We start from the raw sequence: 109649 nt of genomic DNA on the forward strand, positions 1-109649 counted from the left end.
GCCAGCAACCTCGACGAGTTCTTCATGGTGCGCGTCGCCGGCCTCAAGCGCCGTATCGCCACCGGGGTGGCCACCCGCTCCGCCTCCGGTCTCCAGCCGCGCGAGGTGCTGGAACTGATCTGGAACCGCTCGCGCGAGCTCATGGCCCGGCACGCCGCCTGCTTCCAGCAGGACGTCCTGCCCGCCCTGGCCGACGAGGGCGTCCACCTGGTGCGCTGGCCGGACCTCACGGAGAAGGAGCAGGCCCGCCTGTTCACCCTCTTCCGGCAGCAGATCTATCCCGTGCTGACCCCGCTGGCGGTGGACCCGGCGCACCCCTTCCCCTACATCTCCGGGCTGTCGCTGAACCTGGCCGTGGTGGTGCGCAACCCGGTCAGCGGGCACAACCACTTCGCGCGGGTGAAGGTGCCGCCGCTGCTGTCCCGTTTCCTGGAGGTCTCCCCGCAGCGCTACGTGCCCATCGAGGACGTGATCGCGGCCCACCTGGAGGAGCTGTTCCCCGGGATGGAGGTCCTCGCCCACCACATGTTCCGGGTCACCCGCAACGAGGACCTGGAGGTGGAGGAGGACGACGCCGAGAACCTGCTGATGGCGCTGGAGAAGGAGCTGATGCGGCGCCGCTTCGGCCCGCCGGTGCGCCTGGAGGTCGAGGAGTCCATCGACCCGTACGTGCTGGACCTGCTGGTGCGCGAGCTGAAGGTGTCCGAGGCCGAGGTCTACCCGCTGCCCGGCCCGCTGGACCTCACCGGCCTGTTCGGGATCGCCTCGCTGGACAAGCCGGAGCTGAAGTACCGCAAGTTCGTCGCCGGCACCCACCGCGACCTGGCCGAGGTCGAGTCGGCCTCCGCCCCCGACGTCTTCGGGGCGCTGCGCGAGCGCGACGTACTGCTGCACCACCCCTACGACTCCTTCTCCACCTCCGTGCAGCGCTTCCTGGAGCAGGCCGCCGCCGATCCGGACGTGCTGGCGATCAAGCAGACGCTGTACCGCACCTCCGGCGACTCCCCGATCGTGGACGCGCTGATAGACGCGGCCGAGTCCGGCAAGCAGGTGCTGGTGCTGGTGGAGATCAAGGCCCGCTTCGACGAGCAGGCCAACATCAAGTGGGCGCGGAAGCTGGAGGAGGCCGGCTGCCACGTCGTCTACGGCCTCGTCGGCCTCAAGACGCACTGCAAGCTGTCGCTGGTGGTGCGGCAGGAGGGCGAGACGCTGCGCCGCTACAGTCACGTCGGCACCGGCAACTACCACCCCAAGACCGCCCGCCTGTACGAGGACCTGGGTCTGCTGACGGCCGACCCGCAGGTCGGCGCCGACCTGTCCGACCTGTTCAACCGGCTGTCGGGCTACTCGCGCCGCACCACCTACCGCCGGCTGCTGGTCGCGCCCAGCTCGCTGCGCGACGGACTGATCCAGCGCGTCAACCGCGAGATCGCCCACCACCGGGCCGGGCGGCCGGCGTATGTGCGGATCAAGGTCAACTCGATCGTCGACGAGGCGCTCGTCGACTCCCTCTACCGTGCCTCCCGGGCCGGGGTGCCCGTCGACGTGTGGGTGCGCGGCATCTGCGCGGTACGGCCGGGGGTGGCGGGGCTGTCGGAGAACATCCGGGTGCGCAGCGTGCTGGGGCGCTTCCTGGAGCACTCCCGGGTCTTCGCCTTCGCGGGCGGAGGAGATCCGGAGGTGTGGATCGGCAGCGCCGACATGATGCACCGCAACCTCGACCGTCGTATCGAGGCGCTGGTACGGGTCACCGACCCCGGCCACCGGGCCGCCCTCGACCGGCTGCTGGAGACCGGCATGGCGGACACCACCGCCTCCTGGCACCTCGGCCCGGACGGCGAGTGGACGCGCCACGCGGCCGACGCCGAGGGGCGGCCCCTGCGGAACGTCCAGGAAATGCTCATCGACGCCCGGAGGCGCCGACGTGGTCCAGCCACATGACCTGCCCCTCAATGCGGCCGACGGGGGAGGGGAGCCGTGTCCGAAGACGCTTCCGGAGGTCCGCGAGGGCCCCTGCGAGGCGCTCTCGGATCTGGGGGAGGCCACGGCGGGCGAGGTGCTGGCCGACTACCTCCACCGGCAGGCCACCGGTTTCCTGCGCGGTCTGCGGCTGCACGAGGAGAGCGCGGGCAGCGCCGAGTCGGCGGCCGTCGCGGCCGGGGCCGTGCGGACGATGCGCCGCTGCGCCCGCCGCGTCGGCGCGGCACTGCGGGTCTACCGGCCGCTGACCGACACCGCGCGGACCGGCCAGCTAGGCTCCGAGCTGGCCTGGCTGTCGGGCGTGCTGGGGCGGGAGCAGGCGTACGAGGTGCGGCTGGACCGGCTGCTGGGGGCGCTGCACCGGCTGTCGTCCGTGCCCACCGGGACGGCGGGCGCCGACGGCCCCGCGACCGGCCCCGTGACCACCGGGCCGCCCGCCCAGCGCGGCTCCTCCTCGCCCGGCGGCGGCCTGGGGATCGGCGCCGCCCGCGCCGGGGCACTGCTGGAGCGGCAGCTCACCCTCGCCCGGACCCGCGCCCACTCCGCCGCCCTCCAGACGCTGGGCTCGGCCCGCTTCCACGCCGTGGCCGACGCGGTCGCCGTCCTGGCCTCCGAGGCGCCGCTGGCCGGTGAGGCCGCCGCCCGCCCGGCCGTACGCGTACTGCCGCCGCTGGCGGAGCTGGCCCACCGGCGGGCGGTGGAGGCGGTGGAGGCGCTTCCGCTGACCCGGGCCCGCCAGTCGTACAACGGCGAGGCGTTCGCCCACACCCTCGTCGTGGACGGGGAACTGGACGCGGCCTGGAACCAGGTGCGGCTGCTGGTGCGGCTGCGCCGTTACGCCCATGAGGTGCTGGGCGCCGAGGACCCCGCGCTGACCGCCGCGAGCCGGGCCCTGGACCGGCACCGGGACGCCGCCGAGGCGGCCTCGGCGGCGGCCGCCGCCGCCCGCACCCCCCGTATCGCCCCCGCCACCGCCTACGTGCTGGGGGTGCTCCACGCCGACCAGCGGCACGAGGTGGAGGCGGCGAGGTTCGGCTTCGGGCGGCTGTGGCGCCCGGAGGCCCCCGCCCACCGGACCCGGCCGGCCGGAGCGGACCGGCAGGCGCCGGGGGCCGAGGCGGCCCCGGCGGCCTTCGGCGCGGAGCGGGGCCGCTGATGGGCGGCCCGGGAGCCGGTCCCACGCCCGGTCCCGGCTCACGCTCCCGTACGATCCGCGCGGCCGGCTGCGTGCTGTGGCGCCGTACGCGCTCCGGCGCGGGGACGGGCGAAGGCGGCTGTGCCGGTGAGGCGGGCATCGAGATCGCGCTCGTCCACCGGCCCAAGTGGGACGACTGGTCGCACCCGAAAGGCAAGCTCGAGCCGGGCGAGGCGGCCCTGCCCGCGGCGGTGCGCGAGGTGCGCGAGGAGACCGGCATGTCCTGCACGCCGGGCGCGGTGCTGCCCACCACGCACTACGAGACCGGCGGCCGGACCAAGGAGGTCCGCTACTGGGCGGCCGAGGCGACCGGCGGGGCGTTCACCCCCGGCGACGAGGTGGACCGGCTGCTGTGGCTGCCTCCGCGGGAGGCCCGCCGGCAGCTCACCCGGGAGCAGGACCGGCTGCTCGTCGACGCCCTGCTGGCCGCTCTCCACCTCGGCTGAGGAGGCCGGTGCGGCGGTCGCGTGCCCGCCGCGGGGCCCGGTCCGGGATCAGACGGACGTGAGGCCGCCGAGTACGGTCTCCACGGTGTTGTCGAAGACCGCGCCGGCGTCGGCGGTGGGGAACGGCCGCTGCCCGAGCGCCTCCAGCGCGACCTGCCCCTGCAGCACCGCCCAGGCGGCCACGGCGGCGTACAGGGCGCCGTCCTCGAAGTCCGCCGCCGACCGCGGGCTGATCGACCTGGACGCCACCCTGGGCGAGCTGGGCGTCGACGAGCCGACCACCCCGCTGACCGCCACGGAGAAGAGCGCCACCGTCTGGGACCTGCTCCGGGCCCGCTCCGGCGTCTACCTGCCCTCGATCGGCGAGTCGGGCGGGATGAAGGAGCGCCGTCCGGCCCGCGGCAGCCACCGCTCCGGCACGTTCTTCTACTACAACAACTGGGACTTCAACGCCCTGGGCGTGATCTTCGAGCGGCGCACCGGCCTCACCCTCGGCGAGGCCTTCACCGAGTGGATCGCCGAGCCCACCGGCATGCGCGACTTCGGTCCCGGCAATGTCGTCTACCAGGCCTCGGACGACACGGAGCTGCGCATGTACCGCTTCTGCATGAGCGCCGGGGACCTGGCCCGTTTCGCCATCCTCTACGCCGACGGCGGTCGCTGGCAGGGTCGGCAGGTCATTCCGCGGGAGTGGGTGGAGCGGACGCTGGAGCGGCACTCCCGCGTCGGCTACAGCGACGTCTACGACGGATACGGCCTGCTGTGGTGGACCGACTCCGAGCACCGCCTGGTCTGGGCCGACGGCTCCGGCGGCCAGCTCGTCGCCGTGGACCCCGCCCGCCGCGCCGCGGTCGTCTCCCTCAACGACACGGGCCGGTCGCCGCTCGGCGTGTGGTGGTACGGCCTCACCGGCGAGGAGGCCGATCGCACGGCCGTGCTCACCGCCGTCGACGTACTCCGGGGCGCGGACTCGGCTTGACGTTCAGACATTCTGTGCAAAGAATGTCTGCATGTCGGATGACGAGCGGATCGAACGGATCCTGGACGCCGCGTACGCGTGCTTCACGCGTCACGGGGTGAGGCGCACGACCATGGAGGACATCGCGCGGGAGGCGGGCATGTCGCGCCCCGTCCTCTACCAGCACGTACGCAACAAGGAGGACGCGTTCCGGCGACTGGTCGCGCGCCTGCTCGACACCTCCCTGGCCGGGGCGTGCGCCGCCGCCGGGGCCCCGGGCGGGCTCACGGTCCGGCTGACCGGCGTCCTGGAGGCCAAGCTCGGGATGCTCGCGAAGGTGTGGGCCGACAGCCCCGCACACGCGGTCGAGCTGCTGAGTGTCGACGCCCGCCTGTCGGCGGAGCCGATCGCCGCCTACGACGCCGCCATGCGCGATCTGCTCGCCTCCGTCGTCGCCGCCGAGCACCCGGACGCGGACGCCGCCGAGTTCGCCGGACTCCTCCTGGCCTTCACCCGCGGCCTGGAGGCCGACCTGTCCGACCCCGGCGCCCCGGCCCGGCGGCTGCGCCGGGGCGTGGAGCTGTTCACCGCGGGCCTCGACCGTTCCCGCACCGCCCCGAAGGAGCACTCATGACCACCGCCGTGCTGATCACCGGAGCGTCCTCGGGCATAGGCAGGGCCGCGGCCCTGCGCCTGGCCCGCCGTCCGGAGCTGACCGTCTACGCCACCGCCCGCCGCACCGGGTCCGTCGCCGACCTCACCGGCGCGGGGGCCCGCGTCCTGGCCCTGGACGTGACCGACGAGGAGTCCATGGCCGCGGCCGTCACGGCGGTGGAGGCCGAGCACGGCTCGGTCGGGATCCTGGTCAACAACGCCGGATACGGCGAGTACGGCACCGTCGAGGAGGCGGACCTGGACAGGGTGCGCCGGCAGTTCGAGACCAATGTCTTCGGGCTGGCGCGGATGACGCAGCTGGCACTGCCCGGCATGCGCGCCGCCGGGCGCGGCCGCATCGTCAACATCGGCTCCATGGGCGGCAGGCTGGTCTTCCCCGCCGGCGGCTACTACCACGCCAGCAAGTACGCGGTGGAGGCGCTCACCGACGCGCTGCGCTTCGAGGCCGCGCCGTTCGGGGTCGGGGTCAGCCTGGTCGAGCCCGGCCTGATCCGCACCGGTTTCAGCGACACCGCGGCCCGCTCCCTGGCGGGGTCGGGGGCCGCCGCCGGGCCCTACGCGGCGCTGAACGCCGTCACCGACCGCCGGATGGCCGCGTCCTACGGTTCGAAGCTGCTGTCCGCCCCGCCCGAGGCCGTCGCCGGGGTCGTCGAGCGCGCCGCCACCGCCGCCCGGCCGCGCACCCGCTACGTGGTCACCCCCGCCGCCAGGGCCCTGGTGCACACCCGGCGCCTGCTGGGCGGCCGGGTGTTCGACGCCTACCTGCGCACGCAGTTCCGCACCCCCCGGGCGGCGGCCGGATAGCGGAGAGGGTGTCCCGCCTTCCGGTCAGGGCTCCGAAGCGTGCCTGTGACCTGCTGCTTCCATCATACTTGAGTGCATGCTTGTCAATTTTCCTTCCTGGAGTTATACAAGAGTCAGAGGGCATCACAGGACGCAGTGCCAGGGAAGGAGATGACCCGTGATGCTGATGCGTACCGACCCGTTCCGCGAGCTCGACCGCCTCACAGAGCAGCTGCTGGGCACCACGGCCCGTCCGGTCGGAATGCCGATGGACGCCTACCGCTCCGGTGACGACGTGGTGGTCCACTTCGACCTCCCCGGCGTCGACCCGGAGAGCATCGACCTCGACGTCGAGCGCAACATCCTGACCGTCCACGCCGAGCGCCGGTGGCTCGGGCCGGACGACGCCGAGCGGATCGCCGCCGAGCGGCCCACAGGCAAGTTCAGCCGGCAGATCTTCCTCGGCGACACCCTCGACACCGACCGGATCGACGCCTCGTACGACGCCGGCGTCCTGACGCTGCGCGTCCCGGTGGCCGAGCAGGCCAAGCCGCGCAGGATCCAGGTCAGCGGAGGTCCGGGCAAGAGGGAGCTGACGAGCTGACCCCGAGGGCTCCGCGCCCTCATGTCCCCCTCCCGCCGCCGCCCGGCGCCAGGGCCTCCCACCGCACGGTGACCTCGCCCTGGCGCCAGCGGCGCGGCCCGTCCACGACCGGCCAGCGGGCGGCGACCTCCCTCACCGAGCGCGTCCAGCGCTGCCGCGCGCCCAGCGCGGCGTACGGGGAGGCCGCCGCCCAGGCCCGGTCCATGTCGAGCAGGAAGGCGTGCACCGGCTCACCGGGCACATTGCGGTGGATGAGCGCCTTGGGCAGCCGTTCGGCCAGGTCGGAGGGGGTGCCCAGGGAGCCGAGCCGGGTCGCGAACGTCACCGTGCGCGGCCCCTCCGGGCCGATCGCCACCCACACGTGGCGCCGCCCGATCTCGTCGCACGTCCCCTCCACCAGCAGCCCGCCGGGTGCCAGGCGGGCACGCAGCCGGTCCCAGACGGGGACGACATCCCGCTCGTCGTACTGCCGCAGCACGTTCGCGGCCCGGATCAGCACGGGCCGCCGCCCGCCCGGCAGCGGCACCTCGAAACCGCCGTGGGCGAAGACCAGGCCGGGGCGCTCGTAGGGGCGGGCGGCCTCGACCCGCGCCGGATCGATCTCGATCCCGGTGACGCTCACGGACCCGCACGCCGTCCGCAGCCGCTCCAGCAGCTCGACGGCCGTCCAGGGCGCGGCGCCGTATCCCAGGTCCACGGCGACGGGGCCGTACGGACCGGCGGCGCGGCGCAGCGCGGGCCCGTGGACGGCGGCGATCCAGCGGTCCATGCGCCGCAGCCGGTTCGGATTCGTCGTTCCCCGCGTGACGGCCCCCACGGGCCGCTCCGCCCCACGCCTGCCCATACCGGCAACCCTACGGTCCCGCCGCGTACCGCCCGGCGCGGACCAGGCGCCCGCCGCGCCCGCACGTCACGGTTTGGCAAAGCGGGCGGGGGCGGGAAGGGAACGGCCTCCGCCGGCGTTGGCACCCCGAGAGAGCGGACCGTCGCTCGGCGTACCATCCCGGAGGAGGCAGCGCAGGTGAGCCCGCATCCCACCAGGCTCGGTCGGCGCCTGCACCGGTTCACGCGACGGCCCCGCCGCGTGGCCATGTTCAGCGTCCACACATCGCCGTTGCACCAGCCCGGCACCGGCGACGCCGGCGGCATGAACGTCTACATCGTGGAACTGGCCAGGCAGCTCGCCGCCCAGGGCACCGAGGTGGAGATCTTCACCCGTGCCACCACCGGCGCGCTCCCGCCCGCCGTCGAGCTCGCCCCCGGCGTACTGGTGCGGCATGTGGACGCCGGCCCCTACGAGGGGCTCGCCAAGGAGGAGCTGCCCGCCCAGCTGTGCGCCTTCACCCACGGCGTGATGCGCGCCTGGGCCCGCCACCGGCCCGGCCACTACGACCTGGTCCACTCCCACTACTGGCTCTCCGGCCACGTCGGCTGGCTCGCCGCCGAACGCTGGGGCGTACCCCTGGTGCACGCCATGCACACCATGGCCAAGGTCAAGAACGCCGCCCTCGCCGAGGGCGACACCCCCGAGCCCGCCGCCCGCGTCATCGGCGAGACGCAGATCGTACGGGCGGCCGACCGGCTCATCGCCAACACCGCCGAGGAGGCGGGCGAGCTCGTCCACCACTACGACGCCGACCCCGCCCGCACGGCCGTCGTACACCCCGGCGTCAACCTCGACCGCTTCCGCCCCGCCGACGGCCGCGCCGCCGCCCGCGCCCGCCTGGGCCTGCCGCAGGACGCCTTCATACCCCTGTTCGCCGGGCGGATACAGCCGCTCAAGGCCCCCGACGTCCTGCTGCGCGCCACCCGCCTGCTGCTGGACGAGGACCCCTTCCTGCGCGAACGCCTCGTCGTCCCCGTCGTCGGCGGACCCAGCGGCAGCGGGCTGGCCAAGCCCGAGCAGCTCCAGAAGCTCGCCGCCCGCCTCGGCATCACCGACGTGGTGCGCTTCCACCCGCCGGTCGGCCAGGACCTCCTCGCCGACTGGTACCGCGCGGCGAGCGTGCTGGTGATGCCCTCCCACAGCGAGTCCTTCGGCCTGGTCGCCGCCGAGGCCCAGGCATGCGGCACACCCGTCGTCGCCGCGTCCGTCGGCGGGCTGCCGGTGGCGGTGCGCGACGGGGCCAGCGGCTTCCTCGTCGACGGCCACGAGCCGGCCGGCTACGCGCGGGCGCTGCGTCGGCTGATCGACGACCGGGAGCTGGCGGCCCGCATGGGCGAGGCCGCCGCCCGCCACGCGAGCGGCTTCGGCTGGGACACCGCCGCCGCCACCACCGCCGAGGTGTACGCCGAGGCGATGGCCGGACGCCGCCGTCACCTACGATCGGCACATGGGTGACAAGCGCGACAACAGCGGCGGCGACGCGGCCGCGAAGGCCAGGGCCGCGATCGAGCAGACGCTGCGTGAGGCCGAGCTGAAGTGGGAGAGCCCGTCCGACGGCAACTACGTCGTCACGCTGCCGGGCACCCGCAAGCTCTCCACGACCTGCTCCCTGATCGTCGGCAGGCACTCCCTGTCCGTCAACGCCTTCGTCGTCCGCCGCCCGGACGAGAACCACGCCGAGGTCCACCGCTGGCTGCTGGAGCGCAACATCCGCCTTTACGGGCTGGGTTACGCCATCGACAGCCTCGGCGACGTCTATCTGGCGGGGAAGCTGCCGCTGCCGGCCGTCACCCCCGAGGAGGTGGACCGGCTGCTCGGCGTGGTCGTGGAGAACGCCGACGGGGCGTTCAACACCCTCCTGGAGATGGGCTTCGCCACCTCCATCCGCAAGGAGTACGCCTGGCGGACCTCCCGCGGGGAGTCCACGCGCAACCTGGAGGCGTTCGCGCACCTGCTGCGCGGCGGGTGAGCGGACGGACCGGCGGGCGGGACCGCACCGCAGGACCGCACCGCGGAACCGGGACACCCCGGCACCCATGTGGCGACGACCCATGCGCCGGGGTCTTCCTGTGTACGGCACGGACATTGCCGGTGTGCACGGGTGGGGCGGACGCTGCCAGGCATCAGCACCGCGAGCCGGCCACCCACCGGTGGCCCGTACACGATCCGCCGAGGAGCCCTCCCGCCATGCGCAGACCCGCCATCACCTCTCTCGCCGCGGCAGCCGTGGCAGCCGCACTCGCCACCTCCTGCTCCAGCCCCGGAGCCACCGCCTCCGGCGACGGTGGAGCCAAGGAGGTCGAGGTCGCCCTGATCACCTCCACCAGCGGCCCGCTGGCCTCCTACGGCGAGCAGTACCTCCGGGGCTTCGAGGCGGGGCTCGACCACGCCACCGACGGCACCGGGAAGATCGAAGGCGTCGAGATCAAGGTCACCAGGTACGACGACGGCGGCGACCCCGCCAAGGGCGTCTCGCTGGCCAAGAAGAGCGCCGGTCAGGGCGTGCGGATCATCGCCGGCACGGCCGCCTCCGGCGTCGCCACCCAGATCGCGCCGGTCGCCGCCCAGAACAAGGTCCTCTACATATCCGGCCCCGCCGCCACCGACGCCCTCACCGGCGTCAACAAGTACACCTTCCGCTCCGGGCGCCAGACCTTCCAGGACGTGGCCACCGCCCAGCAGATCCTCATGAGGCAGGAGGACGGCAAGGACGGTGAGGACGGCAAGGGGAAGAAGGTCGTCGTCCTCGCCCAGGACAACGCCTTCGGCCAGGCCAACGTCGCCGCCGTGGAGAGCGTGCTCGGCACCGACGGCACCACCGTGGACTCCGTCCTCGCCCCGCCCAGCGCCACCGACCTCACCCCGACCGCCACCAAGGTCAAGGCCGCCGGGCCCGACATGGTCTTCGTCGCCTGGGCCGGCGACACCGCCCAGTCGATGTGGACCACCCTCGACCAGCAGGGCGTGCTCGACGCCGCCACCGTCGTCACCGGGCTCGACGGCCGCGCCAGCTACCCCGTCTTCGGCAAGGCCCGCGACAAGGTCACCCTGCTGGCCCACTACGTGCCCGGCGCCATCGACAACCCCGAGACCGAGGCCGTCGAGGAGTACTTCGGGAAGAAGGGCTGGAAGACCGACCTGTTCACGCCCGACGGCTTCAACGCCGCCCAGATGGTCGCCCAGGCCGTCCGCGAGGCCGGCGCCGACGGCGACACCGACGCCATGGTCAAGGCCCTGGAGGGCTACACCTTCCCGGGCATCAAGGGCGAGAACACCGTCCGCGCGACCGACCACGCCCTCGTCCAGCCCATGTTCCAGGCGGAGTTCGACGGCGACGCGCCGAAGGTGGTCTTCACCGTCGACGCGCAGGGAATCGCCCCCACCGAGAAGAAGATCGGCTGACGACAGTGGCACCTGTCCTCGAACTGAGCGGACTGAGCTGGTCCGTCGGTGCGGCGACCATCGTCGACGGGATCGGGATGGCCGTGGAGGAAGGCGAGTTCGTCGCCGTCATCGGCCCCAACGGCGCCGGCAAGACCTCCCTGTTCAACCTCGTCTCCGGCATCACCCGCCCCACCGCGGGCACCGTCCGCCTGGACGGCGCCGACATCACCGGCCTGCCGCCCCACCGCCGCGCCCGCCGCGGGCTGGGCCGCACCTTCCAGTCCTCCTCCGTCTTCCCGACCATGACCGTCGCCGAGCACGTCGCCCTGGCCGCCCGCGCGGCCGGCGCGAGGCGGGTCGCGGAGGACGGGGAGGGCGTGCGGGCCGTACTGGAGCGCGTACGGCTCGCCCGGCGAGCCGACGACCTCGCCGGGGGCCTGTCCCACGGCGACAAGCGCAAGCTGGAACTCGCCGTGCTGCTCGCCCCCACCCTCGCGCACGGGGGCTCCTCCCCGGGCGGGCCCCGTCTGATGCTCCTGGACGAGCCCATGGCGGGCGTCGCCGCCGAGGAGGTCGGCGAGCTGACCGATGTCATCCGCACCCTCCACCGCACCGAGGGCCGCACCGTGCTGATGGTCGAGCACCACATGGACATCCTGCTCGGCCTCGCCGACCGGGTGGCCGTGATGCACCACGGCACCCTGCTGGCCACCGGCACACCCGACGCGGTGATGGCCGATCCGACCGTCCAGGAGGCGTACGTGGGGGAGGAACTGTGAGCACGAACCCCGGGCCGGACCCCGCACCGCCCCCCATCCTGTCCGTGCGCGACCTGCGGGTGCGCATCGGCCAGTCCAGCATCCTCCAGGGCGTCGGCTTCGACGTCGCCCCCACCGGCACCACCGCCCTGCTGGGCCGCAACGGCGTCGGCAAGACCACCACCGTCCGCGCCGTACTGGGCCTGCTGCCCGAGGAGGGCGAGGTCACCGGCGGCACCGTCCACCTGGACGGCACCGACGTCACCGGCCACCGCACCCACACCGTGGTACGGCGCGGCGTCGGCTACGTGCCCGAGGACCGCGGGGTGTTCGGCTCCCTCACCGTCGCCGAGAACCTCACCCTGGCCGAACGCGCCGGCGGCCCCCACCACTACGACCTGGTCCACGACCTCTTCCCCGAGCTGAAGGCCCGGCGCGGGCAGCGCGCCGGAACCCTCTCCGGCGGCCAGCAGCAGATGGTCGCCCTCGCCCGCGCCCTGCTCAACGACAACCGCCTGGTCATCGTCGACGAGCCGACCAAGGGACTCGCGCCCCGCGTCGTCACCGAGGTCGCCGAGGTGCTCCAGCGCGCCGCCGAACGCGTCCCCGTGCTGCTCGTCGAACAGAACCTGGCCGTCGTACGCCGCCTGGCGCGTGACGCCGTGGTGCTGGACGCGGGCCGCACCGTCCACACCGGCGACGCGGCCGGACTCCTCGCCGACCGCGAGCGCACCACGAGCCTGCTCGGCGTCGGCCGCCACGAGCGGCCGGAGCGCCCCGGGCGGTCCGGACGTCCCGAGGGGCCCGAGGGGCCCGAGGGGCAGGGACAGCGCGAGCACGCGACCAAGGAGGCCACCCCATGAGCACGCTGGTCCTGCTCACCCTCACCGGACTGGGCCTGGGCGCCCTGTACTTCCTCATCGCCTCCGGCCTCGCCCTGATCTTCGGCCTGATGGACGTCCTCAACTTCGCCCACGGCGCCTTCCTCACCGTCTCGGCGTACGCGGCCTGGCGCACCGCCGAGACCGTCGGCGGCACGGGCGGGCTGGCGCTGGCCGCGCTGGTCGGCACCGCCACCGGCGCGCTGCTGGCGGTCGTCGTCGAACTCGTCCTCATCCGCCGCCTCTACGGGCGCCCCCGCGAGCAGATCCTGGTCACCGTCGGCCTCTCGCTGGCCATCCCCGCGCTCGTCCAGGCCGTCTGGGGCGCGGACTCCCGCCCCTTCCCCGTCCCCGACGCGCTGTCGGGCACCGTCGGGGTGCTGGGAGCGCAGGTGCCGGTCAGCCGCTTCGTGCTGATCGCCGTGGCCCTCCTGGTACTGGCGGCCGTCAGCCTCTTCCTCTCCCGCACCCGCTACGGACTGATCGTGCGGGCGGGCGTGGAGGACCGGGCGATGGTCACCGCCCTGGGCATCGACGTCACCCGCGCCTTCACCCTCGTCTTCGCCATCGGCGGCGCCCTCGCCGGGCTGGCGGGCGTCCTCGGCGGGCTCTACTTCGGCTCGCTCTCCCCCCACCAGGGCACCTCGCTGCTGGTGTTCGCCTTCGTCGTGGTGGTCATCGGCGGCATGGGCTCCATCCCCGGCGTGGCGCTCTCCGCGCTCGCCGTCGGCCTGGTGCAGCAGTACGCCAACTACTACGTCGACGGCTACGGCGACTTCGCCGTCGTCGTACTGCTCGCGGCCGTCGTCCTCGCCCGCCCCGCTCCCCGACTCGCAGGAGGAGTCGCATGACAGCCTCCCCGGCCTCCCAGGCCGCCGCACCGCCCTCCTCCGGCGAGCGGTCCGCGCCCACCGCCGGCCCCACCGGCCCCGCCGGACCCGACGCCCGGCCCGCCCGCCGGTGGCGGGGGCTGCTCGCACCGGCCGCCGTGCTGGCCGTCCTGGCCCTGCTGCCGTACTCCGCCCTGGAGATCCCGGTACTGCTCGACGGACCGGTCAACTCGCCCGGATCGCTCCAACTACTGGCGCTGTGCCTGGTGTTCGGCGGACTCGCCCTCGGCTACGACCTGATGTTCGGCCGCACCGGCCTGCTCTCCTTCGGCCACGCCCTCTACGTCGCCGGCGGCGCGTACGGCACCCAGCTCGCCATGACCGAACTGGGCCTGGGACTCTTCCCCGCCATCGGGCTGGCCCTGGCCGGCGGCACGGCAGCCGCCGTGCTCCTGGGCGCCGTCTCGCTGCGCGGGCTGGCCCTGGGCGGCATCGGCTTCGCCATGGTCACCCTCGCCTTCGCCCAGGCCGGCTCGATCTGGGCGCAGCGCAACCCGGGCGGCCTCACCGGAGGCGAGGAGGGCCTGCCGCTGCACACCGGCGGAGTGCCCGCCGCGCTGGTCGGCGTACAGAACACCGCCAACGTCTACTGGCTGGCCCTGGCCTACCTCGCCCTGACGGCCGCCGTGGTGTGGACGGCCGTGTCCCGGCCGGTCGGCAGGGTCTGGCAGGGCATCCGCGACAACGAGCAGCGGGTCTCCGTCCTCGGCTACGACCCGTTCCGCCACAAGCTCGGCGTCTTCGTCCTGGCCTCCGCACTCGGCGTGCTGGGCGGCGCGCTGCACCTGCTGGTCACGGCGGGCGTCACCCCGCGCTCCAGCACCCCGGAGTTCACCCTCACCCTGCTGGTGATGGTCGTCCTGGGCGGCAGCGGCACCCGCTGGGGCCCGCTGATCGGCGGCGTGCTGTTCACCTTCCTCGACCAGCGGCTGGCGGTGCTGGCCGGCTCGGACCTGGTGCACGGGCTGCCGGGTATCCTGCGCGCGCCGCTGTCGGAGCCGATGGTCGTCCTCGGCACGCTGTTCGTGATCGCGGTGTACGCGGCACCGGGCGGCATCGCGTCGATACGGCGCTCGCTGACCTGGCGGAGGGGAGAGGGAACCCGATGACGACGACCGGACGGACCGGACGCACGGTGGAGGAGACGACCGTCCCGGTGCGCGGGGGAGAGCTGGCCGTCTCACGGTGGCCCGGCGCCGGGGAGCCGGTGATCGCCCTGCACGGCATCACCGCCAACGGCCGCTCCTTCGCCGCCCTGGCCGCAGCCCTGGGCGAGGACGCCCCGCTGCACGCCCCCGACCTGCGCGGCCGGGCACGCAGCGCCGCGCTCCCGGGGCCGTACGGGCTCGCCGCCCACACCGAGGACGTCATCGCCCTCCTGGACCACCTGGGCCGGGAACGCGCGGTGCTGGTCGGCCACTCCATGGGCGCCTTCGTCGCCGCGCTGACGGCGGCCCGCCACCCGGACCGGATCGCGGGCGTGGTGCTGGTGGACGGCGGCGTGGGCTTCCCCGCCCCCGAGGGGACGGACATCGACGGGCTGCTGGAGGCCGTGATCGGCCCGGCGATGCGGCGGCTGTCGATGACCTTCCCCGACCGGGAGGCGTACCGTGCGTTCTTCCGCGAGCACCCGGCCCTTGGCCCGCACTGGAACGACGACGTCCAGACCTACATCGACCGCGATCTGGTGGGGCGGGAGCCGGAGCTGCGCAGTAGCTGCGCACTGGAGGCGGTACGGGCCGACGGGGCGGACGTCCTGGCCGGCCCGGAGACCCTCGCGGCGGTGCGGACCGCCGCCTCGGCCGGAGTGCCCGTGACCCTGCTGTGGGCCGAGCGCGGCATGCTGGACGAGCCGCAGGGGCTGTACGACGAGGACCGCCTCGCCGCGGCCGGTCTCGGCCCCGGAGCCGAATCCGGTGTGACCGTGCGGTGCGTGCCCGGCGCCAACCACTACTCCATCCTGCTCGCCCCCGACGCCACGGCGGCCATCCGCACGGCGCTGGACGCCGTACGGACCGCCTGAACCGGCCCCGCCCGCCCCGCCCCGCCCGCCCGGCCGACCGGGCGGGGCGGGGGATACCGGCGGGTAGTCTCGCCAGTCGGCCGCCCCGGCCCCGCCCACCGGACGTCGATTAGGCTCGGGCCCATGGCCGACGCACCGTACAAGCTGATCCTCCTCCGCCACGGCGAGAGCGAGTGGAACGCGAAGAACCTGTTCACCGGCTGGGTGGACGTCAACCTGACCGAGAAGGGCGAGAAGGAGGCGGCCCGCGGCGGTGAGCTGCTCAGGGACGCCGGCCTGCTTCCCGACGTCGTGCACACCTCCGTCCAGAAGCGCGCCATCCGCACCGCGCAGCTCGCCCTGGAGGCCGCCGACCGCCTCTGGATCCCCGTCCGCCGCTCCTGGCGCCTCAACGAGCGCCACTACGGCGCGCTCCAGGGCAAGAACAAGGCGCAGATCCGCGACGAGTTCGGCGAAGAGCAGTTCATGCAGTGGCGCCGTTCCTACGACACCCCGCCGCCGGTCCTGGAGGACGGCGCCGAGTGGTCGCAGAGCGACGACCCGCGTTACGCGATGATCCCCAGCGAGCTGCGTCCGCGCACCGAGTGCCTCAAGGACGTGGTGATCCGGATGATGCCGTACTGGTACGACTCGATCGTCCCGGACCTGCTCACCGGCCGCACCGTCCTGATCGCCGCGCACGGCAACAGCCTCCGCGCGCTGGTCAAGCACCTCGACAACGTCTCCGACGCCGACATCGCGGGCCTGAACATCCCCACCGGCATCCCGCTGACCTACGACCTGGACGCCGACTTCCACCCGGTCAAGGCGGGCGGCACCTACCTCGACCCGGACGCGGCCAAGGCCGCCATCGAGGCAGTGAAGAACCAGGGCAAGAAGTAGCAACCGGCGCGTACGGAAGGCCCCGGCCGGCGGTTTCCCGCCGACCGGGGCCCGAACGGTTCAGGACCGCCGGTGGGCGGCCAGGGCCGAGTGCCTGCTTCTGCGGGTCCCACGGGCGGTGGTTCGGCGTGCCGCCGGAGCCGTGGCCGGCTCAGACCTCCTCCGCCCGTACCCTCGGGTGCCCGTCGAGGAGCGTCTCGATGTCGGACGCGCCGGAGGCCAGGAGCGTCACCCGGCCGGGGTGCCGCAGAGCGGTCGCGCACAGCATGGCGTCGATCGCGTACTCGTGACCGTGCGGGCCCGCGTCCTGGAGCGGGACCGCGGCGGACCGTGCGAGTGCCCGGGGCACCGGTTCCACGCGCAGGCGCGACAGCGTCCGCTTCAGCGCGGGGCCGTTGGCCCCGGGGCGGATCACCTCCACCGGTACCGCCCCACCGGTACCGCCGCCGAGGTGAGAACCGGAAGGTCCGCGTCGCGGGCCGCCGCCAGCCACTCGTGCGCCTCCCGGTCCCGCGGTACGGCCTTCGCCGGCCCTCCGCCGTCCAGCACCAGGGCGGCGCTCACGCGGCGGCACCGGCCCCGGACGGGCCGCCTTCTCCAGGCGGTCGGTCCGGCGCGCCCGCCGACCCGCTCACGGATGGCGCGCGGCGCCCCGGCGGCCAGGGTGATGGAGACGCCGCTGCCGGGGCCGTCGCCGGGGAGGAAGTCGTTGTCGCCGGCCGTAACGGCGTCCGTGGGGGTGCGGGCGCGGACCGTGCGGGCGGGGCATCGTTCCCGCAGGCGGCCCCGGCCTCACGGCTCGTGACACGGGTGAACCTACGGGGCGGGCTCCCTGCGCCGGCATTGTCCGGATCAGGTTGTGGAGGTCGCCTTCCGGTGTCGCCACCTTCCGGCCTCTCAGCCCGACCGTCGACGTCGGCCCCGGCGGAAGCCGAAGCTTTCCGCCCGAGTCGGCTACTCCGGTCGAACTCCCTCGCTCGTCCCGTAGGTCCAATTCCAGAGTAACTCTCCGGCTGTGAAGCGGAAGGGATGGAAAGCGCTTTTTCGCACCTTTTGTCAGCCTGTCGGAGTCGAGGCCGTGGCGTGGTCCGGACGGGGGCGGAGCCGGGAAATCGGACTCGTTTGCGTATCGGTCCGCTCGACGGGGTGGTCGCGGTGCGGACTGAGCGTTACTTTTCAGCCACCCTGCGGTGGCTTTCAGGGGGATGCCGCGCTCCGGCTTCCGAATCGGTTCCCGGCGTGGTTCCCAGTGAACGCCGACGCGGGAGCAGTACCGGTTAAGTGAGGGGTGGCACAAATGCGAAGAAGACGGTTCCTGGGCTTGGCTTCGGGGGTGGCCGGATCTGTCGCATTGACGGCGACCGGGTGCGGCAGCGGAGGCGGAGCGTCCCGCACCGGTGACGTCACCCTGACGATGGTCGCCTCGGACCACGGGGACCTGGAGGGGAACGACCCCGCCCAGGACTACTGGGACGGGGTGGTCGCCTCGTTCGAGAAGCAGAACCCCGGCATCAAGGTGGAGGTGTCCGTCCACGCCCCGGGCAGGGCCGAGCAGAAGGTCGCGGAGATGGCCGGGAACGGCCAGGCCCCGGACCTCGCGCAGATCGACTCCTTCGCCGGCCACGCGGCGGCCGGACGGCTCTACCGGGCCGACGACGTGCTGTCCATCCCCGTTCAGGCCGACTTCGTCTCCGCGCTCAGCACGGCGGGCGAACTGCGCCGTGTGCGGTACGCGATGCCGTTCACCGCCGACCTCCAGCTCCTCTTCTACAACCGTGCCCTCTTCGCCGAGGCCGGTCTGGACCCCGAGAAGCCGCCGCGGACCTGGGAGGAGCTGCGGCAGGCCGCCGTCGCGCTCAAGGCGGCCGGCGTGGACGTGCCCTGCGGACTGCCGCTCGGCAGCGAGGAGGCGCCCACCGAGGCCGTGACCTGGATGCTGGGCAACGGCGGCGGCTACACCGGCGACGGCGGCATGTACGCCATCAACGCCCCGGCCAACGTCGAGGCCATGGGGTGGCTCCGAGACGAACTCGTGGACCGGGGCCTGACCACGCCCAACCCCGCCGTCACCAACCGCCAGGGGCTGTTCAACCTGTTCACGGACGGGCACGTCGGAATGCTCAACGGGGACCTGTCGCTGACGCGGCAGACCGACCGGAAGAAGACCGACTACGGGATGGCCCCGCTGCCCGGCCGCGACGGGCTGTCGGACACCACCGCCGGGTCCGCGGGCTGGATGCTCGCCTTCCGGCGGGAGGGCAACCGGGAGGCGGTCGCCGCGTTCCTCGGCCACGTCTACGACGTGGAGAACCAGTTCGCGTTCGCCGACCGCTACCACACGCTGCCGGTCACGGTGTCCGCCTCGGACCGGATGCGCGGCGACAAGCGGCACAAGCGGATGTGGCCGTTCCTGGACCAGCTCGGAGCCGCGGAGTTCTTCCCGTCCAACAAGGTGTCCTGGGCGAAGGTCGGCCGGGAGATCGGTCTCTACGTCGGCCAGTCGGTACTGGCCGACGGCGACCCGGCCGCCGTGCTCGGCACCCTCCAGCGCAAGGCGGAGAAGGAGGAGGAGGCGGCCAGGGAACTGTGACGGGCCGCTCCGCACGGCGGGCGGCGGGATCCGGGTGACGGGGCGACCGGGTCAGGGCGCGGCCGTTTCGCCGTCGGACGCCGCGCGGACGTCCCTGACTCCGGGGACGGGCGTGGTGCCGGAGAAATCGTCCTTCATCGTGTCGACCCCCCACTGCGGACGGGCCAGGTCGAGGTAGGACTGGCGGTCGGCCCGGTTGGCCTCGGTGTCCAGGCCCATGGCCCGGTCGCGGTCGCGCTTGAGGTCCTCGTCGCACTCGCCCTCGCGGCTGAAGGACCACATGAGCCCGGGGCCGCCGTAGGGGAGGTCCATGCCGGGTCCGTGGCCGCGGCCGCCGGTGTGCCAGGTGTGCCAGGTCTTGCCGCAGGAATTGACCAGATGCTTCATGAGCGCCGTCTCGGCGGACCGGGGGAGCCCGGGGGCGGCGAGCTGCCCGGAGAACACCTCGAAGTTGTGCGGGTGCCAGTACGCCCTCTCCTCCTCGGGGAGGGTCTCGAACAGCCGCTCGGAGACGATGTACTCGATGCCGATCAGGTTCGCGTCCCTTGTGTTGCCGTCGAACAGGACACACTGCAGCAGATCGTCGTTGACCACGCGGCAGTAGTGGTGGGCCTCCATCTGGAAGTCCGGCTCGCCCTTGGCGCAGTGGAAACCGACGACGTAGACGTCGAAGTCCTTCAGCGGTGTCGCGGACTGGAGCAGGTTCGAACCCTGCTCCAGGACGGCGAGCCAGGCGCCCTTGCCCTGCCCGGCCGGGGCGGTGCCGGTCATGCGGTCCTTGATCCTCGGGTTGGGGGCCATCTCCGGTGCCTCCGCCGTGTCGGCGTCGGGGTCAAAGGAGCCCCGGGGCCCGCTCCCCTCACCCGCCGGTGCGGTCCGAGGGCTCCGTACGGCGACGGAGGTACGCGGGGGAGTCCGGCCGGGCCCCGTTCCGGTGCGGGTGTGCGCACCGGCAGCCGTCCCGACTGGTCAGCAGTTCCCGCCGCACTGGCAGGAGCCGCCGGACTGGCAGCCGCACGAGCACCCGGAGCCGCAGCCGCAGGCCCCCAGCACGGGCAGCGAGGGCCTCTCGTCGGGGTGCTCGGCCGTGGTGGGTGGAGTCGGGAAGTCCGCCATGAATGCCTCCTCCGCGTCTCGCCGGCTGTCACCGGCTCGTCTCGCCACCCATTGACGGCCCGCACCGCCGAGCGCGTCAACGGCGTGTGGAGGCATGTACCGCGCGCTCACGGGCCGGGGGCGCACCGGCCCGAGCGGCGGGCGCTCCGCGCCCCTCGCGCGCCCCGAGCCCGCGCCCTGCCGCCCGCGGTCACGCGTCCCCGGCCGGAGCCTCCTCCGCTCCCGGCGCGGCGGCCGCGGCGGCGGCCGGGTCGACCTCGTCCGCGTAGTCACCGGTGACCAGGTAGACGACGCGGCGCGCGACCGAGACCGCGTGGTCGGCGAAGCGCTCGTAGTAGCGGCCCAGCAGGGTGACGTCCACGGCCGTCTCGATGCCGTGCTTCCAGCGGTCGTCCATCAGGTGCTGGAAGAGGGTGCGGTGGAGGAGGTCGATGGCGTCGTCGTCCTGCTCCAGCTGGAGTGCCAGGTCGACGTCCTTGGTGATCAGGATCTCGCCCGTCTTCGCCATCAGGCGCTGCGCGAGCTGGCCCATCTCCAGGATGGTCGCGTGCAGGTCGCGCGGGACCGCCGATTCGGGGTAGCGCAGCCGGGCGACCTTGGCGACGTGCTGGGCCAGGTCGCCGGAGCGCTCCAGGTCGGCGCTCATCCGCAGCGAGGTGACGACGATCCGCAGGTCGGTGGCGACCGGCTGCTGCCGGGCCAGCAGGTTTATGGCCTTGGTCTCCAGGTCCCGCTGGAGGGCGTCCACCTTCTCGTCCGCCGCGATCACGCTCTCGGCGAGATTGAGGTCCGCGTCCAGCATCGCCGTGGTGGCGCGGCCGATCGCGGAGCCGACGAGCCGGGCCATCTCGACCAGGCTGTCGCCGATCGAGTCCAGCTCCTCGTGGTACGCGTCCCGCATGACTTTCCTTCCCTCGCATGACGTGACCGTGGGGCCGCGGGCCTTCCGCGAAGAGCGCGCGGGCCCCGGTTCTCCCCCTACGCTCCCACGTTCTGTCCGAAACACGTCCGGTTCCGCCCGACCAAGTGAACCGGCGCCGACACCGGCGTGAACTCTCGGAGACGTCTGTTCGAGCAGGTGCCCGAACGGCTGGGGCGGCCTTCCGGAGCCCGCATAACCTGGACACATGGACGTGAACGCGGCGGTTGCCGCAGCGGCAGCGATCGCCGGGGTGTGCACCGGCGTGTTCGCGATGCTCGCGTTCCGCTGGAGCGAGCGCGAGCAGGCCCGTCCCACGCGCGGCTCGCTGCACACCGAGGCCGTGCTGCCGCCCGGAGTGGACACCGTGCTGTCCGTGCTGCGCTCCTCCGCGGTGGTGCTCGACGAGGCCGACGCCGTCGTCAAGGCCAGCTCGGCCGCGTACGCCCTCGGGCTGGTGCGCGGCGGGAGGCTCACGGTGGAGCCGATGCTCAAGATGGCCCGCGACACCCGCCGCGACGGTGAGATCCGCCAGGTCGAACTGGACCTGCCGCGCCGGGGCACGGGCCGCGGCGAGGCTCTGGCGGTCTCCGCGCGAGTGGCGCCCCTGGGCTCCCGGCTGGTGCTACTGCTGGTGGAGGACCTGACAGAGGCCCGCCGCATCGAGGCGGTGCGGCGCGACTTCGTGGCGAACGTCAGCCACGAGCTGAAGACCCCGGTCGGCGCGCTGTCGCTGCTGTCGGAGGCCGTGATGGACGCCTCCGACGACCCGGAGGCGGTGGAGCGCTTCGCCGGGCGCATGCAGACCGAGGCGACCCGTCTGACCAGCCTCGTCCAGGAACTGATCGACCTCTCCCGGGTGCAGAACGACAATCCGCTGGAGGACTCCGAACCGGTCCGGGTGGACGAGCTGGTGGCCGAGGCCATCGACCGCTGCCGCCAGGCGGCGGGCGTCAAGCAGATCACCATGGCCACCGGCGGTACCGCCGACCTGCACGTGTGGGGAAACCGCGGCCAGCTCGCGGCGGCCCTGGGCAACCTGGTGGAGAACGCCGTGAACTACTCCCCGGCCCGCACCCGGGTGGGCATCGCCGGACGCCGGGTCGCCGCTCCGGGCGGGGACATGATCGAGATCGCGGTGACCGACCAGGGCATCGGCATCTCGGACAAGGACAAGGACCGGATCTTCGAGCGGTTCTACCGCGTCGACCCGGCCCGCTCCCGGGCCACCGGCGGCACCGGCCTGGGCCTGGCCATCGTCAAGCACGTGGCCGCCTCGCACGGCGGGGAGGTCACGATGTGGAGCGCGGAGGGCCAGGGCTCCACCTTCACCCTGCGCCTGCCGGAGGCGGCCAGCGCGCGCGAGCGCGCCGAAACCCGGAGGCTGGAGAGGGAGCGGGCCGCGGGCGCGCTGCGCGAGCCGGCGGACTTCGGCGACGACGAGGACGCCGGGGACGGTGCCGGGGACGACGGCGACGTGCGCGGAGCCGGCCCGGATCCGGACGGCCCCGACGGCCTGATCGCAGCCGGCCCAACCGGTCCAACCGGCGCACCCGACGGCTCCGGCGCCCCCGCGTACGGCGGCCCGTACGGGGCCTCCCACCGGACCCCCACCACACCCCGCGGCCTTCCCCGCGGGACCCACCGAGCCCCCCACGATCCCACCGATCACCACCCTGATCCCGCCCCGGAGGTCCTCCCGTGACCCGAGTGCTCGTCGTCGAGGACGAGGAATCGTTCAGCGACGCACTGTCGTACATGCTGCGCAAGGAAGGCTTCGAGGTGGCCATCGCGGCCACCGGCCCGGACGGGCTGGAGGAGTTCGAGCGCAACGGCGCCGATCTGGTGCTGCTCGACCTGATGCTGCCGGGGCTGCCCGGCACCGAGGTGTGCCGCCAGCTCCGCGGCCGCTCGAACGTGCCGGTCATCATGGTGACCGCCAAGGACAGCGAGATCGACAAGGTCGTCGGCCTGGAGATAGGGGCCGACGACTACGTGACCAAGCCCTTCTCCTCCCGCGAGCTGGTGGCCCGTATCCGGGCCGTGCTGCGGCGGCGCGGCGAGCCGGAGGAGGCCACCCCGCAGGCGCTGGAGGCCGGGCCCGTGCGGATGGACGTGGACCGGCACGTGGTGACGGTCTCCGGCGCCAAGGTCGATCTGCCGCTGAAGGAGTTCGACCTGCTGGAGATGCTGCTGCGCAACGCCGGGCGCGTGCTGACCCGTATGCAGCTCATCGACCGGGTCTGGGGCGCGGACTACGTCGGCGACACCAAGACGCTGGACGTGCACGTCAAGCGTCTGCGCGCCAAGATCGAGCCGGACCCGAGCGCGCCCCGCTATCTGGTGACGGTGCGGGGGCTGGGCTACAAGTTCGAGCCGTGACGGGCCCTGGCCGGCCCATGACCGGGCCGTGCCGGACGCCGCCGCGCCGGATCCCGGGCGCGGCGGCGTCCGGCACGGTACGACGCGGGTGGGGGCCGCTCCCCGATCAGGAGCGGCCCCCAACCGCGTGCGTGCCCCCGGCCGGCGTTCGCGCACCGGCCGGGGACGGGGGCCGGACGGGGTTCACTGCCCCCCGGTGTCCTCGGTGCCGCCGTCCTCCTGGGAGCTCCCGATCTCGCCCTGGGTGCCGTCGTCACCGCTGTCGTTGGCGCCCGGGTCCTGGGGGTCCGAGTCGTCTTCCTCGGCAGGACCCTCGGTCTCGGTGGGCGAGGAGTCCGGGGCGGGCAGGGTGGACTCCGCCGGTGCCGGGGCGCCGCTGGGGCCGAAGTCCTTCCAGGTGCCCTCGGCCGGGACGACGGTGGCGCGGAGCTCCACCCGGCCGGTCGAGCTGAGCTCGAAGACCAGCGGCTGGGCGTTGCCCGCCTCGATGCCGGCCTGCCCGGGGTCGTCGATGATCGCGGACGCGTTGCCCTCGCCGCCGAGCGCCAGGGAACCGCCCGCGGGGACGGTCAGCTCCTGCTCGCCCTCGGCCGGGCTCAGGTCCACGCGCTGCCCGTCCACCATGACGGACTCCAGCGTCTGGTCCTCGGTGCCGCCGTTGAAGATGCGCGCCGAGACGGAGGCGGGGCCGGAACCCTCCCCGGAGGTGACGACGTTGACGTTCTGGACCTTGATCTCGTCGACCTGGGCCGAGGCGTTGTCGGGGTTGATGTTCAGGCTCTGCGCGTTCGGCCCGGCCCCGCAGGCGGTCAGGGGCGCGATCGAGAGCGCGAGAGAGCTGGCGGCGAGGGCGCCGCGTCGAAGGCTGCTGCTCACGGCGGCGGCAACTCCTAGCGGGATGGATGGGTCTGTCGGCGGGCTCAGAGTACCGACCCCGTGAAACGGCCCCGCACCCGACCCGCCCCACAGGCCTCCGAGTGCCGCACCCCGGCGTGCGCGTGAGGAAGCCCGGGCGGGGCGCGAGGAGGCGTGCGGGGATTCCGCGCGAGGCCGGGGAGGCGGGCGGAGGCCGGCGGGGCGCCTTCCGCGGAATATCGACTGCACGTCCGTGCGAACGATTACGAGCATTCCGCGGAAGTACCGGTGAAGGAGGCGGGGAAGTTCGCCGGAAAACATCCCCCGGGGCCGTTCGCCCGTGCGCTGATCAATTCGCCTCCGGCCGTTCGACCGGATCAACGATACCGACAAAACGGACGTACAGGTGTTTCGGTCAAGCTCCGGGAGGCGCTTCCGTGTGCGATTCCCGCCCGTTCAGACCCCCTCCGACCTGCGGATTCCTGCCCCCCAGGGGTCTGTGCAGCACGATCCGGGCGCTGTTGTCAAGCCCCGAGATATGCCCTGACCTGCGAAAACGCCATTCAGGAGAGGGCGTTCCCGTGTTACCCTGGATAGCCACGGAAGGGGTACCTGTCACATGACGTTCAAGGTTGGCGACACCGTGGTCTATCCCCATCACGGGGCCGCGCTGATCGAGGCTATCGAAACTCGCCAGATCAAAGGCGTGGACAAGACCTACTTGGTTCTGAAGGTCGCCCAGGGCGACCTGGAGGTGCGCGTCCCGGCGGAAAACGCGGAGCTCGTCGGCGTGCGTGACGTGGTCGGCCAGGACGGCCTCGACCGGGTCTTCGAGGTGCTCCGCGCGCCCTACGCCGAGGAGCCGACCAACTGGTCCCGCCGGTACAAGGCGAATCTGGAGAAGCTCGCCTCCGGCGATGTCATCAAGGTCGCCGAGGTCGTGCGCGACCTGTGGCGCCGGGAGCGCGAGCGCGGACTCTCCGCCGGTGAGAAGCGGATGCTCGCCAAGGCGCGCCAGATCCTGGTGAGCGAGCTGGCTCTCGCGGAGAACACAAACGAGGACAAGGCCGAGACGCTGCTGGACGAAGTCCTGGCGTCCTGACCCGTCCCTGACCGGACGGCGCCGGCCCGAGCGAGCCGGCGGCCCCTGCGGCGGACGCCCGCCGCCCGCCGCCATCCGTCGGCGGGACACGACAGCGACGCACGGCGCGGCACCGGCCGATGACCCGGCCGGTGGACGTGAGGGCGCGGAGACTGCCGCGGTGCCCGGGCGACGGTGCGAGCCGTCGCCGGGCACTGCGGCACGCCCATGCCGGAGTGCTGTTCGCATGTCGGGGGGCGCACACGGGGATCCGTCCGGTGCGCCGGTGCTGCCGGGATGCGGTTGTACCGGGTCGTACGGGCCGCCCGTGATGCTCGATGCCTGGCTGCCCGGTGCCGGGAGTGCCGGGCCCGGGCTGCTGCTCGACCGGTCGTCACGGAAGGGTCCGGTCGGGCCTTCGCACCCGGCACGCTCAGTGCCATACCCACCTCTGCCGAGGAAACAAACCTGAACGGGCGGCCAATGCCAGACGAAACCAGCCACGCAGAAGCGACCGGCGGTGCGTCGTCCTCCCGCACCGCGGCGGTCATCCCGGCCGCGGGCCGCGGCGTACGGCTCGGACGCGGCGCCCCCAAGGCGCTGCGCCCGATCGGCGGCACCCCGATGCTCGTCCACGCCGTCCGCGCGGTCGCCCGCGCCCGTACGGTCTCGCTCGTGGTCGTCGTGGCGCCGCCCGACGGTGCCGCGGCCGTCCGCACGCTCCTGGACGAGCACCCCCTGCCCCAGTCCGCCGGCGACACCGACGTGATCGTCATCACCGGCGGCGGCACCCGGCAGGAGTCGGTCGCCCGCGGGCTGGGGGCGCTGCCCGGCGACGTCGACACCGTCCTCGTCCACGACGCCGCCCGCCCGCTGGTCCTGGTGGAGACGGTGGAGGCCGTGGTCGCCGCCGTACGGGCCGGAGCGCCCGCCGTCGTCCCCGCGCTGCCCGTCGCCGACACCGTCAAGCAGATCGAGCCCGGCACGCCCGCCGGGGAGCCCGAGCCGGTCGCGGCAACCCCCGAGCGGTCCCTGCTGCGCGCCGTGCAGACACCCCAGGGCTTCGACCGGAACACCCTCGCCAAGGCGCACGCGGACGCCCCGCGCGAGGGCGAGGGCGCCACCGACGACGCCGGGCTGGTCGAGCGGCTGGGCGTGCCCGTGGTGCTGGTGCCCGGCCACGAGGAGGCATTCAAGGTCACCCGCCCCCTGGACCTCGTGCTCGCCGAGGCCGTACTCGCCCGCAGGAGGGTCACCGATGGCTTCTGAGACCGTGCTTCCCCCCGCCCTGCCGCTGGTCGGCGTCGGCACGGATGTGCACGCCTTCGAGGAGGGCCGCGAACTGTGGTGCGCCGGCCTGCTGTGGGAGGGGGAGACGCACGGCCTGGCCGGGCACTCCGACGGCGACGTCGCCGCGCACGCCGCCTGCGACGCCCTCTTCTCGGCGGCCGGACTCGGCGACCTGGGCGCCCACTTCGGCACCGGCCGCCCAGAATGGTCCGGCGCCGCGGGCACCGTGCTGCTCGCCGAGGCCGCCCGGATCGTCCGGGCCGGGGGTTTCGAGATCGGCAATGTGGCGATCCAGGTGATCGGAGTGCGGCCCAAGATCGGCAAACGCCGCGCGGAGGCGCAGAAGGCGCTCTCGGAGGCGGCCGGCGCGCCCGTGTCCGTCTCCGGCACCACCACCGACGGCCTGGGCCTGACCGGCCGCGCCGAGGGACTGGCGGCCGTCGCCACGGCGCTGGTCGTGCGCCGCACCTGACCCGGGTCCGCTCCGCGACCGGTCCGTGCCCGCTCCGCACCGCCCCCCTTGCGTTTCCGACTACCCTTGACCCGTGACTCTTCGCCTGTACGACACCAGCGCCCGGCAGATCCGTGACTTCACCCCGCTCGCACCGGGCCGCGTCTCGATCTACCTGTGCGGCGCGACCGTGCAGGCCGCCCCGCACATCGGTCACATCCGGTCGGGGCTGAACTTCGACATCATGCGCCGCTGGTTCACCCACCGCGGCTACGACGTGACGTTCATCCGCAATGTCACGGACATCGACGACAAGATCATCACCAAGTCCGCGGAGCAGGGCCGCCCCTGGTGGGCGATCGGCTACGCCAACGAGCGCGCCTTCGACTACGCCTACACCGCGCTGGGCTGCCTGCCGCCCACCTACGAACCGCGCGCCACCGGCCACATCCCCGAGATGGTCGAGATGATGCGCGAGCTCATCGACCGCGGCCACGCCTACGCCGCCGACGGCAACGTCTACTTCGACGTGCGCTCCTTCCCCGGTTACCTCTCCCTGTCCAACCAGGAACTGGACGACCTGCGCCAGCCCTCCGGCGAGGGCGAGACCGGCAAGCGCGACCCCCGCGACTTCGCGATGTGGAAGGCCGCCCGGCCCGGCGAGCCGAGCTGGGAGACGCCCTGGGGCCACGGACGCCCCGGCTGGCACCTGGAGTGCTCGGCGATGGCCCACAAGTATCTGGGCCGCGCCTTCGACATCCACGGCGGCGGCGTCGACCTCGTCTTCCCGCACCACGAGAACGAGATCGCCCAGTCGAAGGCGTACGGCGACGACTTCGCCGCCCACTGGCTGCACAACGCCTGGGTGACGATGAGCGGTGAGAAGATGAGCAAGTCGCTGGGCAACTCGGTGCTGGTCTCGGAGATGGTCCGGCAGTGGCGGCCCATCGTGCTCCGCTACTACCTGGGCACCCCGCACTACCGCTCGATGATCGAGTACAGCGAGGACGCCCTGCACGAGGCCGAGGCCGCCTTCGGCCGGATCGAGGGCTTCGTCCAGCGGGCCGTGGAGCGGGCCGGGTCCGTGGAGCCGGCCGCCGAGGTGCCCGACGGGTTCGCGGCGGCCATGGACGACGACTTCGGTGTCCCGCAGGCGCTCGCCGTCGTCCACACCACCGTCCGGCAGGGCAACGCGGCCCTGGCGGAGGACGACAAGGACGCGGTGGCCGGTGCGCTGGCCGACGTACGGGCGATGCTGGGCGTGCTCGGCCTCGACCCGCTCGACGCGCACTGGGCGGGCGGCGACTCCGCCGGGCGCGGCGAGGAACTGGCCTCGGTCGTGGACGCCCTGGTCGGGCTGGTCCTGGAGCAGCGTCAGGCGGCGCGCGTCCGCAAGGACTACGCGACCGCCGACGCCATCCGCGACCAGCTCCAGCGCTCCGGCCTGGTCATCGAGGACACCCCGTCCGGGCCGCGCTGGGAACTGGGCTCGCGCGACGCCCGCTGAGCCCGCACGCCTCCGCGTGCTGGAGCGCGACCTCGAACCACCCCCGTCCACCCGTCCGTTCCACCGATGTTCCACCGAGCAGCAAGAAGAGATGAGTGATCCCGATGGCCGGGAACAGCCAGCGCCCCAACCGCCGCACGTCCAACAAGAAGGGCGCGCAGGTCGGCAGTGGCGGCAAGCGGCGCCGCGGTCTTGAGGGCAAGGGCCCCACGCCGCCCGCCGAGATGCGCAAGGGCCACATCAAGAACCGCGTCGCAGGCGCCAAGGCCCGCCAGTCCGCCCGCCGCCCCGCGGCCCGGCGCGGCGGCAAGGGCACCTCCGAACTGGTCGTCGGCCGCAACCCGGTGGTCGAGGCGCTGCGCGAGGGCGTGCCCGCGAGCACGCTGTACGTGCAGCAGTTCATCGACAACGACGAGCGCGTGCGCGAGGCCCTCAAGCTCGCCGCCGACCGCGGTGGCGTCCACCTGATGGAGGCCCCGCGCCCCGAGCTGGACCGGATGACGAACGGCCTCAACCACCAGGGCCTGGTCCTCCAGATCCCGCCCTACGAGTACGCCCACCCCGAGGACCTGTCCGCGGCCGCGTACGACGACGGCGAGGACCCGCTGATCGTCGCGCTCGACGGCGTCACCGACCCGCGCAACCTGGGCGCGGTGGTCCGCTCCGTCGCCGCCTTCGGCGGCCACGGCGTGGTCGTCCCCGAGCGGCGCGCGGCCGGCATGACCGCGGGCGCCTGGAAGACGTCGGCCGGCACCGCCGCCCGCACCCCGGTCGCGCGGGCCACCAACCTCACCCGCGCCCTGGAGGCGTACCGGAAGGAGGGCCTGTTCGTGGTCGGCCTGGCCGCCGACGGCGAGGCCGAGATCCAGGACGTGGCCGCGCTGGACGGCCCGCTGGTGATCGTGGTCGGCAGCGAGGGCAAGGGCCTGTCCCGGCTGGTCGGCGAGACCTGCGACATGCGGGTGCGCATCCCGATGCCGGGCGGCGCCGAGTCCCTCAACGCCGGTGTCGCCGCGGGCGTCGCCCTCTACGAGGCCGCCCGCCGCCGGCGCGCGTGACCCCGCGTCGGCCAGGACCTTGACGGGCCCCCGACAGATCGGGTCCGTCAAGGCAGTGTCCTATGCGTCCGTCACTCGGTTAGATGAGTGTGGACACCAGAACACCCCGCGGTTTCTTCGACGACGAGCCGGTGCTGAGCACGGTCAAGGTGCCCAGCGACCCGGCCGAGGTCGTCGTCAACCACGCCAGCTTCCGGGTGCGGCTCGCCTCGCCGCCGCCCCGCGGCCGCGTGCTGACCGGAGCCGACGTGCCGCCGGCGGTGCACGGCGCCGTCCCGGTCCGCCGCCCGGCGGCCGGGCGGCGCGCGCCCGTGGTGTGGAGCGGCCGGACGGAGCCCGGTGACGTACGGGCCACCCGGCTGCTCCAGGCGGTACGCCGTGCGAGCGCCGGAGCGGACGGGGCCGTCGGGGACGAGACGGGCAACGCCGCCACACAGGTGCTGCCGCGCTTGGTGCCGCGCCCCGCGCCGGGCCCGGACGGCGGCCCGCACACCACGGCGCTCCCCGCCCTCGACGGCACCCCCGGCAGCGGCGGCCCCACGATCATCGCCCCCCGCGTGCCCCAGCCGCCCGAGCGCCCCCTGTCGGCGGGTGCGCGCCCGGCCGGGGGCGCGTACGGCGCGCCGGGCGCCCCGCTCCGCCCCTTCGAGCCGTACGAGCCCACCGCCCACGACCGGGACGACGGGTACGACGACGGGTACGACGACAGCTACGAGGCCGGGTACGACGGCTACGACGACGGGCCGGACGGCTACGGCGGCCACGGGGAGGAGGGCCCGCGCGAGGAGGACCGCCGCCACGCCCGGCACGGCTTCTACCCCGACCGCCGCATCAACCTCGGCGTCGTGCTGCTGCCCCTGCGGATCCTCCTCGGCTTCGTCTCCGTCTACGCAGGGATGGGCAAGCTCTGCGACCCGGTCTACTTCGACGGCGACGAGCGCGGCTCCCTGGTGGCCTGGCTGGGCTCGCTCCAGCCGTGGGCCGTCGCCGCTCCGCTGCGCGACTTCGCGGTCGCCCACCCCGTCGGCGCCGGGCTCACCGTGGCCTTCCTCCAGATCATCATCGGTGTGCTGACCTTCATGGGGCTGTGGCAGCGGGCCGCCGCGGGCCTCGGCGCGCTGCTGTCGGCGGCCCTGATCCTGACGGTGAGCTGGCGCACGGTCCCGGTGTACGACGCCCCGGACTTCATCTACCTGGCCGCCTGGAGCCCGCTGGTCATCGCGGGAGCGCCGTACTACTCGCTGGACGCGCGCCTGGCGGGCGAGGCCTGGCGCCGGCTGGGCCCGCGCGTGGAGGTGTGGGAGCTGCGCCGGCGCGTACTGCGGCGCGGCGCGGCCGTCGCCGCGGTGGTGCTCGGGCTGACGCTGCTGGTCGGCTCGGTGCTGGGCAGCGCGGTGCGCTCGGCGCAACTGGCCACCGTGCCGCGGCCGGGTGAGCCGCTGACGAACAACCAGCCGGGCTCGCCGCTGCCGCAGCGGTCCACCGGCGGCCCGAGCCCGTCCACCTCGGGCACGGGAGCCGGAGTGCCGCAGGCGGGGGACGGCTCCTCGCCGAGCCCGTCCACCTCCGGCACCGGGGACTCCACCCCGAGCGCGGGCAGCACCGGCACCGGGGAGCGGCAGGGCACGCCGAGCCAGGGGCAGACGGTGGAGGCGCCGCGGCAGCCCGCCGCCCCGCCCGCGCCCGAGCCGGGCACCCCGACCGGCTCCGGCGTCCCGGGCGGCGCCGGGGACACCGGCGCCGCGGGCGGTACGGGCGGCGGCGAGGACGACGGCGCCGCGGGCGACGGCGGAGCCGGCTCCGGCGACGGCGGCAGCGGCGGTGCGCTGGGCGGCCTGCTGGGCTAGCGGGCCCCGCCCGGCGGCCCCGGTGCCGTACCCCGGGCCGTACCCGGACCGGACTACCGGTGGGAACGGCCGTGGCCCGCGAGCTCCCTGGCGGCCTCGCCGAGGTCCTTGGCGGTGTCGATGGCCCGCCAGTACGCGCCCTGCGGGATCGGGAAGCCCGCCAGGGCGCGTTCGCGCGCCAGCCGGGGGAAGGTGGCCCGCTCGTGGTCGCCGCGGTCGGGCAGCAGCGCCGTGAAGGGCGCGGAGAAGACGTAGACGCCCGCGTTGATCAGGTACGGCGAGGGCGGAGCCTCGATGAAGTCCAGGACGTGGCCGAACTCGTCGGTCTCCACGGCGCCCCAGGGGATTCGCGGGCGGGCCAGCGCGAGAGTCGCGGTCGCGTCGCGTTCGGCGTGGAACTCCGCCATCTCCCGCAGCGAGAAACGCGTCCAGATGTCCCCGTTGGTGGCGTACCACGGTTCGTCGGGGCGGGGCAGGGAGGCGGCGGCGTACTTCAGGCCACCGCCGCGGCCGAGGGGCTCGGTCTCGACGACCGTCGTCACCCGCAGCGGCAGACCGGCGTCCTCCAGCCACTCCTGGAGCACCTCGGCGAGATGGCCGCAGGAGACCACGGCGTCGGTGACGCCCTCGGCGGCCAGCCAGGCGAGCTGGTGGCCGATGATCGGGGTGCCCGTGCCGGGGATCTCGACCATCGGCTTCGGGCGGTCGTCCGTGTACGGACGCAGCCGCGATCCCTGGCCGCCGGCCAGGATCACGGCCTGGGTCGGATGCGTGCGCGCGAGCTGGTCGTCGAGTGTCATGCGGCGACGATATGCGCACCCGCTCCCACGCCCCTCCGGTACCCGTCCCGCGCGGTTACGCGCGAGCGTGCGGGAGGTGCGGAGAACGCCGAAGACGCGGGGCGTGCGGCGCGGCGGCCCCCTCGGATCCGGGGGCCGCGCCGGTCAGCGGGCGTCGGCGACGCCCGCCGCGAAGGAGGTGTCGCACACCGGCCGGGAGTAGGCGTGGGCACGCGCGGGGCCGTACTTCCCGACCGCGGCCCGGCCCAGCGCGCGGGTGATGGAGGTGCAGTGCCGTGCCAGCGACGGTCGGCGGGCGATCTCCTTCTGCAGGCTCGTCAGAGCGGTGCCCGGGTCCTTCTGCTGGAGCTCGGCGACGAGCCGGTCGCGCACCACCTCGTGCGGGGCGCGGGGACTGTCGCGGGGAGCCGCCTGCTCCGCGGAGGCGGTCAGCACCTGCGTCCCCGACCGCGGCGCCCAGGGAACGGCGGTGACGGCGAGGGTCCCGGACAGGACCAGGACTACCGGGAGGACGAGGGCGAGAGATCGGCCGATGCGGCGCGCTGCCTGATTCACTGTGGAGTCTTCCTCGCGAAGGACGGTATCGGGAGCCCGTTCCGGGGCGCTTGCGATGGTAGCGAGGAGTGGTGATTTGGCGACATTCCGTCACTCTCGCGAGTGACGGAGAACCCCGTAGTCCCAGGTGCGGAGATGTCCCCGTGTTGACGCGAACCGCCCCCCGTTGTCCCGCCGGAACCGGCCGGGGGCCCGTACGGCCCGCCTTGCGCGGACGTACGGGCCCCGTGTCGGCCGTGTGGAGGACGCGGTCGCTCAGTCGGTCAGTCGCTCACCGGTGGAGGTGGAGAACACGTGGGCCTCGCCGGCGCGCGGCACCACGTGGATCGTCGCGCCCTTCTCCGGCACCTCGCGGCCGCCGACGCGGACCACCAGGTCCTTCGACTCGCCGCCGACCTGGGCGGTGCCGTAGACGTAACCGTCGGCGCCCAGCTCCTCGACGACGTTGACGGTGACGGCCAGACCGGCGTTGCTGCCCTCGCCCGCGATGTCCAGGTGCTCGGGGCGGATGCCGACCGTGACGGCCTTGTCGCCCTTGTTGGCCGCCTCGCCGACGGCGTCGCGCTCGACCGGCACGATGCTGTTGCCGAACTTCACGCCGCCGTCGGTGATCGGCACCTCGACCAGGTTCATCGCCGGGGAGCCGATGAAGCCCGCGACGAAGAGGTTGGCCGGCTTGTCGTACATGTGGCGCGGCGAGTCGATCTGCTGCAGCAGACCGTCCTTGAGCACCGCCACCCGGTCGCCCATGGTCATGGCCTCGGTCTGGTCGTGGGTGACGTAGACCGTGGTGATGCCCAGACGGCGCTGGAGGCCGGCGATCTGGGTACGGGTCTGGACGCGGAGCTTGGCGTCGAGGTTCGACAGCGGCTCGTCCATGAGGAACACCTGCGGCTCGCGTACGATCGCGCGGCCCATCGCCACACGCTGCCGCTGACCGCCGGAGAGCGCCTTGGGCTTGCGGTCCAGGTAGGGCTCCAGGTCCAGGATCTTCGCGGCGTCCTCGACCTTGGCGCGGATCTGGTCCTTCGGCACGCCCGCGATCTTCAGCGCGAAGCCCATGTTCTGGGCGACGGTCATGTGCGGGTAGAGCGCGTAGTTCTGGAACACCATGGCGATGTCCCGGTCTTTCGGCGGAAGGTGGGTGACGTCGCGGTCACCGATGCGGATGGCGCCGCCGTTGACGTCCTCCAGGCCCGCGAGCATGCGCAGAGAGGTGGACTTGCCGCAGCCGGAGGGGCCGACGAGGACGAGGAACTCGCCGTCCTCGATCTCGATGTTCAGCTTGTCGACGGCGGGCTTGTCGCCGCCCGGGTAGATCCGGGTGGCGTTGTCGTACGTGACCGAGGCCATGGTCGGTTGTCTCCTTCACCGGCAGGAACGTGCCGGACGATCCGAGTAAAGGTCATGTTCCACATGTGTGAACCTGTGTGAACGTGGGCTGACGGTAACCCGCCGGGGGTTGTCTTGTCAGTACTTCCGCGGTCAGGAAAGGGCTCCGGCCCGGCGTCGGGAAGTGGGTACACTGCACACTGCGTACGCGCCGGGGCCCCGCCGGGCCCGCGGCGCCGCCGTACGCGCCGCCTTAGCTCAGCTGGTAGAGCACCGCTCTTGTAAAGCGAAGGTCGTCGGTTCGAACCCGACAGGCGGCTCTGGGAACAAACCGCAGGATCATCCGGTGAAGGCCGGGTGACCTGCGGTTTTACTGTGCCGGGGGTTCCGGTGGTGGTTGGCTCCGCATTCGGCGGGCGGGATGGCCCGCCTCACCGTGGAGAAGGCGGTGGTTGTACCGGTCGACTCACTCGGCGGTGGCGGGCTCGACGTGGGGCAGTCCTCTCCAGGACCGCACCGGTTCGCTGACTTCGACCCTTGCGGGTAGTCGAGTCTCCACCCGGCCCTGAGCGGCTCGATCGCCGCTCCGCCCGTTACGGCCTCCCCGCTCATGGGAACCGTCAACGGCGGCGGTCGGCGGATGCTCTACCAACCGGAGGAATCGGCGTGGTCCAGGATGCGGTCGGTGACGAGGGGCGGCGGTGGGCGGCGGAGCCGACGTTCTGGCGGGAGGTGTCCGACCATCTGGGTGCCGGTCTGGCCGTGGTGGACTCCTCCGGTCTGATCGTCGCGGTCAACCCCGCTGCCGAGGAACTGCTGGGCCGCACCGCGGGGGCGATGGTGGGGGAGGACCTCCACGACCTGCTGCACCGCCGCACCGACGGCGCGGTGATGCCGCGCGAGCGGTGCCCGCTGCTCGCGGCACTCGCCCGCGGTTCCTCGGTCCGCGGCGAGGGAGACGGCTTCCTGCGCGATGACGGGCAGCTGGTCCCGGTCGCCTGGTCCGGCGCCCCCGTGCTCAGGGACGGCCGTACGGTGGGCATGACGGTGCTGTTCACCCGCACCACTGCCGGCCGGGGGACATCCGGAGGCCGGGCGTCGCGCGTGACCGCGTTGGAGGACCTCACCGGCAGGACGGCTCTGGTGGCGGAGGCCACCGCGGTTTTGGCCCAGACCCTCGACACCGATGAGGCCCTCAGCCGGCTGGGCCGCTTCCTGGTGCCCCTGATGGCGGACTGGGCCGCCATCGACCTGCGGGTCGAGGGCGAGGTGCGCAGGGCCGCGGTGATCGGCCCCGAGGGCCGTGACGCCGAGCGTGAAGCGTGGCGGGGCATCCTCCCGGGGGCGGCCGAGTACTCCCGGTCCCCTCTGGTACGGGTCCTGCACGGAGGCGAGCCCGTCCTGCTGGGCCCCGGGGAGATCGCCGCGCCGCCCGACTCCCCGCTGGCCGCCGTCCAGGCGGGCTTCCTCCAGTCGCTGGGTGCGACCTCCGCCGTCACGGCGCCCCTGGGGACGGCCCGACGGGTCACAGGGGCCCTCACCCTGGTCCGTACCGGCACCGCCCGGCCGTTCGACGCCGCCGACCTGGCGCTGGCCGGCGACATCGGCCGCCGTGTCGGCATGGCCATCGGCAACGCCCGCCTCTTCGGCAGGCAGCGCGAGATCGCCGAGGCCATGCAGCGCAACCTGCTCGTCCCCCTGCCCCGGCCCGGCCCGCTGCGCCTGGCCGCCCGCTACCAGCCCGCCCCCGCCGGTTCCCAGGTCGGCGGAGACTGGTACGACGCCTTTCCCCTGCGTGACGGTGCCACCGCGCTGGCCATCGGCGATGTCGTCGGCCACGATCTGGCCGCCGCCGCGGGCATGGCCCAACTCCACGGCATGCTGCGCATCCTGACCTGGGACCGCACCCGACCGCCCAGCGCCATCGTCGATCGTCTCGACGACGCCATCCCCGCCATCACCGACGTCCCCATGGCCACCCTCGTACTGGCCCGCGTCGAGGGGTCCGAGAGCGGGCCCTGGCGTCTGCGGTGGAGCAGCGCCGGCCACCCACCGCCCCTCCTGGTCACGCCCGACGGGCACGCCGAGTACCTCGAACAGGGCCAGGGCCTGCTGCTGGGCACCGGCCTGAGCGACACCGCGCCCCGCCCCGACGCCACCACGCCCCTCCCACCGGGCAGCACCCTGCTGCTGTACACCGACGGCCTGGTCGAGGTCCCCGGCACCGATCTGGGCACCGGACTGACCCGGCTGCGCCGTCACGCCGCCGACCTCTCCCGCCGCCCTCTGGACGAGTTCTGCGACCAGGTCCTCGCACGCATGTCCTCCGGCAGCACCGACGACATCGCCCTTCTCGTTCTGCGCGTCCCCCACTGAACCCCCGGAGGGGGCGGGGTTTGCGGGCGTTCCGGTGGGACACGAAGACCTCCGTGCGGTGCGGTCCTGGACGGCTCCACCGCGTCGGAGGTCTTCGTTTTGACCAAGTTCGCCGACCGTCAACAACGCTCGTTGTCAATACAGCTAGGCAGGGGGGCGGGCGCTGCGGATCGGGGCTCCGGCCCGGTGAAGGCTGATGAGTGTCTGCCGCCAGGAGGTGAGCAGCCCGGTCTCCAGGTAGTCCACCCCCAGCTCCTCGCAGTGGCGGCGGACGATGGGCCGCGCCTTGCGCAGGTTGGGGCTGGGCATGCTGGGGAACAGGTGGTGCTCGATCTGGTGGTTCAGCCCGCCCAGCGCGATGTCGGTGAGCCGACCGCCGCGTACGTTGCGTGAGGTGAGCACCTGGCGGCGCAGGAAGTCCGGGCGGTCCTCGCCGGTCAGGATCGGCATGCCTTTGTGGTTGGGGGCGAAGATGGAGCCGAGGTAGACGCCGAACAGCCCCTGGTGGACGGCGAGGAAGGCGATGGCCATGCCGGGCGGCAGCACCAGGAACAGCGCGGTCAGGTAGACCGCGAAGTGCGCGAACAGCAGTTTGCCTTCCAGCGCGCGGTTCTTCAGGGAGCGGTTGGCCAGTGCCCGTGCGCTCGACACGTGCAGGTTGAAGCCCTCCAACGTGAGCAGCGGGAAGAACAGGAAGGCCTGCCAGCGGCCGATCAGACGGGGCAGCCGCTTGGCGGCGCGGGCCTGGTCCTGGGACCAGACCAGCAGGTCGGGGGCGATGTCGGGGTCGAGTCCTTCGTGGTTGGGGTTGGAGTGGTGGCGGGTGTGCTTGTCCTGCCACCACCCGTAGCCCATCCCGATGCACGCCCCGGCGATCCGTCCGGCGGTCTCGCTGGGCCCGCGCAGACGGAACACCTGGCGGTGGGCCACGTCGTGGGCCACCAGGGCGACCTGGCCGAAGACCAGGGAGAGGAAGGCTGCGACGGCCAGCGTCCACCAGCTGCGGCCGACGAGGACGAAGGCGACCCAGCCGATGGCGTAGAGCGCGGTCACCGATGTGACCCGGACGGCGTAGTGGCCGGGGCGCCGTTCCATGAGGCCGGCGTCGGTGATCTTCTTTGCCAGCCGGGCGAAGTCGCTGCCGGGCGCGTGCGGGGGCGGAGTGTGGGATGCGGTGTGCTTGGTCACGTCGATCGGTCCCTCTCGTCGGCGTGCGGTGTCAAGGCACGGGCCACTGCCGGGCACAGGCGAGCCCGTGGAACGACTCGGCATCGTGGTCGTCCTCACCTCGTCCGGTCCTCGGGTCCGGGCCGGCGGGGCGGAAGCCCGGCCGGCCCGCCGGTTCTCTCCTCGGTGGTGTGGATCACCACCGCGTGTCCCTCACGGGACCCTTCCCGGTGGGCCTCGACGAATGTGCGGCCGGCCATGGAGATCACACCTGTCTCCCCTTCATCACACGGGCCAGGGGCTCTCACCTTTCTTTTGTCCTTCAGCCTCGTGCCGCTGTCAAAGCGGAGAGCCGTCCGGGGCGCTTCCGCCAAGGGCCGTTCCGCACCACGGCATGTGGGGATGGCCCGCCCCCGTAGGCGGCCGGGGCCGAACTTCTCGGGGGCGCCGGATCGTGGGCCTGCGACATCTCATGGGGCGGAGTAGGGTTGAAGAACCGGGAGCACTTCGCGCGCCTGCCTCCACGCGGGTGTCGTTCCCGGCGAGTGACTACACCGGGCAGTCGGAGAGAAACCGAGCCCGGAGGCGGGTTCGCGCCATGACCACCACCATCGACTCCGCGCCGACCTGCGTGCGCGTTCTCCCGGCGCCGGCCCGCCTGACCTCGACGGGGGCCCGGGTGTTTCCGGGGCTTCCCGGGGTGGACGGTGTCCGGTGGCCCCGGTCCCGTGATCTCCCCCGTGAGCTCCCCGCGTTGACGGACGTGCTGGACGACGGCCGGGGACGTGTCACCCGCGCCACCGTCGACCCGACCGGTTGGCCCGTCGTTCCGCGTGAGGTGCGCGTCACCGGGCGCACGGTGCGCGTCAGGTGGTTCCTGGACGAGCACCACCCGTACGGACTGATCCTGCTCTTCCGCACCGCCGGCCGCTGTGAGCTGCCGGTGGTCCCGCCGGGGACGACAGGCGCGACGGCCGACTGGCCGGCGTCCGCAGCGACCGCGGTGGGAGGTCTCCTCACGGCCGACGGGTTCATGGCGCGGGAGGAGGAGGTCCGCACCGTCGCGGAGCCCCGGACAGGGAGCGGAGGGCGGCCGGTTGGACTTTCCTCCGGCCGCGTCCGCGTCTGACCGAGGTCGAACACCGAGCGCAGAGGTTGTGAGGATCGTGGAGATCGGCATCACCGTGGCAGTGATCATCGGGGCGATCGTGCTGGGAGCCCTGGTGATCCATCGGCTCAATGCCCAGCGCGATGAACGGGTCACGACATTTCGTTACAGCGACGCCCGGTCCGGGCCCGGTGGCCGCGGCACGAAGCCGAAGCGGTGGCGTCCGACCGGCGGATCGCCCGGTACATCCGCCCGCCGCGAGTACCGCGGCGGGCGTCCCGGAGGACGGCGTGGGCCCGCCCCGGCCAGGCGGGCAAAGGACCGCGACTGAACGCAGCACCACTCGTCAACACGCCGTCTCAACCAGGGAAACGAGTTCACCGTGGAGCCGGAGGAGCCGATGCCCTCGGCCGGGCGTGCCGAGGTCCGTACCGTCGCGGCGTCCCCCGAGGCCGCCCGCCGCGTCGCGGAGGTCCTGCGCGGTTGCTTCGCCGCCGACGAACAGCGCGGCTGTCCCGACCACAGTGGAGGCGGCACCAGGCTCCACCTCACCGTGGACACCACTCACCCGGCAGGACCCACGCCTCCCTGGCTGGTTGCCAGCCAGACCTCCGGGAACGGACGCGACCGTACCGACGAGTCCTGAGGCGGGGCCCGCGAACGCCTCCCGCCCGGTCCTTCCGGCGCGGCGGGCAGGGCGGGCGGGCGCCGACCGGACTACCCTCCTGGGGCGGGTGGCGCGAAACGGGCGAATCGGATGTTCGCGGTGAGCGGCCGGCCCGCCGGGGAGTGAGCCCCCGCTTGTCCGCACACGGCCGGAGTCCGGAGCGTCACCATGACCGAACCGTCCCCGGAGCAGACCGCGCCCCCGCCGCACAGGTGGCTCTCGCTGTTCGGAATCTGCGGCACCGCGGGGATCGTCTGGCTCGCCTTCTCCGACCTGGGAGTGGCGATCCCGGAGATCGCCGACGAGTTCGACAGCAACTTCTCGATGCTCCAGTGGGCGAACAACGCCTTCAGCCTCGTCACCGGCGCGCTCGTGATCGCCGCCGGGAAGTTCGGCGACCTCTTCGGACGCCGGCTGATGCTCCAGACCGGCACCGTGCTGCTGGCGGTGTTCTCCCTGGTCGCCGCGCTCTCGCCGGACGTCGGGTGGCTGATCCTCGGCCGCGGGCTCATGGGGATCGGCGCCGCCCTGATCCTCCCGGCCTCGCTCGCCCTCATCCCGCCCGAGTTCTCGGGACGGGCGCAGACCGCGGCGTTCGGGATCTGGCAGGCGGTGGCCTGGGGCGGGCTGTCCGCCGGGCCCGCGATCAGCGGTTTCGTCACCGACGGTCTGGGCTGGCGGTGGCTGTTCTGGCTCAATCTGCCGCTGGCCGCCCTCACTCTCGTCGTCGTACGGCTCACCACGCCGGAGTCGCGCGATCCCGAGGTCTCGGGCCACATCGACTGGCCGGGTCTGGCCACCATCGGCCTGTCGGTCTTCGCGCTGCTGTACGCGCTCACCGAGGGGCCGAGCGTGGGCTGGGGGGACCCCCGCATCGTGACGCTGTTCGCCGCGGCCGTCGTGTTCGCGATCGCGTGGTACCTGATCGAGCGCCGTGTACGCCTGCCGCTGGTGGACCTGCGGCTGTTCGGGATCCGCACCTACAACGGGGCGCTGACGGCCAATCTGACGATGAACCTCGCCTACGCCGGCCTCAGCTTCCTCCTCGTGCTGTGGCTGCAGAACGTGCGCGGCTACAGCGCGGTGGAGGCCGGGTCGCTGATGATCCCCGCGACGGCCGGGGTCCTCCTGGGCATCCCGGTCGGAGGCGCCCTCGACACCAGGCGGGGCGGGAGACCGCCCGCGACGGTCGGTCTGGCGGTGGCGAGCGCCGGTCTGACCGCCCTCGCCTTCCTCGACACCGGCACCCCGATCGCGGTGATCGCCACCGGGCTCCTCGTCGTCGGGCTCGGTCTCGGCCTGGTGAGCACGCCCGTGGCCAACACCGCCGTCGGGGAGGTGCCGGCCGATCTGGCGGGGACGGCCGCCGGCGTGTTCAAGATGTCCAGTATGCTCGGCGGCTCGCTGGGGGTCGCCGTCCTCACCGCGCTGGCCCGGGAGCTCACGGCGCGCGAGGCGTCCGGCGTGCTCGAGGATTCGGGGCTGTCCGACGCGGAGATCACCCGGGTGCGTCAGACGCTGGTGAACTCCGACTCCTACCAGGAGGCGGTCGACGCGCTGCCGCCCGACATCCGGAGCGAGGTCGTCCGGGTGGCCGAGGACTCCTTCTCGCTCGGTGTCGCGGACGCCATGGGTGTGACGGCGGTCCTCACCCTCCTGGCGACGGTGGTCGTCTTCCTCGTGTGGCCCCGCCGCGCCCGCCGTGTCCCTTCCGGGGACACTCGCCGAACGTGACGGCCGGGACCGCGGTACGGTGCACGACCGGTGGGTCCGGTGCTTCCGGGTCCGGGAAACCTCACATCACCGCCGGGGGAAGGGCGAGGAGATGACACGAGATCAGACGGAGCGGGACGCGGTCACGCTGGAGATCGGCTACGCCGTCGTCTCCGCGGCCCTCCTCGCGGGGGCGGTGTGGCTGGTTCTGGCCAGTCCGGTCCTCCTGTTCGGTGTGGAGGGCACCGCCGCGAGGGCCGTCACGGGCACCGCCGCCGTCCTCGCCGCGGCCGCTCTGCTGTGGCGGGTGGTCGGCGTCCTGTGGGGTTTCGACTCGCGACGGCGGACGGACGGAACCGGGTGAGGGGTCTCGCCCGCCGGGCGGTTGTCGGGCGCTCCCCCCGGGGACATGACTCCCTGCCGGCCGAACGGGCGGGCGCGGGCGGGGGTGGCGCGGACCGAGTGCATGGTGTGGGCGTGTGCGCGTCGGTGGAGTGAAACCGTCCGGTAACCCCGTCGGCCCGGGCTCCTTCGGAGGTTTCCGCGCCCCCGATCCGGAGGAGAAGCCCGCGACCGTGCGCCGATCAGGCCGACCGGCGACCCTGCTGCTGTGTACGGCCCTCGCGGTGTCGGCCGCGCCTGCCCACGCGGGCCCGGCCGGCTCGTCCGCCCTGCCTTCCGTCACCCCCGGGCCGAGACGGAGGCGCTGTACGACGACGAGGAGGGCGACGACAACGAGTACGAGGGCGGTTTCCTCGTCGCGGCCGCCTCGCGCACCCTCGACGGTTCCCAGGAGTGCGACGGCGCCGCCGTGCTGAACGCGCCGCCGGGGGCGCGGTATCCGGACGGCCTGCTCGTCGTCCGGGACGGGCGGGAGACTCCGGCGGAGGACGGCCGCGAGGCCACCGGCTTCAAGTTCGTCGACCTCGCCGACGTCATGGACGCCGTGGACGACTGAGCCGGGCCGGACGCATCCGGCCGTCGAGATCGCCGTGGCCGCCCCGGACTCCCCGGGCGGCCACGGCCGTCACGGGGTGCCGGTGTCCGGCAGGAGGGGCCCCAGAGGGTCGGTCTCGGCCAGGCTCACCAGGCCGGCGGCGATGTCGCGGAGTTTGGTGTTGGTGCGCTGGGAGATGGTCACCAGGATCTGGAAGGCGTCCTCGGGGTCGCAGCGCCGCTCGGCCTGGACGATGCCGATGGCCCGGTCGATCGTCGCGCGGCTGCGCATGGCCCGCCGGAGCTGGGACGCCTCCTCCTCCAGTTCGCGATAGCGCCTGAGGTCGTGTGTGGCCTGCGCCAGATGGCGCTCGTAACCGCGCTGGGCGACGGCCGTGTGGTCGTGGGCCGTGGGGGTGTCGGTGTGCCGGTAGGCGCGTTCGATGCGGGCCAGTTCCTCGTGGAAGCCGGTGACGTCCTCGACGTGGTGCAGAAGCGCTGTGACCTCCCCGCCGGGGTCGAGGACGGGGCTGCTGACCGGGCTCCAGTACTTTTCCCGGAAGCCGGTGGGGCTGCCGGAGAAGGGGACGTCGTACTTCAGGACGGGCAGGGCCTGGACCGTCCCGGTCGCCAGGACACGCCGGAACAGCGCGTCCAGGTCGCGCATGCCGCCCGCGCCCGGGTCCTCGGGGCTGGCGGGGTAGGCGTCGAAGATGTGCCGCCCGACCACTTCGCCCCGCTCACGGAACGTCGCCTCCTCACAGGCGCGGTTGACCTCCAGGATCACCAGATCGGTGCCGAGCACCAGCAGGGGCGAGGTCGTGGCGCGGAATATGGCCTCGAAGTCGGCGGGGGACGGGGGAGACGGAGCCATATCTCTACTCATGCTCCAAGTCCGGCGTTCAATGCATGCCGCCTCCGCGCGCGGTGCTCCCCGCCGCCGTCCGCCGGTTGAGGGGCTTCACGGCCGTCCGCCGGGTCGTCCATGGTGTCGGTGCGAGGAAGGCCGGAACGGTACGGACCGGAGGGGAATACGGCGAGAACGACACCTTTGGCTGGATCGTGGCGGTTGGGTGGTTGGCGTCCGGCCCACTCGGCAACAGACCAGTATCGAGCGGGTTCCCGGAGCCCGGCAGCCTACGTTCAGGAGCGCGCAGTGACACCTCGTACGACCATGACCGCGATCGCCCTCACATCGGCTCTCCTCGTGGCGGCCTGCGGTGGGGCGGAAGGAGGGGCGGGGGGCGACGTGAGCACGTCTCCGACGGCCGGACCGCCCGGGCAGTCCGGACGGTCGGGGGACACCGGGCGGAGCGCCTCGCCCTCCGGGGACGCCGGCGCGCCCCCGTCCGCCTCCCCGTCACCGTCTCCGCCCGGGAGCGGGGCGGAGGGCGTGGTGCTGCGCGACACCTCCCGCAGGACGGGGGCCGCCCGGGAGGCGGGTGTGAACGACTTCCCGGAGCTGCGCGGGGTGCGGGTGGGCATCCACGACACCTACGACCGGGTCGTCTTCGACTTCGACGAGGGCACTCCGCGGTTCGTGGCCGAGTACGTGGACACCCTGCACCAGGACGGCTCCGGCGACGTCATCCCCCTCAAGGGCGACCAGGACCTGAAGATCTCCTTCCTCCGGTCCGTGCCCGCCACCGACTTCGACGACGGCGGCAAGAGCACCCCCGTCATCCGCGAGCTGCGGCTGGTGAGTTACTTCGAGGGCGAGACGCTCTTCGGCGTCGGCGTCGACCCCGAGGGCGACGGCCCGGCGGGTTTCCGGGTGACCACGGGCAAGAACAAGATCATCCTGGACATCTCCCACCGGACGGCCGGCTGACGGCCCCCGGGAGGCGGGTCCGGGAGCCTTTCGGCCGGAAACCGCTGTTGCTAGGGTGACGGCCACCCGCTCGGCACCGTTGGTATGAGCGGGCTTGGGGGCTTTTTGTTCCGGGGGGAACGCGGAATGCCGCCTTCACGGCGCCGGGGATCGATTCCACCGGTGTCCGGGAGCGGAACTCCGCCACGGCTGGATGCGCACCGGTACGACCGCACTCGCCCGAGCATCCCGGTGTCTGCGGCAACCAGCCGTCCACGCACAGGAGTTCACAGTGAAAAACCGTTCCGCCGCGACCGCGATCGCCCTCGTCTCCGTCCTCGTGGTGGCGGGCTGTGAGGAGGGGGCGCGGGACGACGCGGCACCGACGCCGACGGCCGGGGAGTCCCGGTCCGCCGACGCGTCCGTGTCCGCGTCTCCGGAGGTGAGCGGGCCGGAGGAATCCCGGACCCCGGAGCCCGGGGGGTCCGGAGGTCCCGGAGACGGCGGCGGGGCCGCCTCGCCGACCGCCGGCGGTGACGGCGGCGGCTCCGGGGCTGTCCCGTCCTGGGGCACCGCCCGCAAGGACGGCGAGGCCGAAGGGGTGGACCCGGCTCTCGCCCCGAAACTGACGGCGGTACGGGTGGCCGGCCACGACGCCTACGACCGGGTCACCTTCGAGTTCGACGGCGGTGTCCCGGCGCACATGGTCGCCTACCTGGAGCCGCTGCACCAGCCCGGAAGCGGCACCCCGGTCCCCGTCGAGGGCGAGCACTCCGTCGAGGTCGTCCTGGTCGGGGCCCTGCCGGAAGGCGAGTACGGCGGGAAGGAGCAGACCTCCGGCGTCCGCGAGATCACCAAGGTGGGCCTGTTCGAAGGGGAACTGCGGGTCGGTATCGGCCTCGACACCGAGGGCGACGGCCGGGCGGGCTTCCGGCTGGTCACGGAGGCGAACCGGCTCCATGTCGACATCACCCACGGGGCGTCCCCGGTGTGATCCCGCGTCCGCTCCGGCCCGGCACTCCGCCGCCGGGTCGGGGCGGGGCCTGTCCCGCCGGTCCCGCGGGATCGCCGGCTCCGGATGCGCCGCCGCCCCGCCCTGGCCGCCACGGCCGCCGTACCCGCCTCCGCCACGCCCGCGGGCGGCCTGAACGAGGTGCTGTTCGTCGGCGACAACCGGGAAGGGACCGCCGACGTCATCGAGTCCGCCGGCGACTACGCGAAGGTCGGCCGGATCGACGTCGTCCCCGACAGGAAGGAGCGGATGCGGGGGATCTACCTCAACCCGATCAGGCTCGCCTTCTTCCGCGGTATCCGCCGGACCGTCGGCGCGGCCACGGCATGTCGACGAAACCGCTGCGGGTGGTCGCCGACGGGCACGGAGGCCACCTTCCGGCCGGTCGCGAAGTCGATCGCGGTGACCTGGTCGGATCCGCTCCCGGAGACCACGCGGTGCCTGCCGTCGCCGCTCACCGTCGCCCGGTACGGCCTGGAGACCGCCACCAGCGGGCCCTCCTCCAGCGTCGCGCGGTCCACGACGGTGGCGTAGTCGTCCATCGTCCCGGCGACGCACAGCCTGGTGCCCAGGGGGTGCGCGTGGGACACGTCCCGGCCGGGTGGACCGGTCCCTCCGCCGGCTGACCCGCGTCCGTCACCCCGCCCCGGGGTCCGGGGGCCGGGGCGCCGGCGTGGACGTCCCGGCCCGTACGGGCGCATGACCGGAACGGATCGCAGCGGTCGGGCCGGGCCCGGGCCCCGCCGGGCAGAGTGGACGCCGAGACACCGAAGGGAGGCCTTGTGATCTCGGCACTCAACCGGCTCGTCGACCTCGTGGAGGAGCACCTCGCCGAGCCCGTCGCCGAAGAGCTCGACGTCCGTGGACTGGCCGGGGAGCTCGGCACGACCGAATACCACCTGCGCCGCATGTTCTCGTCGCTGGCCGGCATGCCGCTGTCGGAATACGCGCGCCGGCGCCGCATGACCGTCGCCGCCGCCGACGTGGTCCGGGGTGAGGACGGTCTGCTGAGCATCGCGGTCCGGCACGGATACGGCTCGGCCGAGGCGTTCGGGCGTGCGTTCCGCGCGGTCCACGGCGCCGGCCTCGGTGACGTGCGCCGTGACGGAGGCCCCCTTCGCACACAACCGCAGCTCAGGTTTCACCTGACCGTCGAAGGGAGCGTCCCCATGGACACCCGACTCATCGACCGCCCCGCGTTCCGCCTGGCCGGGCACGCGGCCCGGGTTCCGCTCATCCACCAGGGCGTCAACCCGCACATCCAGCGGCACGTCGCCGCACTGCCGCAGGAGGAGCATCCCCGGCTGAAGGACCTCGGCGACACCGAGCCGGGAGGCCTGCTGCAGGTCTGCGACGACCTCGACCCCGACGGCACGGAGGGGAGCGAAATGACCTACCTGCACGGGGTCGCCGTCTCCCGGGACACGCCGGTCCCCGGTGACCTCGACACCATCGAGGTACCGGCCGGCAAGTGGGCGGTCTTCCGCACCGCCGGACCGTACCCGCAGGCCCTGCAGACGACCTGGGCCGCGACCGCGGCCGAGTGGTTCCCCTCCAACCCGTGGCGTCTGAGGCCCGGCCCCTCGATCGTCGCGGTCCTGGAGCGTGCGGAGGACTTCGGCACCGCGACCTGCGAGCTGTGGCTGCCCGTCGAACCGGCGTGACGGATCGCGGTACGGGACCGGCCCAGGCTGCCGGGTAACCCCTCCGGCCGGTGCTCCTCGCGTGCGGCGGCACAGCGGACGGGCCCGCAGCGCGCCCCTCGGCGCTGCGGGCCCGGACCGTGTGGACGGCCGCCGCCGGCCGTCCACACGGCCCGGTCGGCCCGGGCACGCGTCCGGTCCGGCGCTCGCCGGTCCCACCGCTTCGTCCGTGCACGGCTCTTGCCGTTCCGCGACGGCCGCCTCTGTCGTCTCGGGAGCGCTCCCACGCTTCTTCGTCGGCACCCCGGCGTGCACACGCCTCCGTCCGGTGCGTCAATGAATCGATTCATCAAGGCTCTTCCCCCCCACCCGTGGGCGCGCCACCCCCGACAAGGAGCCGCCATGACTGCCCACAGCACAACCGTAAGACCCCGCTCCCGCCTCAGAGGGCTGTACGCCGTCGCGTCCGCCGCGCTGCTGGCCGCCGTTCGCTCGTCGCCCTGCCCGCGCAGGAGGCCGGCGCCGCCGCCGACGCCTCCTACACCGTGCGCGCGGTGGTCGACGGCGCCGAACAGGCCGCCTCCGCACCCTCGCTGCGCTTCACCGGCGGCAACCACCTCGACGTACCGCTCTCCCGCCCCGGCTCCGCCTACACCCCCGTCGAGGCCTCCCCCGGCGACCTGGACGGTGACGGCCGGTACGAACTGGTCGTCAAGTGGGACCCGGACAACGCCAAGGACAACTCCCAGTCCGGCACCACCGGCAACGTCTACATCGACGCCTACCGCCTCAGCGGCCACGTACTGTCTCGCCCGGTTCGAGTCTCAGCCGTGCGGCCGCGTACTCCTGCTCGATCCCGGCGCTGACCGGCCGTGCTCTGCGAGCCCGGGCGAGGCCGGTACGTCCGCTTGTGTCGCTCGCAGCTCCTCCTCCACGGTGTGTCCCTCTTCCCGGCACTGCCCGAGGGCTCGTCTTGCACGGCCCATCCCATGGAACCCCCTCATCCGTTGGATGACTCGACGGAGGTAAGTCACCGGTCGCGGTTGACGACCGCCAGGTCAGGGGACGAGGACGACCTTGCCCAGCGTGGCGCGGGTCTCCAGCGCGCGGTGGGCGCGGGCGGCCCGGGCCAGCGGGAAGTGGTGGACGGGCGGGACGAGGACTCCCCCGGCGGCCAGCGCCATGGCCTCCTCCTCCAGTGCCCGGATGTTCTCCATGCCTCCGATGCGGTCGAACATCGGCTTGCCCAGCACCGAGCGCGAAGTGACCTTCGACTCCCGCTGCTCCTCCTCGCTCAGCACGGCCTGCCCTTCGGGCGAGAAGCCGGTGGAGGCGTAACCGTAGGAGAGGTGGGAGCCGCCGGGGGCGAGGAGGACGGTGGCCCTGCGGCCGGGACCGCCGCCGACGCCTTCGAAGAGATACGTGACAGGCCGGTCCCCGAACTTCTCCCGGATCCGCTCGGCCCAGTCGCTCCGGGCGTAGTCCACCGCCAGGTCCGCACCCAGGTCATTCACCGCCCGCACTTTCTCCGGCCCGCCCGCCGCGCCGACGACGGTGGCGCCCCTGTGCCGGGCGTACTGCACGAGGAGCGAGCCGATGCCTCCGGCGGCAGCCAGGACCAGCACCGTGTCGGCGGGGGAGAGGTCGGCGAAGCGGAGGATGCCCATGGCGGTACGGCCGGTGCCGACCAGGGCGACGGCGTGGTCCTCGCTCAGGCTGCCGGGCAGCGGGTGCAGCCGCTCGGCGCCGGTTACGGCCAGTTCGGCGTACCCGCCGGGCGCCATGCCCAGGTGGGCGGCGACGCGGCGGCCCAGCCACGCCGGATCGACGCCCTCGCCCAGCGCGTCCACCGTGCCGGCGACCTCCCGCCCGGGGACGGTCGGCAGCTCGGCGGGTGCGGGGGCCGGGCCGAGCCGCAGTCCCTCGCGCAGGGCGGTGTCCACCAGGTGCACCCCGGCGGCCGCGACGGCGATCCGCACCTGGCCGGGGCCGGGCTCGGGGTCCGGGATCCGCTCGTAGCGGAGGTTCTCGGCAGGTCCGAAGGCGTGCAGACGTGCGGCATGCATGATCTCTCCCCGTGACTGGCGGGCGGGCGGGCGGCCGACCGGTCCGGCGGCCGACCGGTCCGGCGGTCGGCCGGTCCGGCGGTGACCACTCTCCGGTCTCAAGCAGGCTTGAGGTCAAGGCCGTTGAGTCAGGGGCCCTGGGGAGAGCGGCGGGTTCACGCCCTGGGGAAGCGGGTCTGGAGGTCCCAGACCACGGGGTTGTCGCCCAGCCCCTCGTGGATGTCGGTGAGGTCGGCGATCAGGTCGTGCAGGAAGTCGCGGGCCTCGCGGCGCAGCTCACCGTGGTTGACGGTCAGCGGGGGCTCGTCGGCGGGCAGCCACTCGGCGGTGACGTCCACCCAGCCGAAGCGGCGCGCGAAGTGGAGGCTGTCGGCCGACTCCACGAAGTCCAGTTCGGCGTACTGCGGCTTGGCGGCGCGGCTGCCGAGCGGGTCGCGGTCGAGGCGCTCGGCGATGTCGCACAGCGCCCAGGCGAAGTCGAGCACCGGTACGGTGCCGCGCGCGGTGGACAGCTCCCGGTCCGTCTCGGTGTCCGCGAGGTAGACGTCGCCGCAGAACAGGTCGTGCCGCAGCGCCCGCGTGTCCGCCGAGCGGTAGTCGGTCTGCGGCGGGTCGGGGAAGCGGCGGGAGAGGGAGTAGCCGATGTCGAGCACGGAAGCGATGGTGGCACGGCGGGGCGTGCGCACGCCCACCGGGCGGGGCGGGGGCTGCTTCCGGCCGTCGTCGGGACCGGTCTCCTCAGGCTGCCGCTCGACGACGAACGATCCCTTGCCGTGCACCGTGACGATCGGCCCTCGCTCGCGCAGTACCGCACCTGCCGGGACGGCGAGGCGACCGAGCCGCCATGCGAGGGCGTGACCGTGCTGCGCTGCTCCTGCCCCTTCCCCTGCCGTGGAGAGGAACCATGGAACGCGGAGGGCGCCCGGACCGCATGTGCGATGCCGGGCGCCCTCGCGAGGCGTCGGGCGGTCAGACGCTGACGCCGAAGTCCTTGGCGATGCCGGCCAGGCCCGAGGCGTAGCCCTGGCCGACCGCGCGGAACTTCCACTCCGCGCCGTGGCGGTACAGCTCGCCGAAGACCATGGCGGTCTCGGTGGCGGCGTCCTCGCTCAGGTCGTAGCGGGCGATCTCGGAGCCGCCGGCCTGGTTGAGGATGCGGATGTAGGCGTTGCGCACCTGGCCGAAGTTCTGGCTGCGGCTCTCGGCGTCGTAGATGGAGACCGGGAAGACGATCTTGTCGATGTCGGCGGGCAGTGCCGCGAGGTTGACGTTGATCTGCTCGTCGTCGCCCTCGCCCTCGCCGGTGCGGTTGTCACCGGTGTGGACGATCGCCTGGTCCGGGGTGGCCTTGTTGTTGAAGAAGACGAAGTGCTGGTCCGAGTAGACCTGGCCGTTCGCGTTGACCGCGATGGCGCTGGCGTCGAGGTCGAAGTCGGTACCGGTGGTCGTACGGACGTCCCAGCCGAGGCCGACCGTCACGGCGGTCAGGCCGGGGGCCTCCTTGGTGAGCGAGACGTTGCCGCCCTTGGACAGGCTTACAGCCATGGGGATGCCCTTCTGTGGTGTTTCCGTGCTGGCCCTTACTGGTCCATTTCCTACCCTCTCCAACGCCGACGGTGGGGGACCGGGTTCCATGTTTCTTTGCTTTCTTTACCTTCCTGGCAGGGGAGGCGGTGAGGAGGAGGAGCCGGAAGGCCGGGAAAACGCCGTGACGGCGGGCCCGGAGGGCGGGATCATGGGGGCCATGTCCGGGCCCTATCTCATCCGCGGCTCGGTCTCCCTGCCGGAGGCCGAGCTGAACTGGCGTTTCTCGCGCTCGTCCGGGCCTGGCGGCCAGCACGTCAACACCAGCGACAGCCGGGTCGAACTCCGCTTCGACCTCGCGCGCACCGAGGCGCTGCCCGGGGTCTGGAAGGAGCGGGCCCTGGACCGGCTGGCCGGCCGGCTGGTGGACGGAGTCCTGGTCGTCCGGGCCGCCGAGCACCGCTCCCAGTGGCGCAACCGCGAGACTGCGGCCGTACGCATGGCCGCGGTGCTGGCGGAGGCGACCGCGCCGCCGCCGCGCCCGCGCAGGAAGGGCAAGGTCCCGCGTGGGATCAACGAGCGGCGGCTGCGGAACAAGAAGCACCGCTCCGACGTCAAGCGCGGCCGCTCCGGCCGCGACTGGGGGTAGGCCGGCCGGACCGGTCCACTCCTCGCTGCTCAGTACCGGGGCTGTGCAGGCGTCCGCCGCCGGAAGGCGACGGCGGTGACGACCGCGGCGACGGCGACGAGTACCGCGGCTCCGATGCCGATGGCCGCCCAGGGCGGTCCGCTGTCGTCCGAGCCCTCCTGTGCGGCGGCCTGCTCCTTCTCCCGATTCTCGCCGGGCTTGGCGGTGGGCGGTCCCTCGTTCTCGCCCTTGCCGTCCGCGGGGGAGGGAGACCTGGAGGCTTCGAGGGAGGCGTAGTACTTGGAGAAGATCGGGCTCACATCCGCCGGCCCGGGGTCGCCGTCACCGTCGACGAGGACCTGCGCGGGTCTGACGATGCCGTGCCCGAGGTACATGCTGGGCTCCTCACCCCGCTGCGACATCCCGGTCGTCTCGATCATCACGCGCAGGACCTGGTGGTGGGTCCAGTCGGGGTGCTCGGCCCATATGAGGGCGGCCGAGGCGGACGCGATGGCGGACGCCACGCTGGTGCCGCCGGGATCGCCGGGAGCGGAGAGTGCGAGGTGAGGGCCGTAGTTCGAGAAGTCGGCCACCGTTCCGGTCTCGTCGACCGCGCCTACTGGCACAACGCCCGGGAGGACTGCAGGGTAGTCCCTCGTTTCAACCCGACGGCCGTCATTTCCTGAGGCAACGAAGATCAGCTTGCCGCGCTCATTGGCTTCGTCAATCGCGTCTTGCATCTCGGCGAGAGTCCCATCGTCCAGATTGGAGACACCTTGCGAAATGTTGATGACCTTGGCCTCACTCCGAGCCGCATACCGGATCGCGTTGACGAGTGTCTTGTCCCAACTGGTGACGAAGTCCGCTTTGATGTGCGTCCGTACGGGAAGGATCTTCGCTTCGGGAGCCAGGCCTCGGAGGCTGTTCCCCGTCCCGGAACCGGCGATCAGCGCGGCCATTTCCGTTCCGTGGCCACTTACGTCTTCGTGAGGTTCGGGGGCTTTTGCGGCGAAGCTCTTCCCCGGCAGCAACCTGCCCTCCAAACCAGGGACCGGCTTCACCCCGGAGTCGACGACGGCAACCGTCACGCCCTTGCCCTTGCTGACCTTCCACAGCCCTGAGGTGTTCATGGCGTCGAGGTACCACTGCTGATCAGGCCTGATGTCGGCGAGGGCAGGAGGTGCAAGCAGCCCCAGAGACATGAGCATGGCCGTGAGCAGACCGACCAAGGTCAGTGCTCGTCTCTGTGTGGAGGGGGCATGGGATCGCATGGGACAGTGCACTTCCTCGGATTTAGTCGATGACCGGCGGCACCACGTCCCGCCGCCCTGCCCAGGTCTCCTCGTCCTCGGCCAGGTAGTCGGGACGATCCTGTCCACGCCGCCGGTTCTCCGACGGCGAACTCGTGCCGGCCGGTCGCCCCGCCACGCCCGGATTGGTGTTTCCCCGGACAAGGCCGGTGCCGCCTGGAGTGAAACTGGCGCTCTTGGAGCCACTTCCCGTACGGGACGCTCCTGACGGGCTGCCTGGCGACGGAGCGAAGGGACGTCCAGAGGGCGCGCCCCTGCCCGCCGGGGCCCCGCCTCCCGCGGTGCTCGGAGAACCACCCACCGGACGGCCCGTGGGAGCACGGTCGCCGGCGACAGTTCCGCGTGGAGTCCCGGTGCCGGGCGCGGGGTTGCCCGTGTGGCGAGGCGTGCCGCCCATGATGCCGTCCTTTACCGGGCCTCGTGGCGAAGGGCTGCCTCCACTGCTGCCAACCGACGGCCTGCCCCCGGTGGGGGCGCGACCCGTCTGCCGGACTGGTCCGGTGGGTGGTAACGGAGCCATCGCGGGAGAGGACGGACCGGCGGACTGCTGAGCGGGGACGGGCGCTGCGGTCTGCGGCCGCTGCTCGGCAACGGGAAGAGGGGCGACGGAATCGAGCTTCGTATTCGTGGAGCGGTCGAACGCCGGAGCGGGACGGTCGGCGGCGGGGGAGGAGAGTACCTCCGACCCTTCTCCGACGGGGACGCTCCTGTCGAAAGCGGTACCTGAATCAGGGTACGCAGTCGACTCCTTTGCGCCTCCGCTCGGTGTTGCGACCGATGCGCCTGGGCCGGATCGCCTTTCCTCCCGCGCGTCAGGCAGCGGCTTGAAGTCCGGTTCCTCCGCCGCGCGGAGACTCTCCCCGGTCGTCCTGTAGTACGACGACAACCGGTTGAGCTGGTTGATCGCCTCCTGGCGCTTGCTCTCCTCGCGCTCCTGGCGGGCCTTGTCCTTCTCCGGGTCGGCGTAGCACATCAACTCGGGCTCGGGGATGGCGGCCTTGGCCTCGGTCAGCGCCTGGCCGGCGTTGACCATGTGCTGCCCGAGCGTGCGGACGTAGGCGGCGAACCGCATGGACTCCAGGGCGAACTGACGCCCCCACTCGCGGAAGGCGTCGCCGCCCTCACCGTCCCACTCCACGCGGTCGATGTGGGTGCGCAGTTCGCTGCCGATGCCGTCCATGTCGGAGCCGGCCTCGCCGAGGGCCTGGCCGCGCGATGTCAGCAGGCCGGGGTCGGCTTTCGCGACCATCGCGTTGAGTGCGGCGAGCGACTTGCCCTCGAACTCTCCTGTAGCCATTCCTGCCCCCCTTAGTCGAAGTCCGTGTCCGCGTCGAGGGCTTTCCTGTTGCCTTCGGAGGAGGAGTCCTGGCCCTTCTCCGGGCCACCCCGCCGGCTTGCCGACCGGTGCTCGTCCACCTGTGTCTGGATGGCCTGGAAGCGCTGCCGCTGGTCCGCCTCGACGTTGCCGTAGCCCCTGTCCACGATCTCGGTGGCGATCCCCAGCGCCTCCAACTGATCGCCGAACAGACGGGAGAGGGATTCCAGGCGCGTGTGCACCTTGTCATAGAGGGCTGACAGGTCTTCCGCCGCGCTGAAGCCCGTGCCGTACGCGTCCGGGGTGACGGTCTGTTCGCCGATCTGCTTGTGGGACGCCGGGGACTTGCCCAGCTCGCCCAGGAGTTCGTCGATTCGGCCCTTGAAGGCGGTGAGCGTCTCGGCCTGGTAGTTCAGGCTCTTGCCACCGCCGAAGTCACGCTCGCCCGTCACGCCGTGCCTCCGTCCCCCGATTAGTCGCCACGCTGTGCCAAGGTCGTGTCACGTCAGTGTAGTCAGCGGGCGGCCCGGCCCGTCGGGGGCTGTGGACGGCGGGTGCGCTTTCCGGCCGGACGGGCCGGGCGGCCGTTACGCCAGGTGGCGGTAGCGTCCGCGGAAGTACGTCAGGGGCCTGCCCTCCGAGGACGGCAGCGAGGTGGTCAGCACCCGGCCGATCACCAGCGTGTGGTCTCCCGCGCCCACCCGCTGCTCGGTGCGGCACTCCACCGTCGCCAGCGCGCCGTCGACCAGGGGGGCGCCGGAGGTCTCGCCGCGGGTGCAGGGCATGTCCTGGAAGAGCAGGCGGTCGCTGACGCGGCCGCGCATGGAGAAGCGGCCCGCGATGTGGCGCTGGCCCTCAGCGAGCAGGGAGGCGGCCCACAGCGGCTGCCGTTCGAGCAACTCGTCCACCCGGGAGCCCTCGCGCACGCTGACCAGTACCAGCGGCGGGTCCAGGGAGACGGAGAGGAAGGAAGTCGCGGTCATGCCCACGTCCTCGCCGCGCGGCCCGTCCTCCGGGTCGTGCGCCGTCACCAGTACCACGCCTGCGGCCAGTCGTGCCAGGGCCGCGCGGAACTCCTCCTCGCCCACCCCCTCAGGATGCGGGATGCCGGAGGAGTGGCGCGAGGTCGAAGTGGGGGCGTTCCGGGACATCTGCTGCTGTGGTGTCGGGTGCACACCCCGCACGCTAGACGCTGCCCCGGGGGCCCGCATCGGACCTCGGGACCAGACCGGACCTAGGTACACCGGCTGAATGATCCGCAGGTCAGGGCTGGGATTTGCGTTCGGTACGGGTGTGGTCCGGGGTGGAGTGCTCCCGTGTGCGCGGTCGTGCGTGCGCACTCCGCTGTGACATGAGTCACACACAGGGGCAATCGTTGACCCTGTGTACCGGACGGACAGCTCGCTGTGATTCAGTGGCCTGAAGACAGGAGGAAGTCCGAAACCGGATCATCTGGAGTCACCCACTCGAGTCTCAGGGGGAGGGCGGATGGAAGCCGAGTCGGAGCCGTACGTGCGCCTCGCCGCCCTGCGCAGGCTTCACCAGTCCATGGCGGACCTCAACACCGCGCGCAGTCTGGCGGACACCCTGCAGACCGTCGCCGACGGCATCGTGAAGGGCCTCGACTTCGAACTGGCCGCGGTCAATCTCGTCAAGCCCGACGGGGACCTCGTGGTGGCGGCCGTCGCAGGCAGCGAGGGCGCCGAGTCGATGATGGCGGGCCGTACGGGATCGCGGGCGGCCTGGGACCGGCGGCTGGCACTGGGGGAGCGCTGGGGCGAGCTGTGCTTCATCCCGTACACCGAGGCGTGGGTGCTGATGGACGACGACGTGCCGCAGTGGCACACCGCCGGGCCGGCCCCGCGGTACGCCGACGAGTGGCACCCGATGGATCTCCTCATGGCGCCGATGCACTCCTCCGACGGAGAGCTCCTCGGCGTCATCTCCGTCGACAAGCCGCGCAACGGGCGGCGCCCGGGCGCGTGGGGGCGCGAAGCGTTGCAGATGTACGCCTTCCAGGCGGGGATTGCGATCAGCAACGCCCGGCTGCGCGCAAACATGCAGCGCGCGCTGGTCCGTCTGGAACGCGAGCAGCAGGCGCTGCGGGCGAGCGAGGAGAGTTTCCGGCAGGCGTTCGAGTACGCGCCCAGCGGCATGGCGGTCACCGAGCTGGGCGGCGACCAGCACGGACGGCTGGTGCGCGCCAACGACGCGCTGTGCCGGCTGCTGGGCCGCCCGGCGGCGGCGCTGCGGCGCCACAGCTTCTCCGACCTCGTCCATCCCGAGGACCTGACGACCCTGCGGCGCACCTCCGCGGAAGGCGGCCGGGCCGAGCTGCGGCTGGCGCGGCGCGACGGCTCCTATCTGTGGGTCTCCCTGCGCAACTCGGTGGTGGCCGACGCCACCGACGGCCCGCGTTTCCTGCTCACCCACGTCGAGGACATCGAGGAGCGCAAGCGGCACGAGTTCCAGCTCGCCCACCGCGCCAGCCACGACTCGCTCACCGGCCTGCCCAACAGCGCCGAGCTGCGGGCCCGGCTCAGCGCGCGGCTGTGCGACAAGCCCACGCCGGCGCCCGACGCCGCGCAGATGGGCCCCGGGGGAGTCGGCGGCGTCCTCGACGGCGGGTTCGGCCCCCGGGGCTTCGGTGCCGGCGGATTCGGCCTCGACGGCTTCGGGCGGGGCGGTCCGGGGCCGAACGGTTACCGGGACGGCTTCGGGGGAGTCCTCCCGGAGACGGCCGGCGGCTACGAGCACCACGTCCACACCATTGCGCCCGCGAGCGACGACCCCTCCGAGAAGGGACTGGCGGTCCTCTTCTGCGATCTCGACGGCTTCAAGTCGATCAACGACCGCTTCGGCCACCACTGCGGCGACGCCGTGCTGATCGAGGTGGCGAGACGTCTTTCGAGTGGTGTTCGCGACAATGACACCGTCGCACGGCTGGGTGGTGACGAATTCGTCGTCCTGGCGGACGGGCTGTGCCGCGGCGACGCCGCTGACCTGGCCGTACGGCTGCGCAACGCGATCATTCCGCCCATCCGCGTGGAGGGGCGCGCGGTGCGGGTGGGGGCGAGTTTCGGTATCGGCTGGGCGGGGTGCGGGATGTCCGCCGAGGAGGTCCTGCACTCCGCCGACCAGCGAATGTACGTCGAGAAGCGGTCGCGTTCCAAGGCCCACCGCCGGGCCGGATGAGGTCCGGGCGGGCCCGGGCGCCGGGTGTGTCGCGAGGCGCGGCGCGAGGGGTCACAGGCACCGCGCTCTTTAACCCGAAAGAGGTAGGCTGCGCCGGGCAGGCACCCGTCATGGAGGAGCGCACGGAATGACCGCCGGTAACAACGGCTCGGGCACGCCGGAGAACGACGACCCGTTCGCCTACCTCTACCGCTCCGAGGGCGGTACGGGCGGTGACGGAGGTGCCGCGGCGTCACAGCCGGGAGTGCCTCGCACCTCGTACAACCACGTCCGTGCCGTGGGCGAGCGCCGCTACGGCGGGCAGCAGGGCCAGCAGCAGGCGCCGCCGCCGCACCAGCAGCAGGCGCACCAGCCCAGTGCGCACTACGCGGCCCCCGAGACCGTGCCCGGCGGCCGTGCCGCCGCGCGGCGCGAGGCCGCCGCGGCCGGTCCGGCCGGCCGGGGACGGGGCCGCAACCACAACGGCCTGCTGGTCGGCGCGCTGGCGGTCGTCGCCGCGGTGGTCCTCGGCGTGGGCGCCGCGGTCTTCTTCAGCGACGGCGACGACGCGAACGCCAACCAGACCGGCGGCGTCCAGGCCGCCACCTCCGGAGCCGGCGAGGGCGAGAGCGGCGGAGGCGACGGGGACGAGCAGGACAAGGACGCCGAGAAGAACAAGGAGAAGAAGCCGGGCACCCTCCCCTCGGAGGACGCGGCCAGCCTCCAGCTCGGCGGCGGCGCGACCACGGACAAGGCCGTCCAGGGCGCCGAGTCCAGGAGCGGTGCGTACGTCACCGGCCTCGACAAGCCCGGCTCCTCGGCGACCTGGACCTTCGAGGTTCCCGAGGACGGCAAGTACACGCTGTTCGTCGGCTACGGGGTGCCGGGCAAGGACGCGGGCCCCACGCTCGCCGTCAACGGCACGCCCCGCAAGGATCCGCTGAACATGAAGAACTTCGCCAAGGCGGGCGAGGGCGAGTGGGAGAAGGGCTGGACGCGCACCTTCGCCTGGGTCGACCTGAACAAGGGCACCAACACCGTCAGGATCTCCTGCGAGAAGGGCGACCGGTGCGGGTTCGTCCTCGACCGGGTCTGGCTCAAGGAAGGCCACGTCCGCGGCTGACGCCGCCGTGGCAGGCCGGGACAGGGGTCCGCGGCGCGGCGCGGGCGCGTCAGCCGCCGACCACCTTCAGGAAGGCCGCCACCGTCCGCGCCATCGCCTCCCGCGCCGGGAGCAGGTACCCGCGGGGATCGACGGCCCGCGCGTCCTCGGCGAGGTAGGCGCGGACGGCTCCGGTGAAGGCGGTGTTCAGCGCCGTCCCCACGTTGATCTTCGTCATTCCGGCCGCGACCGCCCGCCGCAGCTCCTCGTCCGGCACCCCGGAGGAGCCGTGCAGCACCAGCGGCACGGGGACGGCCTCGCGCAGCTCGCCGATGAGGACGTGGTCGAGGACGGCGGTGCGCTCGGTCATCGCGTGGGAGCTGCCGACCGCGACGGCCAGGGCGTCCACCCCGGTGGCGGCCGCGTACGCCGCGGCCTCGGCGGGGTCGGTGCGTACACCGGGGGCGTGCGCGTCGAGCGTGCCGCGCCCGTTCTCCGGCTCCCCGTCCTCCGGCTCACGGTCGCCGGGCTTGCCGCCGATCCGGCCCAGCTCGGCCTCCACCCACATCCCGTGCGCGTGGCCGAAGCGCACGGCCTCCGCCGTGGCCGCCACATTGGCGGCGTAGGGCAGCTTCGAGGCGTCGAACATCACCGAGCCGAACCCGGCCTCCGGTGCGGCACGCAGCAGTTCGGGGCTCTCCACATGGTCCAGGTGCAGCGCCAGCGCAGCGCCGGAGGCCCGTGCCACGGCCGCCGCCGCGGCGGCGACGGGGGCGAGCCGGCCGCCGTGGAAGCGCACGGCGTTCTCGGAGACCTGGAGGATGGCGGGCATGCCGACGGCCTCCGCGCCGGCGGCGATCGCCTCGGCGTGCTCCAGGGTGATGACGTTGAACGCGGCGACGCCGCGGCCGGACGCGTGCGCGTCCGTCACGAGTTCCCCGCCGCCGACCAGCGGCATGCCCGCCCCTCCTCCGTGCCCGTCTCCCGTGCCCGCCTTCTCCGCTCGCCGCCGTCCCGCCGACGCCTGGCGGACGGCCCGTCAGACGGCCGCCATCTGCCGGTCGATCCGCACCCCGGACAGCAGCTCCTCGTACAGCACCCGGTCGAACTCGCCCGCCGCCTCGGCCCGTACGGTCGCCGCCGACAGGGCGGCGGCGCGGGCCAGCCGGTCCGGCCAGGGCAGGCCCTCCACGAGTCCGGACAGCAGCGCGGCCACCACCGAGTCCCCCGCCCCCGTCGGATTGCCCGCCAGCCGCCGGGGCGGCTCGACTCGCCAGACGCCCTCCGGGGTGAGGCCCAGCAGCCCGTCCTCGCCCAGCGAGGCGACCACGGAGTGCGCCCCGCGCCGCTGCGCGAGCCGAGCGGCCCGCAGCGGCTCTGTGGTGCCCGTTATACCGGCCAGCTCATGGGAGTTGGGTTTGACGACGTCCGGCCGGGCGGCCAGCCCGCGCAGCAGCGGCTCCCCGCTGGTGTCCAGCAGCACGGGCACGCCCGAGGTGCGTGCGGCGCGCACCAGCGTTCCGTACGCCCCCACGGGCACTCCGGGCGGCAGGCTGCCGCACAGGGCGACGGCGGTGGCGTCACGCAGCAGCCCGCCGTAGACCTCCAGGAAGCGCCCCCACTCGGCGGGGGCTATCTGCGGGCCGGGCTCGTTGAGCACGGTGGCGTCGCCGGACGCCTCGTCCACGACCGTGACGGTGCGGCGGGTGTCCCCGTCGACGGCGATGAACGCGTCCCCGACCGGGCCCTCCTCCGTCACCTCCGACAGCAGCGCCCGCAGCCGGTCGCCGTTCGGGCCGCCGGTGAAGCCGGTCACCAGCGTCTCGTGGCCCAGCGCGCCCAGGACCCGCGCCACGTTCAGGCCCTTGCCGCCCGGACGCTCGGCGACCTCCCGGACCCGGTGGGAGGCGCGCGGCTCCAGACGGGGGACGCGGTAGGTGGTGTCCAAAGCCGCGTTGAGCGTGACGGTCAGGATCATCCGGTACTCCGCCTCCCACCGGCGAGTGTGAACGTTCGGCATACCCACGGTGGCGCGGGGCCGCCGACCGTGCGAGTGATCATGCCAAAGCGGAGGCGGTCGGCCCAGAGTGCGGAGACGCCTGCCCGCGCTCGATGTGGGAACGAGACCGGAACGCAATCAGCCTGTCGCGCCGCCGCGTACAACCCCGGCGGGCTCGGCGGTGTCCGGGAGGCGAGGGGGCACCACCCACTCGCCCCGGCGCATGACGCCCGCGACCCGGTAGCCGCCGTCCAGCACCACCAGATCGGCGTCCTTGCCGGGCTCGATCGACCCCACCCGGTCGGCGGCCCCCAGCAGCCGCGCCGGGTTGAGCGCCAGGGCCCTTACCGCGTCCTCGATCCGCAGGCCGTCCACCGTCACCGCGCGCCGCAGCGCCTCGTCCAGGGTGAGCGTGGAGCCCGCGATCGAGCCGCCCTCCACCAGCCGGGCGACGCCGTCGGTGACGCGCACCTTGAGCGGGCCGAGCGGATAGAGGCCGTCGCCCATCCCGGCCGCGCCCATGGCGTCGGTGACGAAGGCGACCCGGCCGGCACCGGCGCGGGCGAAGGCCAGTTCCAGGACGGCGGGGTGCAGATGGACGCCGTCGTTGATCAGCTCGACGGTGACCCGCTCGTCCTCCAGCAGCGCCGCCACCGGGCCGGGGGCGCGGTGCAGCAGCGCGGGCATCGCGTTGAACAGGTGCGTGGCGACGGTCGCGCCCGCCCCGACGGCCTCCAGCACGGCCTCGTAGGAGGCGTCGGTGTGGCCGACGGCCGCGATCACCCCGCTGTCGGCCAGCAGCCGCACCGACTCCAGACCGCCGGGCAGCTCCGGCGCGAGCGTGACCATACGCGCCGCGCCGCGCGCCGCCTCGACCAGTGTGCGCACGTCGGCCGGGTCGGGGTCGCGCAGCAGGCCGGGGTCGTGGGCGCCGCAGCGGCCGCGGGCGATGAAGGGGCCCTCGAAGTGGATGCCCGCCAGGTCCCCCTGCTCCACCAGCTCCGACAGCACGGCGGCCTGCCGGGCGAGTTCGTCCAGACCGCCGGTGACGGTGGAGGCGACCATCGTCGTGGTGCCGTGCGCGCGGTGGGTGGCGATCGCCCGCAGCGCCTCCTCGGCCGAACCCGCGGAGAAGGACGCCCCGCCGCCGCCGTGGACGTGCATGTCGACGAAGCCGGGCACGACCCAGTGGCCGGCCAGGTCGAGCGTGCCCGCCTCCCCGGGGACGTCGGCGGCGATGCGCGAGCCCTCCACCGTCACCCTGCCGCCCTCGGCCACGCCGTCCGGCAGTACCACCCGGGCGCCCGTCAGCACGGTGCGCCGCGCTCCGGCCGTCCGCGCTTTCGCCGTCCGCGGCCTCACCGGCCGGGTTTTCGCCGTCCGCGCCCCCGTCGTCTGCGCCGTCTTCGGATCGGTCATCGGCTCGCAACCTCCGCGGAGAGTAGGTCCCAGGCGAGGAGCCCCGCGCCCAGGCACCCGGCGGCGTCCCCCAGGGCCGCCGGAACGATCGTGGGGATGTGCTGGAAGGTGACCTTGGTGCGTACGGCCTCGCGCAGCGGCGCCAGAAGCGTCTCGCCCGCCTCCGCCAGCCCACCGCCGACGATCAGTACCCGCGGGTCCAGCAGGGTGATCGCGATGACCAGGCCCTCGGCGAGGGCGTCGACCGCGTCGCGCCAGACGGCGGCGGCCCGCGGGTCGCCCGCCTCCACGGCCCGGGCGGCACCGGCCGCCGTCGCCTCCGGATCACCGCACGCCCCGGCCCAGGCCCGGCCCACGGCGGCGGCGGAGGCGAACAGCTCCAGGCAGCCGCGCCGCCCGCAGCCGCACTCGGGCCCGCCGGGCCGTACGGTGATGTGGCCGATCTCGCCCGCGCCGCCGTGCGCGCCCGGCTCCACCCGGCCGTCGATCCCGACGGCACCGGCGATGCCGGTGCCCAGCGCCGTGAACAGGAAGCGGTCCACGCCAGCCCCCGCCCCGATCCGCCCCTCGGCCAGTCCACCGGTGCGCACGTCGTGCCCGAGGGCGACGGGCACCCCGCCCAGCCGCCCGGCCAGCAGGTCGCGCAGGGGCACGTCCCGCCAGCCGAGGTTGGCGGAGTAGACGGCCGTCCCCGCCGAGTCGTCGACGATCCCCGGCACCGCCACCCCCGCGGCCACGGGCTCGGCGCCGTACCGTGCGACCCCGGCCCGGCGCAGTCCGTCGGCGAACTCGAGCACGTTCTCCACCACGGCGTCCGGCCCGTCCTCCCGCCCGGTGGGCCGCCGCGCCTGGTGCAGCAGCGTGCGGCCGGGCCCGACGAGGGCACCCTTCAGCCCGGTGCCGCCCACGTCGAGGGCGACGACATACGCGGTTTCGTCATGCCGAGGATTCACGGGGGACAGTCTCACCTGTCACCCGCAAAAGGTCTAGTCCACTTCGCCGCCGGTCGCGGCGGGCAGGAGCACCACGCCGGGGTGGGTGCGGAGGGCACCCAGGGAGTCCGCCCGCACCTCCTCCGGGTAGGCGCGCGGCCCGGTGGGCCGGCGACAGCGGCTCGACCCGCTGGATGCCCGTCATGAGGCCGACGGCGGCGGCGTGGTCGACGACGAAGCCCTTCGTCCGTGAGACCGACCGGTCGCCCAGGCCACAGGAGAGCGGCCCGGGGGCTCGGGACCGGTCCGCAGGGGCCGATACGGGCGAACTCGTCGCCGTGCACGACGTGGTAGCGGGCGTCCCCCACCGAACCGAGACCTCGTCCACCGGCTCGGTCTCCAGCCGGGCGACGGCGGTCGGCAGCCGGCGGCGCAGAGCCCGGTCCTCGGTGTCGTCCCTGGCCATGAACCACAGGTACGGGTCGAGGCCGTCCCGGGCGTGCCGCGGGAAGCCGCCGTCCACGTCGCTCAGCGGCCGCCGGCGGGGGCCGTCCCCGGGCCGCTGCCCGGCGAATCCGAAGACGGGTCCCCGGATCACGGCCTGCGGGCAGCGCACGGACGCCTCGACGGTGCGGTACCCGGTGACCAGGGAGACGGGTCGTTCCGGGCCCGTACGCGGATGGTCAGGTGGTCGGGTGAATCCTCGCGGTGGTCCCCCGTGCACCCAGTGTGTTCACGCCGCCCCGCCGCGTCAGCCGGTTCCCGCCTTTTCCACACGTACAGTTCCCGGCGGTACGAGGGCGGTACGGGTGGTGCGAGCGGCACGGACGGGCGGCACGGACGGGTGGCACGGGGACGGCGCGGGCGACCGTACGGGCCCGGCGGGGTGCCGGCGCGCGCGTCAGCCCAGGACCACGCTGCGCGTGAGGTTGCGCGGCCGGTCCGGGTCCGCGCCGGAGGCCTCCGCCAGCGCGACCGCCAGGCGCTGGGCCCGGATCAGGTCGGCCATCGGATCCAGCGCCCGCTCGCCCGTGCCCGGGCAGTCCGAGTCCGCCAGCAGTGCCCCGCCCACCTGCGCGATGTCGCCGGACAGACCCTCCGGCAGGGAGCCCAGCAGCCAGACCACGCGGCCCGGGCGGGCGATCGCGATGGGGCCGTGGCGGTACTCCATCGCCGGGTACGCCTCCGTCCACGCGCCGGCCGCCTCGCGCATCTTCAGCGCCGCCTCCAGCGCCAGCCCGTACGTCCAGCCGCGGCCCAGGAACGTCCACTGCTCGGCGTCCAGCGCGGCCGGGGGCAGCGGCTGGACGACGGCCAGTTCCGCGTCGACCGCCGCCTGCCCGACCGGCTTCACCCCGGCCGGCGGCGCGCCGTGCCGCTCCAGGCCCGCACGCAGCAGCGCCAGCGCCGTCGTGGCGAAGCGGGTCTGGACGACCGACTCCTCGTCGGCCCAGTCCAGGACGGCGGTGTGGTCGGCGGTCTCCGTCACGGGCGTGGCGGGGTCGGCGGTCAGTGCGGTGGTCGGCACGCGGCCCCGCAGATGGGCCAGGAGGCCGAGCACCTCGGAGGTGGTGCCGGAGCGGGTGATCGCCACCACTCGGTCGTACGCGCGCCCGGCCGGGAACTCCGAGGCCGCGAAGGCGTCCGTCTCGCCCTGTCCGGCGGCCTCGCGCAGCGCCGCGTAGGACTGGGCCATGAACCACGAGGTGCCGCAGCCGGTCACCGCCACCCGCTCGCCCGGGCGCGGCAGCGCCCCGGCGGACCCGGACTCCGCCGCCGCCCGCCGCCAGCAGCCGGGCTGGGTGGCGATCTCGGCGGCGGTGCGGGACTGCTCTGCGGCGGCCATGCGGGGGGCTCCTCGTGACGTGACGGGGCGGGGTGCGGTGGGGGTGCGGTCGGCGGTGGATCCCGGCGGGCGGGTACACGCACGTGGATAGCAGCCCCGGCCCGGGAGAGTGAAGCACCGTTGTCGAAGCGATACGCGACGGGACGCGGGCCGTCCGGCCGCCGGGACGCGGTGTCCGAGCGCGGCAGTAGGTTGGAGTGGTGAGCACCGGCAGCGAGCGGCCGAGCGGCGGCAACGGCACCGGCGGCCTGTCCGAGGAGGACGAGGCCGTGCTCGCCGTCGAGCGCCGCGGCTGGCCGAGTCCCGGTGCCAAGGAGCGCGAGATACGCGAACGCCTGGGCATGTCGCCCACGCGCTACTACCAGGTGCTCAACGCCCTGCTCGACGACCCGCGCGCCCTGGCCCGCGACCCGGTCACGGTCAACCGGCTCCGCCGCCGCCGCGACGAGCGGCGCGGGCTGCGGTAGGGACGCGGTCCGCGGCCGGGGCGCGGCATGGGGCGCGGCCGTCGCCGGGGGCCGTCACCGGGGCGGTGAGGAGACGGCCGCCGGGTATGGTCCCGGGCATGGGCAGCCACTCCTCACACACCTTCCCGGAGCAACTCCCCGTACCGACCACCCCCGCCGGACGCGACGGGCTGGCCGCGCTGCTGGCCGGCCCCGGGCGGGCCGTGGTCGCCCTCGACTTCGACGGGACGATCGCCCCGATCGTCCCCGACCCCGACGGTGCCCGCGCCCACCCGGACGCGGTGCCCGTCCTCAGCCGGCTGGCGCCGCTGCTGCGGGCCGTCGTCATCGTCACCGGGCGCCCGGCCGGGACGGCCGCACGCTACGGCGGCTTCGCCGGGGTGCCGGGCCTGGAGCACCTGGTGGTGCTCGGCGCGTACGGCGCGGAGCGCTGGGACGCCGCCACGGGTGAGACCCGCACGCCGCCGCCCCACCCGGGTGTGGAGGCCGTGCGCGCCGAACTGCCCGGCCTGCTGGAGGAGGCCGGGGCGCCGCAGGGCGTCCGGACCGAGGACAAGGGCCGTGCGCTGGCCGTCCACACCCGCCGGGCCGCCGACCCGCAGGGCGCCTTCGAGCTGCTGCGTGCCCCTCTGGCCGAACTGGCCGGACGGCACGGGCTGGCGGTGGAGCCCGGCCGCCTGGTGCTGGAGCTGCGGCCCCCGGGCATGGACAAGGGCATGGCCCTGACGGAGTTCCTCCGCGAGACGGGCGCCGCCTCGGTCCTCTACGGCGGCGACGACCTGGGGGATCTGGCCGCCTACGACGCGGTGGACCGGCTGCGCGGCGAGGGTGTGCCCGGCGTGCTGCTGTGCAGCGGCAGCGACGAGGTCGCCGCACTGGCCGAACGGGCGGACCTGGTCGTGGACGGTCCCGCCGGGGTGGTGGGCCTGCTGGGCGCGCTGGCGGACGCGCTGGGGGCCTGACGGCCCGGGGCGGCCGGCCGGCCGTGTGGCGGGCGCGGGCACGCGCCCACCACACGGGCGCAAGCGTCCGGTCACGTCCGGCGCCGTGGTCCGTCCGGCGTCAGCCGCGCAGCGCGTCGAGCTGGTCCAGGAACCACTTCGTGGGCGGCAGGGCCGTGGCCGCCGCGGCCAGGCGCTCGGTGCGCTCGGCGCGCTCGTCCGCGTCCATCGTCAGTGCCCGGTGCAGGGCGTCCGCGGTGGCGCCGATGTCGTAGGGGTTGACGGTGATGGCGTCCTCGGCCAGCTCGGCGAAGGCGCCCGCCTCGCGGGAGAGGACCAGCGCGCAGCCGCCGTCGGAGAGTACCGGGATCTCCTTGGCCACCAGGTTCATGCCGTCCCGGATCGGGTTGACCAGGGCGACGTCGGCCAGCCGGTAGGCCGCCAGGGAGCGTGCGAAGTCGTCCTTGAGGTGCAGCTCGACCGGCGTCCAGTCGCCCTCGCCGTACTCCGCGTTGATCTCGGCGGCGACGCGGGCGACCTCGTCGGTGTACTGGCGGTAGACCGCCAGGTCCTGCCGGGAGGGGTAGGCGAAGGCGACGTGCACGACCCGGCCGCGCCACTCGGGGCGGTCCGCCAGCAGCCGCCGGTAGGCGAGCAGGCCGCGGACGATGTTCTTGGACAGCTCGGTGCGGTCCACGCGCACGATCGCCCTGCGCGGCTCGCCGTCGGGCCCGCGGCCGATCTGCCCGCGCAGCAGCGCGATCCGGTCCTCCACGTCCGGCCGCCGGGAGCGCTCGCGCAGGAACTCGGCGTCGGCGCCCAGACCGTGTACGCCTATGCGCGTCTCGCGGCCCTCGTGGGTGACGATCATCTCGTCGCCGCCGTCGGCCACGGCGACCTCCGCGCCCAGCAGCTTCACGCAGCAGTCGGTGAAGGCGTTGGCCCAGCGCCGGGTGAGGAAGGCGGCCCGGTCGGCGCCCAGGATGCCGCGCAGCACCTCGGCGGCCACCCCGCCGTCCGGGTCGTCCGGCAGCATCCGGAAGTAGTCCGGCGGCGCCCAGGGGGTGTGCGAGAAGTGGCCGATGTGCAGGTCGGGCCGCCGCTCGCGCAGCATGGCCGGGACGAGGGTGAGGTGGTAGTCCTGCACGAGGACGGCCGCGCCCTCGGCGGCCTCCTGGGACAGCGCGTCGGCGAACGCCGCGTTGTACGCCTCGTACGAGCGCCACTGCCGCTCGAAGTCCGCGTCGAAGACGGGCTCCAGCGGGGTCTGGTAGAGCATGTGCTGGACGAACCACAGCACGGAGTTGGCGATGCCGTTGTAGGCGTCCGCGAAGACGTCGGGCGCGATGTCGAGCATCCGCACCTGCTGGCCGCCGGTGTCCGCCGGGTCCAGCTCGCCGCCCGTGCGCCGTACCGCCTCTCGGTCGCCCTCGCCCAGCGCCGCGCAGACCCACACCGCGTCGCCCTTGACGGCCGACAGGCCGGAGACCAGCCCGCCGCCGCCGCGCTTGACGGTCAGCTCGCCCCCCTCGCCGAGCGTGTGGGAGACGGGGCCGCGGTTGGAGGCGACGAGTACCTGGTGCCGAGTGACCATGAGCGGAACCTAGCCGCTGTCCGTACCGCTCAAACGTACGGTTCTCGTCACACGGGGCCGGGGAGGCCGGCCGGGGCGCACGCACGGGGTGCGTTGCGCGGGTACGGCGGCGCACGCGGGGAGCTCCCGTACCGGGCGGGTACGGGAGCGGCTGGAACGGCGCGCGCCGGGCCGGGTGTGTGCTTCACCGGCGCGCGCCGGGCCGGGGTTCCCCCCTCCGGGCCCGCGGTCCTCAGGCCGCTGTGCGGCGGGCGGCGTACTCGGGGACCGTGCACATCGGCGGACGCTCCTCGGTGTCCACCGGATGGGTGTGCGGGACGAAGCCGCCCCCGGGTATTCGCTCGAACTGCGTGAGCACCGGGCGTATCAGCGGGCCGCGCGCCTGCCGTACGTGGGCGGTGCGGTGTATCGCCGCGGCCATCCGCCCCAGCGCCAGCCCGTCCTGGTTGCGGTGCCTGCGCACGCCCACGTCGACCTGCGCGAGCGCGTCGAGCCCGACGGTGTGCAGCGCGTCCACCAGCAGGCCCAGTTCGACGCCGTAGCCGACGGGGAAGCTGAGCCGCTCCAGCAGGGAGCGGCGCGCCGCGTACTCGCCGCCCAGCGGCTGGACGAAGCCCGCCAGCCGCGGCCAGTACAGGTTGAGCAGGGGGCGGGCGACCAGCTCGGTGACCCGGCCGCCGCCGGCCGGGCTGTCGCCGATGGCGCGGTCGTACATCGCCTTGACCATCGCCAGGCCCGGGTCGGTCAGCAGCGGCCCGACGATGCCCGACACGAACGTGGTGTCGAACTCCCGCAGGTCCGCGTCGACGAAGCAGACGATCTCGCCGCTGGTGGCCAGCAGCGACCGCCACAGCACCTCGCCCTTGCCCGGCACCGCGGGAAGCCGGGGCAGCACCTCGTCGCGGTGCACCACCTTCGCACCGGCGGCGGCCGCCACCTCGGAGGTGCGGTCGGTGGAGCCGGAGTCCACCACCACCAGCTCGTCGACCAGTGGCATGTCATCGGTCATCAGCCCGCGGCGGATCGCGGCGACGATGTCGCCGACCGTCGCCTCCTCGTTCAGCGCCGGAAGCACCACGCTCACGCTGCCCGCCGGTCCGGCGGCCCGCTTGGCGGCCAGCAGCCGGGGCAGCGGGCGTTCGGCAGCGCTCCATGAGCGTCGTTCCAGCCAGTGGTCGACCTCATCCAGCACGTGTGCCTCCCTGTCCTTGACGGTCCTCGCCGGTCCTTGCCGGTCCTTGCCGGTCCTCACCGGTCCCGGCGTCCCCGGTCGCCCCGGTGTTCCCGGCGGCACCGCCGTCCCGGCGGTCCCAGGCATTCTGCGGGACCGGGACCGCCCGGGTGATCTCGGCGTGTCTCCTGCTGTCGGTCGCGGTGGGGGCCGGGTGCCGGCCGGGGGCGCCGGCCGTGGTCGGACCGTGGTTGCCCGCCATCGGCCGTCCATGCCCGGTCCCGGGCATGTTTCCGGGGCGTTTGCCCGGGCCCGCCCTCCGGGGGGGGGGGGGGGGGGGGGGGGGGCCGCGCTGTCCCCGTGTGCCTCTCGTCTCGCGGTTCGGACGGCCGGCCTTGCGGCCGAGGGCTTCGGTTACAGTCTTGGACGACGCGCGGGAGTTCCGCATCTTGGGGGTCCCGTCGTGCACAAACGCCCCGGTCAGAGGATTGGCCGGTGCCATAGAGCTCATCCAGAGGGGCAGAGGGAACGGCCCGTTGAAGCCCCGGCAACCCTCCCGCCGGCACTCGTCGACAACAGTCCGAGGCCACGGTGGGGAAGGTGCCAATTCCGGCCTGCGGCGAAAGGCGTCGCGGGGAAGATGAGGAGAAAGGGCCTCGCCGACCATGGCTGTGCAGACTGTTGCAACCGACACCGACCTTTCGCTCGGCCCCGCCGCGGCGCTCTCCTGCCGCGAATGCGGTGAGCGTTTCCCGCTCGGGCCGATCTTCGCCTGTGAGGCGTGTTTCGGCCCCCTGGAGATCGCGTACGACCTGCCCGGGGGCGACCCGGAGGAGCTCCGGAAGCGGATCGAGGCCGGTCCGGACAGCATCTGGCGCTACGCCCCGCTGCTGCCGGTCCCGGCCGGCGTGGCGGACAAGCCCAATCTGAACCCGGGCTTCACCAGGCTGGTCAAGGCGGACAACCTCGCCCGCGAGCTGGGCGTCACCGGCGGCCTGTACGTCAAGGACGACTCCGGCAACCCCACGCACTCCTTCAAGGACCGCGTGGTGGCCATCGCCGTCGAGGCCGCCCGCGCCTTCGGCTTCACCACCCTGTCGTGCTCCTCCACCGGCAACCTCGCCGGCGCCGTCGGTGCCGCGGCGGCCCGCGCGGGCCTGCGCTCGTGCGTGTTCATCCCGCACGACCTGGAGCAGGGCAAGGTCGTCATGGCCGCGGTCTACGGCGGCGACCTGGTGGGCATCGAGGGCACCTACGACGATGTGAACCGCTTCTGCTCGGAGCTGATCGGGGATCCGGTCGGCGAGGGCTGGGGCTTCGTCAACGTCAACCTCCGCCCGTACTACGCGGAGGGCTCCAAGACCCTGGCGTACGAGATCTGTGAGCAGCTCGGCTGGCGGCTGCCGGACCAGCTCGTCGTCCCGATCGCCTCCGGCTCCCAGCTCACCAAGATCGACAAGGGGTTGCGCGAGCTGATCGCCCTGGGGCTGGTCGAGGACCGGCCCTACAAGATCTTCGGCGCCCAGGCCGAGGGCTGTTCGCCGGTGTCGCGGGCCTTCAAGGACGGCCACGACGTGGTGCGGCCGGTGAAGCCGGACACCATCGCCAAGTCGCTGGCCATCGGCAACCCGGCCGACGGTCCTTATGTGCTGGACATCGCCCGCCGCACCGGCGGCGCGGTGGAGGACGTGAACGACGGGCAGATCGTCGACGCGATCAAGCTGCTGGCCCGGACCGAGGGCGTCTTCGCCGAGACCGCGGGCGGCGTGACCGTCGGCGTGACGAGGAAGCTGATCGAGGCCGGCGTGCTCGACCCGACCCTGACCACCGTCGTCCTCAACACCGGCGACGGCCTCAAGACCCTGGACGCGGTGGCCCCGACCACCGGACCGTCCGCGATCATCCGCCCCAACCTGGACTCCTTCCGAAAGGCCGGCCTGGCATGAGCGTCACCGTCCGAATCCCGACCATCCTGCGCACCCACACCGGCGGCCGGGCCGAGGTGCCCGCCGAGGGCGCCACGCTCGCCGAGGTCATCGCGGACCTGGAGAAGAACCACCAGGGCATCTCCGCCCGGGTGCTGGACGACTCCGGCAAGCTGCGCCGCTTCGTGAACGTCTACGTCGACGACGACGACGTCCGCTTCACCGACGGCCTGCAGACGACGACGCCGGACGGCTCGGGCGTCTCCATCATCCCGGCCGTCGCGGGCGGCTGCTGACCGAGCGGCTCCCCGGCGCCGTACGCGCCACCGCATGCGGGCGGCCCCGCGCCCCCTCCGCGCGAGAGGGGCGCGGGGCCGCCCGCATGTGCGCTCCCGGGAGGGGGCGCACACCACGCACGGTGAGCGGAATTGGTAATTCCGCCCCTCGAAGAACGGTAGAGTGAGCGTGCCTCCCCCCAAGTGTGCGCTCGGCGCCCATGAGAACGCGACAACTTGCGCCCGGATTCACCGAGTGAATTGTCGTGCAGGTCCGCTATGCCCGGCCCGAGTTGCCCTGCTTTCCTGCCGTTCATGTGCTTAGCGGCAATCCGGCGTGACCGGAATTCTCGTCTGACAGACCTGTTGCGGAGGGCGTCTGCCCAGATACATTCAGCCGCGGTCGACGCGTTCCGGCGCACGCCGCCCCCTCTCGCCGGGGGGTGGCGACTGACCCGGGTCCGCGGAGCGCGGGCCCGCGCAAGGGCCGGCAATAGGGGAGTTAGGAATGGCTCAAGGCACCGTCAAGTGGTTCAACGCGGAGAAGGGATACGGCTTCATCGCGGTCGACGGTGGGGCGGACGTGTTCGTCCACTACAGCGCGATCCAGATGGACGGATATCGCACCCTTGAGGAAGGGCAGCGGGTCGAGTTCGAGATCTCGCAGGGCCAGAAGGGCCCGCAGGCGGACATGGTCCGCGTGACGGCCTGAAGCGCCGGACACACGCACCACGACGCACACCAGCAGTAGACGGCACAGGAGGGCCCGTGTCCCCGTAGGGGGCGCGGGCCCTCCTGTCGTGTGCCCGCGCACCGGCGTGTGCCCGCGGCCTCGTCCGCGCCCCCTCGTCCGTCCCGTACCCGGGGGTACGGGCACGCGGAACACCCGGCGCGCTTGCACTCGGAGGGGTCGAGTGCTAATCATTGGCGTTAGCACTCTGAAGGTGAGAGTGACAAAGCAAGGACCGGTTCGGTGAGGTCCGCAAGCCCGGTGGAGCAAGGAACCAGCGGGCCGGTGGGCCGTCCGTCGCGGGCGCCAGAGCGGTCCGGAGACATCCCAACCCGCCCCTGGCCTTCGGCATGGGGAACCCCAGGGAGGACCACTTCACATGGCCAAGACCATCGCGTTCGACGAGGAGGCGCGGCGCGGCCTCGAGCGCGGGATGAACCAGCTCGCCGACGCCGTCAAGGTCACGCTCGGCCCCAAGGGCCGCAACGTCGTCCTTGAGAAGAAGTGGGGCGCCCCCACGATCACCAACGATGGTGTCTCCATCGCCAAGGAGATCGAGCTCGAGGACCCGTACGAGAAGATCGGCGCCGAGCTGGTCAAGGAGGTCGCGAAGAAGACCGACGACGTCGCCGGTGACGGTACGACCACCGCGACCGTCCTGGCCCAGGCGCTGGTCCGCGAGGGCCTGCGCAACGTCGCCGCCGGCGCCAACCCGATGGCCCTCAAGCGCGGCATCGAGAAGGCCACCGAGGCCGTCTCCGCCGCCCTGCTGGAGCAGGCCAAGGAGGTGGAGACCAAGGAGCAGATCGCCTCGACCGCCTCCATCTCCGCCGCCGACACCCAGATCGGCGAGCTGATCGCCGAGGCCATGGACAAGGTCGGCAAGGAAGGCGTCATCACCGTCGAGGAGTCGCAGACCTTCGGTCTGGAGCTCGAGCTCACCGAGGGCATGCGCTTCGACAAGGGTTACATCTCCGCCTACTTCGCCACCGACATGGAGCGGATGGAGGCGGTCCTGGAGGACCCCTACATCCTGATCGCCAACTCCAAGATCAGCGCCGTCAAGGACCTGCTCCCGCTGCTGGAGAAGGTCATGCAGGCCGGCAAGCCGCTGCTGATCATCGCCGAGGACGTCGAGGGCGAGGCCCTGTCCACCCTGGTGGTCAACAAGATCCGCGGCACCTTCAAGTCCGTCGCCGTCAAGGCCCCGGGCTTCGGCGACCGCCGCAAGGCCATGCTCGGCGACATCGCCATCCTCACCGGTGGCCAGGTCATCTCCGAGGAGGTCGGCCTCAAGCTGGAGAACGCCGGTCTGGAGCTGCTGGGCCGCGCCCGCAAGATCGTCATCACCAAGGACGAGACCACCATCGTCGACGGTGCCGGTGACAGCGAGCAGGTCAACGGCCGCGTCAACCAGATCCGCGCCGAGATCGAGAACTCCGACTCCGACTACGACCGCGAGAAGCTCCAGGAGCGTCTGGCGAAGCTGGCCGGCGGCGTGGCCGTCATCAAGGCCGGCGCCGCCACCGAGGTGGAGCTGAAGGAGCGCAAGCACCGCATCGAGGACGCGGTGCGCAACGCCAAGGCGGCCGTCGAGGAGGGCATCGTCGCCGGCGGTGGCGTGGCCCTGCTGCAGGCCTCCGCGGTCTTCGAGAAGCTGGAGCTCGACGGAGACGAGGCCACCGGTGCCGCCGCGGTCAAGGCCGCGCTGGAGGCCCCGCTGAAGCAGATCGCGGTCAACGCCGGCCTCGAGGGCGGTGTCATCGTGGAGAAGGTGCGCAACCTGACCCCGGGCCACGGTCTGAACGCCGCGACCGGTGATTACGTGGACATGATCGCCGAGGGCATCATCGACCCGGCCAAGGTCACCCGTTCCGCGCTGCAGAACGCCGCCTCCATCGCGGCGCTCTTCCTCACCACCGAGGCCGTCATCGCCGACAAGCCGGAGAAGGCCGGTGCCGGCGCCGACGCCGCCGCCGCAGCCGGCATGGGCGGTGGCATGGACTTCTGATCCGCCCCGCGGATCGGCGGTTCCCGCCGGGCGCGCGCCGCGCGCACGGTGACGAGGGCGGCACCCCGCGAGGGGTGCCGCCCTCTCGTCATGTTCAGGAGGTGGGTTCCGGCACCGCTTCACGGCCCGGCCCGGGGGCGGCGCACCGGACGGCCTCCCGGGGCCGCATGCGGTCGCTCCTGCCCGGGCCCGGCCCGCGGTGCACGGTCTCCTCCGCCGTGGGCCGGAGTCCCCCCGCGCGCGGGCGTGCCGTACGGCCGGCGGCACGCGGGAGACCGGGACAGCGGGCCCGCGGGACAGGCGTCAGCCGTCCGCCGCCTCCAGGGCCGCGCGCAGCCGGCCGCCCGACTCCCTCAGCAGCCGCTCGGCCGTGGGGCCGTCCACCTCGCCCAGGATGGTGAGGATGGCGTTCTTCACCTCGCCGCCGGTGGCCACGAGCGCGGACTCGATCCGCTCGTCGCTCGCACCCGTGGCCAGCGAGACGATACGGCGCGAGCGGGCCCGCAGTTTCTCGTTCGAGGCGCGCACGTCGACCATCAGGTTCCCGTACGTCTTGCCCAGCCGGATCATGGTGATGGTCGAGATCATGTTGAGGACCAGCTTCTGGGCCGTGCCCGCCTTGAGCCGGGAGGAGCCGGTGATCAGCTCCGGGCCCACGACGACCTCGATGCCGTGGTCGGCCGCCGTCGCCAGCGGTGAGCCGGAGTTGCAGGACAGCCCGACCGTCAGCGCCCCCAGCCGCCGCGCGTGCTCGACCGCGCCGACGGTGTACGGGGTGCGCCCGGAGGCCGACACGCCGACCACCACGTCGTCGGGGCCCAGCCCCAGCCCGTCGAGGTCGGCCGCGGCGAGGTCGGGGCGGTCCTCGGCGCCCTCGGCCGCGCTGACCAGCGCGTGCGGGCCGCCCGCGATCACCCCGACCACCTGGGAGGGGTCGGTGTCGAAGGTGGGCGGGCACTCACTGGCGTCCAGGACGCCCAGCCGCCCGGCCGTCCCCGCCCCCGTGTAGACCAGCCGCCCGCCGCGCGCCATCCGCTCGGCGGTGGCGTCGATGGCGGCGGCGATGCGCGGGAGCTGGGAGGCGACGGCGGTGGGGACGGTGGCGTCCTCCCCGTTCATGACCCTGGCGATCTCCAGGGTGGGTAGCCGGTCGATCTCGGACAGGTCGCTGCGGAACGCCTCGGTGGTGAGCGTGTCCAGCTCGGCGCGCAGCCGGCCGTACGCGCCGTCAGGGTCGTCCGGGTCACTGGGGCCGAGGGGGGCACGGGAGTCACCGGGGGTGCCGGGACCGTGGCCGGGTTCGCCGGGTTCGCCGGGTTCGCGGCCGGCGGCGGTCGGAGAGGAGGTCATGACGGTGCGGCTCTTTCCGTTCTTCCGGATGCCGGGGGCCGGCCACCGGTGCCGGTGCCCGGGCAGGGGTGTGGGGGGTTGGGTGGTGCTGCTCGGGTGCTGCTCGGGTGGTCGGGGGTGTGGGTGTCAGCGCTGCCGGGGCGAGTGGCGGTGGGCCAGCGCCTCGTAGGAGGCCGACAGCGCGGGGGCGGCGGTCTCGTAGGTGCGCTGTGCCACGCCGATGAACAGGCAGTCCACGACCAGCAGTTGGCTGGTCCGGCTGGACATGGCCGCCGGGCGCAGTTCGCTCTCGCGCGCCGTGGAGGTGGTCAGCACGTGGTCGGCGTACTGCGTGATCTCCCCGTCCGGGCGGCCGGTGACGGCCACGGTGGTGGCACCGTGGTCGAAGGCGACGCGCAGCGGTTCGATCACGTCCACGGTCCGGCCGGAGTGGGTCACCGCCAGGGCGACGTCTCCGGCGCGCAGTTGCACGGCGCCGGTGACGGCCAGATGCGGATCGGCGTGGGCGTGGGCGATCAGGCCGATGCGCAGCAGCTTCTGTGCCAGGTCCTGGGCGACCAGGGCGGAGGCGCCGGCGCCGTAGAGGTCTATCCGGCGGGCGGAGGCCATGGCGTGCGCGGCCGCCTCGACCTGGCCGGGGTCCAGCCCGGCGGCGGTGTCGGCGAGGGTCTGCCGTTCGTCGTGGGCGAGCTTGGCTATGACGTCCTCGATGGGATCGTCCACGGCGATGTCGGCGGTCACCGACGGGGAGGCGCCGGAGGCCTGCTGCGCTGCGAGTCCGGCCAGCGCCAGGCGCAGATCGCGGTAGCCGGGGTAGCCCAGCAGGCGCGAGGTCCGTACGACGGTCGCCTCGCTGGTGCCGGTGCGCTCGGCGAGACCGGTGACGGTGAGCTGCGCGCACCCGGCGGGATCGCCGGCGACGGCCTCGGCGACGCGTTGCATGGAGCGGGTCATCGAGGGGGCCATGGTGCGCACCTTGGCCGCGAGGGCGGCGGGCTCCGGGGGACCGGGGCGGCGGCCCGGCGCGGTGTCGCGGACCGGGTCGGCGAAACTTTCCTTCACAGTGTTGTTCACGTGGTGGAAGATATTTTCACCACGCGGGGCCGTCAAGACGTCCGCCCTCCTCCGGCGGTCGCGGTCGGCGGGGCGGTTCTCCCGGTCTTCTGCTCCAATGGAGGGGCTATGACAGAGCAGCGCCCCTCTTCCCCCGGTCCCGATCCCCACGACTCCGACCCCCACGGCCTCGAACGCGCCCTCCACACGGGCCGGGCGCTCGTCCTCGCCGACCTCACCGCCTGCGGCATCGCCGAGGCCGAGGTCGTCTCGCTGGTCGAGGACGCGGTCTCCCACCGCCGCTGGTGGGTCGGGCAGTGGCCCGAGGGCGCCTCCTTCGTCGCCGGCCTGATCGCCCAGGACGTCCAGGACGCCCTGCTGGACCGCCGCGGCCGCTGGCCGGGCTGCCCGCTGTGCGTCGGTGAGGAGGAGCACGCGCTCGACGTCGAGCCCGAGCTGGGCCCGGACCCGCACTGGGTGTGCGGCCGGACGGCGACGGCGGTGGCGCCCGTCGGGGAGCTGGGAAGCGCCCGGTGACCGTCTACATCGACCCGCCCGAGTGGCCGGGCCACGGGATGCTGTGGTCGCACCTGGTCAGCGACGCCTCCTACGAGGAACTGCACGCGTTCGCCGCCGCCCTCGGCTGCCCGCGCCACGCCTTCGACCGCGACCACTACGACGTACCCGCCCACCGCTACGAGCGGGCGGTGCGGCTGGGCGCGGTCGAGGTGGGCGGCAAGGAACTGCTGCGGCGGCTGACGGAGGCCGGCCTGCGGCGGCGCAGGCCCCCGCGCCGGGTGGTCATGGCGCCCTGAGCGGTCCCGGCCCGTCCGGCGTGCCCGGGGTGTCCGGCCCGTCCCCGCCTCCCGGGTCCTCCCGGGAGGCGGGGACACCGAGGGCCAGTACGGCGGTGTCGTCGTCCACGCCCTCACCCAGCCCCTCCAGCAGGGCGCTGACGGCGGCGACGGCATCCGCGGCGCTCGTCGGGGCCAGTCCGGCCGCGAAGTCGAGCAGGGCCTCCTCCCCGTAGCGCCCTCCGTCCCGCTCCCGGTACCGCTCCCCGCGGTGGCCTCCGGCACGGAGGGTACGGGCCTCGGTCAGCCCGTCGGTGTACAGCAGCAGGGTGTCGCCGGGGGCCAGGCGCACGGTGGCGGCGGTGAAGTGGGCGTTCGGCAGCACCCCGACCAACTGGCCTCCGGGGGTGTGCAGATAGCCGGCGGTGCCGTCGGCGCGCATCAGCAGGGCCGGGGGGTGGCCGCCGCTGGCGAGGGTGAGCTCGCAGCCGTGCCCGCCGGGGGTGAGCAGACCGTGGACGACGGTGCAGAAGCGCGGGTCGTCGCCGTGGTTCTCGTGCTCCAGGACGGTGTTGAGGTTGGCCAGCACCCTGACCGGATCGGGGTCGGAGGCGCTCGCGGCGCGCAGGGAGTAGCGGGCGAGGGAGGTGACGGCCGCCGCCGCGGCGCCCTTGCCGGACACATCGCCGAGGAAGAGCCCCCAGCGACCGCCGGAGACGGGGAACAGGTCGTAGAAGTCGCCGCCGACCTCGTCGGCCGAGGCGGTGTGGTAGTGCGCGGCCAGCTCGGTGCCGGGGATGTCGGGCAGGGCTGGTGGCAGCAGGCTGCGCTGGAGGGTGGTGACGAGCTGCTGGACGCGTTCGCGCTCGCGGTCGGCCTCCTGCCGGGCACGCAGCAGCTCGGTCTCGTACGCGCGGCGGTCGCGGGCCTCGAAGACGGCGGTGCGCACCAGCGGCGGCCGTTCCGCCGAGCCCTCCCGCACCTCGGCGGCGACCATCACCGGCAGCCGGCTGCCGTCGGCGGCCTTCATCTCCAGGGCGATCCCGCCGACGCGGCCCTGCATCCGCAGCAGCGGGGCGAGGTGGGTCTCGTAGTAGATCCTGCCGCCGACGGTGAGCAGCTCGGAGAAGGTCCGGCGGCCGACCAGTTCCTCGCGGCGGTAGCCGAGCCAGTCCAGCAGGGTGGCGTTGACCCTGACGATCCTGCCGCCGGGGATGGTGGAGAGCTGGCCGCACGGCGCGTTCTCGTACAGCTCCTCCGGGTCGTCCTCCGGGTTCCCGGCGTCCTCCGGTTCCGGCCCGTCCGGCCCGGAGGACGTGCGGGAGGTCACCGCGCCCTCGCGAAGGAGGCGATGGCCTCGGCCGTCGGGCCGGGGCTGCTGAGCTGCGGGCAGTGCCCGTGGGCGTCCAGGGTGACCAGGGTGCTTCCGGCGATCTCGTCCCGGACGAACGCGCCCACCCCGCGCGGGGCCAGGGTGTCGTGCGCGCACTCGACCACCAGCGTCGGCACGGTCACCCCGGCCAGGTCCCCGCGGTTGTCGGACAGGAAGGTGGTGCGTGCGAAGACGCGGGCCATGCGCGGGTCGGCCCGGCAGAAGCTGTTGGTCAGCTCCTCGCCCAGCTCGGGCCGGTCCGGATTGCCCATGATCACCGGCGCCATCACCGCCGACCAGCCCAGGTAGTTGCTCTCCAGCGACTCCAGCAGCTCATCGATGTCGGCCCGGCTGAACCCGCCCCGGTAGTCGCCCTCGTCGATGTAGGAGGGGGAGGGGGTGAGCAGGACCAGTTTGGCGAAGCGCTCCGGCTCGCGCAGTACAGCCAGCACCCCGGTCATGGCGCTGACCGAGTGCCCCACGAACGTCACGTCCCGCAGCTCCAGCGCGCGGCAGATCTCCAGCACGTCCTGCGCGTACCCCTCCAGCGAGGAGTATCGCTCCTCGTTCCAGGCGGAGGGGTCCGAGCGGCCGGAGCCCACGTGGTCGAAGAGCACCACCCGGAACTCCCCGGCCAGCGCGGGCGCCACCAGGCGCCACAGGTTCTGGTCGCAGCCGAATCCGTGCGCCAGCATCACCACCGGCCCGTCCTCCCGGCCGGTGACGGTGACGTTGTTCCTCCTGCGCACGTCCATCTCACACGTCCTTCCACCCGTGCCCGGAGCCCTGGCCGCCGGAGCGCCGGCCGCGGGCGGCCTGCGGGTGCACCGGCAACCGAGGGTAATCCCGTACCCCGGGCGGGGCATGCCGGAGCGGCCCGGCGGGAGGACGGTCCGGAGGCAGGGCCGCCGCGCCGGGCCGTTGCCCGGACGGATCAGCCCGCGGTTCCGGTGACCCGTGCGGGGCCGCCGGCGGCCGTGTCCGCGGGCGAGCCGGCCACCACACGGGAGGCGGCGGTGCGCCGGTGCCAGCGCGAGGCCGCCACCGTCGCGCCGACGGCCGCGGCGGCCAGCAGCGCGCTGACCCAGGAGACGCCTGTGTAGCCCCAGCCGGCGGTGATCACCAGTCCGCCGATCCAGGGACCGAGGGTGTTGCCGATGTTGAACGCCGAGGTGGTCGTCGCGCCCGCCAGGGTGGGGGCGGCGCCCGCCACCTCGAACATCCGGGCGTTGAGGGCGGGGGCGGTGAAGAACGAGGTCACCCCCAGCCCCAGCGCCAGCCCGACGGCCGCCACCGGTAGGTGTGCGGTGAGCGCCAGCAGTGCCAGTACGGCGGTGGTGGCGGCCAGACCGGCGTACATGGCGCCGAACAGGTGCGCGTCGCCGACCCGGCCGCCGAGCGCGGCGCCGATCAGCGCGCCGGCCCCGTACAGCGCCAGCACGGTCGGCACCCAGCCCTCGCCCAGGCCGGCGGTGTCGGTGAGCAGCGGGGAGAGGTAGGAGAAGAGGCAGAAGGTGGCGGCGGCGTTGAGCGCGGTGATCACCAGCGCCAGCCACACCTGGCCTTCGCGGTAGATCCGCAGTTCGCGGCGGAGTACGGGCCGGTCCGCACCGGTGGGCGGCCGGGTGGGCGGCACCAGCGCCAGCACCCCGGCCACCGCGACCGCCGCCAGGAGGGCCACCGCCCAGAACGCGGCCCGCCAGCCGGCGTGCTGCCCCAGGAGCGCACCGGCCGGCACGCCCAGGACGTTGGCCACGCTCAGCCCGCCGATCATCACCGCCATCGCCTTCGCCTTCGCGCCCGCCGGGGCCAGCGACACGGCCACGGCGGCGCCCACCGCCCAGAACCCGGCGCACGCCAGCGCGCTCACCACCCGCGAGGCGAACAGCACCTCGTACGTCGGGGCGAGGGCGCCGGCCACCTGCCCGGTCCCGAAGACGGCCAGCAGCGACACCAGGGTGGTGCGGCGGGGCAGCCGCAGAGTCGCACCGGCCAGCACCGGGGCGCCGACCACCATGCCGATGGCGAAGGCGGACACCAGCAGCCCGGCCTGCGGAATGGTCACCGACATGTCGCGGGCGATCGGCTGGAGCAGCCCGGCGATCATGAACTCCGAGGTGCCGAGCGCGAACACGGACAGCCCCAGCACGTAGACGGCCAGGGGCATGCGGGGACGCCCCGCGCGCGGCGGGACACCCCCGGACGGTGATGTGTCGAGTGGTGGCATGTCCAGGCCCAACGTCACCGCCGGGAAGAGCATTCCTGGTCGGAGGCCTCGTCGTCCGTCCTTTCACCGGACGGCCGGACGGTCCGCACCGCCGTGCCGTCCAGGCGGATCAGGGGCGGCGGCCCAGCAGGGCCACCAGCCTGTCCTGGACCCCCGCGCCCTCGCCCGCCCCGACCGGCTCGCCGAACAGTCCGGTGTCACGCAGGGAGTCCGCCACGGGGCGCACCGCCTCGTACACGTACCGGGCCAGCTCCTCGTCCAGCCGGTCGTCGGCGCCGACGCCGCGCGCCAGGTCCCACGCGTGCACGGTGAGGTCGGTGGTCATCTCGCGGGCGTAGTCGGCGGCCGGTCGCGGGCCGTCGCTGGTGTGCACGTGCCCGTCCAGGGCGCCGGGGCGGTGGAAGGCGGCCCGTGATTCCTCGGCGGCACGCCGCCACGCGGCCCGCGGGTCGTCGCCGAGGACGTCGCCGTCGAACCGGTCGCCCACCTCCTCCAGCGTCGCGCCCCGCAGCAGCCGGGGCGCCCACAGGTGCTCGGCGACCAGGTGGCGGACCAGATCGCGCACGGTCCACTCGGTGCACGGGGTGGGGGCGTCCCACTGGTCGTCGCGCACCGAGCGGACGCGCCGGCCGAACTCCGCGTATCCCCGCTCAAGGGCGTCGAGTCGTTCCATCGCTCCAGCCTAGGTGTGCCTCACGCGGTGAGCAGGTCCAGTTCCGTGGCCAGGTTGCGGCGGGCGGTGTGCTCCCAGTGCTCCCGGCCGTAGTGGGTGCGGAACAGCGTCGGCAGGCCCAGCAGATGGCGCAGGACCTCGGCGCGTCCGGTCCGGAAGGCGTCGTCGGGGACGAAGCCGTACTCCTCGCGGACGGCGGCGGCATAGGCCGCGTACTCCTGCGGCGACCCGGCCAGTACCGCGAGATCGGCGTCGCAGAGCACCTCGCCGCCCGTGTCGCCGGGGGCCGGGTCGTGTCCGGCGGTGAGGCGGACCAGCCGGGCCACCTCGGCGGCCAGGACGGGGGGGGACGCCCGCCTCGGGCAGGGCGCGCTCGGCCAGGCGGGCGCTGCGCTCCTCGTTGGTGGAGCGGTCCGGGAGATGGACCGCGTCGTGGAACCAGGCGGCCAGCGAGACGGTGGCGACCTCCTCGGGACCGGAGCAGTGCGCGGAGAGAAGGCCGACGCGGTCCAGGACGGCGATCAGGTGGTCGGTGGTGTGGTAGCGGCGGTGGGGCTCGGCCCAGCGGGCGAGGAGGTCGTCGGCGTAGGCGTACGGGGAGGGCGTGTCCGCGGGGAGGTCCGCCTCCGGGCGGCGTACGGCGAGGAGGGTCCGGGTCCAGCGCTCCCGCAGCCCGTCGCGGGCCGGATGGCGGTTCTTCGGCGTGGCCATGGCGCAATTGTGTGCCCCGTCTTCCCGGCGTGTCCCGCGATATGGCAGGCTCCGTTATATGTCTAGACCAATCCTCGAAGTGATCGCCCTCGACGTCCACGACGCGATCGCCGCGCAGACCGGCGGGGCGGACCGCCTCGAACTGGTCGGCGACATGGCCGCCGACGGCCTCACCCCCGCCCGGGGGACCTTCGCCGCCGTCCGCGGCGCCACCGGCCTGCCGGTGCGTGTGATGCTGCGCGCGAAGGACGGATTCGCGGCGGGCGGCGAGGCGGAGCTGGAGGAACTGTGCGAGCGGGCGCGCGGCCTGCGCGCGGAGGGCGCCGAGGAGTTCGTGCTCGGCTTCCTCGACGACACCGGGCAGCCCGACCTCGCCGCGATCGGCGTACTCCTCGACACCGTCCCCGGCTGCCGCTGGACCTTCCACCGCGCCATCGACCACTGCGCCGACCGCGCCGGGCTGCGCAAGCGGCTCGACGGGCACCCGGGCCTGGACGCCTACCTCACCGCCGGCTCGGCGGACGGAGTGACGGCGGGCCTGGCGGTCCTGTGCGCCGAGGCGGCCCGTACGGCCGCCGGGGAGCCCGGCTACCTCCCGCTCCTGATGGCCGGCGGCGGCCTGGGCCTCGGCCACGTCCCCGTCCTGCGCGCGGCGGGCGTGACCGCCTTTCACATCGGCGGCGCGGCCCGCCTCGGCGGCTGGGACACCCCGGTCTCCCCGGACGCGGTACGCGCCTGGCGCGAGACGCTGGACGGCTGAGCCGGCGGGTGTCCCGCGCGTACCCTCGGACGGCCGCCCCCGGGTGGACCCGGAGGTGCGGCGGTGGCCGGGAGCGGTCACCGCTCGCGGCCACCGCCGCACCGGGGTCACCGCTGCAGGGCGGGGCGCCGGACCGCCGCGGCCTTCGGCAACCGCTGGGCGACACCGCGTTCGTCGACGGCCGCCCACAGCGCGACGGCGATGAAGACCGCCTGCACGGGAACCCTGACCCACAGCGGTGTGGCCGCGCCGCCGTTGAACACGACCCCCTCGACCGCGGCGTAGACGTTGGCCGGGAGCATCAGCGAGAAGAGCACGGCCAGAGCGAACCCGGTCGCCGGGCGGGTCGCCGCCAGGACGAGCCCCGCGGCGCCGAGGAACTCCAGCACACCGGTCAGGTAGACCATGGTGTGGGGCCACGGCACGAACGGCGGGACCATGGCCGCCATGTCCTCGTGACCGGGCATCGAGGTGGCGCCCGACCGGACGAAGTGCGTGGTCGCGGTGACCGCCAGCATGACCGCCAGGCCGTGCACGGCTGAGACCCGCCATGTCGGGAACCGGGCGGCACCCAGTGCGCCGAGCAGCCGGAAACCCAGTGCCGGGCCGACGAGGAGCATGAGCGTTCCGAACATGGCGACCTCCGGGAGGGCGAGGAGAGGGAGCGGTTGGGCGGGGTGGCGGACAGGCCGTCCGCCGTGCTGTGCCGCGCCTTGCCGTACCGTCGTCCGGCCGTTTCGGCGCCCACTCGAACTCTTCCACCGGACCGCCGCCGTGCGGAGCGGTGAAGGTCCTCTCCCGCCGAGGCGTTGGGGCACGTCCTCGTGGGCCGGTCGCCCCCGCCGACAGGGACGTTCGGCCCTGGTGGGCCGGCACCGTCCGGTCGCGGCGCTCCACCCGGAGGCCCGTCGCCGGGCACCTCCGCGCAACCGGTGCCGGGCCCATCGGCGGAATTCCGCCCCCGGCGGTGGGCGGGAGGGGGAGGCCGCCCGGCGTTCCGTCAGGTGTCGCCCCCGTCACGCAGCGGCTCCGGCAGGGAGGCCGCGTGGACGACGGTGAGGCCGGAGACCGCACGGGTGAGGGAGACGTACAGGCGGCGCAGGCCGGTGCGCTCGTCCGGTTCGCCGTCGACGACGGCGGCCGGCTCGTCCAGGACCACATGGTCGTACTCCAGGCCCTTGGCCAGGGTCGCCGGGACGAGGGTGAGGCGGGTGTCGGCGTCCGTCTCCGTCCCCGGGGCGAGGTGGGGGACGCCGGCGGCGTCCAGGGCCGATGCCAGGGCGGGGACGCGGGCGTCGGCGGCGATCAGGCCGATCGAACCCTCGCGCCGGAGCGCCTCGCGGCAGGCGTCCACCACCGCGCCGTCCAGCCCGTCCACCGCCACCGCCCGTACCCGCAGGGAGCCCGCCGCCCCGCGGATCGAGGTCGCCTCGGACAGGCCCGGCGCGATGTGCGGCAGCAGCCGGGAGGCGTAGGCGATGACCTCGCGCGGCACGCGGAAGCCCCGGGTCAACTCCTCCACCGCCGCGTCCGGTTTGCCCAGGTGGGACAGGGCCTCGGCCCAGCTCGCGGTCGCCCACGGCGTGGTGCCCTGTGCCAGGTCGCCCAGCACCGTCGCCGACCCGGTGGTGCAGCGGCGGCCCACCGCCCGGTACTGCATGGGGGAGAGGTCCTGCGCCTCGTCCAGGACGACATGGCCGAGCGAGGGGGTACGCCGCACCAGGTCGGCTGCCTCGTCGATCAGTACGGCGTCGGCGGCCGACCACTTCGCCGAACGCACCCCGCGCGGCGGCTTCGTCCACAGGATCGCCTTGCGCTCCTCGTCGGTGAGGACGCCCTCGGAACACTCGGCCAGGAAGCCGTCGTCCGACAGCAGCCGCAGTACCAGCTTCGCCGGATCGACCTCCGGCCACACGGTCTTGACCAGCGACTTCACTGCCGCGTTGCGCGCCACCGCGTCCTGCACACGGTCGTCGGGGGCCTCGCCAGAGCGCTCCATGCGCGTCAGCACGGCGTGCGCGACGCGCTGCGGCAGGGCCTCGCGGGCGGCGCCGTAGCGGATGCCGCGCTCCAGCAGCTCGCGGACGATCTCCTCCAGTTCGTACGCCGGCACGCGCCAGCGGCGTGAGCCGCGGACGACGACGCACGGCTCGGCCGGCATCGTCACGCCCGAGCGGACCGCGCGGCGCAGCACCTCGGCCATGCGGCCGTCGCCCTTGATCCGGGCGGTCTCCGGATCGTCCGTGCCGCGCACCTCCACGTCTGTCGCCTCGGTGATCAGGTCCTCCACGGTCGCCTGCCGCACCGCCAGCTCGCCCAGGGCCGGCAGGACCTGTTCGATGTAGCGCAGGAAGGACCGGTTGGGGCCGATGACCAGCGTCCCGGTGCGGGCCAGGCGCTCGCGGTGCGCGTAGAGCAGGTAGGCCACGCGGTGCAGGCCGACGGCCGTCTTGCCGGTGCCCGGCGCGCCCTGGACGCACACGGTGCCGTCGACGCCGGTACGGACGATCTCGTCCTGCTCGGGCTGGATGGTGGCCACGATGTCGCGCATCGGACCGACGCGCGGGCGCTCGATCTCGCGCCTGAGCAGGGCGCTGGCCTTCTCGGCCTCGTCCGGGTCGGACAGGCGCTCGTCCTCGTACGCGGTCAGCTCGCCGCCGGTGTAGCCGAAGCGGCGGCGCAGGCCGACGCCCTGCGGGTCCTTTTTCGAGGCGCGGTAGAAAGGCTGGGAGACGGGGGCGCGCCAGTCGATGACCATCGGGTCGCCGTCGGCGTCGTGGACGTGGCGGCGGCCGATGTAGTACCGGGCCGCCGCGTGAGTGCCGTGCTCCGGGGCGCCGGGGGATCGCGGGGAGTCCGCGTAGTCCAGGCGGCCGAAGAACAGCGGGGTGCCGGCGAGGTCGGCGAGAGCCTCGATCCGGGCGTCGATCTGGCGCTGGAGCGCCTCGGCGTTCACCCAGTTGGCGGTGACGTTCCTGATGTCGAGCGACTCGACATCGTGGCGCATGGCGCGCAGCGCGGTGCGTGACGCGGCCAGGTGGGCGCGTTCGCGTTCGAGCGGGTCGAGCATGTCGGGGGCGTGCGCGGGCACGTTGCGGCCTCCTGCGGAAAGCGCGCACGACGGCGGTGGGCGAGCCGCTCGGGCGTGCGGCCGCGCCGCACACCGGGTGCGGTGGACGACAGGGTCGGAGGGGACCGCGTACGCCGGCGGGGGCCTGCGGGCCGGCGGGGGCCGACGAGGACACGGCCGCCGGGAGCGCGGTCCGCCGGCCGGTACCGACCGGTCGGCTCCTCCCCGGCGGCACGGCGGCACACGGGCGTGTGGAAGGAACGCCCTGCGGTGCCGTGGCGCGGGAGGCGGGAGACGCGTGATTCTAGCCCCGCTCGCTCCGGCGGGCGAACGATTTCCCCCGTACGCGGGGAGAAGGGACAGGCCGGGTTGCGGGCGGAGGAAAGCCATGGTGGGACCTAGGATGGATATGGACCAATAGGGCGAAACGACTGCGGACCCGTGGAGTCATGAACAGCACCCCCATCCCTCCCCAGACATCCGGCGGCCGGGCCACGGGCGCCACCGCGCTCGCCGCGCTCGACGCGCGGAGCGGCGACGGCGGCCACCGGCACCGCCGCCACCTGCTGGGCGACGCAGTCCGGGCGATCTCCGTCTTCGCCGGCGCGGCGTTCGACGTCGCGGTCCTCGGCGACTACGCGGAGGCGCGTGAAGAGGACCGGGAGCAGGGCCCGGAGCAGGACCGGGACCGCAAGACGCGCGACGGCGGAGCGCACGAGCCCGCGACCCGCGCCTGACACCGGCCGGGCGCACCGGACCGTCGGTTAGGGTCGCCCCGCGGCGGCGACCGCAGAAGACCGAAGGACGACCGTCGACCGACGGACCGGAACCCAGGAGGTGGCCGAGTGCCGGCTGCGCCCACGCCCGACACCGGCCCCGACACCGGCCCCGAACACCCGGTCCGTACCGCACACGGCGGCCGTACCGCCCGCGCCCGGATACGCGCCGCGCCCGGCGACCGCCGGACCCACGCGGCCGCCGCCCTGCTCGTACTCTCCCTCGCCGCGCTCGCGGCGGTCTGCGCGGCGCAGCCCAGCTTCCTGGTGGACGTGCTCGTCTACCGCGCCGAGGGCCGGGCCGTCGTGGAGGGGGGCGACCTGTACGGCCTCACCGTCACCGAGTGGGACCTGCCCGCCACCTACCCGCCCTTCGCCGCGCTGCTGTTCGTCCCCACCGCCCTGCTGCCCCTGCCCGCCGTCCAGGTCCTCTTCGCGGCCGGCAACGTCGCACTGCTCGCCCTGCTGGTCCATCTCTCCCTGCGCCTGGCCGGACGGCGGACCTCCCCAGCCCTGCTGATCGCCGCCACGGCGGCCGGCCTGTGGCTGGAGCCGGTCTTCCAGACCATGGCCTTCGGGCAGATCAACCTCGCCCTGGCCTGCCTGGTCCTGTGGGACCTCGGCCGCCCGGACGGCGCCCGGGGCAAGGGCCTGGCCATCGGCGTCGCGGCCGGGATCAAGCTCACCCCCGCGATCTTCGCCGTCCATCTGCTGCTGACCGGCCGCGTCCGCGCCGGGCTGACGGCGCTGGCGGGCTTCGCGGGGACGGCGGTGCTCGGCGCGGCCGCCCTGCCGGGCGCGAGCGTGGACTTCTGGACGCGGCGGATGTTCGAGACCGGCCGTGTCGGCAAGGCGTGGATCGTCGACAACCAGTCCCTCCAGGGAATGGCCGCCCGCCTCCTGCACACCCCCGAGCCCGGCCTGTGGTGGGCCGTGCCCGCTGCCGTCGTCGCCCTGCTGGGCCTGTTGCTGGCCCGCCGTGCCCATCTGTGCGGACGGGAGGGCTGGGGGGTGCTCGCCGTCGCGGGCACGGCGGTGCTGGTCTCGCCGATCAGCTGGTCCCACCACTGGGTGTGGTGCGTGCCGCTGCTCGCCGTCCTGGCCGCCGCCGGGCCGGACCGCCGGTGGCCGCTGTGCGCCGCGGGCGCCGTCGCCGCGCTCTTCACGGCCCGCACGCACTGGCTCGTCCCCCACTCCGGGGACCTCGACCTCCACCTGCCCTGGTGGCAGCAGCCGCTCGCCTCCCCGTACGCGCCCCTGGCGCTCGCACTGCTGGCGTACGCGGCGTGGTGCCTGCGACGGAGCCCCCGGCCCACCGGATGACGCCCGGCCCCGCGCCCCGTGCGGTGCCGAAGCGCGCCGGCCGCCGCCCGTGCCCGGTCCGCGAGCGCTCACCGCAGAGGCACGGCCCGCCTGTCCGGCGAACGGACCACCCGCGGCACGTCCTCCGCAGCCGATGCCACGTTGAACGGGCGGATGAGAGGGGCAGTCGTGCACAGGGGATACCGAACACGGTGGCTGGTTCCGGACGAGCACCGCGCCGACCCCTCCTATGCCGAGGCCGGCGCCGCCATCGCGCCGGGGCAGGCCGTGTACGACCGCCGCACCGCGCTCGGGCTCTCGACGGGACAGCTCGCCCGGCGGGCGGGGGTGGCGGAAGCCGAGGTCGAGCGGGGCGAAGGCGGGGCGGTGACACCCGCCGTCGCCCTGCTGCACGCGCCGGCGCGGGCCCTCGACGCCTGGGTGGAGCTGTCCGTCGAGGGTGACGATACGTTCCTGTCTTTCCCGCCCTTCGCGGGGCACGGCTCCACCGCGAAGGGCGGGGAGAACCTCAGGGGGTGAGATCGAGAACGCGGACCGGCCGGTCCTTCCAGGTCTGTGGTGCCGTGGTGGCGACCACAGCACCGTCAGGACGGTCGATGGACGGCTGAGCCGCGTACTCGGTATGAGCAGCCGACCAGGTGGTCTCGCGGGCCACGGCAAGGGCGGAGGGCAGATCCAGGTGGAGAAGGGTGACCCCGGGCAGAGCGGCGATGTGCTCAGCGGTGCCCGGACGAGTGCGGTCTGCTTCGACAAGTGCACACGCCGTGGCGTAGAGAAGCCACCCCGGCTCGTTCTCCGCTCGGTAGATCAGCCGGGAGGCCATGACGTTGCCATGTCCGGCGGCCACCATGGCTGTGTCGTCCAGGACGACATGCACAAGGCCGGTCACCGCCCGATCGCCTCCGCCAGCCGCCTGTCCAACTCCTCGTCCAGACGCTTTTCCTCGGACTCGGTGGGGTTGTAGCCGTTCCACTCCCGCAGTACGGCGAGGGTTCGCTCGGCGCGCTCGGCGCGCTCGGCGGGAGTGAGCAGAGTGTCGGCGAGGCGAGCGAGGTATGCCCGCAGGGACAGCCCTTCAGCGGCTGCTATTTCGGCGAGTCTGTCACGGGCTTCAGCGGGGATGCGGATGTTGGCGTCAGCCACAGCGGCGCTCCTTCCGATCACTCAGGCCTTCTGATCATTCAGGAAGTATACGGGTACGTACTCGTACCCGTTCACATGTCCGGTGAGACCGGTTTCAACCCGACGTGAGCGGGCCGGGCGAGGGGTTCGGGCGGAGTGTCCGTCGCCTCACACCGCCGCGGCCCGTCGCCACCGGCAACGCCCGTCACCGCCGTCACCGCGCCGCGAAGCGGTCCAGTGCGTCCAGGGTGCGGGTGCCGGCGCCGCCGGGGCGGCCCTCGGCGGCGACGACGGTCAGCTCCGTGTCCGGTCAGGCGCGGGACAGCTCCCACGCGGTGTCGAGCGGGCTGCTCAGATCGGCCCCGCCGTGGACGACGGCGGCGGGCCTGCCGACCGGATCGCCGCAGATCTCCCGGTACACGCGGTGGCCGCCGCCGACGTCGAGCATGCCGCTCTCGTACGGCTCGCGCATCTCGACCTCCCGGGGTCCGGTGACGGACCGGGAGGCTACCCGACCTCGTCGGGCTCCTCGTCGCCCGCCAGCAGTTCGGAGGCGTCCACGATGCGGTAGGCGTAGCCCTGCTCGGCCAGGAAGCGCTGGCGGTGGGCCGCGAAGTCCTGGTCGACGGTGTCGCGGGCGACGACCGAGTAGAAGCGGGCCTCGTGGCCGTCCGCCTTCGGGCGCAGCACGCGGCCCAGGCGCTGGGCCTCCTCCTGGCGGGAGCCGAAGGTGCCCGACACCTGGATGGCGACCGTGGCCTCGGGCAGGTCGATGGAGAAGTTGGCCACCTTGGAGACCACCAGCACCGACAACTCGCCCGCTCGGAAGGCGTCGAACAGCTTCTCGCGCTGCGCGTTGCCGGTATCGCCCTTGATCACGGGCGCGCCCAGGTGCTCGCCCAGTTCGTCGAGCTGGTCGATGTACTGGCCGATGACGAGCGTCTGCTGCCCGGCGTGGCGGCGCACCAGCGCCTCGGTGACGCGCTGCTTGGAGGCCGTGGTGGAGCAGAAGCGGTACTTCTCGTCCGACTCGGCCGTCGCGTACGCCAGCCGCTCGGACTCGGTGAGGTCCACGCGGACCTCCACGCAGTCGGCCGGGGCGATGTAGCCCTGCGCCTCGATCTCCTTCCAGGGGGCGTCGAAGCGCTTGGGGCCGATGAGGGAGAAGACGTCGGACTCGCGGCCGTCCTCGCGCACCAGCGTGGCCGTCAGGCCGATGCGGCGGCGGGCCTGGAGGTCGGCGGTGAACTTGAACACCGGGGCCGGCAGCAGGTGCACCTCGTCGTAGACGATCAGGCCCCAGTCGCGGGAGTCGAACAGCTCCAGGTGCGGGTACACGCCCTTCCGCTTTGTCGTCAGCACCTGGTAGGTGGCGATGGTGACGGGGCGGATCTCCTTCTTCGCGCCGCTGTACTCGCCGACCTCGCTCTCCGTCAGCGAGGTGCGCCGCACCAGTTCGCTCTTCCACTGCCGGGCCGAGACGGTGTTGGTCACCAGGATCAGCGTGGTGGCCTTCGCCGTGGCCATCGCGCCCGCGCCCACCAGCGTCTTGCCCGCGCCGCAGGGCAGCACGACGACGCCGGAGCCGCCGTGCCAGAAGTTCTCCACGGCCTGCCTCTGGTAGGGGCGCAGCGCCCAGCCGTCCTCGGCCAGCTCGATCGGGTGCGCCTCGCCGTCCACGTAGCCGGCCAGGTCCTCGGCGGGCCAGCCGAGCTTGAGCAGCGCCTGCTTGATCTGGCCGCGCTCGGAGGGGTGGACGACGACGGTGTCGGGGTCGATACGGGCGCCGACCAGCGGCTGGATCCGCTTGGAGCGCAGGATCTCCTCCAGCACCGGCCGGTCGGAGGACTCCAGGACCAGCCCGTGCACGGGGTGCTTGAGCAGCCGCAGCCGACCGTAGCGGTCCATCGTCTCGGCCACGTCCACCAGCAGCGCGTGCGGCACCGGATAGCGGGAGTGAGTGACCAGGGCGTCGACGACCTGCTCGGCGTCGTGCCCGGCGGCGCTGGCGTTCCACAGGCCCAGCGGGGTGAGCCGGTAGGTGTGGATGTGCTCGGGGGCACGCTCGAGCTCGGCGAAGGGCGCGATGGCGCGGCGGCAGTCGTCGGCCTGCTCGTGGTCGACCTCCAGCAGCAGGGTCTTGTCGCTCTGGACGATCAGGCAGGACACGCGTACCTCCAGCGATCGGATCGTCGTGGGACGGGCGCACCCGCCGAATGGAAGAGTCTACTTTTTCCGGGCGCGTACCGGCGTGCCCGGTGTGCCCGGCGACCCCCCGCGGGGCCCTTCGGCCCTCCGCCGGGGGTCGCCCCGCCCGTGTGAGGGACGGCCCGCGGCGCCTACGCTGCCGGACATGGATGCGATCCGGTTCAGGCGGACACGGCGTACGGAGGGCTGCGGCATGGACGGCTATGTGAAGTGGGCGGGCAGGGTGGCGGCGACCGCCGGGGCGGTCGCCGCGCTCGCCGGGGCCTGGGCTGCGATCGCCGGGGCGGTGGCGGCCACCAACGGCGCGAAGGCGGCGCGGAAGGCCGCGCGGCGGTGAACGCGGCGGCGGGTCACGCCCGGCCCGCCGTTTTCGCCGGGCCGTCCGGGCCGTCCGGGGCTCCCACGTCCGCCGCGCCCGTGATGCGGTGCAGCGGGTAGGTGCGGACCTCCTCGGCGGTGTGGTCGTACGCGGTGACGAAGCCGCCCTCCACACGGACGGGATCGATGGTGCGCTGCCCCGCGGTGCCGTCGGCGTCCACATGGCCGATCAGCACCGGCGTCCCGCGGCGGGCGGCGGCGCGCAGGACGGCCAGGGTGTCGGCCGGGGGCGTGCGCGGCGGCGGGCCGCCGGGAGCGGCCGGGACGGGGCGGCGTGGCCGGGGCGGGGCGCCGCCGGCCGCCACGTCGCCCGAGCGGATGGCGCGTACGGCCGCGGCCAGCAGCGGGTCGCCGGGGCCGGGCGGGCCGTCCGGCACCGGCTCGGGCGCGGTGCGCGGCGGGGTGCGCAGGGCGTCGGCGCGGTGGACCACCACATCGCCCCCGTCGGACTCGGCGGCCGGCGCGTACCCCATCGCACGCAGCCGCTCCAGCAGGGTGGCCGGGTCCGCCTGGGCGGCCAGCACCGTCGGCGCCAGCAGCCGCAGCCCCAGGGAGGCGGCGCGGCGGTCGGCGGCGATCTCGGCGAGCAGCGTGTCGTCGTCGCAGCGGACGTAGGAGCCGGCCGCGCCCACCCGCAGCCGCCCGTGCCGCCGCGCCACGTCGTCGATCAGGTACGCCAGCGGCTGCGGGACGGGCGTGCGGGAGTGGGCGGCCAGGAAGGAGTGCAGGTCGTCGGCGTCGTGGCCCGCGTCGAGGGCGCGGCGCACCGACTCGGGGGTGAAGCGGTAGACCGTCGCGCCGCCCTTGGACTCCACGTCGGCCAGGATGTTCAGCGTCTCGGCCGGACGGCGGCGCAGCGGCCCCGGCGCCACGGCCGTCAGGTCGGCCTGGAGCAGGACGTGGTCCAGCGGCTCGGGCAGGAGAGGGGCCAGAAGGGCGGCGGCCTCCGGGCCCGCCGTTCCGGGTTCCGGGCCCGCGGCGTCCGGGCCGGTCGCGTCCGCGCCGGCGGCGTGCTCGTCCAGCAGGGGGCGCGCGTACGAGGTGAGTGCGCCGCGCCCCGTCACGCCCAGCAGCTCCGCCTCCGTCAGCGTCCACCGCACGATCCGGCCGCGCAGCTCCGCACCGCCGCGCAGCGGGCACTCCCAGTCCAGCCGGGCGGCCACCGCGTCGGCCTCCGGGGCCGTCCCCGCGGGCTCGGCGGCCAGCAGGCCCAGGGTGCGGCGGCGCAGCTCGGGCGCGGGACCGCGGTCCAGGCCGGGGCCGAGTGCGCCGAGCGTCCGGCCGCGGGCGTCGCGCCCGCCGGCCAGCCCGGCCAGCCGGGTGGCCGCCAGCCAGGCGCGGGCCAGTTGCGTCCAGCGCCGCTCGGGCGGCTCCTCCAGCCACGCGTCGTAGGCGGGGGTGGGCGCGTACCGCTCGCCCTCCTCGCCGTCGGAGGCCAGCAGCCCGGCGGCGTGGGCCAGCTCGATCCAGAAGGCGGCGACCGGCTCGGAAACGTCGAGCGCGACGGCGGTGCGCTTGAGGTCCCGCACACCCAGGCCGCCGGCGCGCAGCACCGACGGCGCGCCGGCGTCCGTGCTCCACAGCTCCAGCAGCTCCTCGACGGCCGCGAGCGCCGCCAGCGCCTGGCCCGCCCCGGCGGAGTCCGCGGCCGCCGGTGTGCGGGCGCGGCCCGGGCCGACGGGCGGCGGCAGCGGCTCCGGGCGGCGGTGGGCACGGCCGCCGCGCAGGTGCAGGGCCACCTCCCGGGGCAGTACGACCGTGCGGGGCGCGGCGGGCAGCAGCAGGGCGCGGTCCAGCAGCCAGCGGACCGGCGGGGAGGGGACCTCGGAGACCTCGCCGTAGGGCGGGCCCCACATCAGCCTGGCGAGCATGGCCCGCGACTCCTCGGGCGCCTGCCCCAGCAGGGTGTCCATCCGCTCCCGGTCGCCGAAGAGGGAGGCCAGGGACGCCAGCGCGCTCACCGGGTCGTGGGTGGTGGGCAGCCCGGCGGCGGCCAGGACCTCCTGGAGGCGGCCGGGCGACGTCCCCGCGGTGGCCTCGGCCAGGGACGGGCCCAGGCCGGTGGGGGAGGGCCTCGACGCGGACGGGGCGAGCAGCTCGCGGGCGGTGCGCACCAGACGCAGCCGGTCGTCGCCGCCCCAGACGACCGCCCGTTCGCGCAGCAGGCCCAGCGCGTGCGGCAGTTCGCCCTCGCCGCCCGGCAGCAGGGCGGCCAGCTCCCCGTACGGGCAGGGATCGGGAGCCACGGCCAGCGCCTCGGCGACCTGGAGGGCGAAGCGGTCCAGTCGCTCCAGCGCCCGCAGCACCGAGGTGCGGGCGCCCGCGCGGGTGGCGAGCTGGGAGAGGTCGCCGGGGACGGGCGAGAGCAGGTCCGGGCGCGCCCGCAGCAGAGCGGCGAGCGCGTCGTCGGGGCGGGAGCGCAGCTCGTCGGCGAGCGTGCGGGGGGCCGCCCGCCGGCGCGCTTCGGGCTCTGTCGTCATCCGTACAACGGTACCGGCAGCCTGTGGACAAGCGGTTCCGCGCGGGGGCGGTGCGGGTACGGTCGTGGCGTACGGATGCCAGGGACCAGTAGCCGCTGAGGTGTCGGGTGGGGATCGAGAGTGAACAGCTGGTCTTCGACTATCTGAGCCGGATCGGCGATCTGGCGCACGGCACGGCCATGACGGCCGCCGAGCGGGCGCGTCTGGTGGCCGGGGTGCGCGCCGACATCGAGCGACGCCGTGCCGAGGCGGGCGGCGCGCACACCGCGGCCGGGGTGCGCCGGATCCTGGACGGCATCGGGCGGCCGGAGGATGTGGTCGAGGGCACGGGTGTCTCCGTGCCGCAGCCCAGGGAGCACGGGCCGGTGGAGCACGGGCCGGTGCGGGGGACCCCGCGGGGCGGGCGGGCACCGCGGGACGGCGGCCCGCCGCCGAAGCAGTCGTCCGCCGCCTCGCCGCCCCATCTCGCGCCCGCCCACGAGCTGGGCCCTGAGGAGAGCGACCCCGACTGGTGGCGCGGGGGGCCGGGCGCCCCCCGGTACGCGCCGGGCGGCCGGCTGCCGGTCGGCGGCTTCGACGGCGGGATCGAACTGCCGGAGGTGCTCGAGCGGCCACCGGAGAAGGAGAAGGAGGAGCGGCGGCAGGCGGAGGCGGCGCAGGCCGCCGACGCCGACGCGGTCGACGAGACCCCGGCCGCGCCCGGGGGGATCCGTTGGGCGCGCCTGCCGCGCCCGCTGCGCCCGCGCACGGCGAAGGCGGCGGGCGGCGCACCGCGTACGGCCCGCGTGTCGCGCGTCGGCGGTGCCGTGGAGCTGGCGGCCGTCGCCCTGCTGGTGGCGGGCGCGGTGATGGGTTCGCTGATTCCGCTGGGACTGGGCTGGCTGGCCGCCTGGTGGTCGCCACGGCTGAGCCGCCAGGAGGCCAAGTGGGCGGTGACGTTCGTGCCCGGTACGGTCGCCGCCGCCGGGCTGGTGTGGCTGTGGGGCCGCACCGAGGGCCGCTGGGGGGAGCCGATGGCCGAGGGCGCGCTGGGCGAGGCGATCACCGCCTCCTGGCCCTGGGCGCTGCGCGCCGCGGCCGTCGCCAGCGCCCTCTACCTGCTGTGGCGGGCGCGGCGGCCGAGGGGATAGGGGGAGAAGAGAAGACGGGGGAGAAGCGTTGGAGGAGTTCCCGGGCCTTCTCTTCACCCTGCTGAGCGCCGGCCTCGGGTTCATGGGGGTGAAACTCCTGGTGCCGCTTGTGCGGAACGGCAGGTTCGCCAGAAGGGGGACCGGCGTCCGTACGGTGGGCGAGTGCGTGAACGTGCGCTGGACATCGGGCGGCTGGGTGTCCAGCCTCATCGCCTATGAGGACGAGGACGGCGAGCGGCGCCTCGCGTCGGCCGGCGCCCACCCGGTCACACCCATCCACATCGGGGAGTCCGCCGAGGTCCGCTACGACCCGCGTGGCAGAGCGAAGAAGGAGGCGGTGAACGGCGAGATGCCGCCCAGGAACGTGTATGTCCTCGGCCTGGTGCCGATCGGCGTCAGCCTGGCCTTCGGTGCCATCGGGATCCACTACCCGTCGATAGCGGTCTGAGACCTGAGATCTGAGGAGAGGGCCGTCCGCCGACCGGCCGGGGCGCACGGCCGGCGGACGGGCGCGCGTCAGCCCTCGGAGCCGCCGGAACCCTTGGGCAGCAGTTCCTTCATCTCCTCCAGGATCGTGTCTGCGGCCGTGTAGCCGATGCCCTGGATCCAGGTCTCGTCGTCCACGCGGTGGGCGCGGCCGTTCTCCACCGCCTCCATGCTCTTCCACAGCGCGCCGCCGACGGCCCTGCCCTCGCCGGACTTCGCCGGGTCGCCGTAGGAGGTGTAGAAGACGACGTCCGCGTCGCCCTGGTCGACCTTCTCGGGGCTGACGTCGACCGAGAAGCCGTCGGGGGCCTTGTCGGCGATGGCCGGGCGGCTCACTCCGATGTCGGCGAGGATGGAGCCGATGTAGTTCTGTCTGCCGTAGACGCGGGTGTCGGCGCCCTCGACGAAGCGGACGACGCTCACCGTCAGCTCCCGTGCCTTCTTCCGGCCGCCGAGCGCCTCGGTGACCCCGGCCGCCTTCGCCTCGTAGGCGTCGACGACCTTCTCCGCCTCGTCCTGCCGGTTGAGGGCGTTGGCGTGGACCAGGAAGTTCTCCTTCCAGGGCGCGCCGGTGGACTCGGTGAAGACGGTCGGGGCGATCTTCGACAGCTCGTCGTAGCGGTCCTTGTCGCGGATGTCGCTGCCCAGGATCAGGTCCGGCTTGAGCGCCGCGATCCTCTCCAGGTTGGGCGCGGCGATGTTGCCGACGTTCTCGATGCCCTCGACCTTCTCCTCCGGCAGGTACTTCAGGAAGCCGGAGGCCACGTCGGAGCGGGTGGAGCCGACGGGCTTGACGCCCAGCGTTATGGCCGAGTCCAGCTCGGCGGTGTCGAGGACGACCACGCGCTCGGGCCCGGCGGGGACCTCGACCTCCCCGTGGGCGGTCATGACCGTCCGGGTCTCCCCGGAGGCGGCGCTGCCCTCCCCGCCGCAGGCGGACAGGGCGAGGACGGAGGCCAGCGCGGTGGCGCCGGCGGCGGTCGTACGGCGGCGGGTGAGGGTCATGGTGTCGCCTTCTTTCGCGTGCTGACGGGGACGGTGGCGGGGGCGGCAGCGGAAGCGGGCGCGCCGGGGACGACGAGTGGGCCGCCCGTCACCGGGTCAGGCACCACCACGGCCTCCAGGCCGAAGACCTCGCGGACCAGATCGGCGGTGACGGCCCGGCCCGGCGGCCCCTGCGCGACGATCCGGCCCCCGCGCATCGCGACGAGGTGGTCGGCGTAGCGGGCGGCCTGGTTGAGGTCGTGCAGGACCATCACGACCGTGCGGCCCCGCTCCCGGTTGAGCCGCCGCACCAGGTCGAGGACCTCCACCTGGTGGGCGATGTCGAGGTACGTCGTCGGCTCGTCGAGCAGGAGCAGCTCGGTCTCCTGGGCGAGCGCCATGGCGATCCACACGCGCTGCCGCTGGCCGCCCGACAGCTCGTCCACGGCCCGGTCGGCCAGCTCGGTGACGCCGGTGCTGTCCATGGCGTCGGTGACGGCCCGCTCGTCGGCCTCCGACCACTGCTGCCACCAGCGCTGGTGGGGCTGGCGGCCCCGGGCGACGAGGTCGCCGACGGTGATCGCCTCGGGCGCGACCGGCGCCTGGGGGAGCAGCCCGAGGGAGCGGGCGACCGCGCGGGTGGGTACGCGGTCCAGCTCCCGGCCGTCCAGCAGCACCGCGCCGTGCCGGGGCCGCAGCAGCCGGCCCAGCGCCCGCAGCAGGGTGGACTTGCCGCACGCGTTGGGGCCGACGACGACGGTGACGCGGCCGTCGGGCACGTCGAGGTCGAGGCCGTCGACGACCGTGCGGCTCTCGTAGGCGAGGGTCAGACCGCGGGCCGACAGCCGGCTCGCGGGCGCGTCGGGCTTGTCCGGTCCGTCGGCCGCCGTGGACGTGGTGGTGGTGTCCGTCATGGTCCTCCTCCGGTGCGGCCGCGGGCGATCAGCCAGACGAGGTAGGGCGCCCCGATCGCCGCCGTCAGTACTCCGACCGGCAGCTCCACCGGCGCCAGGAGCCTGCGGGCCAGCAGGTCGCCGAGGGTGACGGTGAAGGCGCCCAGCAGGGCCGTGGCGAGCAGCGGGATCTGCGCGGTGCGCGTCAGCCGGCGGGCGATCTGCGGGGAGAGCAGCGCCACGAAGTCCACCGGTCCGGCCGCGCCGGTGGCCACCGAGGCCAGGACGACGCCGGTGGCGGCCAGCCCCAGCCGGACGCGGCCCAGCCGCACCCCCAGGGCGGTGGCGGTGTCGTCGTCCAGTGCCGCCTGCCGCTGGGCGCGGGCGCACCACAGCACGGCGGGCAGCACGGCCAGCAGAGCCCAGCCCAGGGGCGCGGCCTGTTCCCAGCCGCGCCCGTTGAGCGAGCCGGTCAGCCACACCTGGGCCTGCTGGGCGGCGAGGAAGTCGCCCTTGGTCATGAACAGCTGGGTGAGCGAGCGCAGCGCGACGGAGAAGCCCAGGCCGATCAGGACGAAGCGGGCCGCACTGAGGCCGCGCCGCCAGGCGAAGACGTAGACCAGCGCGGCGGCGAGCGTCCCGCCCGCCACGGAGAGGTAGGGCAGCAGGGCGTACGAGGTCAGGCCGAAGGTCATCGCGCCGACGGTCACGGCGGCGGCGCCGTGGGTGACGCCGATGATCTCCGGGCTGGCCAGGGGGTTGCGGGCGACGGTCTGGACGAGCCCGCCCGCCACCCCGAGCGCGGCGCCCACCATCAGTCCGAGGACCACGCGCGGCAGCCGCAGCGTGCCCACGACCAGTTCCTGCGGCGACGGCAGCCCCAGCAGCACCCGCGCCACCTCGGTGGGCGCGGTGGCGGTCTCGCCGAGGCAGAGGGCCGCGACGACGGCCGCGGCCAGCGCGGCGGCGAGGGCGGCCGTGACCGTCGCGGACCGGCGGTGGACCAGGAACGAGGCGCGCCCGCGGCGCACCAGGCCGTACCCCGGGGGTCTGACGGGTGCCGCGCGGCCCGATACCTCGCGGGGCGTCTCGCTCACGGTGCCGGGCGCGGTCACGGCCCCGCCGCCTTCCCGGCCCGGCCGCGCACCAGCGCCACCAGGAACGGCACGCCGATCAGCGCCGTCATCACGCCCGCGGGCACCTCGCCCGGCGGCACCACGATCCGCCCGGCCACGTCCGACACCAGCAGCACCACCGGGCCCAGCAGCGCGGCCGTGGGCAGCAGCCGGCGGTGGTCGGAGCCGACGAGGGCGCGGGCCAGATGGGGGACGGCCAGCCCGACGAAGGCGATGGGGCCGGCGGCGGCGACCCCGGCGCCGGTCAGGACGGTGGCCCCGAGACCGCCGGTGATCCGTACGGCCGCGGTGTTCTGACCCAGGCCCCTGGCCATGTCCTCGCCCAGCGCCAGGGCGTCCAGACCGCGCGCGACGGCCACCACCAGCAGCGCGCCCGTCGCCAGGAACGGCCACACCTGCCCGATCACCTCCGTGCCGCGCCCGGCGACCGAGCCGACCTGCCAGAAGCGGAACTCGTCCAGGGCCGCGGCCCGCGTCGTCAGCACCCCCGCCACCACCGAGTACAGCAGCGCGTTGACGGCGGCCCCGGCCAGCGCCAGGCGTACCGGCGTCGCCCCCTCGCGGCCCCGCGCGGCGATCGCGTAGACGGCCGCCCCCGCCGCGCCCGCGCCGGCGAAGGCGAACCAGACGTATCCGGAGAGCGTGTGCACCCCGGCGAAGGCGATGGCCAGGACGACACCCAGTGCCGCGCCCTGGCTGACGCCGAGGATGCCGGGCTCGGCGATCGGGTTGCGGGTCAGGCCCTGCATCACACAGCCGGCCAGCCCGAGCGCGGCGCCGACCAGCACCGCCAGCAGGGTGCGCGGGGCGCGCATGGTCAGCACCACCTGGGCGGCGGGGCCGTCGCCGCCGTGCACCAGCGCCTCGTACACCGCGCCCGGTGCGATGGCGCGGCTGCCGACGGCCAGGCTCAGCAGCACGGCCAGGGCGAGGGCGGCCGAGACCGCGGCCACCGCACCCAGTCGGCGGGCCGCCCGCACGCGGCGCGGACCGGCCGCCGGCCGGCCGGGCGCGGCGGTTGCTGGGGCGGCGGGCATCTGCGACCTCGGTGGACGTGCGGGCGGACGGACGGGAACGGGACGCGACAGGAGACGGCCGGTTCCACGCCGTGGAGGGCACGGAACCGGCCAGCTCAGGTTAGGCGAGCCTAACCAACTATGTCACGGAGTGCACAATACGGGACATGACTTCTCGTACGGTGACGGTCGGCTTCGACCTGGACATGACGCTGATCGACTCCCGCCCCGGTATCCGGGCGACCTATCTGGCCCTGGCCGCCGAGACCGGCACGTACATCGACGCCGACCTCGCCGTCACCCGCCTCGGGCCGCCCCTGGAGGCCGAGCTGGCGCACTGGTTCCCCGAGGGGGCGATCGACGAGGTCGGTGCCCGCTACCGCGAGCTGTACGTGAGCCACGCCATCGAGCCGACCCTGCCCATGCCCGGCGCCCGGGAGGCGGTGGAGGCGGTCCGGCGGACGGGCGGCACGGCGATCGTGGTCACCGCCAAGCACGAGCCCAACGCCAAGCTCCACCTCGACCACCTGGGCATCGCGCCGGACGCGGTGATCGGCTGGCTGTGGGCGGAGGCCAAGGCGGAGGCGCTGGTCGATTACGGCGCCGGCGTCTACGTCGGGGACCACCTGGGCGACGTGCGAGGAGCGCGGGCGGCCGGGGCCCTGTCGGTGGCGGTGCCGACGGGCCCGTGCGGCGCGGCGGAGCTGAGGGAGGCGGGGGCCGATGTGGTGCTGGAGGACCTGACGGACTTCCCCGCCTGGCTGGAGGCGTACGCGGCGGCCTGGACCTGAACCGCCGGAGCCGTGTCCGCCGGAGCCGTGCCTACCGCCGGGCCGCCGAGCGCGCCTCGCGGCGCTGCACGGCGATCGACCGCAGCACCCCGGCGCCGGCGACGGCGAAGCCGACGCCCATCAGCATGCTGACGAGGTACGCGGCCGTGGGCAGCGGGTCGGAGCCGAGGAACAGGGGCGTGATGGTCGCGAGAGTGGCCACCGCGCCGACGACGAAGACGACGGCGCCGATGCGGACGAGCAGATCTCCCGCGCGGGACGTTTCACTGGTCACCAGGACAGGGTAGTTCCGTGTGAGGACATGCGCGGGACACGGGGGAGGCGGCCCGGGGCGTCTTGTCACCGGGGAGTGGATCATTAGTCTTGGTGACGGCGGGTCATACGGCCCGCCGCGGTCTTGTGCGGAACCGTTGCCTTTCAAGAAGTCGTTGTTTTCCCGACAGGTCGTAGCCCGGGCATCCGGACGAATTACGAGGACGAGGACAGACGTGCCTACCGGCAAGGTCAAGTGGTTCAACAGTGAGAAGGGTTTCGGCTTCCTCTCCCGCGACGACGGCGGTGACGTCTTCGTGCATTCGTCGGTGCTCCCGTCCGGGGTGACCGTGCTGCGGCCCGGCCAGCGCGTCGAGTTCGGGGTCGTCGCGGGCCAGCGCGGTGACCAGGCCCTCTCGGTCACCCTGCTGGACCCGGCCCCCTCCGTGGCCGCCGCCCAGCGCCGCAAGCCGGACGAGCTGGCGTCGATCGTGCAGGACCTCACCACCCTGCTGGACGGGGTCGCGCAGCAGCTCGAGCGGGGCCGCTACCCCGACCGCCAGCACGGCCACAAGATCGCGGGCATGCTCCGTATCGTGGCCGACCAGCTCGACGTCTGACCGGGCGCCCGGACGGGCCTGTAGGTGCTCTACACGAAGTCCAGCGCGCCGGGGCCCAGGGGCGGCACCAGCTCCTCGGCCGCGGCGCGCGTGAGCAGCCCGCGCACCGCCGCGTAGCCACTCTCGCCGAGGTCGGCGGTGAACTCGTTGACGTACAGCCCGATGTGCCGGTCCGCGACCGAGGGGTCCATCTCCTGGGCGTGCTCCAGCACGTAGGGCCGTGACGCCCGGGGGTCGTCCCACGCCATCCGCACCGAGGCGCGGGCCGCCTCGGCGAGCGCCCGCAGCGCCGGCGCGCCCAGCGAGCGCCTGGCGATGACCGCGCCCAGCGGAATCGGCAGCCCGGTGGTGTCCTCCCAGTACTCGCCCATGTCGGCGAGCCGGTGCAGGCCGTAGTCCCGGTAGGTGAAGCGGGCCTCGTGGATGACCAGCCCGGCGTCCACCCGGCCGTCGCGCACGGCGGGCATGATCTCGTGGAAGGGCAGCACGACGATCCTCCCGACCCCGCCCGGCACCCGTTCGGCCGCCCACAGCCGGAACAGCAGGTACGCCGTCGAGCGCTCGCTCGGCACCGCGACCGTCGCACCGCCCAGGCCGGCCTCGGTGCCCGGCTCACGGGTGAGCACCAGCGGGCCGCAGCCGTGCCCCAGGGCGCCGCCGCACGGCAGCAGCGCGTACTCGTCGAGCGCCCACGGAAGAACGGCGTAGGAGACCTTCAGCACATCCAGTTCGCCGCGCTCGGCCATGCCGTTGGTGACGTCGATGTCCGCGAACGTCACGTCCAGCTCCGGTGCCCCCGGCACCAGGCCGTGCGCCCAGGCGTGGAAGACGAAGGTGTCGTTGGGGCAGGGGGAGTGGGCGATCCGCAGCGGCCGCCCGGGCCCGTCGGTCCTGTCAGTCCTGGCGCCGGTCAAGGTCCCTCCAACCGTCGAGTACGGGCACGATCCTGCCGAAGGCCGCGGTCAGGGCGTCCAGCGCCTCCGCGAACCGCCAGGCGGCGCGGTCGCGCGGGCCCACCGCGTTGGAGACGGCGCGGACCTCCAGTACGGGGACCCCGCCGCAGGCCGCCGCGGCCTCCGCGACCCCGAAGCCCTCCATCGCCTCGGCCAGCGCGCCCGGGTGCCGGCGCGCCAGCAGCGCGGCCCGCTCGGCGGTGCCGGTGGCCGTGGAGACCGTCAGCACCGGGCCCAGGGTCGCCTCGGCCGCCTCGGCGACGGCCCGCGACAGCGCCTCGGGCGGCAGGTGGACGGTGGTGCCGAAGCCCAGTTCGGCCACCGAGGCGAAGGGCTCGGGTCCGGCCGGGGTCTCGGCGCCCAGGTCCGCGGCGACGATCTCGGAGGCGACGGCCACCGAGCCGACCGGGGCCAGCGGGACGAAGCCGCCGCCGATGCCCGCCGATACCACCAGGCCGTACGGGCGGCCCCGCACCGAGCCCCGCTCCAGCGCCACGGCGGTACGGGCCGCCGCGGCGGCGGGCCCGGCGCCCGCGGCCAGCACGTCGATGCCGGCGGGGGCGCAGGCGACCGCCACCGCGTCACGCTCGGCGGGCACGGCCGTGACGACCAGGACCGGCGCGGTCCGTACAGCGGGTGCGGCGGTGCGGCGGGACGGTGCGGGGCTCAGTCTTCGCTCTCGCGCTCGAGCTCGAAGTTCCACACGCCCCGGTAGTCGCTGCCGTCGTACTCGACGAGGCTCAGCTGCACCGACTGCGGTTCGCCGCCCTGCTGGCCGCCGCCGTTCTGGAAGAAGGCGTCACCGGAGAAGCTGCGGTAGGTCTTGGTGATCCGGTCCGTCACCGCGGGCTGGCCGTTGAGGAACAGCACCCAGCCGTCCTCGGCGATCTCGGGGTCCACGCCGATGCGCAGCAGGTCGCCCTGGCCGACGGTGATGGAGGTGTCGGTCTCCTCCTTGGCGCAGGACAGCACCCTGTCCTGCGAGATCTTGCCGTTGTCCTCGTAGCAGGCGGCTTCCGTGGACACACTGTCGGAACCGACGGTCACGGTCGCTCGGGGAGTCGGCTTCTCGCAGGCGGAGAGGGCGACGAGCCCGAGGGTGGCCGCACCGATGGCTACGGCAGTGCGGATGGTGCGGCTGCCCTTGCCCCGGGAGATCGTGTGGGTCATAGCACGCAGGCTACCCGGCGGTTCCGCTCAGGCGACGCGCGGGTGGGCCGTGCCGTGCCGCGCGGCCGACAGCAGGGGCCGGACGGTGGCGAGCGCGCCCACCGCCACGATCACCCCGGCCACCCCCATGCCGACCGGCCCGATCAGCGGCAGCGCGATGCCGACGGCGCCGCCGGCCACCCACGACATCTGCATCAGCGTCTCGGAGCGGGCGAAGGCGGAGGTGCGCACCAGCTCCGGCACGTCCCGCTGGATCAGCGCGTCCAGCGACAGCTTGCCCAGCGCCTGCGCCAGTCCGGCGACGGCCGCGACGACGGGTACGGTGACCGTGCCGTAGAGCACCGCCGCCACCACGGTGGCGGTCAGGGCCAGCGCCAGCACCGAAGCGATGATCATCTCCGGGACGCGGTCGCGCAGCCAGGCGCCCAGCGCCGTGCCCAGCGCGTTGCCGCCGCCCGCCGCCACGGCCACCACACCCAGCGAGACCACGGGGTCCAGACCGGCCAGGGGGTGCTCGCGCAGCATGAAGGCGAGGAAGAAGGTGAGGAAGCCGGAGAGGGCGCGCAGGGAGGAGTTGGCGACCAGGGCGTTGAACACGGAGGCGCCGACGGTGCGCAGGCCGGGCCGCCGGGGCTTGCCGCCGCCGCTGCCGTTCCCGTTGCGGCTCTTTCCCGCGGTGCCCCCGCCCCCGGCCTCCCCGGCGGTGCCGGCCGTGTCGGCGGTGCCGCTGCCGTCGCCGTCCTGGCTGTGCGCGGCCTCGTAGGCGGTCAGCAGGGCCCGCCGCTCACCCTTGGCGGAGTCCACCTTGTGGGGCAGCGAGAAGGACAGGAACGTGCCGATGACGAAGACGGTGAAGGCCCCGTACAGCGGCCAGGACGGCCCCAGGCTGTGCAGCGCGGCCCCGGCCGGGGCCGCCGCGCCGGTGGCCAGCAGCCCGGCGAGCGTCACCCGCGAGTTCGCCTTCACCAGCGAGATCCGGTGCGGCAGCAGCCGGGGCACGACCGCCGATCTCACCACCCCGTACGCCTTGGAGGCCACCAGCACCCCCAGCGCCGCCGGATACAGCTCCAGGCTGCCGGTGGCCACCGCCCCGGCCATGCTCAGCGCCAGCAGCGCCCGCCCCAGCATCGACCCGGCCATCGCGGCGCGGCGGCCGTGCGGGATGCGGTCCAGCAGCGGCCCGATGACCGGCGCGAGCAGTGCGAAGGGGGCCAGGGTGACGGCCAGGTAGAGCGCGACGCGCCCGCGCGCCTCGCCGGTGGGGACGGAGAAGAAGATCGTGGACGCCAGGGCGACGGTGATCATCATGTCGCCCGCGGAGTTCACCGCGTGCAGTTCGATGAGCTTGCCCAGCCCGGATTCGCCGGCGCCCTGGGCGTGGGTGGCCTTCCGGATGCGCCTGCCCAGCGCGCGGGGAGGCGTGTGTACGGCGCGGACGATCGCCCGCGCCGTACGTCGGAATCGCCCCTCTCCGTGCTGGGGCGTCCTCAAGGCAGCCACGTCGTCAGTGTGCCCCACCGCCCGCCGCCTAGCCCGGCTCCTTTCGGTTGAAGGTTTTGGCCGAAGGTGCGACGGCCGACGGCGTACGCGCGTGGGGTAGCGTGGGGGACAGTGCGCTCCGCCCGATGGGAACGCTTGGGTCCGGACGTCGCAGCGGTCCACCGGTCCGCTCCGTCCTCACCCGTCTGACCTGGGCGTACGGTAGGCGCACTCGCGAAACGGCGTAGGAGAGAATCGATTCTTGTGAGTGCTGCGATGCGAGGCCGTACCCCTGATCGCCTGTGCGCCGAGGCGGTTGAACTGGCTCGGGAGGCGGCTCGGGAGGCCGCGTTCCCCGGCCGGATCGGCGACCATCTGGGTGCCGTCGCCGACGGGGACCGCGTCGTCACGCACTTCTTCGAGTGCCTGGAGCCGGGCTACCGCGGCTGGCGCTGGGCCGCCACCGTCGCGCGGGCCTCGCGGGCGCGGGTGGTGACCGTCGACGAGACGGTGCTGCTGCCCGGCCCCGACGCGCTGCTCGCCCCCGAGTGGGTGCCCTGGAGCGAACGACTGCGCCCCGGCGACCTCGGCCCCGGTGACCTGCTGCCCACCGAGGCGGACGACCCGCGTCTGGAGCCCGGCTACACCGGCGGCGGCGAACCCCCCCCGCACGCGGCGGTCGTGGAGTCGGCCTGGGAGGAGGCCGGCGCCGGGGGACCGGCCGAGGCCGGGGACGCCGACACCGTCACCAGCGAGCCCGGCGAACTGCCCGGTGCCCCGGCACGCGGCAGTATCGCGGCGGTCGCCGAGGAGATCGGCATGGGCCGCCCCCGGGTCCTCTCCCGTCAGGGCCTGCACGACGCCGCCGACCGCTGGGAGGAGGAGTTCGGACCCAGGACGCCCACGGCGCAGGCGGCCCCCGCCTCCTGTACGAGCTGCGGCTTCCTGGTGCCGATGGCGGGCTCGCTGCGCCAGGCCTTCGGGGTGTGCGCCAACGAGTTCTCCCCGGCGGACGGCCGAGTGGTCTCCCTCGCCTTCGGCTGCGGCGGCCACTCGGAGGCGGCCGTCATGCCGAAGACACCGCGCCCGCCGTCGCCGGTGATCGACGAGACGAGGGTGGACGAGCTGCCCCTGGACGGCGCGGCGGACGACGCGGCGGACGACCCGGAGGCGTAGGACCCCGCCGTCGGGCCCGCCCCCGGCGGGAGTGCCGCGCCCCGGCTGCCTCACAGGCCCGGGGCGCCCCAGAGCGGGAACCAGCGGCTCAGGTCCGGTTCGATGTCCAGGTCGTCCTGGAGGGCCGCCCTGACCTGGAGCTCCAGCGGGTTGTCGCGCTTGCTGCCGGGCAGCGGGGCGAAGGGGTAGAAGGTGCCGCGCTTGTAGAGGTAGACCAGTGCGAGGGGCTGCCGGCCGTGAGTGCGGAAGGCGACCAGCGAGCACAGGAGCTGCGGGCCGAAACCGCTGTCCCGCAGCGTGGCGTTCACCGCGTGCAGGTCGTTGACCAGGGAGGGCAGCTCGTCGGGGGCGCGGCGGGAGAGCAGCCAGGAGTACCCGTAGCCGTCCTCGCTGAACTCCACCGTCCCGCCGCCGCGCCCGGAGTCCGCGCCCAGCAGGGCCCGTACCTCCTGCCGGATCCGCGTGAAGGCGCCGCCCTCGACGCTCGCGAAGCACACCGAGCCCGCCCCGGTGGGGGTCAGGCCCACGGCGGCCTGGAGGGTGATCGCCGCCGAGGGCAGGCCGAAGAGCCGGTCGAGGTCGGGCCGGACCGGCTTGCTCCGCCCGAACAGGACGTCCCACAGACCCATGGGCGACCCTCCTTCCCGGATCCGGTTCTCAGGGTGCCTCGCCGCCCAGTTGCTCGGAGATCTCCGCCAGCGCCTCCAGGCGGCGGTCCAGGCCGGGGTGGGTGGAGAACAGTCCGGCCACCGTGCTGCCGGCACCGAGGGCGGGGGTGAAGAAGAACGCGTTGAACGCCTGGGCCGTGCGCAGGTCCCGGGTGGGGATCCGGGCGATGTCGCCGCTGACCTTGGTCAGGGCCGAGGCCAGCGCGGAGGGCTTTCCGGTGAGCATGGCCGCGGCGCGGTCGGCGGCCAGCTCGCGGTAGCGGGACAGCGCCCGGATGAGCAGGAAGCTCAGGGCGTACACGACGGCGGAGACCAGCATGACCATCGCGAACACGGCGGCGGTGTTCTGGTCGCGGCGGCCCCCGCCGAACAGCTGGGAGTAGAAGGCGAAGCGGACGACCAGCCCGGCCAGCACCCCCAGGAACGAGGCGATGGTGATCACCGCCACGTCGCGGTGGGCGACGTGGGAGAGCTCGTGGGCGAGGACGCCCTCCAGTTCCTCGGTCTCCAGGCGCCGCGTCAGCCCCCTGGTCACGCAGACCACGGCGTGGTCCGCGTCGCGGCCGGTGGCGAACGCGTTGGGCAGGTCCATGCCGGACACGGCGACCCGCGGCTTCGGCATGTCCGCGGTGGCGCACAGCCGGTCGACCACCCCGTGCAGCCGTGGCTCCTCCTCCGGGGTGACCAGGCGGCCGCGCATCGCGTACAGGGCGATCCGGTCGGAGAACCAGAACTGCGCGCCCAGCAGGACGGCGGCGATGACGACGACCAGGACGAGGGAGTCGAGCAGCGCGATCAGCGCGGCGACGAATCCCACGTACAGCAGCCCGAGCAGGAACATCGTCAGCACCATGCGCCCGGTCAGGCGCCGGTCGGGCTCGAAGCGGCTGTGCATCACGCACCCGCCCCCGAAGTCCGGCCCTCGCCGGCAGCCCGGCCGGGCACCCTGCCGGACACCCCGCCGGGAGCCCGTACGACCGTCATGACCCTCACACCCATGGGGTCCTCCTGTCCGCCACGCTCCCGCCGACCGGGATCGTGGACCGAGACGCGGTTGCCTTACCTACCTGTATACCCCGATGTCGCGAATCGCCCCGTTTCGGCAGTGGACGGGGAACCGGCGCGCGCCGAGCGGCGGCCCGGCGCGCACCGGACGCGCCGGACGCAGTACCGTCGCCCGCAGACAGGCAATCGGACTCGTCCCGTGGCTGGACGTGGCGGAGGAGACGGACACGTGAGCGGCACGGTGCTGGTGCAGGGCACGGACGACGGAGCGGACCCCTTCGACACCGCCCGGCTGCGCCGCGGCGTACTCGACGCCTGGACGGCGTCCCCCGTGCGCTTCCGCGAGGACGCCAACGCCGAGGAGGACCTGGTCCTCGGCGGCTACCGCGACCGGCTGGTGGTCGAGCTGGCCCAGAACGCCGCCGACGCCGCCGCCCGCGCCGGTGTGCCCGGACGGCTGCGGCTCACCCTGCGCGGCAGGGTGCTGGTGGCCGCCAACACCGGAGCGCCCCTGGACGCGGCCGGTGTGGAGTCCCTGTCCACCCTGCGCGCCTCCGCCAAGCGCGACGACGAGACGGGAGGCGGCCCCGGGGAGAGCCCCGTCGGCCGCTTCGGCGTCGGTTTCGCCGCCGTCCTGGCCGTCAGCGACGAACCCGCGATCGTCTGCCGCACCGGCGGCGCCCGCTGGTCGCTGGCCGAGGCCCGCGAGACGGCCGCCGAGGCCGCCGCCCGCAACCCCGGCCTCGCCGACGAGCTGCGCCGCCGCGAGGGCCACGTACCGCTGCTGCGTCTGCCGATGCCCGCCCAGGGCACCGCCCCCCAGGGGTACGACACGGCCGTCGTGCTGCCGCTGCGCGACGGCGCCGCCGAGGAACTGGCCGCCCGGCTGCTCACCGCGGTCGACGACGCCCTGCTGCTCACCCTCCCCGGCCTGACCGAGGTCGTGATCGAGACCGACGGCGGGGTGCGGACGCTGACCCGCCGCCAGGACGGCGCGCATGTCGTGGTCGAGGACAGCGGCGCCGGCGGCACCGAGGGCGAGGGCGCCACCCGCTGGCGCGTGGCCACCGGCGCCGGGCGCACCGACCCCGCCCTGCTCGCCGACCGCCCCGTCGAGGAGCGGCGGCGGCCGTACTGGTCCGTCACCTGGGCCGTGCCCGTCGACGCCGACGGCGCCCCCGCCCCCGCCCGCACCGTGCCCGTCGTCCACGCCCCCACCCCCACCGACGAGCCGATCGGCCTGCCCGCACTGCTCATCGCCTCCTTCCCGCTGGACCCCTCCCGCCGCCACATCGCGCCCGGGCCGCTGGCGGACTTCCTGCTGGAGCGCGCCGCCGACGTCTACGCCACCCTGCTGCGCGACTGGCGGCCGGTCACGACCGGCGCCGTCGGCCTCGTCCCCGGCCCGCTGGGCAGGGCCGAACTCGACGGCGAACTGCGCCGCCTGGTGCTGGAGCGGCTGCGGCGCACCCCGTTCCTGGCGAGCGCCGCCACCGACGAAGGCGGCGAGCCCCACGCACTGCGCCCCGCCGACGCCGAGATCGCCGAGGGCGCCGGGGCCGGGACGGTCGCCGTCCTGGCCGAACTGTTCCCCGCCCTGCTGCCCGCCGGACTGGAACGCCGCACCGAACTGCGCACCCTCGGCGTCCCCCGGGTGCCGCTGGGCGAGCTGATCGACCGGCTGGCCGGCATCGAGCGCGCCCCCGGCTGGTGGCGGCGGCTGTACGACTCCCTCGCCGGCACCGACCCCGACCGGCTCACCGGCCTGCCCGTCCCCCTCGCCGACGGCCGTACCACCATCGGGCCGCGCCGGGTGCTGCTGCCGCTGCCCGGTACCACGGGCGCCGGCTCCCTCACCCGCCTCGGCCTGAAGGTCGCCCACCCCGACGCCGCCCACCCGCTGCTGGAGAAGCTGGGCGCCACCCCCGCCACACCCCGCGCGGTGCTCACCACCCCGCAGGTGAGGGCGGCCGTCGCCGCCTCGCTGGAGGCCGAGGAGAGCTGGTACGGCGACGAGGACGAGGACGGCGGCCCCCCGGACGCCGAGGAGCTGGCCGACACCGTCCTCGCCCTCGTCCGCGACGCGCGCCTCTCGCCCGGCGACGAGCCCTGGCTGGGCGCGCTCGCCCTCCCCGACGAGGACGGCGAACTCGCCCCGGCCGCCGAACTGGTCTTCCCCGGCAGCGCCTTCGAGCGCGTCGTCCGCGAGGGTGAACTGCCCGCCTGCGACGCCGGACTGGCCGAGCGGTGGGGCGAGGAGACCCTCGCCGCGGCCGGCGTGCTCGCCGACTTCGCCCTGGTGCGCGCCACCGACGTCGTCCTGGACCCGGACGAACTGGAGCCCCGCGACACCGACTTCCCCGAGCCCGACGACGCGGGCCTGGCGGACGCCGTCGACGTGTGGTGCGAGGACGTCCTCGACACCCTGCCCGAGACCTCCGTCCCGCCGGTGGTCTCCGAACTGCTCGCCGTACGCGACCTGGACCTCGTCGACGACGACCGCTGGCCGCAGGCCCTGCGGATGCTCTCCCGGCCCCCGCTGCGCGACGCGCTCACCACCCCGGTGCGCGTCCTGCTGCCGGACGGCACGGTCCAGACCGTCCG

General features: G+C 74.0%; 106 protein-coding genes, 1 tRNA gene, 6 pseudogenes and 1 riboswitch (2 of these 114 only partly in view). Of the genes and pseudogenes, 59 read left to right on the top strand and 54 right to left on the bottom strand.

The genetic code is table 11. The features are described from left to right. The 3 genes from ACGRHY_RS15235 to ACGRHY_RS15245 all read left to right on the top strand — a co-directional run. A protein-coding gene (locus ACGRHY_RS15235) for an RNA degradosome polyphosphate kinase (protein WP_394635883.1) crosses the window boundary here: on the top strand, positions 1–1941 show its 3' portion. It extends 273 nt beyond the left edge of the window; the window shows 1941 of its 2214 coding nt (coding positions 274–2214); its start codon lies beyond the left edge, outside the window; the stop codon is at positions 1939–1941. A 91-nt stretch (positions 1942–2032) separates the two neighbouring features. Then, entirely contained in the window at positions 2033–3136 is a 1104-nt protein-coding gene (locus tag ACGRHY_RS15240; protein WP_491630975.1) for a CHAD domain-containing protein, read from the top strand. Then, positions 3136–3621: an NUDIX hydrolase gene (locus ACGRHY_RS15245; protein WP_394635885.1), complete on the top strand. Its 486-nt coding sequence runs from the start codon at positions 3136–3138 to the stop codon at positions 3619–3621. The genes ACGRHY_RS15240 and ACGRHY_RS15245 overlap by 1 nt, the downstream gene beginning before the upstream one ends. A 48-nt stretch (positions 3622–3669) precedes the next feature. On the opposite strand, the gene ACGRHY_RS15250 is transcribed toward ACGRHY_RS15245, so the two are convergent. Continuing rightward, positions 3670–3933 (bottom strand): WHG domain-containing protein, encoded by a 264-nt coding sequence (locus ACGRHY_RS15250; RefSeq protein WP_394638062.1) that lies wholly within the window; start codon positions 3931–3933, stop codon positions 3670–3672. Here ACGRHY_RS15250 and ACGRHY_RS15255 point away from each other — a divergent pair. The 4 genes and pseudogenes from ACGRHY_RS15255 to ACGRHY_RS15270 form a co-directional block, all read left to right on the top strand. Continuing rightward, positions 3848–4600: pseudogene (locus tag ACGRHY_RS15255) on the top strand (serine hydrolase domain-containing protein); the annotation flags it as partial. The gene ACGRHY_RS15250 and the pseudogene ACGRHY_RS15255 sit on opposite strands and share 86 nt — an antisense overlap. 31 nt (positions 4601–4631) lie before the next feature. After that, a complete protein-coding gene (locus ACGRHY_RS15260) occupies positions 4632–5213 on the top strand; it encodes a TetR/AcrR family transcriptional regulator (RefSeq protein WP_394635886.1) in 582 nt (193 codons plus the stop codon). Then, positions 5210–6058 carry an oxidoreductase gene (locus tag ACGRHY_RS15265; protein ID WP_394635887.1) on the top strand — a complete coding sequence of 283 codons (849 nt, stop codon included), beginning with the start codon at positions 5210–5212 and terminating at the stop codon, positions 6056–6058. Before ACGRHY_RS15260 ends, ACGRHY_RS15265 begins: the two co-directional genes overlap by 4 nt. A gap of 160 nt (positions 6059–6218) precedes the next feature. Beyond that, positions 6219–6641: an Hsp20/alpha crystallin family protein gene (locus tag ACGRHY_RS15270; RefSeq protein ID WP_394638063.1), complete on the top strand. Its 423-nt coding sequence runs from the start codon at positions 6219–6221 to the stop codon at positions 6639–6641. Positions 6642–6660: 19 nt separating this feature from the next. Here the strand turns inward: ACGRHY_RS15270 and ACGRHY_RS15275 are convergent, their stop codons facing one another. Further along, a complete protein-coding gene (locus ACGRHY_RS15275; protein ID WP_394635888.1) occupies positions 6661–7485 on the bottom strand; it encodes a class I SAM-dependent methyltransferase in 825 nt (274 codons plus the stop codon). Between the two features lie 177 nt (positions 7486–7662). On the opposite strand from ACGRHY_RS15275, the gene mshA reads away from it, so the two are divergent. The 9 genes from mshA to ACGRHY_RS15320 all read left to right on the top strand — a co-directional run bounded on the left by mshA (position 7663) and on the right by ACGRHY_RS15320 (position 16345). Continuing rightward, positions 7663–8982, top strand: coding sequence for a D-inositol-3-phosphate glycosyltransferase (gene mshA / locus ACGRHY_RS15280; RefSeq protein ID WP_394635889.1), 1320 nt, complete (start codon positions 7663–7665; stop codon positions 8980–8982). After that, the gene (locus ACGRHY_RS15285) at positions 8975–9496 is read left to right on the top strand and encodes a type III secretion system chaperone family protein (protein ID WP_394635890.1); all 522 of its coding nucleotides are present in this window, start codon (positions 8975–8977) and stop codon (positions 9494–9496) included. Before mshA ends, ACGRHY_RS15285 begins: the two co-directional genes overlap by 8 nt. 218 nt (positions 9497–9714) lie before the next feature. Further along, the gene (locus ACGRHY_RS15290) at positions 9715–10929 is read left to right on the top strand and encodes a substrate-binding domain-containing protein (protein WP_394635891.1); all 1215 of its coding nucleotides are present in this window, start codon (positions 9715–9717) and stop codon (positions 10927–10929) included. A 5-nt stretch (positions 10930–10934) separates the two neighbouring features. Continuing rightward, the gene (locus ACGRHY_RS15295) at positions 10935–11690 is read left to right on the top strand and encodes an ABC transporter ATP-binding protein (protein WP_394635892.1); all 756 of its coding nucleotides are present in this window, start codon (positions 10935–10937) and stop codon (positions 11688–11690) included. Beyond that, positions 11687–12532 carry an ABC transporter ATP-binding protein gene (locus ACGRHY_RS15300; protein ID WP_394635893.1) on the top strand — a complete coding sequence of 282 codons (846 nt, stop codon included), beginning with the start codon at positions 11687–11689 and terminating at the stop codon, positions 12530–12532. Before ACGRHY_RS15295 ends, ACGRHY_RS15300 begins: the two co-directional genes overlap by 4 nt. Further along, positions 12529–13401: a branched-chain amino acid ABC transporter permease gene (locus ACGRHY_RS15305; RefSeq protein ID WP_394635894.1), complete on the top strand. Its 873-nt coding sequence runs from the start codon at positions 12529–12531 to the stop codon at positions 13399–13401. The genes ACGRHY_RS15300 and ACGRHY_RS15305 overlap by 4 nt, the downstream gene beginning before the upstream one ends. Then, entirely contained in the window at positions 13398–14549 is a 1152-nt protein-coding gene (locus tag ACGRHY_RS15310; RefSeq protein WP_394635895.1) for a branched-chain amino acid ABC transporter permease, read from the top strand. Before ACGRHY_RS15305 ends, ACGRHY_RS15310 begins: the two co-directional genes overlap by 4 nt. Continuing rightward, positions 14546–15463 (top strand): alpha/beta hydrolase, encoded by a 918-nt coding sequence (locus tag ACGRHY_RS15315; protein WP_394635896.1) that lies wholly within the window; start codon positions 14546–14548, stop codon positions 15461–15463. The genes ACGRHY_RS15310 and ACGRHY_RS15315 overlap by 4 nt, the downstream gene beginning before the upstream one ends. 123 nt (positions 15464–15586) lie before the next feature. Beyond that, positions 15587–16345, top strand: coding sequence for a phosphoglyceromutase (locus tag ACGRHY_RS15320; RefSeq protein ID WP_394635897.1), 759 nt, complete (start codon positions 15587–15589; stop codon positions 16343–16345). Positions 16346–16496: 151 nt separating this feature from the next. Here ACGRHY_RS15320 and ACGRHY_RS15325 read toward each other — a convergent pair. Continuing rightward, a pseudogene (locus ACGRHY_RS15325) lies at positions 16497–16909 on the bottom strand (DNA-binding protein). 769 nt (positions 16910–17678) lie between these two features. On the opposite strand from ACGRHY_RS15325, the gene ACGRHY_RS15330 reads away from it, so the two are divergent. After that, on the top strand, positions 17679–18935 hold the full coding sequence (locus ACGRHY_RS15330; RefSeq protein WP_394635898.1) for an ABC transporter substrate-binding protein: 1257 nt from the start codon (positions 17679–17681) through the stop codon (positions 18933–18935). Positions 18936–18986: 51 nt separating this feature from the next. Here ACGRHY_RS15330 and ACGRHY_RS15335 read toward each other — a convergent pair whose 3' ends face one another. The 3 genes from ACGRHY_RS15335 to phoU form a co-directional block, all read right to left on the bottom strand. Continuing rightward, positions 18987–19736: an OBAP family protein gene (locus tag ACGRHY_RS15335; RefSeq protein WP_394635899.1), complete on the bottom strand. Its 750-nt coding sequence runs from the start codon at positions 19734–19736 to the stop codon at positions 18987–18989. Between the two features lie 168 nt (positions 19737–19904). Continuing rightward, the gene (locus ACGRHY_RS15340; RefSeq protein ID WP_394635900.1) at positions 19905–20051 is read right to left on the bottom strand and encodes a hypothetical protein; all 147 of its coding nucleotides are present in this window, start codon (positions 20049–20051) and stop codon (positions 19905–19907) included. 190 nt (positions 20052–20241) lie between these two features. Next, positions 20242–20952, bottom strand: coding sequence for a phosphate signaling complex protein PhoU (gene phoU / locus ACGRHY_RS15345; protein WP_394635901.1), 711 nt, complete (start codon positions 20950–20952; stop codon positions 20242–20244). A 226-nt stretch (positions 20953–21178) separates the two neighbouring features. Between phoU and ACGRHY_RS15350 the strand changes: the two genes are divergently transcribed. After that, the gene (locus ACGRHY_RS15350; protein WP_394635902.1) at positions 21179–22675 is read left to right on the top strand and encodes a sensor histidine kinase; all 1497 of its coding nucleotides are present in this window, start codon (positions 21179–21181) and stop codon (positions 22673–22675) included. Between the two features lie 5 nt (positions 22676–22680). Beyond that, complete coding sequence (gene phoP / locus ACGRHY_RS15355) at positions 22681–23352, top strand: two-component system response regulator PhoP (protein WP_491630976.1); 672 nt, start codon at positions 22681–22683, stop codon at positions 23350–23352. Between the two features lie 183 nt (positions 23353–23535). Here phoP and ACGRHY_RS15360 read toward each other — a convergent pair whose 3' ends face one another. After that, positions 23536–24228: a DUF461 domain-containing protein gene (locus ACGRHY_RS15360; RefSeq protein WP_394635904.1), complete on the bottom strand. Its 693-nt coding sequence runs from the start codon at positions 24226–24228 to the stop codon at positions 23536–23538. 598 nt (positions 24229–24826) lie between these two features. On the opposite strand from ACGRHY_RS15360, the gene ACGRHY_RS15365 reads away from it, so the two are divergent. The 6 genes from ACGRHY_RS15365 to ACGRHY_RS15390 all read left to right on the top strand — a co-directional run bounded on the left by ACGRHY_RS15365 (position 24827) and on the right by ACGRHY_RS15390 (position 31441). Beyond that, positions 24827–25309, top strand: coding sequence for a CarD family transcriptional regulator (locus tag ACGRHY_RS15365; RefSeq protein ID WP_093658831.1), 483 nt, complete (start codon positions 24827–24829; stop codon positions 25307–25309). A 462-nt stretch (positions 25310–25771) separates the two neighbouring features. Continuing rightward, positions 25772–26557, top strand: coding sequence for a 2-C-methyl-D-erythritol 4-phosphate cytidylyltransferase (ispD, locus tag ACGRHY_RS15370; RefSeq protein WP_394635905.1), 786 nt, complete (start codon positions 25772–25774; stop codon positions 26555–26557). Further along, a complete protein-coding gene (gene ispF / locus ACGRHY_RS15375; RefSeq protein ID WP_394635906.1) occupies positions 26547–27050 on the top strand; it encodes a 2-C-methyl-D-erythritol 2,4-cyclodiphosphate synthase in 504 nt (167 codons plus the stop codon). Before ispD ends, ispF begins: the two co-directional genes overlap by 11 nt. A gap of 73 nt (positions 27051–27123) precedes the next feature. Continuing rightward, complete coding sequence (gene cysS, locus ACGRHY_RS15380) at positions 27124–28536, top strand: cysteine--tRNA ligase (protein WP_394635907.1); 1413 nt, start codon at positions 27124–27126, stop codon at positions 28534–28536. 104 nt (positions 28537–28640) lie between these two features. Next, a complete protein-coding gene (gene rlmB / locus ACGRHY_RS15385; protein WP_394635908.1) occupies positions 28641–29594 on the top strand; it encodes a 23S rRNA (guanosine(2251)-2'-O)-methyltransferase RlmB in 954 nt (317 codons plus the stop codon). A gap of 83 nt (positions 29595–29677) precedes the next feature. Then, positions 29678–31441 (top strand): DoxX family protein, encoded by a 1764-nt coding sequence (locus tag ACGRHY_RS15390; protein ID WP_394635909.1) that lies wholly within the window; start codon positions 29678–29680, stop codon positions 31439–31441. A 53-nt stretch (positions 31442–31494) separates the two neighbouring features. Here ACGRHY_RS15390 and ACGRHY_RS15395 read toward each other — a convergent pair whose 3' ends face one another. The 3 genes from ACGRHY_RS15395 to ACGRHY_RS15405 form a co-directional block, all read right to left on the bottom strand. Beyond that, positions 31495–32241 (bottom strand): nucleotidyltransferase family protein, encoded by a 747-nt coding sequence (locus ACGRHY_RS15395; protein ID WP_394635910.1) that lies wholly within the window; start codon positions 32239–32241, stop codon positions 31495–31497. Between the two features lie 144 nt (positions 32242–32385). Beyond that, positions 32386–32796, bottom strand: coding sequence for a hypothetical protein (locus tag ACGRHY_RS15400; RefSeq protein WP_394635911.1), 411 nt, complete (start codon positions 32794–32796; stop codon positions 32386–32388). Between the two features lie 255 nt (positions 32797–33051). Next, positions 33052–34149 (bottom strand): ABC transporter ATP-binding protein, encoded by a 1098-nt coding sequence (locus tag ACGRHY_RS15405; protein WP_394635912.1) that lies wholly within the window; start codon positions 34147–34149, stop codon positions 33052–33054. 226 nt (positions 34150–34375) lie between these two features. Between ACGRHY_RS15405 and ACGRHY_RS15410 the strand changes: the two genes are divergently transcribed. Continuing rightward, positions 34376–34448, top strand: a tRNA-Thr gene (locus ACGRHY_RS15410). A gap of 346 nt (positions 34449–34794) precedes the next feature. Continuing rightward, on the top strand, positions 34795–36504 hold the full coding sequence (locus tag ACGRHY_RS15415; RefSeq protein WP_394635913.1) for a SpoIIE family protein phosphatase: 1710 nt from the start codon (positions 34795–34797) through the stop codon (positions 36502–36504). A 144-nt stretch (positions 36505–36648) separates the two neighbouring features. Here ACGRHY_RS15415 and ACGRHY_RS15420 read toward each other — a convergent pair whose 3' ends face one another. Further along, entirely contained in the window at positions 36649–37692 is a 1044-nt protein-coding gene (locus ACGRHY_RS15420; RefSeq protein WP_394635914.1) for a fatty acid desaturase family protein, read from the bottom strand. 577 nt (positions 37693–38269) lie between these two features. Here ACGRHY_RS15420 and ACGRHY_RS15425 point away from each other — a divergent pair. From ACGRHY_RS15425 to ACGRHY_RS15450, 6 genes and pseudogenes are all read left to right on the top strand, one after another. Further along, the gene (locus ACGRHY_RS15425; RefSeq protein ID WP_394635915.1) at positions 38270–38800 is read left to right on the top strand and encodes a DUF5994 family protein; all 531 of its coding nucleotides are present in this window, start codon (positions 38270–38272) and stop codon (positions 38798–38800) included. Between the two features lie 37 nt (positions 38801–38837). Next, positions 38838–39110 carry a hypothetical protein gene (locus ACGRHY_RS15430; RefSeq protein WP_394635916.1) on the top strand — a complete coding sequence of 91 codons (273 nt, stop codon included), beginning with the start codon at positions 38838–38840 and terminating at the stop codon, positions 39108–39110. Positions 39111–39161: 51 nt separating this feature from the next. Further along, positions 39162–39425, top strand: a complete 264-nt coding sequence (locus ACGRHY_RS15435; RefSeq protein ID WP_394635917.1) for a hypothetical protein — start codon at positions 39162–39164, stop codon at positions 39423–39425. Positions 39426–39614: 189 nt separating this feature from the next. Then, a complete protein-coding gene (locus ACGRHY_RS15440; protein WP_394635918.1) occupies positions 39615–41180 on the top strand; it encodes an MFS transporter in 1566 nt (521 codons plus the stop codon). A gap of 91 nt (positions 41181–41271) precedes the next feature. Further along, positions 41272–41523 (top strand): DUF6332 family protein, encoded by a 252-nt coding sequence (locus tag ACGRHY_RS15445; RefSeq protein ID WP_394635919.1) that lies wholly within the window; start codon positions 41272–41274, stop codon positions 41521–41523. Positions 41524–41853: 330 nt separating this feature from the next. Then, positions 41854–42117 (top strand): annotated as a pseudogene (locus ACGRHY_RS15450) (phytase); the annotation flags it as partial. A 69-nt stretch (positions 42118–42186) separates the two neighbouring features. Here ACGRHY_RS15450 and ACGRHY_RS15455 read toward each other — a convergent pair. Further along, a complete protein-coding gene (locus tag ACGRHY_RS15455) occupies positions 42187–42969 on the bottom strand; it encodes an ANTAR domain-containing protein (protein ID WP_394635920.1) in 783 nt (260 codons plus the stop codon). Between the two features lie 375 nt (positions 42970–43344). On the opposite strand from ACGRHY_RS15455, the gene ACGRHY_RS15460 reads away from it, so the two are divergent. After that, a complete protein-coding gene (locus tag ACGRHY_RS15460) occupies positions 43345–43926 on the top strand; it encodes an AMIN-like domain-containing (lipo)protein (protein WP_394635921.1) in 582 nt (193 codons plus the stop codon). 271 nt (positions 43927–44197) lie between these two features. Continuing rightward, positions 44198–44899 (top strand): AMIN-like domain-containing (lipo)protein, encoded by a 702-nt coding sequence (locus tag ACGRHY_RS15465; RefSeq protein WP_394635922.1) that lies wholly within the window; start codon positions 44198–44200, stop codon positions 44897–44899. A 278-nt stretch (positions 44900–45177) separates the two neighbouring features. Here ACGRHY_RS15465 and ACGRHY_RS15470 read toward each other — a convergent pair. Next, positions 45178–45492: pseudogene (locus ACGRHY_RS15470) on the bottom strand (YncE family protein); the annotation flags it as partial. A gap of 207 nt (positions 45493–45699) precedes the next feature. Here ACGRHY_RS15470 and ACGRHY_RS15475 point away from each other — a divergent pair. Together ACGRHY_RS15475 and ACGRHY_RS15480 are read left to right on the top strand one after the other, a co-directional pair. Next, positions 45700–46581: an AraC family transcriptional regulator gene (locus ACGRHY_RS15475; protein ID WP_394635923.1), complete on the top strand. Its 882-nt coding sequence runs from the start codon at positions 45700–45702 to the stop codon at positions 46579–46581. A 533-nt stretch (positions 46582–47114) separates the two neighbouring features. Then, a complete protein-coding gene (locus tag ACGRHY_RS15480) occupies positions 47115–47426 on the top strand; it encodes a rhamnogalacturonan lyase family protein (RefSeq protein ID WP_394635924.1) in 312 nt (103 codons plus the stop codon). Positions 47427–47618: 192 nt separating this feature from the next. On the opposite strand, the gene ACGRHY_RS15485 is transcribed toward ACGRHY_RS15480, so the two are convergent. The 3 genes from ACGRHY_RS15485 to ACGRHY_RS15495 form a co-directional block, all read right to left on the bottom strand. Next, a complete protein-coding gene (locus ACGRHY_RS15485; RefSeq protein ID WP_394635925.1) occupies positions 47619–48626 on the bottom strand; it encodes a zinc-binding dehydrogenase in 1008 nt (335 codons plus the stop codon). 155 nt (positions 48627–48781) lie between these two features. Continuing rightward, complete coding sequence (locus tag ACGRHY_RS15490; RefSeq protein WP_394638064.1) at positions 48782–49279, bottom strand: hypothetical protein; 498 nt, start codon at positions 49277–49279, stop codon at positions 48782–48784. A gap of 316 nt (positions 49280–49595) precedes the next feature. Then, positions 49596–50171: a TerD family protein gene (locus ACGRHY_RS15495; RefSeq protein WP_394635926.1), complete on the bottom strand. Its 576-nt coding sequence runs from the start codon at positions 50169–50171 to the stop codon at positions 49596–49598. Between the two features lie 190 nt (positions 50172–50361). Between ACGRHY_RS15495 and arfB the strand changes: the two genes are divergently transcribed. Continuing rightward, positions 50362–50799, top strand: coding sequence for an alternative ribosome rescue aminoacyl-tRNA hydrolase ArfB (gene arfB, locus ACGRHY_RS15500; protein ID WP_394638065.1), 438 nt, complete (start codon positions 50362–50364; stop codon positions 50797–50799). A gap of 29 nt (positions 50800–50828) precedes the next feature. Here the strand turns inward: arfB and ACGRHY_RS15505 are convergent, their stop codons facing one another. The 4 genes from ACGRHY_RS15505 to ACGRHY_RS15520 all read right to left on the bottom strand — a co-directional run bounded on the left by ACGRHY_RS15505 (position 50829) and on the right by ACGRHY_RS15520 (position 54554). Then, complete coding sequence (locus ACGRHY_RS15505) at positions 50829–51986, bottom strand: S8 family serine peptidase (RefSeq protein WP_394635927.1); 1158 nt, start codon at positions 51984–51986, stop codon at positions 50829–50831. Between the two features lie 85 nt (positions 51987–52071). After that, positions 52072–53385, bottom strand: coding sequence for a hypothetical protein (locus ACGRHY_RS15510; protein ID WP_394635928.1), 1314 nt, complete (start codon positions 53383–53385; stop codon positions 52072–52074). A gap of 11 nt (positions 53386–53396) precedes the next feature. Then, positions 53397–53855 (bottom strand): DUF2563 family protein, encoded by a 459-nt coding sequence (locus ACGRHY_RS15515; protein ID WP_394635929.1) that lies wholly within the window; start codon positions 53853–53855, stop codon positions 53397–53399. Positions 53856–53990: 135 nt separating this feature from the next. Further along, positions 53991–54554: a flavin reductase family protein gene (locus tag ACGRHY_RS15520; protein WP_394638066.1), complete on the bottom strand. Its 564-nt coding sequence runs from the start codon at positions 54552–54554 to the stop codon at positions 53991–53993. Positions 54555–54891: 337 nt separating this feature from the next. Between ACGRHY_RS15520 and cdgB the strand changes: the two genes are divergently transcribed. Together cdgB and ACGRHY_RS15530 are read left to right on the top strand one after the other, a co-directional pair. Then, positions 54892–56598: a diguanylate cyclase CdgB gene (cdgB, locus tag ACGRHY_RS15525; protein WP_394635930.1), complete on the top strand. Its 1707-nt coding sequence runs from the start codon at positions 54892–54894 to the stop codon at positions 56596–56598. Between the two features lie 127 nt (positions 56599–56725). Next, complete coding sequence (locus ACGRHY_RS15530; protein ID WP_394635931.1) at positions 56726–57700, top strand: carbohydrate-binding protein; 975 nt, start codon at positions 56726–56728, stop codon at positions 57698–57700. A gap of 49 nt (positions 57701–57749) precedes the next feature. Here ACGRHY_RS15530 and ACGRHY_RS15535 read toward each other — a convergent pair whose 3' ends face one another. The 7 genes and pseudogenes from ACGRHY_RS15535 to ACGRHY_RS15565 form a co-directional block, all read right to left on the bottom strand. Further along, positions 57750–58637, bottom strand: coding sequence for a class II fructose-bisphosphate aldolase (locus ACGRHY_RS15535; protein WP_394635932.1), 888 nt, complete (start codon positions 58635–58637; stop codon positions 57750–57752). A gap of 81 nt (positions 58638–58718) precedes the next feature. Continuing rightward, on the bottom strand, positions 58719–59657 hold the full coding sequence (locus tag ACGRHY_RS15540; RefSeq protein ID WP_394635933.1) for a 1-phosphofructokinase family hexose kinase: 939 nt from the start codon (positions 59655–59657) through the stop codon (positions 58719–58721). A gap of 159 nt (positions 59658–59816) precedes the next feature. Beyond that, positions 59817–61097 (bottom strand): N-acetylglucosamine-6-phosphate deacetylase, encoded by a 1281-nt coding sequence (gene nagA / locus ACGRHY_RS15545; RefSeq protein WP_394635934.1) that lies wholly within the window; start codon positions 61095–61097, stop codon positions 59817–59819. Beyond that, positions 61094–62059: an ROK family protein gene (locus ACGRHY_RS15550; RefSeq protein ID WP_394638067.1), complete on the bottom strand. Its 966-nt coding sequence runs from the start codon at positions 62057–62059 to the stop codon at positions 61094–61096. Before ACGRHY_RS15550 ends, nagA begins: the two co-directional genes overlap by 4 nt. A gap of 24 nt (positions 62060–62083) precedes the next feature. Further along, positions 62084–62167: a hypothetical protein gene (locus ACGRHY_RS15555; RefSeq protein ID WP_394638068.1), complete on the bottom strand. Its 84-nt coding sequence runs from the start codon at positions 62165–62167 to the stop codon at positions 62084–62086. Between the two features lie 19 nt (positions 62168–62186). Beyond that, positions 62187–62753 (bottom strand): annotated as a pseudogene (locus ACGRHY_RS15560) (DUF5954 family protein); the annotation flags it as partial. Positions 62754–62930: 177 nt separating this feature from the next. Further along, complete coding sequence (locus tag ACGRHY_RS15565) at positions 62931–63875, bottom strand: SIS domain-containing protein (RefSeq protein WP_394635935.1); 945 nt, start codon at positions 63873–63875, stop codon at positions 62931–62933. Between the two features lie 200 nt (positions 63876–64075). Between ACGRHY_RS15565 and ACGRHY_RS15570 the strand changes: the two genes are divergently transcribed. Together ACGRHY_RS15570 and otsB are read left to right on the top strand one after the other, a co-directional pair. Next, entirely contained in the window at positions 64076–64342 is a 267-nt protein-coding gene (locus ACGRHY_RS15570; protein ID WP_394635936.1) for a DUF3263 domain-containing protein, read from the top strand. A 98-nt stretch (positions 64343–64440) separates the two neighbouring features. Continuing rightward, positions 64441–65304, top strand: coding sequence for a trehalose-phosphatase (otsB, locus tag ACGRHY_RS15575; RefSeq protein ID WP_394635937.1), 864 nt, complete (start codon positions 64441–64443; stop codon positions 65302–65304). 100 nt (positions 65305–65404) lie between these two features. Here the strand turns inward: otsB and ACGRHY_RS15580 are convergent, their stop codons facing one another. After that, the gene (locus tag ACGRHY_RS15580; protein WP_394635938.1) at positions 65405–66877 is read right to left on the bottom strand and encodes an alpha,alpha-trehalose-phosphate synthase (UDP-forming); all 1473 of its coding nucleotides are present in this window, start codon (positions 66875–66877) and stop codon (positions 65405–65407) included. Between the two features lie 232 nt (positions 66878–67109). After that, a complete protein-coding gene (locus tag ACGRHY_RS15585; protein ID WP_394635939.1) occupies positions 67110–68069 on the bottom strand; it encodes a glucosyl-3-phosphoglycerate synthase in 960 nt (319 codons plus the stop codon). 483 nt (positions 68070–68552) lie between these two features. Continuing rightward, positions 68553–68695, top strand: a riboswitch (SAM riboswitch). 18 nt (positions 68696–68713) lie between these two features. Here ACGRHY_RS15585 and thrC point away from each other — a divergent pair. The 4 genes from thrC to groL all read left to right on the top strand — a co-directional run bounded on the left by thrC (position 68714) and on the right by groL (position 72989). Beyond that, entirely contained in the window at positions 68714–69994 is a 1281-nt protein-coding gene (gene thrC, locus ACGRHY_RS15590) for a threonine synthase (protein WP_394635940.1), read from the top strand. After that, complete coding sequence (locus ACGRHY_RS15595; protein WP_394635941.1) at positions 69991–70269, top strand: MoaD/ThiS family protein; 279 nt, start codon at positions 69991–69993, stop codon at positions 70267–70269. The genes thrC and ACGRHY_RS15595 overlap by 4 nt, the downstream gene beginning before the upstream one ends. A 487-nt stretch (positions 70270–70756) precedes the next feature. Then, on the top strand, positions 70757–70960 hold the full coding sequence (locus ACGRHY_RS15600; protein ID WP_004986573.1) for a cold-shock protein: 204 nt from the start codon (positions 70757–70759) through the stop codon (positions 70958–70960). A 397-nt stretch (positions 70961–71357) separates the two neighbouring features. Further along, a complete protein-coding gene (groL, locus tag ACGRHY_RS15605; protein WP_394635942.1) occupies positions 71358–72989 on the top strand; it encodes a chaperonin GroEL in 1632 nt (543 codons plus the stop codon). Positions 72990–73292: 303 nt separating this feature from the next. On the opposite strand, the gene murQ is transcribed toward groL, so the two are convergent. Together murQ and ACGRHY_RS15615 are read right to left on the bottom strand one after the other, a co-directional pair. After that, the gene (murQ, locus tag ACGRHY_RS15610; RefSeq protein WP_394635943.1) at positions 73293–74339 is read right to left on the bottom strand and encodes an N-acetylmuramic acid 6-phosphate etherase; all 1047 of its coding nucleotides are present in this window, start codon (positions 74337–74339) and stop codon (positions 73293–73295) included. Between the two features lie 126 nt (positions 74340–74465). After that, positions 74466–75401, bottom strand: a complete 936-nt coding sequence (locus tag ACGRHY_RS15615) for a MurR/RpiR family transcriptional regulator (protein ID WP_394638069.1) — start codon at positions 75399–75401, stop codon at positions 74466–74468. A gap of 120 nt (positions 75402–75521) precedes the next feature. Between ACGRHY_RS15615 and ACGRHY_RS15620 the strand changes: the two genes are divergently transcribed. Then, complete coding sequence (locus ACGRHY_RS15620) at positions 75522–75929, top strand: DUF8819 family protein (protein WP_394635944.1); 408 nt, start codon at positions 75522–75524, stop codon at positions 75927–75929. Beyond that, entirely contained in the window at positions 75926–76207 is a 282-nt protein-coding gene (locus ACGRHY_RS15625; protein WP_394635945.1) for a DUF4031 domain-containing protein, read from the top strand. Before ACGRHY_RS15620 ends, ACGRHY_RS15625 begins: the two co-directional genes overlap by 4 nt. Here ACGRHY_RS15625 and ACGRHY_RS15630 read toward each other — a convergent pair. The 5 genes and pseudogenes from ACGRHY_RS15630 to ACGRHY_RS15650 form a co-directional block, all read right to left on the bottom strand. After that, positions 76194–77516 (bottom strand): PP2C family protein-serine/threonine phosphatase, encoded by a 1323-nt coding sequence (locus tag ACGRHY_RS15630; RefSeq protein WP_394635946.1) that lies wholly within the window; start codon positions 77514–77516, stop codon positions 76194–76196. The genes ACGRHY_RS15625 and ACGRHY_RS15630 overlap by 14 nt on opposite strands. Further along, complete coding sequence (locus ACGRHY_RS15635) at positions 77513–78313, bottom strand: alpha/beta fold hydrolase (protein ID WP_394635947.1); 801 nt, start codon at positions 78311–78313, stop codon at positions 77513–77515. Before ACGRHY_RS15635 ends, ACGRHY_RS15630 begins: the two co-directional genes overlap by 4 nt. A 179-nt stretch (positions 78314–78492) precedes the next feature. Next, on the bottom strand, positions 78493–79725 hold the full coding sequence (locus ACGRHY_RS15640) for a Cmx/CmrA family chloramphenicol efflux MFS transporter (RefSeq protein ID WP_394635948.1): 1233 nt from the start codon (positions 79723–79725) through the stop codon (positions 78493–78495). A 169-nt stretch (positions 79726–79894) separates the two neighbouring features. Next, a complete protein-coding gene (locus ACGRHY_RS15645) occupies positions 79895–80458 on the bottom strand; it encodes a TIGR03086 family metal-binding protein (protein ID WP_394635949.1) in 564 nt (187 codons plus the stop codon). A 20-nt stretch (positions 80459–80478) separates the two neighbouring features. Next, positions 80479–81169 (bottom strand): annotated as a pseudogene (locus ACGRHY_RS15650) (HD domain-containing protein). Between the two features lie 58 nt (positions 81170–81227). Between ACGRHY_RS15650 and ACGRHY_RS15655 the strand changes: the two are divergent. Beyond that, entirely contained in the window at positions 81228–81929 is a 702-nt protein-coding gene (locus ACGRHY_RS15655) for a copper homeostasis protein CutC (protein ID WP_394635950.1), read from the top strand. Positions 81930–82036: 107 nt separating this feature from the next. Here the strand turns inward: ACGRHY_RS15655 and ACGRHY_RS15660 are convergent, their stop codons facing one another. Together ACGRHY_RS15660 and ACGRHY_RS15665 are read right to left on the bottom strand one after the other, a co-directional pair. Further along, positions 82037–82564, bottom strand: a complete 528-nt coding sequence (locus ACGRHY_RS15660; protein ID WP_394635951.1) for a DoxX family protein — start codon at positions 82562–82564, stop codon at positions 82037–82039. Between the two features lie 365 nt (positions 82565–82929). Further along, positions 82930–84999: a HelD family protein gene (locus ACGRHY_RS15665; RefSeq protein ID WP_394638070.1), complete on the bottom strand. Its 2070-nt coding sequence runs from the start codon at positions 84997–84999 to the stop codon at positions 82930–82932. 449 nt (positions 85000–85448) lie between these two features. On the opposite strand from ACGRHY_RS15665, the gene ACGRHY_RS15670 reads away from it, so the two are divergent. The 3 genes from ACGRHY_RS15670 (at position 85449) to ACGRHY_RS15680 (ending at position 87617) form a co-directional block, all read left to right on the top strand. After that, positions 85449–85736, top strand: a complete 288-nt coding sequence (locus ACGRHY_RS15670; RefSeq protein ID WP_394635952.1) for a hypothetical protein — start codon at positions 85449–85451, stop codon at positions 85734–85736. A 246-nt stretch (positions 85737–85982) separates the two neighbouring features. Then, entirely contained in the window at positions 85983–87098 is a 1116-nt protein-coding gene (locus ACGRHY_RS15675; RefSeq protein WP_394638071.1) for a glycosyltransferase 87 family protein, read from the top strand. A 168-nt stretch (positions 87099–87266) separates the two neighbouring features. Next, positions 87267–87617 carry a helix-turn-helix domain-containing protein gene (locus tag ACGRHY_RS15680; protein WP_394635953.1) on the top strand — a complete coding sequence of 117 codons (351 nt, stop codon included), beginning with the start codon at positions 87267–87269 and terminating at the stop codon, positions 87615–87617. Here the strand turns inward: ACGRHY_RS15680 and ACGRHY_RS15685 are convergent. From ACGRHY_RS15685 to ACGRHY_RS15700, 4 genes are all read right to left on the bottom strand, one after another. Continuing rightward, positions 87607–87948: a PIN domain-containing protein gene (locus ACGRHY_RS15685; protein ID WP_394638072.1), complete on the bottom strand. Its 342-nt coding sequence runs from the start codon at positions 87946–87948 to the stop codon at positions 87607–87609. The genes ACGRHY_RS15680 and ACGRHY_RS15685 overlap by 11 nt on opposite strands. 35 nt (positions 87949–87983) lie before the next feature. After that, the gene (locus tag ACGRHY_RS15690) at positions 87984–88241 is read right to left on the bottom strand and encodes a hypothetical protein (RefSeq protein WP_394635954.1); all 258 of its coding nucleotides are present in this window, start codon (positions 88239–88241) and stop codon (positions 87984–87986) included. A gap of 289 nt (positions 88242–88530) precedes the next feature. After that, positions 88531–88692: a hypothetical protein gene (locus ACGRHY_RS15695; RefSeq protein WP_394635955.1), complete on the bottom strand. Its 162-nt coding sequence runs from the start codon at positions 88690–88692 to the stop codon at positions 88531–88533. Between the two features lie 35 nt (positions 88693–88727). Next, complete coding sequence (locus ACGRHY_RS15700; protein WP_394635956.1) at positions 88728–90389, bottom strand: DNA repair helicase XPB; 1662 nt, start codon at positions 90387–90389, stop codon at positions 88728–88730. A 184-nt stretch (positions 90390–90573) separates the two neighbouring features. Between ACGRHY_RS15700 and ACGRHY_RS15705 the strand changes: the two genes are divergently transcribed. Beyond that, a complete protein-coding gene (locus ACGRHY_RS15705) occupies positions 90574–90765 on the top strand; it encodes a hypothetical protein (protein WP_394635957.1) in 192 nt (63 codons plus the stop codon). A 13-nt stretch (positions 90766–90778) separates the two neighbouring features. Here the strand turns inward: ACGRHY_RS15705 and ACGRHY_RS15710 are convergent, their stop codons facing one another. After that, positions 90779–93286 carry a helicase-associated domain-containing protein gene (locus ACGRHY_RS15710; protein WP_394635958.1) on the bottom strand — a complete coding sequence of 836 codons (2508 nt, stop codon included), beginning with the start codon at positions 93284–93286 and terminating at the stop codon, positions 90779–90781. Positions 93287–93393: 107 nt separating this feature from the next. On the opposite strand from ACGRHY_RS15710, the gene ACGRHY_RS15715 reads away from it, so the two are divergent. Both ACGRHY_RS15715 and ACGRHY_RS15720 read left to right on the top strand, forming a co-directional pair. Continuing rightward, positions 93394–94416 (top strand): hypothetical protein, encoded by a 1023-nt coding sequence (locus ACGRHY_RS15715; protein ID WP_394635959.1) that lies wholly within the window; start codon positions 93394–93396, stop codon positions 94414–94416. A gap of 28 nt (positions 94417–94444) precedes the next feature. Beyond that, positions 94445–94864, top strand: coding sequence for a hypothetical protein (locus tag ACGRHY_RS15720; RefSeq protein WP_394635960.1), 420 nt, complete (start codon positions 94445–94447; stop codon positions 94862–94864). Between the two features lie 68 nt (positions 94865–94932). On the opposite strand, the gene ACGRHY_RS15725 is transcribed toward ACGRHY_RS15720, so the two are convergent. The 4 genes from ACGRHY_RS15725 to ACGRHY_RS15740 are packed head-to-tail and all read right to left on the bottom strand — an operon-like array spanning position 94933 to position 98952. Beyond that, complete coding sequence (locus ACGRHY_RS15725) at positions 94933–95907, bottom strand: ABC transporter substrate-binding protein (RefSeq protein WP_394635961.1); 975 nt, start codon at positions 95905–95907, stop codon at positions 94933–94935. Further along, positions 95904–96800 (bottom strand): ABC transporter ATP-binding protein, encoded by an 897-nt coding sequence (locus tag ACGRHY_RS15730; protein WP_394635962.1) that lies wholly within the window; start codon positions 96798–96800, stop codon positions 95904–95906. The genes ACGRHY_RS15725 and ACGRHY_RS15730 overlap by 4 nt, the downstream gene beginning before the upstream one ends. After that, positions 96797–97894 (bottom strand): FecCD family ABC transporter permease, encoded by a 1098-nt coding sequence (locus ACGRHY_RS15735; RefSeq protein ID WP_394635963.1) that lies wholly within the window; start codon positions 97892–97894, stop codon positions 96797–96799. Before ACGRHY_RS15735 ends, ACGRHY_RS15730 begins: the two co-directional genes overlap by 4 nt. Next, positions 97891–98952, bottom strand: a complete 1062-nt coding sequence (locus tag ACGRHY_RS15740) for a FecCD family ABC transporter permease (RefSeq protein WP_394635964.1) — start codon at positions 98950–98952, stop codon at positions 97891–97893. Before ACGRHY_RS15740 ends, ACGRHY_RS15735 begins: the two co-directional genes overlap by 4 nt. A 146-nt stretch (positions 98953–99098) precedes the next feature. Here ACGRHY_RS15740 and ACGRHY_RS15745 point away from each other — a divergent pair, with 146 nt between their 5' ends. Further along, positions 99099–99722, top strand: a complete 624-nt coding sequence (locus tag ACGRHY_RS15745) for an HAD family hydrolase (RefSeq protein WP_394635965.1) — start codon at positions 99099–99101, stop codon at positions 99720–99722. A gap of 31 nt (positions 99723–99753) precedes the next feature. Here ACGRHY_RS15745 and ACGRHY_RS15750 read toward each other — a convergent pair whose 3' ends face one another. Then, positions 99754–99996 (bottom strand): hypothetical protein, encoded by a 243-nt coding sequence (locus ACGRHY_RS15750; protein ID WP_394635966.1) that lies wholly within the window; start codon positions 99994–99996, stop codon positions 99754–99756. A 214-nt stretch (positions 99997–100210) separates the two neighbouring features. Between ACGRHY_RS15750 and ACGRHY_RS15755 the strand changes: the two genes are divergently transcribed. Beyond that, positions 100211–100594, top strand: coding sequence for a cold-shock protein (locus tag ACGRHY_RS15755; protein WP_394635967.1), 384 nt, complete (start codon positions 100211–100213; stop codon positions 100592–100594). A gap of 29 nt (positions 100595–100623) precedes the next feature. Here ACGRHY_RS15755 and ACGRHY_RS15760 read toward each other — a convergent pair whose 3' ends face one another. The 4 genes from ACGRHY_RS15760 to ACGRHY_RS15775 are packed head-to-tail and all read right to left on the bottom strand — an operon-like array spanning position 100624 to position 104208. After that, positions 100624–101508: a 1,4-dihydroxy-6-naphtoate synthase gene (locus ACGRHY_RS15760; RefSeq protein WP_394635968.1), complete on the bottom strand. Its 885-nt coding sequence runs from the start codon at positions 101506–101508 to the stop codon at positions 100624–100626. Continuing rightward, a complete protein-coding gene (locus ACGRHY_RS15765; RefSeq protein WP_394638073.1) occupies positions 101489–102217 on the bottom strand; it encodes a futalosine hydrolase in 729 nt (242 codons plus the stop codon). The genes ACGRHY_RS15760 and ACGRHY_RS15765 overlap by 20 nt, the downstream gene beginning before the upstream one ends. Continuing rightward, the gene (locus ACGRHY_RS15770; RefSeq protein ID WP_394635969.1) at positions 102214–102717 is read right to left on the bottom strand and encodes a DUF2771 domain-containing protein; all 504 of its coding nucleotides are present in this window, start codon (positions 102715–102717) and stop codon (positions 102214–102216) included. The genes ACGRHY_RS15765 and ACGRHY_RS15770 overlap by 4 nt, the downstream gene beginning before the upstream one ends. A 27-nt stretch (positions 102718–102744) precedes the next feature. Further along, positions 102745–104208, bottom strand: a complete 1464-nt coding sequence (locus ACGRHY_RS15775) for an MFS transporter (RefSeq protein WP_394638074.1) — start codon at positions 104206–104208, stop codon at positions 102745–102747. Positions 104209–104472: 264 nt separating this feature from the next. Here ACGRHY_RS15775 and ACGRHY_RS15780 point away from each other — a divergent pair, with 264 nt between their 5' ends. Next, positions 104473–105372: a DUF3027 domain-containing protein gene (locus ACGRHY_RS15780; RefSeq protein ID WP_394638075.1), complete on the top strand. Its 900-nt coding sequence runs from the start codon at positions 104473–104475 to the stop codon at positions 105370–105372. Between the two features lie 50 nt (positions 105373–105422). Here ACGRHY_RS15780 and pspAB read toward each other — a convergent pair whose 3' ends face one another. Both pspAB and htpX read right to left on the bottom strand, forming a co-directional pair. Beyond that, a complete protein-coding gene (pspAB, locus tag ACGRHY_RS15785) occupies positions 105423–106001 on the bottom strand; it encodes a PspA-associated protein PspAB (RefSeq protein WP_394635970.1) in 579 nt (192 codons plus the stop codon). A 28-nt stretch (positions 106002–106029) separates the two neighbouring features. Next, entirely contained in the window at positions 106030–106935 is a 906-nt protein-coding gene (gene htpX / locus ACGRHY_RS15790) for a zinc metalloprotease HtpX (RefSeq protein ID WP_394635971.1), read from the bottom strand. Positions 106936–107274: 339 nt separating this feature from the next. Here htpX and ACGRHY_RS15795 point away from each other — a divergent pair, with 339 nt between their 5' ends. Beyond that, positions 107275–109649, top strand: partial view of a sacsin N-terminal ATP-binding-like domain-containing protein gene (locus tag ACGRHY_RS15795; RefSeq protein WP_394635972.1) — the 5' portion only. The gene runs 799 nt beyond the window's last position; 2375 of the gene's 3174 nt are visible here — the first part of the coding sequence; its start codon is at positions 107275–107277; its stop codon lies off the right edge, out of view.

Source organism: Streptomyces shinuiensis, assembly GCF_043660855.1.
In the GTDB taxonomy this organism is placed as follows: domain Bacteria; phylum Actinomycetota; class Actinomycetes; order Streptomycetales; family Streptomycetaceae; genus Streptomyces.

What these genes read in the sequence shown, in the direction of transcription:
- ACGRHY_RS15245 (WP_394635885.1), top strand. Translation starts at nt 3,136, where the DNA reads ATGGGCGGCCCGGGAGCCGGTCCCACGCCCGGTCCCGGCTCACGCTCC.
- ACGRHY_RS15260 (WP_394635886.1), top strand. Translation starts at nt 4,632, where the DNA reads ATGTCGGATGACGAGCGGATCGAACGGATCCTGGACGCCGCGTACGCG.
- ACGRHY_RS15265 (WP_394635887.1), top strand. Translation starts at nt 5,210, where the DNA reads ATGACCACCGCCGTGCTGATCACCGGAGCGTCCTCGGGCATAGGCAGG.
- ACGRHY_RS15270 (WP_394638063.1), top strand. Translation starts at nt 6,219, where the DNA reads ATGCTGATGCGTACCGACCCGTTCCGCGAGCTCGACCGCCTCACAGAG.
- ACGRHY_RS15275 (WP_394635888.1), bottom strand. Translation starts at nt 7,485, where the DNA reads ATGGGCAGGCGTGGGGCGGAGCGGCCCGTGGGGGCCGTCACGCGGGGA.
- ACGRHY_RS15285 (WP_394635890.1), top strand. Translation starts at nt 8,975, where the DNA reads ATGGGTGACAAGCGCGACAACAGCGGCGGCGACGCGGCCGCGAAGGCC.
- ACGRHY_RS15290 (WP_394635891.1), top strand. Translation starts at nt 9,715, where the DNA reads ATGCGCAGACCCGCCATCACCTCTCTCGCCGCGGCAGCCGTGGCAGCC.
- ACGRHY_RS15305 (WP_394635894.1), top strand. Translation starts at nt 12,529, where the DNA reads ATGAGCACGCTGGTCCTGCTCACCCTCACCGGACTGGGCCTGGGCGCC.
- ACGRHY_RS15310 (WP_394635895.1), top strand. Translation starts at nt 13,398, where the DNA reads ATGACAGCCTCCCCGGCCTCCCAGGCCGCCGCACCGCCCTCCTCCGGC.
- ACGRHY_RS15315 (WP_394635896.1), top strand. Translation starts at nt 14,546, where the DNA reads ATGACGACGACCGGACGGACCGGACGCACGGTGGAGGAGACGACCGTC.
- ACGRHY_RS15320 (WP_394635897.1), top strand. Translation starts at nt 15,587, where the DNA reads ATGGCCGACGCACCGTACAAGCTGATCCTCCTCCGCCACGGCGAGAGC.
- ACGRHY_RS15335 (WP_394635899.1), bottom strand. Translation starts at nt 19,736, where the DNA reads ATGGCCCCCAACCCGAGGATCAAGGACCGCATGACCGGCACCGCCCCG.
- ACGRHY_RS15340 (WP_394635900.1), bottom strand. Translation starts at nt 20,051, where the DNA reads ATGGCGGACTTCCCGACTCCACCCACCACGGCCGAGCACCCCGACGAG.
- phoU (WP_394635901.1), bottom strand. Translation starts at nt 20,952, where the DNA reads ATGCGGGACGCGTACCACGAGGAGCTGGACTCGATCGGCGACAGCCTG.
- ACGRHY_RS15350 (WP_394635902.1), top strand. Translation starts at nt 21,179, where the DNA reads ATGGACGTGAACGCGGCGGTTGCCGCAGCGGCAGCGATCGCCGGGGTG.
- ACGRHY_RS15365 (WP_093658831.1), top strand. Translation starts at nt 24,827, where the DNA reads ATGACGTTCAAGGTTGGCGACACCGTGGTCTATCCCCATCACGGGGCC.
- ispD (WP_394635905.1), top strand. Translation starts at nt 25,772, where the DNA reads ATGCCAGACGAAACCAGCCACGCAGAAGCGACCGGCGGTGCGTCGTCC.
- ispF (WP_394635906.1), top strand. Translation starts at nt 26,547, where the DNA reads ATGGCTTCTGAGACCGTGCTTCCCCCCGCCCTGCCGCTGGTCGGCGTC.
- rlmB (WP_394635908.1), top strand. Translation starts at nt 28,641, where the DNA reads ATGGCCGGGAACAGCCAGCGCCCCAACCGCCGCACGTCCAACAAGAAG.
- ACGRHY_RS15390 (WP_394635909.1), top strand. Translation starts at nt 29,678, where the DNA reads ATGAGTGTGGACACCAGAACACCCCGCGGTTTCTTCGACGACGAGCCG.
- ACGRHY_RS15395 (WP_394635910.1), bottom strand. Translation starts at nt 32,241, where the DNA reads ATGACACTCGACGACCAGCTCGCGCGCACGCATCCGACCCAGGCCGTG.
- ACGRHY_RS15405 (WP_394635912.1), bottom strand. Translation starts at nt 34,149, where the DNA reads ATGGCCTCGGTCACGTACGACAACGCCACCCGGATCTACCCGGGCGGC.
- ACGRHY_RS15425 (WP_394635915.1), top strand. Translation starts at nt 38,270, where the DNA reads ATGACCACCACCATCGACTCCGCGCCGACCTGCGTGCGCGTTCTCCCG.
- ACGRHY_RS15440 (WP_394635918.1), top strand. Translation starts at nt 39,615, where the DNA reads ATGACCGAACCGTCCCCGGAGCAGACCGCGCCCCCGCCGCACAGGTGG.
- ACGRHY_RS15445 (WP_394635919.1), top strand. Translation starts at nt 41,272, where the DNA reads ATGACACGAGATCAGACGGAGCGGGACGCGGTCACGCTGGAGATCGGC.
- ACGRHY_RS15455 (WP_394635920.1), bottom strand. Translation starts at nt 42,969, where the DNA reads ATGGCTCCGTCTCCCCCGTCCCCCGCCGACTTCGAGGCCATATTCCGC.
- ACGRHY_RS15485 (WP_394635925.1), bottom strand. Translation starts at nt 48,626, where the DNA reads ATGCATGCCGCACGTCTGCACGCCTTCGGACCTGCCGAGAACCTCCGC.
- ACGRHY_RS15495 (WP_394635926.1), bottom strand. Translation starts at nt 50,171, where the DNA reads ATGGCTGTAAGCCTGTCCAAGGGCGGCAACGTCTCGCTCACCAAGGAG.
- arfB (WP_394638065.1), top strand. Translation starts at nt 50,362, where the DNA reads ATGGGGGCCATGTCCGGGCCCTATCTCATCCGCGGCTCGGTCTCCCTG.
- ACGRHY_RS15505 (WP_394635927.1), bottom strand. Translation starts at nt 51,986, where the DNA reads ATGCTCATGTCTCTGGGGCTGCTTGCACCTCCTGCCCTCGCCGACATC.
- ACGRHY_RS15510 (WP_394635928.1), bottom strand. Translation starts at nt 53,385, where the DNA reads ATGGCTACAGGAGAGTTCGAGGGCAAGTCGCTCGCCGCACTCAACGCG.
- ACGRHY_RS15520 (WP_394638066.1), bottom strand. Translation starts at nt 54,554, where the DNA reads ATGTCCCGGAACGCCCCCACTTCGACCTCGCGCCACTCCTCCGGCATC.
- cdgB (WP_394635930.1), top strand. Translation starts at nt 54,892, where the DNA reads ATGGAAGCCGAGTCGGAGCCGTACGTGCGCCTCGCCGCCCTGCGCAGG.
- ACGRHY_RS15530 (WP_394635931.1), top strand. Translation starts at nt 56,726, where the DNA reads ATGACCGCCGGTAACAACGGCTCGGGCACGCCGGAGAACGACGACCCG.
- ACGRHY_RS15535 (WP_394635932.1), bottom strand. Translation starts at nt 58,637, where the DNA reads ATGCCGCTGGTCGGCGGCGGGGAACTCGTGACGGACGCGCACGCGTCC.
- ACGRHY_RS15540 (WP_394635933.1), bottom strand. Translation starts at nt 59,657, where the DNA reads ATGATCCTGACCGTCACGCTCAACGCGGCTTTGGACACCACCTACCGC.
- nagA (WP_394635934.1), bottom strand. Translation starts at nt 61,097, where the DNA reads ATGACCGATCCGAAGACGGCGCAGACGACGGGGGCGCGGACGGCGAAA.
- ACGRHY_RS15565 (WP_394635935.1), bottom strand. Translation starts at nt 63,875, where the DNA reads ATGGCCGCCGCAGAGCAGTCCCGCACCGCCGCCGAGATCGCCACCCAG.
- otsB (WP_394635937.1), top strand. Translation starts at nt 64,441, where the DNA reads ATGGGCAGCCACTCCTCACACACCTTCCCGGAGCAACTCCCCGTACCG.
- ACGRHY_RS15580 (WP_394635938.1), bottom strand. Translation starts at nt 66,877, where the DNA reads ATGGTCACTCGGCACCAGGTACTCGTCGCCTCCAACCGCGGCCCCGTC.
- thrC (WP_394635940.1), top strand. Translation starts at nt 68,714, where the DNA reads ATGGCTGTGCAGACTGTTGCAACCGACACCGACCTTTCGCTCGGCCCC.
- ACGRHY_RS15595 (WP_394635941.1), top strand. Translation starts at nt 69,991, where the DNA reads ATGAGCGTCACCGTCCGAATCCCGACCATCCTGCGCACCCACACCGGC.
- ACGRHY_RS15600 (WP_004986573.1), top strand. Translation starts at nt 70,757, where the DNA reads ATGGCTCAAGGCACCGTCAAGTGGTTCAACGCGGAGAAGGGATACGGC.
- groL (WP_394635942.1), top strand. Translation starts at nt 71,358, where the DNA reads ATGGCCAAGACCATCGCGTTCGACGAGGAGGCGCGGCGCGGCCTCGAG.
- murQ (WP_394635943.1), bottom strand. Translation starts at nt 74,339, where the DNA reads ATGACCTCCTCTCCGACCGCCGCCGGCCGCGAACCCGGCGAACCCGGC.
- ACGRHY_RS15620 (WP_394635944.1), top strand. Translation starts at nt 75,522, where the DNA reads ATGACAGAGCAGCGCCCCTCTTCCCCCGGTCCCGATCCCCACGACTCC.
- ACGRHY_RS15635 (WP_394635947.1), bottom strand. Translation starts at nt 78,313, where the DNA reads ATGGACGTGCGCAGGAGGAACAACGTCACCGTCACCGGCCGGGAGGAC.
- ACGRHY_RS15640 (WP_394635948.1), bottom strand. Translation starts at nt 79,725, where the DNA reads ATGCCCCTGGCCGTCTACGTGCTGGGGCTGTCCGTGTTCGCGCTCGGC.
- ACGRHY_RS15645 (WP_394635949.1), bottom strand. Translation starts at nt 80,458, where the DNA reads ATGGAACGACTCGACGCCCTTGAGCGGGGATACGCGGAGTTCGGCCGG.
- ACGRHY_RS15655 (WP_394635950.1), top strand. Translation starts at nt 81,228, where the DNA reads ATGTCTAGACCAATCCTCGAAGTGATCGCCCTCGACGTCCACGACGCG.
- ACGRHY_RS15660 (WP_394635951.1), bottom strand. Translation starts at nt 82,564, where the DNA reads ATGTTCGGAACGCTCATGCTCCTCGTCGGCCCGGCACTGGGTTTCCGG.
- ACGRHY_RS15665 (WP_394638070.1), bottom strand. Translation starts at nt 84,999, where the DNA reads ATGCTCGACCCGCTCGAACGCGAACGCGCCCACCTGGCCGCGTCACGC.
- ACGRHY_RS15670 (WP_394635952.1), top strand. Translation starts at nt 85,449, where the DNA reads ATGAACAGCACCCCCATCCCTCCCCAGACATCCGGCGGCCGGGCCACG.
- ACGRHY_RS15685 (WP_394638072.1), bottom strand. Translation starts at nt 87,948, where the DNA reads ATGGTGGCCGCCGGACATGGCAACGTCATGGCCTCCCGGCTGATCTAC.
- ACGRHY_RS15695 (WP_394635955.1), bottom strand. Translation starts at nt 88,692, where the DNA reads ATGCGCGAGCCGTACGAGAGCGGCATGCTCGACGTCGGCGGCGGCCAC.
- ACGRHY_RS15705 (WP_394635957.1), top strand. Translation starts at nt 90,574, where the DNA reads ATGGATGCGATCCGGTTCAGGCGGACACGGCGTACGGAGGGCTGCGGC.
- ACGRHY_RS15710 (WP_394635958.1), bottom strand. Translation starts at nt 93,286, where the DNA reads ATGACGACAGAGCCCGAAGCGCGCCGGCGGGCGGCCCCCCGCACGCTC.
- ACGRHY_RS15725 (WP_394635961.1), bottom strand. Translation starts at nt 95,907, where the DNA reads ATGACCCTCACCCGCCGCCGTACGACCGCCGCCGGCGCCACCGCGCTG.
- ACGRHY_RS15730 (WP_394635962.1), bottom strand. Translation starts at nt 96,800, where the DNA reads ATGACGGACACCACCACCACGTCCACGGCGGCCGACGGACCGGACAAG.
- ACGRHY_RS15740 (WP_394635964.1), bottom strand. Translation starts at nt 98,952, where the DNA reads ATGCCCGCCGCCCCAGCAACCGCCGCGCCCGGCCGGCCGGCGGCCGGT.
- ACGRHY_RS15745 (WP_394635965.1), top strand. Translation starts at nt 99,099, where the DNA reads ATGACTTCTCGTACGGTGACGGTCGGCTTCGACCTGGACATGACGCTG.
- ACGRHY_RS15770 (WP_394635969.1), bottom strand. Translation starts at nt 102,717, where the DNA reads ATGACCCACACGATCTCCCGGGGCAAGGGCAGCCGCACCATCCGCACT.
- ACGRHY_RS15780 (WP_394638075.1), top strand. Translation starts at nt 104,473, where the DNA reads ATGCGAGGCCGTACCCCTGATCGCCTGTGCGCCGAGGCGGTTGAACTG.
- pspAB (WP_394635970.1), bottom strand. Translation starts at nt 106,001, where the DNA reads ATGGGTCTGTGGGACGTCCTGTTCGGGCGGAGCAAGCCGGTCCGGCCC.
- htpX (WP_394635971.1), bottom strand. Translation starts at nt 106,935, where the DNA reads ATGCACAGCCGCTTCGAGCCCGACCGGCGCCTGACCGGGCGCATGGTG.